Annotated in this window: 93 protein-coding genes and 1 pseudogene (1 of these 94 running past the window's edge); 46 read left to right on the forward strand and 48 right to left on the reverse strand. The window is 47.0% G+C overall.

The window, feature by feature from the left end; translation table 11 throughout:
• The first annotated feature begins 424 nt into the window (after positions 1–424).
• The 9 genes from NC996_RS08145 (at position 425) to NC996_RS08185 (ending at position 13,955) form a co-directional block, all read left to right on the forward strand.
• On the forward strand, positions 425–5,107 hold the full coding sequence (locus NC996_RS08145) for a response regulator (protein WP_199303238.1): 4,683 nt from the start codon (positions 425–427) through the stop codon (positions 5,105–5,107).
• 62 nt (positions 5,108–5,169) lie between these two features.
• Positions 5,170–6,102 carry a PleD family two-component system response regulator gene (locus NC996_RS08150; protein WP_190687874.1) on the forward strand — a complete coding sequence of 311 codons (933 nt, stop codon included), beginning with the start codon at positions 5,170–5,172 and terminating at the stop codon, positions 6,100–6,102.
• A 172-nt stretch (positions 6,103–6,274) separates the two neighbouring features.
• A complete protein-coding gene (locus NC996_RS08155) occupies positions 6,275–7,108 on the forward strand; it encodes a FecR family protein (RefSeq protein ID WP_199292325.1) in 834 nt (277 codons plus the stop codon).
• Positions 7,109–7,358: 250 nt separating this feature from the next.
• Positions 7,359–7,709 (forward strand): hypothetical protein, encoded by a 351-nt coding sequence (locus tag NC996_RS08160; protein WP_190687876.1) that lies wholly within the window; start codon positions 7,359–7,361, stop codon positions 7,707–7,709.
• Positions 7,706–9,544: a diguanylate cyclase gene (locus tag NC996_RS08165; RefSeq protein ID WP_348259982.1), complete on the forward strand. Its 1,839-nt coding sequence runs from the start codon at positions 7,706–7,708 to the stop codon at positions 9,542–9,544. Before NC996_RS08160 ends, NC996_RS08165 begins: the two co-directional genes overlap by 4 nt.
• Positions 9,545–10,034: 490 nt before the next feature.
• Complete coding sequence (locus NC996_RS08170) at positions 10,035–10,649, forward strand: outer membrane beta-barrel protein (protein WP_242030581.1); 615 nt, start codon at positions 10,035–10,037, stop codon at positions 10,647–10,649.
• 184 nt (positions 10,650–10,833) lie between these two features.
• A complete protein-coding gene (locus NC996_RS08175; protein ID WP_190528492.1) occupies positions 10,834–11,007 on the forward strand; it encodes a hypothetical protein in 174 nt (57 codons plus the stop codon).
• Between the two features lie 95 nt (positions 11,008–11,102).
• Entirely contained in the window at positions 11,103–13,085 is a 1,983-nt protein-coding gene (sir, locus tag NC996_RS08180) for a sulfite reductase, ferredoxin dependent (protein ID WP_190412654.1), read from the forward strand.
• A 300-nt stretch (positions 13,086–13,385) separates the two neighbouring features.
• On the forward strand, positions 13,386–13,955 hold the full coding sequence (locus NC996_RS08185; protein ID WP_190528488.1) for a general stress protein: 570 nt from the start codon (positions 13,386–13,388) through the stop codon (positions 13,953–13,955).
• A gap of 165 nt (positions 13,956–14,120) precedes the next feature.
• Here NC996_RS08185 and NC996_RS08190 read toward each other — a convergent pair whose 3' ends face one another.
• On the reverse strand, positions 14,121–16,574 hold the full coding sequence (locus NC996_RS08190) for an ATP-binding protein (RefSeq protein ID WP_190687880.1): 2,454 nt from the start codon (positions 16,572–16,574) through the stop codon (positions 14,121–14,123).
• 869 nt (positions 16,575–17,443) lie between these two features.
• Between NC996_RS08190 and NC996_RS08195 the strand changes: the two genes are divergently transcribed.
• The 5 genes from NC996_RS08195 to NC996_RS08215 all read left to right on the forward strand — a co-directional run bounded on the left by NC996_RS08195 (position 17,444) and on the right by NC996_RS08215 (position 25,485).
• The gene (locus NC996_RS08195; protein WP_339380422.1) at positions 17,444–17,608 is read left to right on the forward strand and encodes a helix-turn-helix domain-containing protein; all 165 of its coding nucleotides are present in this window, start codon (positions 17,444–17,446) and stop codon (positions 17,606–17,608) included.
• A 114-nt stretch (positions 17,609–17,722) separates the two neighbouring features.
• Positions 17,723–22,657, forward strand: coding sequence for an ATP-binding protein (locus NC996_RS08200; RefSeq protein WP_199303245.1), 4,935 nt, complete (start codon positions 17,723–17,725; stop codon positions 22,655–22,657).
• A 759-nt stretch (positions 22,658–23,416) separates the two neighbouring features.
• Positions 23,417–23,596, forward strand: a complete 180-nt coding sequence (locus tag NC996_RS08205) for a hypothetical protein (protein WP_347275937.1) — start codon at positions 23,417–23,419, stop codon at positions 23,594–23,596.
• A 194-nt stretch (positions 23,597–23,790) separates the two neighbouring features.
• Positions 23,791–24,828 carry an alcohol dehydrogenase catalytic domain-containing protein gene (locus NC996_RS08210; RefSeq protein WP_190687884.1) on the forward strand — a complete coding sequence of 346 codons (1,038 nt, stop codon included), beginning with the start codon at positions 23,791–23,793 and terminating at the stop codon, positions 24,826–24,828.
• Positions 24,829–24,891: 63 nt separating this feature from the next.
• Positions 24,892–25,485, forward strand: coding sequence for a hypothetical protein (locus NC996_RS08215; RefSeq protein WP_190412648.1), 594 nt, complete (start codon positions 24,892–24,894; stop codon positions 25,483–25,485).
• Between the two features lie 161 nt (positions 25,486–25,646).
• On the opposite strand, the gene NC996_RS08220 is transcribed toward NC996_RS08215, so the two are convergent.
• Positions 25,647–25,907: a hypothetical protein gene (locus NC996_RS08220; RefSeq protein ID WP_190687887.1), complete on the reverse strand. Its 261-nt coding sequence runs from the start codon at positions 25,905–25,907 to the stop codon at positions 25,647–25,649.
• A gap of 353 nt (positions 25,908–26,260) precedes the next feature.
• On the opposite strand from NC996_RS08220, the gene NC996_RS08225 reads away from it, so the two are divergent.
• Positions 26,261–26,752, forward strand: a complete 492-nt coding sequence (locus NC996_RS08225; protein ID WP_190687890.1) for a hypothetical protein — start codon at positions 26,261–26,263, stop codon at positions 26,750–26,752.
• A gap of 139 nt (positions 26,753–26,891) precedes the next feature.
• Here the strand turns inward: NC996_RS08225 and NC996_RS08230 are convergent, their stop codons facing one another.
• Positions 26,892–27,860, reverse strand: coding sequence for a polyphosphate kinase 2 family protein (locus tag NC996_RS08230; protein WP_190687893.1), 969 nt, complete (start codon positions 27,858–27,860; stop codon positions 26,892–26,894).
• A gap of 383 nt (positions 27,861–28,243) precedes the next feature.
• Positions 28,244–30,031, reverse strand: a complete 1,788-nt coding sequence (locus NC996_RS08235; RefSeq protein ID WP_190687897.1) for an ABC transporter permease subunit — start codon at positions 30,029–30,031, stop codon at positions 28,244–28,246.
• Between the two features lie 418 nt (positions 30,032–30,449).
• Here NC996_RS08235 and NC996_RS08240 point away from each other — a divergent pair, with 418 nt between their 5' ends.
• Genes NC996_RS08240 through NC996_RS08250 form a run of 3 tightly spaced genes read left to right on the forward strand, consistent with a single transcriptional unit; the run spans position 30,450 to position 33,612 of the window.
• Entirely contained in the window at positions 30,450–31,505 is a 1,056-nt protein-coding gene (locus NC996_RS08240) for a restriction endonuclease (RefSeq protein WP_190687900.1), read from the forward strand.
• 53 nt (positions 31,506–31,558) lie between these two features.
• Positions 31,559–33,112 (forward strand): LlaJI family restriction endonuclease, encoded by a 1,554-nt coding sequence (locus tag NC996_RS08245; RefSeq protein WP_190687902.1) that lies wholly within the window; start codon positions 31,559–31,561, stop codon positions 33,110–33,112.
• Positions 33,109–33,612, forward strand: coding sequence for a hypothetical protein (locus NC996_RS08250; RefSeq protein WP_190687904.1), 504 nt, complete (start codon positions 33,109–33,111; stop codon positions 33,610–33,612). Before NC996_RS08245 ends, NC996_RS08250 begins: the two co-directional genes overlap by 4 nt.
• Before the next feature lie 41 nt (positions 33,613–33,653).
• Here the strand turns inward: NC996_RS08250 and NC996_RS08255 are convergent, their stop codons facing one another.
• The 4 genes from NC996_RS08255 to NC996_RS08270 all read right to left on the reverse strand — a co-directional run bounded on the left by NC996_RS08255 (position 33,654) and on the right by NC996_RS08270 (position 36,347).
• Positions 33,654–34,412, reverse strand: coding sequence for a phosphonate ABC transporter ATP-binding protein (locus tag NC996_RS08255; protein WP_190687906.1), 759 nt, complete (start codon positions 34,410–34,412; stop codon positions 33,654–33,656).
• Between the two features lie 8 nt (positions 34,413–34,420).
• Positions 34,421–34,876: a GNAT family N-acetyltransferase gene (locus tag NC996_RS08260; RefSeq protein ID WP_190687908.1), complete on the reverse strand. Its 456-nt coding sequence runs from the start codon at positions 34,874–34,876 to the stop codon at positions 34,421–34,423.
• A 5-nt stretch (positions 34,877–34,881) separates the two neighbouring features.
• Positions 34,882–35,796 carry a putative selenate ABC transporter substrate-binding protein gene (locus NC996_RS08265; protein ID WP_190687909.1) on the reverse strand — a complete coding sequence of 305 codons (915 nt, stop codon included), beginning with the start codon at positions 35,794–35,796 and terminating at the stop codon, positions 34,882–34,884.
• A gap of 419 nt (positions 35,797–36,215) precedes the next feature.
• On the reverse strand, positions 36,216–36,347 hold the full coding sequence (locus NC996_RS08270; RefSeq protein ID WP_277878924.1) for a hypothetical protein: 132 nt from the start codon (positions 36,345–36,347) through the stop codon (positions 36,216–36,218).
• A 166-nt stretch (positions 36,348–36,513) separates the two neighbouring features.
• Here NC996_RS08270 and NC996_RS08275 point away from each other — a divergent pair, with 166 nt between their 5' ends.
• From NC996_RS08275 to NC996_RS08295, 5 genes are all read left to right on the forward strand, one after another.
• Complete coding sequence (locus NC996_RS08275) at positions 36,514–37,899, forward strand: serine/threonine-protein kinase (protein ID WP_190687912.1); 1,386 nt, start codon at positions 36,514–36,516, stop codon at positions 37,897–37,899.
• Positions 37,900–38,097: 198 nt separating this feature from the next.
• On the forward strand, positions 38,098–38,727 hold the full coding sequence (locus NC996_RS08280) for a DUF4178 domain-containing protein (protein WP_190412641.1): 630 nt from the start codon (positions 38,098–38,100) through the stop codon (positions 38,725–38,727).
• 7 nt (positions 38,728–38,734) lie between these two features.
• Entirely contained in the window at positions 38,735–40,198 is a 1,464-nt protein-coding gene (locus tag NC996_RS08285) for a spermine synthase (RefSeq protein WP_190687916.1), read from the forward strand.
• The gene (locus tag NC996_RS08290; RefSeq protein WP_190687919.1) at positions 40,191–41,243 is read left to right on the forward strand and encodes a peptidoglycan bridge formation glycyltransferase FemA/FemB family protein; all 1,053 of its coding nucleotides are present in this window, start codon (positions 40,191–40,193) and stop codon (positions 41,241–41,243) included. Before NC996_RS08285 ends, NC996_RS08290 begins: the two co-directional genes overlap by 8 nt.
• 42 nt (positions 41,244–41,285) lie before the next feature.
• A complete protein-coding gene (locus tag NC996_RS08295; RefSeq protein WP_199303240.1) occupies positions 41,286–42,059 on the forward strand; it encodes a DUF350 domain-containing protein in 774 nt (257 codons plus the stop codon).
• Positions 42,060–42,138: 79 nt separating this feature from the next.
• On the opposite strand, the gene NC996_RS08300 is transcribed toward NC996_RS08295, so the two are convergent.
• The 7 genes from NC996_RS08300 to NC996_RS08330 form a co-directional block, all read right to left on the reverse strand.
• Positions 42,139–42,498 carry an S-adenosylmethionine decarboxylase gene (locus NC996_RS08300; protein ID WP_190687922.1) on the reverse strand — a complete coding sequence of 120 codons (360 nt, stop codon included), beginning with the start codon at positions 42,496–42,498 and terminating at the stop codon, positions 42,139–42,141.
• 11 nt (positions 42,499–42,509) lie between these two features.
• Entirely contained in the window at positions 42,510–43,724 is a 1,215-nt protein-coding gene (coaBC, locus tag NC996_RS08305) for a bifunctional phosphopantothenoylcysteine decarboxylase/phosphopantothenate--cysteine ligase CoaBC (RefSeq protein WP_190687924.1), read from the reverse strand.
• Positions 43,725–43,937, reverse strand: a complete 213-nt coding sequence (locus NC996_RS08310) for a DUF2555 domain-containing protein (RefSeq protein WP_190412635.1) — start codon at positions 43,935–43,937, stop codon at positions 43,725–43,727. It abuts the gene before it with no gap.
• A 228-nt stretch (positions 43,938–44,165) separates the two neighbouring features.
• Positions 44,166–44,786, reverse strand: coding sequence for an alpha/beta hydrolase (locus NC996_RS08315; RefSeq protein ID WP_190427142.1), 621 nt, complete (start codon positions 44,784–44,786; stop codon positions 44,166–44,168).
• Positions 44,787–44,810: 24 nt separating this feature from the next.
• The gene (locus NC996_RS08320; protein WP_190427127.1) at positions 44,811–45,440 is read right to left on the reverse strand and encodes a Crp/Fnr family transcriptional regulator; all 630 of its coding nucleotides are present in this window, start codon (positions 45,438–45,440) and stop codon (positions 44,811–44,813) included.
• 318 nt (positions 45,441–45,758) lie between these two features.
• On the reverse strand, positions 45,759–47,621 hold the full coding sequence (gene ilvB / locus NC996_RS08325; RefSeq protein ID WP_190427129.1) for a biosynthetic-type acetolactate synthase large subunit: 1,863 nt from the start codon (positions 47,619–47,621) through the stop codon (positions 45,759–45,761).
• Positions 47,622–47,961: 340 nt separating this feature from the next.
• Positions 47,962–49,218 carry an MFS transporter gene (locus NC996_RS08330; RefSeq protein WP_190687926.1) on the reverse strand — a complete coding sequence of 419 codons (1,257 nt, stop codon included), beginning with the start codon at positions 49,216–49,218 and terminating at the stop codon, positions 47,962–47,964.
• Positions 49,219–49,675: 457 nt separating this feature from the next.
• On the opposite strand from NC996_RS08330, the gene NC996_RS08335 reads away from it, so the two are divergent.
• Positions 49,676–49,990 carry an RNA-binding protein gene (locus NC996_RS08335; protein WP_190412631.1) on the forward strand — a complete coding sequence of 105 codons (315 nt, stop codon included), beginning with the start codon at positions 49,676–49,678 and terminating at the stop codon, positions 49,988–49,990.
• A 464-nt stretch (positions 49,991–50,454) separates the two neighbouring features.
• Here the strand turns inward: NC996_RS08335 and NC996_RS08340 are convergent, their stop codons facing one another.
• The 6 genes from NC996_RS08340 to NC996_RS08365 all read right to left on the reverse strand — a co-directional run bounded on the left by NC996_RS08340 (position 50,455) and on the right by NC996_RS08365 (position 61,166).
• Entirely contained in the window at positions 50,455–53,331 is a 2,877-nt protein-coding gene (locus NC996_RS08340; RefSeq protein WP_190687929.1) for a hypothetical protein, read from the reverse strand.
• 105 nt (positions 53,332–53,436) lie between these two features.
• Positions 53,437–55,602: a hypothetical protein gene (locus tag NC996_RS08345; RefSeq protein ID WP_190687932.1), complete on the reverse strand. Its 2,166-nt coding sequence runs from the start codon at positions 55,600–55,602 to the stop codon at positions 53,437–53,439.
• Between the two features lie 230 nt (positions 55,603–55,832).
• On the reverse strand, positions 55,833–57,092 hold the full coding sequence (locus NC996_RS08350) for a DUF4159 domain-containing protein (RefSeq protein WP_190412628.1): 1,260 nt from the start codon (positions 57,090–57,092) through the stop codon (positions 55,833–55,835).
• 61 nt (positions 57,093–57,153) lie between these two features.
• A complete protein-coding gene (locus NC996_RS08355) occupies positions 57,154–58,233 on the reverse strand; it encodes a phage tail protein (RefSeq protein ID WP_190412627.1) in 1,080 nt (359 codons plus the stop codon).
• A gap of 185 nt (positions 58,234–58,418) precedes the next feature.
• Positions 58,419–60,626: a putative baseplate assembly protein gene (locus tag NC996_RS08360; protein ID WP_190412626.1), complete on the reverse strand. Its 2,208-nt coding sequence runs from the start codon at positions 60,624–60,626 to the stop codon at positions 58,419–58,421.
• A gap of 126 nt (positions 60,627–60,752) precedes the next feature.
• On the reverse strand, positions 60,753–61,166 hold the full coding sequence (locus NC996_RS08365) for a GPW/gp25 family protein (RefSeq protein WP_190412625.1): 414 nt from the start codon (positions 61,164–61,166) through the stop codon (positions 60,753–60,755).
• A 628-nt stretch (positions 61,167–61,794) separates the two neighbouring features.
• Here NC996_RS08365 and NC996_RS08370 point away from each other — a divergent pair.
• Positions 61,795–63,471 carry a WD40 repeat domain-containing protein gene (locus NC996_RS08370; RefSeq protein ID WP_190687934.1) on the forward strand — a complete coding sequence of 559 codons (1,677 nt, stop codon included), beginning with the start codon at positions 61,795–61,797 and terminating at the stop codon, positions 63,469–63,471.
• A gap of 139 nt (positions 63,472–63,610) precedes the next feature.
• Here the strand turns inward: NC996_RS08370 and NC996_RS08375 are convergent, their stop codons facing one another.
• The 7 genes from NC996_RS08375 to NC996_RS08405 form a co-directional block, all read right to left on the reverse strand.
• Positions 63,611–63,901 carry a PAAR domain-containing protein gene (locus NC996_RS08375; RefSeq protein ID WP_190412623.1) on the reverse strand — a complete coding sequence of 97 codons (291 nt, stop codon included), beginning with the start codon at positions 63,899–63,901 and terminating at the stop codon, positions 63,611–63,613.
• A 113-nt stretch (positions 63,902–64,014) separates the two neighbouring features.
• Positions 64,015–66,108, reverse strand: coding sequence for a VgrG-related protein (locus tag NC996_RS08380; RefSeq protein ID WP_190687937.1), 2,094 nt, complete (start codon positions 66,106–66,108; stop codon positions 64,015–64,017).
• Between the two features lie 455 nt (positions 66,109–66,563).
• On the reverse strand, positions 66,564–67,094 hold the full coding sequence (locus NC996_RS08385) for a hypothetical protein (protein ID WP_190436962.1): 531 nt from the start codon (positions 67,092–67,094) through the stop codon (positions 66,564–66,566).
• 28 nt (positions 67,095–67,122) lie between these two features.
• Positions 67,123–72,642 (reverse strand): hypothetical protein, encoded by a 5,520-nt coding sequence (locus NC996_RS08390; RefSeq protein ID WP_190687939.1) that lies wholly within the window; start codon positions 72,640–72,642, stop codon positions 67,123–67,125.
• Between the two features lie 19 nt (positions 72,643–72,661).
• Complete coding sequence (locus NC996_RS08395) at positions 72,662–73,252, reverse strand: phage tail protein (RefSeq protein ID WP_190412619.1); 591 nt, start codon at positions 73,250–73,252, stop codon at positions 72,662–72,664.
• Positions 73,252–73,539 (reverse strand): hypothetical protein, encoded by a 288-nt coding sequence (locus NC996_RS08400; protein WP_199299674.1) that lies wholly within the window; start codon positions 73,537–73,539, stop codon positions 73,252–73,254. The genes NC996_RS08395 and NC996_RS08400 overlap by 1 nt, the downstream gene beginning before the upstream one ends.
• Before the next feature lie 142 nt (positions 73,540–73,681).
• Positions 73,682–75,946 carry a substrate-binding domain-containing protein gene (locus NC996_RS08405; RefSeq protein ID WP_348259983.1) on the reverse strand — a complete coding sequence of 755 codons (2,265 nt, stop codon included), beginning with the start codon at positions 75,944–75,946 and terminating at the stop codon, positions 73,682–73,684.
• Between the two features lie 159 nt (positions 75,947–76,105).
• Between NC996_RS08405 and NC996_RS08410 the strand changes: the two genes are divergently transcribed.
• Positions 76,106–76,315 carry a Nif11-like leader peptide family natural product precursor gene (locus tag NC996_RS08410; RefSeq protein ID WP_190528434.1) on the forward strand — a complete coding sequence of 70 codons (210 nt, stop codon included), beginning with the start codon at positions 76,106–76,108 and terminating at the stop codon, positions 76,313–76,315.
• A 90-nt stretch (positions 76,316–76,405) separates the two neighbouring features.
• On the opposite strand, the gene NC996_RS08415 is transcribed toward NC996_RS08410, so the two are convergent.
• The 4 genes from NC996_RS08415 to NC996_RS08430 all read right to left on the reverse strand — a co-directional run bounded on the left by NC996_RS08415 (position 76,406) and on the right by NC996_RS08430 (position 81,799).
• Positions 76,406–78,445, reverse strand: a complete 2,040-nt coding sequence (locus tag NC996_RS08415; RefSeq protein WP_190687945.1) for an ATP-binding protein — start codon at positions 78,443–78,445, stop codon at positions 76,406–76,408.
• Positions 78,442–79,788: a DUF4255 domain-containing protein gene (locus NC996_RS08420; RefSeq protein WP_190687948.1), complete on the reverse strand. Its 1,347-nt coding sequence runs from the start codon at positions 79,786–79,788 to the stop codon at positions 78,442–78,444. Before NC996_RS08420 ends, NC996_RS08415 begins: the two co-directional genes overlap by 4 nt.
• A 99-nt stretch (positions 79,789–79,887) precedes the next feature.
• Positions 79,888–80,565: a response regulator transcription factor gene (locus tag NC996_RS08425; protein ID WP_190412614.1), complete on the reverse strand. Its 678-nt coding sequence runs from the start codon at positions 80,563–80,565 to the stop codon at positions 79,888–79,890.
• A 79-nt stretch (positions 80,566–80,644) separates the two neighbouring features.
• Positions 80,645–81,799: a HAMP domain-containing sensor histidine kinase gene (locus tag NC996_RS08430; RefSeq protein WP_190687951.1), complete on the reverse strand. Its 1,155-nt coding sequence runs from the start codon at positions 81,797–81,799 to the stop codon at positions 80,645–80,647.
• A gap of 240 nt (positions 81,800–82,039) precedes the next feature.
• Between NC996_RS08430 and NC996_RS08435 the strand changes: the two genes are divergently transcribed.
• The 8 genes from NC996_RS08435 (at position 82,040) to NC996_RS08470 (ending at position 87,071) form a co-directional block, all read left to right on the forward strand.
• On the forward strand, positions 82,040–82,588 hold the full coding sequence (locus tag NC996_RS08435) for a Pvc16 family protein (RefSeq protein ID WP_190412612.1): 549 nt from the start codon (positions 82,040–82,042) through the stop codon (positions 82,586–82,588).
• A gap of 99 nt (positions 82,589–82,687) precedes the next feature.
• Positions 82,688–84,406, forward strand: a complete 1,719-nt coding sequence (locus NC996_RS08440; protein WP_190687954.1) for a phage tail sheath C-terminal domain-containing protein — start codon at positions 82,688–82,690, stop codon at positions 84,404–84,406.
• An 82-nt stretch (positions 84,407–84,488) separates the two neighbouring features.
• Positions 84,489–84,959: a phage tail protein gene (locus NC996_RS08445; protein ID WP_190412610.1), complete on the forward strand. Its 471-nt coding sequence runs from the start codon at positions 84,489–84,491 to the stop codon at positions 84,957–84,959.
• A 107-nt stretch (positions 84,960–85,066) separates the two neighbouring features.
• Positions 85,067–85,567, forward strand: coding sequence for a phage tail protein (locus NC996_RS08450; RefSeq protein ID WP_190412609.1), 501 nt, complete (start codon positions 85,067–85,069; stop codon positions 85,565–85,567).
• A gap of 122 nt (positions 85,568–85,689) precedes the next feature.
• Positions 85,690–86,196, forward strand: coding sequence for a phage tail protein (locus NC996_RS08455; RefSeq protein ID WP_190412608.1), 507 nt, complete (start codon positions 85,690–85,692; stop codon positions 86,194–86,196).
• On the forward strand, positions 86,183–86,542 hold the full coding sequence (locus NC996_RS08460; protein WP_199292022.1) for a hypothetical protein: 360 nt from the start codon (positions 86,183–86,185) through the stop codon (positions 86,540–86,542). The genes NC996_RS08455 and NC996_RS08460 overlap by 14 nt, the downstream gene beginning before the upstream one ends.
• An 8-nt stretch (positions 86,543–86,550) precedes the next feature.
• The gene (locus NC996_RS08465; protein WP_190687957.1) at positions 86,551–86,928 is read left to right on the forward strand and encodes a phage tail assembly protein; all 378 of its coding nucleotides are present in this window, start codon (positions 86,551–86,553) and stop codon (positions 86,926–86,928) included.
• Positions 86,922–87,071, forward strand: coding sequence for a DUF6760 family protein (locus NC996_RS08470; protein WP_339380423.1), 150 nt, complete (start codon positions 86,922–86,924; stop codon positions 87,069–87,071). Before NC996_RS08465 ends, NC996_RS08470 begins: the two co-directional genes overlap by 7 nt.
• Before the next feature lie 51 nt (positions 87,072–87,122).
• Here the strand turns inward: NC996_RS08470 and NC996_RS08475 are convergent, their stop codons facing one another.
• Positions 87,123–87,926 (reverse strand): DUF928 domain-containing protein, encoded by an 804-nt coding sequence (locus tag NC996_RS08475; RefSeq protein ID WP_190687960.1) that lies wholly within the window; start codon positions 87,924–87,926, stop codon positions 87,123–87,125.
• Between the two features lie 546 nt (positions 87,927–88,472).
• On the opposite strand from NC996_RS08475, the gene NC996_RS08480 reads away from it, so the two are divergent.
• The 3 genes from NC996_RS08480 (at position 88,473) to NC996_RS08490 (ending at position 92,323) form a co-directional block, all read left to right on the forward strand.
• Complete coding sequence (locus NC996_RS08480; RefSeq protein WP_190687963.1) at positions 88,473–90,830, forward strand: CHASE2 domain-containing protein; 2,358 nt, start codon at positions 88,473–88,475, stop codon at positions 90,828–90,830.
• A gap of 117 nt (positions 90,831–90,947) precedes the next feature.
• On the forward strand, positions 90,948–91,274 hold the full coding sequence (locus tag NC996_RS08485; protein WP_190528422.1) for an ArsR family transcriptional regulator: 327 nt from the start codon (positions 90,948–90,950) through the stop codon (positions 91,272–91,274).
• A gap of 287 nt (positions 91,275–91,561) precedes the next feature.
• On the forward strand, positions 91,562–92,323 hold the full coding sequence (locus NC996_RS08490; protein ID WP_190412602.1) for a MinD/ParA family protein: 762 nt from the start codon (positions 91,562–91,564) through the stop codon (positions 92,321–92,323).
• Positions 92,324–92,444: 121 nt separating this feature from the next.
• Here NC996_RS08490 and NC996_RS08495 read toward each other — a convergent pair whose 3' ends face one another.
• The 3 genes from NC996_RS08495 to NC996_RS08505 form a co-directional block, all read right to left on the reverse strand.
• Positions 92,445–92,663: a hypothetical protein gene (locus NC996_RS08495; RefSeq protein WP_190412601.1), complete on the reverse strand. Its 219-nt coding sequence runs from the start codon at positions 92,661–92,663 to the stop codon at positions 92,445–92,447.
• Between the two features lie 214 nt (positions 92,664–92,877).
• On the reverse strand, positions 92,878–93,810 hold the full coding sequence (locus NC996_RS08500) for an SH3 domain-containing protein (protein ID WP_190687965.1): 933 nt from the start codon (positions 93,808–93,810) through the stop codon (positions 92,878–92,880).
• A 136-nt stretch (positions 93,811–93,946) separates the two neighbouring features.
• Positions 93,947–94,246, reverse strand: coding sequence for a hypothetical protein (locus NC996_RS08505; RefSeq protein WP_190412599.1), 300 nt, complete (start codon positions 94,244–94,246; stop codon positions 93,947–93,949).
• Between the two features lie 484 nt (positions 94,247–94,730).
• Between NC996_RS08505 and NC996_RS08510 the strand changes: the two genes are divergently transcribed.
• Together NC996_RS08510 and NC996_RS08515 are read left to right on the forward strand one after the other, a co-directional pair.
• On the forward strand, positions 94,731–95,984 hold the full coding sequence (locus NC996_RS08510; protein WP_190412597.1) for an FtsX-like permease family protein: 1,254 nt from the start codon (positions 94,731–94,733) through the stop codon (positions 95,982–95,984).
• 568 nt (positions 95,985–96,552) lie between these two features.
• On the forward strand, positions 96,553–97,245 hold the full coding sequence (locus NC996_RS08515) for an ABC transporter ATP-binding protein (protein ID WP_199292335.1): 693 nt from the start codon (positions 96,553–96,555) through the stop codon (positions 97,243–97,245).
• 196 nt (positions 97,246–97,441) lie between these two features.
• On the opposite strand, the gene NC996_RS08520 is transcribed toward NC996_RS08515, so the two are convergent.
• A complete protein-coding gene (locus NC996_RS08520; protein WP_190436927.1) occupies positions 97,442–98,458 on the reverse strand; it encodes an SDR family oxidoreductase in 1,017 nt (338 codons plus the stop codon).
• Positions 98,459–98,855: 397 nt separating this feature from the next.
• Here NC996_RS08520 and NC996_RS08525 point away from each other — a divergent pair.
• The 3 genes and pseudogenes from NC996_RS08525 (at position 98,856) to NC996_RS08535 (ending at position 101,120) form a co-directional block, all read left to right on the forward strand.
• A pseudogene (locus NC996_RS08525) lies at positions 98,856–99,442 on the forward strand (Uma2 family endonuclease).
• A gap of 135 nt (positions 99,443–99,577) precedes the next feature.
• On the forward strand, positions 99,578–99,934 hold the full coding sequence (locus tag NC996_RS08530; RefSeq protein WP_190412593.1) for a hypothetical protein: 357 nt from the start codon (positions 99,578–99,580) through the stop codon (positions 99,932–99,934).
• Between the two features lie 469 nt (positions 99,935–100,403).
• Positions 100,404–101,120, forward strand: coding sequence for a class I SAM-dependent methyltransferase (locus NC996_RS08535; protein WP_190412592.1), 717 nt, complete (start codon positions 100,404–100,406; stop codon positions 101,118–101,120).
• Between the two features lie 249 nt (positions 101,121–101,369).
• On the opposite strand, the gene NC996_RS08540 is transcribed toward NC996_RS08535, so the two are convergent.
• From NC996_RS08540 to purS, 3 genes are all read right to left on the reverse strand, one after another.
• A complete protein-coding gene (locus NC996_RS08540) occupies positions 101,370–102,482 on the reverse strand; it encodes an iron-containing redox enzyme family protein (RefSeq protein WP_190687968.1) in 1,113 nt (370 codons plus the stop codon).
• A 215-nt stretch (positions 102,483–102,697) separates the two neighbouring features.
• A complete protein-coding gene (gene purQ / locus NC996_RS08545; RefSeq protein ID WP_190687970.1) occupies positions 102,698–103,372 on the reverse strand; it encodes a phosphoribosylformylglycinamidine synthase subunit PurQ in 675 nt (224 codons plus the stop codon).
• 108 nt (positions 103,373–103,480) lie between these two features.
• Positions 103,481–103,768 (reverse strand): phosphoribosylformylglycinamidine synthase subunit PurS, encoded by a 288-nt coding sequence (gene purS / locus NC996_RS08550; protein ID WP_190412878.1) that lies wholly within the window; start codon positions 103,766–103,768, stop codon positions 103,481–103,483.
• 162 nt (positions 103,769–103,930) lie between these two features.
• On the opposite strand from purS, the gene NC996_RS08555 reads away from it, so the two are divergent.
• Entirely contained in the window at positions 103,931–104,338 is a 408-nt protein-coding gene (locus tag NC996_RS08555; RefSeq protein ID WP_190412589.1) for a Fur family transcriptional regulator, read from the forward strand.
• Here the strand turns inward: NC996_RS08555 and NC996_RS08560 are convergent.
• Both NC996_RS08560 and NC996_RS08565 read right to left on the reverse strand, forming a co-directional pair.
• The gene (locus NC996_RS08560; RefSeq protein WP_190412588.1) at positions 104,335–105,318 is read right to left on the reverse strand and encodes an SPFH domain-containing protein; all 984 of its coding nucleotides are present in this window, start codon (positions 105,316–105,318) and stop codon (positions 104,335–104,337) included. The genes NC996_RS08555 and NC996_RS08560 overlap by 4 nt on opposite strands.
• A gap of 45 nt (positions 105,319–105,363) precedes the next feature.
• Positions 105,364–105,864 carry an NfeD family protein gene (locus tag NC996_RS08565; protein WP_190687973.1) on the reverse strand — a complete coding sequence of 167 codons (501 nt, stop codon included), beginning with the start codon at positions 105,862–105,864 and terminating at the stop codon, positions 105,364–105,366.
• A 197-nt stretch (positions 105,865–106,061) separates the two neighbouring features.
• On the opposite strand from NC996_RS08565, the gene NC996_RS08570 reads away from it, so the two are divergent.
• Positions 106,062–108,245, forward strand: coding sequence for a protein phosphatase 2C domain-containing protein (locus tag NC996_RS08570; RefSeq protein WP_190687976.1), 2,184 nt, complete (start codon positions 106,062–106,064; stop codon positions 108,243–108,245).
• 184 nt (positions 108,246–108,429) lie between these two features.
• Positions 108,430–108,654 carry a ferredoxin-thioredoxin reductase variable chain gene (locus NC996_RS08575; protein WP_190412587.1) on the forward strand — a complete coding sequence of 75 codons (225 nt, stop codon included), beginning with the start codon at positions 108,430–108,432 and terminating at the stop codon, positions 108,652–108,654.
• 63 nt (positions 108,655–108,717) lie between these two features.
• On the opposite strand, the gene NC996_RS08580 is transcribed toward NC996_RS08575, so the two are convergent.
• The 6 genes from NC996_RS08580 to NC996_RS08605 form a co-directional block, all read right to left on the reverse strand.
• Positions 108,718–108,942, reverse strand: a complete 225-nt coding sequence (locus tag NC996_RS08580; protein WP_190412586.1) for a hypothetical protein — start codon at positions 108,940–108,942, stop codon at positions 108,718–108,720.
• Positions 108,943–109,004: 62 nt separating this feature from the next.
• The gene (locus tag NC996_RS08585) at positions 109,005–109,796 is read right to left on the reverse strand and encodes a YdcF family protein (RefSeq protein WP_190412585.1); all 792 of its coding nucleotides are present in this window, start codon (positions 109,794–109,796) and stop codon (positions 109,005–109,007) included.
• A 187-nt stretch (positions 109,797–109,983) separates the two neighbouring features.
• A complete protein-coding gene (locus tag NC996_RS08590) occupies positions 109,984–110,394 on the reverse strand; it encodes a hypothetical protein (RefSeq protein ID WP_190412584.1) in 411 nt (136 codons plus the stop codon).
• A 68-nt stretch (positions 110,395–110,462) separates the two neighbouring features.
• Complete coding sequence (locus tag NC996_RS08595) at positions 110,463–112,031, reverse strand: AAA family ATPase (RefSeq protein ID WP_190687979.1); 1,569 nt, start codon at positions 112,029–112,031, stop codon at positions 110,463–110,465.
• 127 nt (positions 112,032–112,158) lie between these two features.
• A complete protein-coding gene (locus NC996_RS08600) occupies positions 112,159–112,767 on the reverse strand; it encodes a 50S ribosomal protein L25/general stress protein Ctc (RefSeq protein WP_190412582.1) in 609 nt (202 codons plus the stop codon).
• Between the two features lie 125 nt (positions 112,768–112,892).
• Positions 112,893–114,233: an adenylosuccinate synthase gene (locus NC996_RS08605; protein WP_190687981.1), complete on the reverse strand. Its 1,341-nt coding sequence runs from the start codon at positions 114,231–114,233 to the stop codon at positions 112,893–112,895.
• Positions 114,234–114,402: 169 nt separating this feature from the next.
• On the opposite strand from NC996_RS08605, the gene NC996_RS08610 reads away from it, so the two are divergent.
• On the forward strand, positions 114,403–115,343 hold the 5' portion of the coding sequence (locus NC996_RS08610; protein ID WP_190436905.1) for an adenosine deaminase. It continues 103 nt past the right edge of the window; only the first 941 of its 1,044 coding nucleotides appear in the window; it begins with the start codon at positions 114,403–114,405; its stop codon lies beyond the right edge, outside the window.

The following is a 115,343-nucleotide window of genomic DNA, read 5'->3' on the forward strand; positions in this document are numbered from 1 at the left end:
TTGGCTGAGCGCTATCGGAATCGACGGCGGCACTTTACGCGCCGAGTGCATCTACTCGCAGGCATCATCAACTTTGAGCTAGCTCTGGTTAGCTGATTCGTGCAAGAGGTCTATTATGTTGATGATGTGATGGAAACGGCTTGTGGATTGCACAACTTCCGTCTCAGCTATCGCTAGCTGGTGACAGCTTAGGGTGAAAGGAATAGAAACGATCCCACTTTTCTCTACAACCTCTTATTTCCGATTAAGTTTAATGTAAGAGCAGCTTATATTGGACACAGGTTGAAGTGGGAGTTATCTGCCCGGAAAGTTAACCTGGAAGCCGAACAACCGCTCGCAAAAGCCAGACAGACCTTCAGGGGATGAAAGCCCGCAAACATCAAAGGAAGAGTTTCTGGGGCTGTATCGGCTCTAGTTCATATTGATGATGAAAATCCTCCGTCCTATCCTGCGATCGCTATACAGACACCTTAGCAAGCCGCCTCTACGGTATTTGCTGTTTCAGCAACCCAAAAAAAACCCAAGTCTTCTGCCTCAAGGGGAGAGCGAATATTCTTCTTTTGAGCGGCAACCATTCTTGCCCCTAAACAGCGACGCAGCCAGCCTTGAGGCTGAAGCAAATCGGCTCAAGGCACTTTATCGCTATGAAATTCTCGATACTCCGGCAGAACAAGCATTTGACGATCTGACTGCACTGGCTTCCCACATTTGTAACACTCCCATTGCCCTCATCAGCCTGGTTGATAGCAATCGCCAGTGGTTTAAGTCGAAAATCGGTCTGAAAGCAACAGAAACAGCAAAGTATTTAGCGTTCTGCGCTCACACAATTTTAAAATCAGATGAATTATTAATTGTACGCAATACGTTAGTTGATGAACGCTTTGCCAGAAATCCTCTGGTGACATCTGACCCTTATATCCGGTTTTATGCCGGAGTTCCCTTGGTAACGCCCGATGGCTTTGTTTTGGGCACCTTATGCGTAATTGACCAGATTCCTCGAAAGCTAATGAGCCAACAAATTGAAGCGCTCAAAGCGTTGGCGCGGCAAGCGATCGCTCAGATGGAACTCCGAATTCATCTCAATCAATTAGAACGCACCGTTTCTCAGCATCAACAGGTAGTGGAAGCGTTAGGAGAAAGCGATAAAAAATATCGCTCTGTCGTTGATAACGTCAAAGAAGTAATTTTTCAAACAGACGTCACAGGTTTGTGGACATTTCTGAATCCGGCTTGGACAGAAATCACCAAATTCTCGATTGCCCAAAGTCTTGGCACTCATGTTCTAAACTACGTTCATCCTGAAGATCGCCAACGCAATATAAAACTGTTTCAAGCTCTGATTCAATGCCAAACGAAATTTTACCGACAGGAGATCCGCATCCTAACCGCTGATGGCAGCTTTTGCTGGCTTGACGTTTATGCCTGCGCGACACTGGATGTTAGCGGAAGTATCGTGGGTATTTCCGGCACCTTAAATGACATTACGGATCGCAAGCAAACTGAAGAGGCACTCCAAAAGACAACCAGCTTGCAGCGGGCAATTTTGGATAGTGCCAACTACACGATCGTTTCTACAACACCAGATGGCACAATTTGCACCTTTAATGCCGCCGCCGAGAAATATTTAGGATACGCTGCTGCTGAAGTCGTGGGCAAAACAACACCCCTGCGATTTCACGATTCACGCGAAGTATTCCGGCGTGCCCAAGAATTGTCACAGGAGTTGGGAATCCCCATCGATCCAAGGTTTGAGGTTTTTGTTGCCAAGGCGCGTCGTGGAGAAGTGGACGAGCGCGAATGGACGTTTATCCGCAAAGATGGTAGTCGTTTTCCCGTGCTGGTGTCGATGACGGCGTTACGGGATACTGAGGGCAACATTACTGGGTTTCTCGGAATTGGCAGCGACATCACGCAGCGCCAGCAAGCGGAACACGAACTGCGAGAGAGCGAGGCAGGGTTACGAGCGCTGTATGAAGTGACGGCAGCTCAAGGCGGAAAAGGAACGCCGCTACACTTCGACCAACGCATCCAGCGGATGCTGAAAATGGGATGCTGGCGATTTGGCTTAGAAATCGGGACGCTAGCGAAGATTGAAGGGGATAAATATTACCTGATTGCTGCTCAGGTGCCCGAAAACTCACCCCTTCATCTTGCCAAAGGAAATCTTTTCGATGTTAAGCAGACTTATTGCGGTGAAGCACTGCGCTGCGACGAACCGATTTGCTTTGAGTCCGTTGAGCGATCGCAATGGTACCAGTATCCGGCAAATACCCCTTTCAGAATAGAGGCATATATTGGTACCAGGGTAGTGGCAGGCGGGATTGTTTACGGTACCCTCAGTTTCTCCAGTTTAAAAGTGCGATCGCAACCATTCACGGTGGTAGACAAAGAGCTAGTGAAGCTCATGGCACAGTGGGTAGGAGGTGAAGTTGAGCGGGCAAAAGCCCAAGAAGCCCTACAACAGCAAGTTACCAGGACTTTGCTGCTTAAACGGATTACCCAAGAGATTCGCGCCAAGCTAGAAACACAAGAAATTTTTCAAACGACTTGTAAGTTATTGGGCGAAACATTCGCCGTGAATCGCTGTTTGATTTACTCATACATCGCCACCCCTAAACCACAAATTCCCCTAGTGGCGGAGTATTTGGAGCCTGGGTATGATTCGATAATGGATGTACAAATCCCCGTTGTTGGCAATCCCCATGCCGAACAAACAATTGCTCAAGATCGCGCGATCGCTTCCTCAAATGTCTATGCCGATCCGCTGCTCAAAGAAACTGTTTCTCTGTGTCAGCAAATTCAACTCAAATCGATGCTGGCGATTCGCACTTCCTATCAAGGAGAAACTAACGGTGTGATTGGCTTGCATCAATGTAACACCTTCCGTGAGTGGACTAAAGAGGAAATTGAATTACTCGAAGCAGTGGCAGATCAAGTCGGTATTGCTCTGGCTCAAGCTTGCCTATTAGAGCAAGAAACCCGCCAACGCGAACAATTAGCTCAGCAAAATGTTGCCTTAGAAAAAGCAAAACAAGAGGCAGAAGCAGCTAACCGTGCTAAAAGTGAATTTTTAGCGACCATGAGCCACGAAATCCGCACTCCCATGAATGCGGTAATTGGCATGACTGGGTTACTACTAGATACCGAACTCAAGCCACAACAGCGAGACTTTGTAGAAACCATTCGCAACAGCGGCGATGGCTTACTCACAATTATTAATGACATCCTTGACTTCTCTAAAATTGAGTCCGGTAAGCTGGAACTGGAACAGCAACCTTTCAATCTGCGAGATTGTATCGAAGAATCGCTTGATTTGCTAGCTCACAAGGCGGCAGAAAAAAACTTGGAATTAGCGTATTTGATAGATCCTTCTGTACCGAAAATGATTGTGGGGGATGTAACGCGACTCCGCCAAATTCTGGTAAATCTAATTGCGAATGCTGTTAAATTCACACCCCAAGGGGAAGTTGTGATTTCGGTAAAAGCTCGTCAATTGGGAGAACGAGGCAGAGGGACAGGGGGGCTGGGGAGCTGGGGAGCGAATTTAGAACAAGAAATTGCTCATCTTACAGATGAGACGAACAAACCGATTTCTGTTGAAGAACTAGAAGAAAAAGCTGCAATCCAACATCGAAAACCCAAAATAAAAAATCACAAATATGCGATTCGTTTTGCCGTTAAAGATACCGGAATTGGGATTCCTTCTGACCGTATAGACCGTCTATTTAAACCCTTCAGCCAGGTTGACTCCTCTACAACTCGCAACTATGGCGGTACGGGGTTGGGATTAGCGATTAGCCGACAATTAACAGAAATGATGGGCGGTAGAATTTGGGTGGAAAGTGAAGGGGGTCAGGGTTCCACATTTTATTTCGCTGTTGTCGCAACTTCCGTTCCCGCTTCAACGCTTGCTGACAGCCGCGACTCCCAACAACTGTTAGCTGGAAAACGGTTGTTGATTGTGGATGATAACGCGACCAATCGGCAAATTTTGACTTTGCAGGCGATCGCGTGGGGAATGATCTCCCGCGCCGCCACCTCTGGGGAAGAAGCCCTGAACTGGCTGAGCAATCAGGAGACCTTTGATATTGCGATTCTGGATATGCAAATGCCGCAGATGGATGGCTTAAATTTAGCGGCAGAAATTCGCAAACTACCCAATACTCGGACGTTGCCATTGGTGATGTTAACTTCTCTGGGCAAGTCGGAGATAGAGCTACAAGCACAGCAAGCAAATTTTGCCGCCTTCCTGAATAAACCGATTAAACAATCTCAGCTCTACAATGTCTTGAGCGGTCTGCTTGGCGAACCCGCTGCGCTGCCAAGTCCGCGTCCCCATCCCGAACCGATTGACCCGAATCTAGCGCAACGGCTACCGCTACGAATTCTGTTAGCCGAAGACAATGTCGTCAACCAAAAGGTGGCGCTGCATCTATTAGGGCGTCTGGGATATCGAGCGGATATCGCCAGCAACGGTTTGGAAGTGCTGCAAGCGCTGCAACGCCAGCCCTATGATGTTGTTCTGATGGATGTGCAAATGCCAGAAATGGACGGATTGAGCGCTACGCGACGGATCTGTGAGGAATGGCCCTACGAGCAACGTCCCTGGATTATTGCCATGACGGCGAATGCGATGCAGAGCGATCGCGAGGAGTGTTTGAGCGCGGGGATGGATAATTACGTCAGCAAGCCGATCCAGATGGAGGCGCTGCTGAAGGCACTCGCTGCTTTGCAGCCGCTTCCCCGCCTCCCCATCTCCACCTCTGCCGTTGATTTCCAGGCAATCCAAGCGCTTTGCGATATGTTTGGAGAGAATGCTTCATCCGTTCTGGTAGAAGTCATTGATAGCTTTTTGGAAGATACACCCCAAATATTGCAAGTCATTCGGAATGCAGTAGATGCTGGAGATGCCGTGGCGCTGCGACAGGCGACTCACACGCTTAAGTCAACCAGTGCGACGCTAGGTGCTATGACCCTATCCAATTTGTGTAAGCAACTCGAAGCGATCGCGAAAGACGATACTCTAGCAGGGGCACCGGAAATCGCATCGCAGATGGAGGCGGAGTATGAGCGCGTGCGCTGTGCGTTGCAAGATTTCCATCTTTGATCGAGATTGAAACCTCCGTCCGGAGTACATCCTATACCAATTTACGGATAGGTCTAATAAAAATGCTTTCCCTTCCCCAAGAACCCTCTATCGTCCTCGTGGTAGACGACGACAGAATCATGCGTCAGCTACTGTGTCAAGCAATGCAACAGGAAGGATACCAGGTTGTTGAAGCGAGCAATGGAGAGGAGTGCTTGAGTGTTTATGTTCGCTTTCAGCCGCATATTGTCTTGCTCGATGCCATGATGCCGGTAATGGATGGCTTCACTTGCTGCTCCAGGCTACAAGAGATCCCTTCATGCGATCGCACTCCCGTATTGATGATTACAGGTCTTGACGACAAAGAATCCGTTGACCGAGCTTTTGAGGTCGGAGCCATTGATTTCGTTACCAAACCTATTCACTGGCCCGTACTGCGTCAGCGGGTGCGGCGTTTAATCCAACAATTTCAACTTTATCAACAACTGGAGGTGGCAAACCGAGACTTGCAGCGACTTGCGACCTTCGACAGTCTGACGGGACTGGCAAACCGCCGTCGATTTGATGAGTATCTTGGTCAAGAGTGGCGGCGAATGTTACGCGAACAACTGCCCCTATCTCTCATCTTCTGCGATATCGATTTTTTCAAAACCTACAACGATACTTACGGGCATCAAGCTGGAGATATTTGTTTACAAACTGTCGCCGGTGCCTTGTTTCGGGTTGTCAAGCGCTCGACAGATTTAGTCGCACGCTATGGCGGCGAAGAGTTTGCAGTAATTTTGCCTAATACCTCTGCTGCGGGTGGGTTGCAAGTCGCAACGGAAATTCGACAGGCTGTGAAATCTTTAGAAATTGTTCATACCAAGTCTGCTGTTAGCCAGTATGTAACGCTGAGTTTGGGTGTTGCTGGCGCGATTCCTTTGCATGACGCCTCGCCAGAAGCGTTACTTAAGGAAGCTGATGAGGCGTTGTATCGGGCAAAAGCAGGGGGACGCGATCGCGTATGCTCCTAGACGCAGCTTCTGGCGATGATGCATCGGTAGATACAATCAGCCACGCAGATATAAAAGGTGATATAAAGTGCGATCGCTTAATCAAGTTAATATGCACAAATCATCTGAAAAAATTAAAACTGCAAAATCAAATTAGTAATTTTTAATTTTTCATTTCTACAAGAGGTGAGCAGTGAAAAGTCGTAGAGCATTCGTGTCTCTCCTGCTGTTGGTGGCTCTCTTAAGCATCGGTACAGACTCAGTGGCAAAACCTTTGCAGGTTCGACTCAACCGACGGTTAGAAGTCGTTTCCTATGCAGGTAAAGTCACCTATAAACTTAGAGACGCTGCTGGGTCGGTGAGGGTCGGCTTGCGCCTTGAGGACGTGGGGGATACTATCACAACGGGCGACGAGTCCAAAGCGGTCCTAGCCGTCGATACCGGCATTGGCTTCGTGAATGTCTCAGAAAATACGACTCTGCAAGTACAACAATTGCAGACAATGCCTGATGGGGGTAAAATTACGCGGCTTCAAGTCACGGGGGGACAAGCTCGCCTGGAGGTACGACCGTTTACGAATCCCAATTCGCGCTTTGAAATTGAAACACCTGCCGGTTTGAGTGGCGTTCGCGGGACGCAATTTGGTGTGAGCGTCAAACCCAATGGCAAGACGAGCGTTGCCACCCTGGAAGGGAGCGTGGTCGAGGAAGCTCAGGGGCAAGCCGTAGAAGTCAATGCTGGGTTTCGGACTTTAGTGATTCCTGGCGAACCCCCTTCCCAGCCAATTCCTTTAAAAGAAGAGGGTGAATTAGAGATCCGAGTTCTAGCGGCGATAGAGGGCGATCGCGTACGCATTCGCGGTCTAATCGATCCGTTCAATCTGTTGATCGTGGCGTCTACTTTACAGAATGTGGAGCGCACTGGTGAATTTGATATTACAGTACCACTGCCTAAGCAACGGAAAATTCAAGCGGTTGTGGTAACTCCTTTGGGACAACGGCAGGCGTATGAACTGCTGGTTCCGTGAGGTTGGTCGTTAGACTTGCTCAGTGCATTTTATCTGCAACCCTTCTCCCTAAAATCGCCTCGCTTTTGCCAACGCATTTTATGTTCGCAAAAGCGAATTACGCGATCGCTTAAACCTTTCGACAATAATAGAATTTAGAACCTTGGGGCATCTCAACTTACTTTTTTAGATGACCGGGGAGTGTCGTTTTTATTTAAACCCCCGGTAGATTGAGACTCTTTAAAACACCCCTCTTAAACAACAAACTCAAATGCGCTTTGATTGCCCAGCTTCCTGGCATGATTTCCAGGATGAAGCCTCCGTGCTTACGTTCCAGCAACCCCAATCGCATCTAGAACGTCGCCAACTAGAGAAAGCGCTGCGTCAAAAGGTAGGGAAATTGAAGCAATGTTTTAGCACCCTCTTCCAACCTGCCTCGATGTACTTCATCCGAGTGCAGGTTGGGACAAATCAACCGCAAGTTTGGAATGCAGCCACACTCACAGCCGAAGGCAGGAAAAATAAAGCATTCTTCACGGATGCCAAAAAAGCGTGCGGGCTGTATTGGGACAACTTTTTAAAAGTTTTTGCCGATTTATTTACGGGCGCGATCGCTTTATGACGGACATGACTCCTGCTCACCAGGCAGAGGAACGCTATGTCCTAGCCGTTAATGCCGGTCAAGTAGGACTTTGGGACTGGGATCTCCAAACTGGTGAAATGTATCTCACCGCTAGCTGGAAAGCGATGCTGGGCTATCGCGAAGACGAAATTGACAACCGTATAGAGGCTTGGCTCCATCTGGTACATCCGGATCAGCGGGAATGGGTGATGACGGCTGCAAGTATTTATCTCGAAGGGTTGACACCCCAGTATGAAATCGAACATCGGATGATCCACAAGAATGGCAATATCCGGTGGTTTCTCTGTCGGGGGATTGCATTTCGAGATGAGCAAGGCATACCTTATCGTATGGCAGGGTCAATCACTGATATCACCGAGCGCAAGCGAACCGAGGAAGCCCTTCAGGAAAGTGAGTATCGGTATTACACCTTAGCTAAAATGTCGCCGGTAGGGATTTTCCACACAGATGTAGAAGGGAACTGTTTGTATGTCAACGAGCGCTGGCGCGAACTGGCAGGATTAACCCTGGCGGAAGCACTCGGAGAAGGTTGGACGAGAGCGCTGCATCCCGACGATCGCGATCGCGTCATCAGCGAATGGAAGCAGGCGATAATAGAAAACCGGCGATTTGCCTCAGAGTATCGGTTTGGGCGTGCGGATGGAGTCGTCACCTGGGTGTTTGGTCAGGCGGTGGCGGAACAAGGAGTAGCCGGTGCGACTGTTGGCTTTATTGGCACGCTCACCGATATCACCGAACGCAAGCAGGCGGAGGAGGCACTGCGACTGCAAGTTCTCAGGGAGCAACTGATAGGGGCGATGCTAGAGCGCATCCGTCAGTCTCTCAATCTCAGCGAGATTCTCAACACGACGGTGGCAGAAGTGCGGCAATTTCTAGCCTGCGACCGGGTGATTATTTATCGTTTCGAGGCAGGCTGGCGCGGGGTTGTGGCGGTGGAGTCTGTAGACCCCAATTGGACTTCGATGCTGGGAACTCCCGTCTACGATCCCTGTTTTAAGGAAAAGTACGCCCAGCTGTATCAGCAGAGTCGGGTTCAAGCAATCGCAGATATTTACAACTCAGGACTGGGTCAGTGTCATATCGATGTGCTGGAGCAGTTTCAGGTTAAAGCGAACTTAGTCGTTCCGATTCTGCAAGGGCAACAGTTGTGGGGGTTGCTGATTGCTCATCATTGTTCGCAACCCCGACATTGGCAACCGTGGGAAATCGATCTGCTCTCTTCTTTGGCGATGCAGGTGGGTATTGCCATTCAACAAGGGCAACTCTATGAACAATTGGAGGCAGCTAACCAAAAGTTGCAGCGCCTTGCGACTTTGGACGGTCTGACGGGTCTGCCGAACCGACGCCGGTTTGATGAGTACCTAGATCAGGAGTGGCGGCGTCTGAGACGAGAAAAAGTCCCCCTGTCTCTGATCTTGTGCGATATTGACTTTTTCAAACTCTACAATGACACCTATGGTCATCAAGCCGGGGATACTTGTTTAATTACCGTCGCCAGTGCGATCGCTCAAGCTGTCAAGCGACCAGCGGATTTAGTCGCTCGATACGGGGGCGAAGAATTTGCCGTAATTTTGCCCAACACTACACAAAATGGGGCATTGCAAGTGGCAGAAGAGATTCGAGTGGCAGTGCAAGACTTAAAGATTGTCCATAGCCATTCTTTAGTTAGTCAGTATGTGACGCTGAGTTTGGGCGTTGCGACTACGGTTCCCGACTGCGATACTTCACCAGAAATATTGTTAAAGACAGCGGATGAGGCGCTTTATCAGGCAAAAGCTCTGGGACGCGATCGCGTTAGCCGATGCTGCTCTTAGCCACTCTTCGGGTTAGTGTCTGCGGTTCTTAACAGCTATAACCATCCGGCACTTTCCCGATGACCTGTGATGAGTGAAATTTAGTCTATTTTTAAAAATATCGTTACAATTATAACTTTTTAAAGTTGTTTTCCCTAATCCAGCCAGCTCCCAACTTCTTAGCTTTATAGAGCAATTTTATAGGGTTATGAGACTTTACGATTACTTTTTTTGATGAAAATTGCCCTTAAATTTTAGACTGCTAAGACAACAAAATAGTTCCTTGAATCTTTCATGGATTTGTGCCACTTTCCAAACAGTCCACTGGCAGGAAGCCTCTATTTGAGGAAATGCTACTTCAACCCATTGCCAGAGGTAAAAACATTATTCAGATACTAAAATATTTACTGTTATTTTGGGATTTAAAGAGCTTAAAGCCATTACCTGTAGGGGAATGCTGAGACTTAAAAGATTTAGCAATCCTTGATTTGAGCGGGCGGAAAAAATTTTTATGGATTTCTGGAACCTTTTGCTTTGGCTAACGACTTTGAATGTAACAAAGCAACTGAAAACCAGAGAATTGAAGGAAGTAATTATGAATCGCGCTCTCAAATCCGTAGCTAAGATTTCCGTACTATCTGCACTAGCGATCGCTCCTGTTTTAATGTCTAGTTTGGATGCTTCTGCAAAACCCACTGGAACACGAGCAAATTATGTCGGAGTTGGTGGTTCTGCTAGCGTTACAAATGGCGGACAAGATGGCGATGCTGCCGCAGTCGGCGGTGTGATTCAAGGCCGCTATGCGGTTCCCAAGACGCCAGTTTCTATTAGAGGTTCCGTACAGTTCACCAACGAAACCAGCACTATCATTCCGATGGTTACTTATGATGTGCCTGTTACCAATAAAGCTAACTTCTACGTTGGTGGTGGCTACGGTTTGCATGAATCGGAAGGCAAACCATCTACCTTCGGCAACCGCAATGCGCCTGTAGTCACGGCTGGCGTCGAAGCAGAAGTTGCCAAGAACGTTGTAGTCTTCAGCGATGCCAAACTGGGAATCAAGCCTTACGAAAACAGTCCTGCTTCTTCTGTTAGCGTCCAGCTAGGAGTCGGCTACGGATTCTAAGATTAACGCTCTCTCTATCGTTCTTGGCGGTGTTTGGTTCGAGATATTTTGACTTAACTGACTTCTAACAAAGTGGGACAGGTTAATAAAGCCTGTCCCACTTTGTTTTTATAGCAGTTCTCACTTGGGTTTGATACACCGCACAGTAGGGTAGCTATGCTAACCTACCGATGGAGCTGATTCAATGGACGGCTTAAGATTGCTAGGCTCAAAAATCGGGTTAGGCGCGAAGACTCGACGCTCTTACTTGCATCACTGCATCCCTGCATCACGGTGTGGCGAACCGAAGGGCGTCCTCTGGGGATATCCCTTTCTGCAAGAATTGTTAAAATCTAGGGATTTTCTCACCTATCGCTAAAGATTAAGAATGGTGATAGTACCATGAATGTATACGCCGTAATCCCGATAGATTTTCCGGTGATCCAGTTCAACCGTTCAGCCCCTTAGTTTCCGATGGTTAAATCTCCGATTTCCCCAGTCCAAAAGCTTTCTAAAGTAGAAGGACTCAAAGAACGCAGCAACTTTTTACGCGAACCTGTGGCAACTGAGCTACTGGAAGACACCAACAGCTTCACAGAAGATGCCACCCAGATTCTCAAATTTCACGGATCGTACCAGCAGGATAACCGGGACAACCGGGTGAAGGGTCAGGAAAAAGATTACCAGTTCATGCTGCGTACCCGTAATCCGGGGGGCTTCATTCCACCGCAACTGTATCTGACCTTAGACCGACTGGCTGAGGAATATGGCAATGGAACGCTACGCGCTACGACTCGCCAGGGTTTTCAGCTGCATGGAATTTTAAAGAAAAATCTCAAAGCATCCATCGCTGCCATCATTAAAAACATGGGGTCAACGCTGGGAGCCTGCGGCGATCTCAACCGCAATGTGATGACGCCCCCAGCGCCTTATAAAAATCGCCGGGACTACGAATATACCTGGGAGTATGCCAACAATATTGCTGACCTACTGGCACCGCAAACAGGTGCATATTATGAAATTTGGCTGGATGGCGAAAAGTCCATTAGCGCGGAAGAAAACCCAGAGGTAAAGGCGGCGCGGCAACGCAACGGCAACGGCACCGTCGTCCACGGGAAAGAAGAACCGCTATATGGCGATCGCTATATGCCCCGGAAATTTAAGTGTGCCGTAACGGTACCGGGGGATAATTCGGTTGACCTCTATTCCCAAGATGTCAGCTTGGTGGTAATTACCAACACCGAGGGAGAACTAGAGGGATTTAATGTCTTTGCAGGTGGTGGTTTGGGACGCACCCACAACAAAGAAGAGACATTTCCCCGGATGGCAGATCCCATCGGGTATGTAGAGAAACAAGATATCTACGATCTGATCAAAGCAATTGTCGCCACTCAAAGAGATTATGGCGATCGCACTAACCGCCGTCATGCGCGGATGAAATACCTAATCGAAGATTGGGGCGTCGAGAAGTTCCGCGCCAAAGTCGAAGAATACTTTGGCAAACCGCTGGCAGCTTTTAAAGAGTTACCGCCGTTTAAATACAAAGATTTCTTGGGATGGAACGAACAAGGCGACGGCAAGCTGTTTCTAGGAATTCCGATTGAAAATGGTCGGGTGAAGGACGAAGGTAACTTTAAGCTCAGAACTGCACTGCGGGAAATCGTGCAGAAGTTCTCGCTACCGATTCGCCTGACACCCAACCAAAACTTGCTGTTTTACGAAATTGACCCGGCGCAAAAAACCGAAATTCAGCAGATTCTTGACCGCTGTGGCGTTCAGGCAGACCCCAATCAACTTGACCCGTTGGTGCGCTATTCAATGGCTTGCCCCGCCATGCCGACTTGCGGCTTGGCGATTACCGAATCGGAACGGATCATGCCGGATCTCTTGAATCGGGTTCGGGCGCTGCTGAAAAAAGTGGGATTGGAAAACGAACACTTTATCGTGCGGATGACGGGTTGCCCGAATGGTTGCGCTCGTCCCTATCTGGCAGAATTAGGATTTGTCGGGAGTGCGGCTGAATCTTATCAGATTTGGCTAGGGGCTTCACGCGACCAAACGCGACTCTCTAGAGCCTATATGGATCGGCTGCACATTAACGAGCTAGAAACCGAATTAGAGCCGATTTTCGTTTACTTCAAGCAGTCGCGGCAACCCCAAGAAGGTTTTGGGGATTTCTGCGATCGCGTTGGTTTTGATGCGATTCGTCAATTTACAGTTGACTATGAGTCAGAAGCAGTCTCTCCTCAGTCAGATACCGGGTTGATTAATGAGGTGGTGCTGCCAGAAGAATCAGAAATTGCAGTTGCAGCTAAAATCCGTCGTCGGATCAATGTCCGGGATGATGTTTACAGCCGCTTGAAAGCAGAAGCAGCCCGTCAGGGTAAGCCCATGACTCAATTGGCAACTGAGGTAATCGAAGCTTTCTTACAGGCGAATCAAAAGCCTAACGAGTAATCCGGCTGGCGACTCAGTAATCTTAAAGTCTGGTTGATTCCCCTAATTTCCCAGAACCCCAACCCTTTCCCGCTTGCGGGGAGGGGTTCTTTATATGATGGGCAAGTAGACGGATTTGAGATGAGTCTTCAATCATTCAACTCAGCCGTAACAAAACGCCCGGAGAGACTCTACCTCCGAGTTACATCTAGGGATTGATGGATCTAGTAGCAGAAAATACCAAAATTTCAACATCAAGGATTAAAAAATCAATTCTGCATTTGTGGATTCGCGATGCAGATATGGCAATCGGAGGGAAAAATGACTGTAGCTGAAAATAAGCGTGCTGTGGGGGTATTTTCTAATCGTCAAGATGCAGAAACTGCACTCGATGAAGTTAACAAAGCTGGCTTCCCAATAGATAGGGTTTCGGTAATTACCACACAAGCAAAACCTGACGATCAACTTGCCGGTGCGAATATGAGCGATCGCATTGGTGATGAAGCTAGCGTCACTGCTGCCACAAAAGCCAACGCAAATACTAACGTTGGGCTGTTTGGTGGCATATTCACCAGTCTTAGCACTTTAGCCGTTCCTGGCGTGGGGGCTGTAATGGCAGCGGGTGGTCTGGGCTTGACACTAGCCGGTACGATTGCTGGTGTTGGGATTGGAACAGCGGCAACGAATCGCCTGATTGAGGCATTAACCGATCTCGGCATTCATGAAGATGACGCTAAAGTTTATAGCGATCGCCTGTTCTACAATTACTATTTGGTAATTGTGGATGGAACAGACGAGGAAATCGCCAAAGTTGAAGGAGTTTTTCGCGAGCGGGGAATTCAGGATTGGGCTGTTTATAACCGACCCAACGATTCACCTGTCTTGTCCTAAATTTCCAAGAATACCAAGATCCAATTTTCACCAAGTTAGGTGAATCTAGATTTGAGAAAGTTTCACTAAACTTTTCTCAAATCTATTTTGTCCTTACTTTTTTGTTGAGCTGTAGTCGGGAATTGTGCCCTAACTTTCCCCCTAAACTGATTGCTCAATCAATTCCTACGATGGTTGCGGTGATTGTTGGATCGGAATCTCGATCGCAAATTCTGCTCCTTGTCCCGGTGCCGAAATGCACCGCAACTGTCCCCCATGTGTCTCTGTCACTATCTGATAGCTAATTGCTAATCCCATCCCGGTTCCCTTTCCAACCGCCTTGGTGGTGAAGAAGGGGTCAAATAACCGTTGCTGAATATCTTCAGCAATCCCCGCTCCATTATCTGCAATCCGGATCGCAATTTGTTTTGATGCCAAAACTTGCGTGCGAATTGTAATTCGACCGGGGTTGGCTTGCAGGTCTTGATAGCTACGCTTGAAGTTAAACTCCTCTATGGCATCAATCGCATTGCTGAGGAGGTTCATAAATACCTGGTTGAGTTGTCCGGCATGGCACTCAATTTTAGGTAACTGACCATACTCCTTGACAACTTCAATGGCTGGATGATCTGGCTTTGCCTTAAGACGGTTTTGCAAAAGCATCAGCGTGCTATCAATGCCCTGGTGAATATCCACATCCTTGACTTCTGATTCATCCAAACGGGAAAACACACGCAGCGAGTAAACAATATCACGAATACGCTGAGCGCCAACTTGCATCGAGGCAAGGAGTTTGGATAAATCTTCTTTGAGAAATTCCAGTTCCATGTCCTCTGCTTTGTCTTGAATCTGGGGCGTGGGCTGAGGATACTGCTCTTGGTACAGCTCAATCAACTCTAGTAAATCTTGGATGTAAGAGCTGGCATGAGTAAGGTTGCCGTAGATGAAGTTAACTGGATTATTGATTTCGTGGGCAATGCCTGCCACCATCTGACCCAAACTAGACATTTTCTCGCTCTGCACCAGATGGAGTTGGGTCTGGTTAAGTTTGCTCAGCGTTTGGTTGAGCAGTGTAATCTGTTGTTGGGTTTGGTTGTAAAGCTGAGCCTGAGTAATGGCAACTGCTAACTGATCGACAACTGCTTTGAGTAATTCCCGATCTAGTGGACTTAGGGAATGAGCGTGCAACCCAATGAGATAGCCGCAGCAGCCATCTAAAAGCGGGATAGGGAGTGCAAGGTAGGCGTGAGCTTTTAACTGTAGAGGTGTTTGCTCTAACTCAGCATCAACAAACAACAGATGAAGTGCTTCTGTCTGCTGTAGACAAGCTGCTATGTCTATACACGAATTGGACTGAAACTTTCTTGGCTGAATCGTCAATGTTTGGGCGTGAGAGTCGCCAACCAGCTCAAGGGTTTGGGATTGGGGATCGTACCAGCCAAACAGCACTCTATCAAACTGTGTTAAGGTTGCCAGTTCTGTAACTGTCGTCTGAACAATGGTTTGTAGCTCTAAAGATTCTCGGATACGACACACCAAACGATTCAGTAGAGCTTCCTGCTTGGCACGAGTGCGGGTTTGCTCAAACAGCTGCACCTGTCGCCATGCACCAATCAGGGCAATAAGCAACAATCCGCCTAAAACGGTCGCCAAGAGGTTGAGTGCGCCTAAGTTAGATTCGATATTCTGGTGAGGAATAACCAGCGCAATTGACCAATCCGCTTCCTTTAGGGGCACGTAGGCAACGTAGTTCCATCTGTCATTGACTCGTAATAGTTCAATCCCTGCTTGTTTGGCAACCATGTGCTGGGCGATCGCTGCCAGTGCCGGATTGGAAGATTGTAAGAAGCTGGGTGCCTCATGCTCTGCGGAGCCAATCATCTTGGGGTCAGGATGGGCAATCGCCACCCCTGTGGAGTTGAGTGCAAAGGCATAGCTGCCAGCTCCCTCTTGGAGCCTGCTGACTACCTGAATCACTCGGTCAACTTTAATCGCTCCACCCATTGCTCCCAGCACTTGAGTCCCTGAATCCCCCATAATTGGAGCGCTGATATTGATTTGTAGAAGGCCTGTGGTGCGACTGACTACGGGATTCGCGGCACTGACTTGCCCTGACATTGCGTTGATAAACCATTCCCGGTCTTTAATATTTTTGCGATGAGGACCGACGCTGGTATTCGCACCCCAACCCTCGGAGTTGACAATTGACAGCTGGTGAATTTCTTTAAACCGTTGCAATTCCGACTTTAAATAAGGCTGGGCGACTGACCAATCTATAGAGCGCACGAGGGGACTGTTCGCCAGCATCTCTACTTCAGTCTTCCGATTAGATAGCCACTGGTCAATCTCATCCCGCCCCTGTTGGACTTTCAGTAAGGCTTGTTGCTGGAGGTTCTCCAGAATCAGTCCCCGCACAACCTGATAGCTAACTACAGCGATCGCACTCACCCCCAAAGTTGACCCTGCCAGTATCGATAAAACAATTAGGTCACGAGGTTGCCATCTTTGCTTGTAGCGATGCTGCTTTTTTGGCAGCCTTGACCAAAACGCTTTAGAAAAATTGAATTTCCCCAATTTGGGCAATACTTCCCGGCTACTTTTTTGGCTAGCTGAGTTAGCCTGGTTGTTTAGGATGGACACTCTTACTGCTACCTGCTATCGACTTGAGAAATAGGAGATTTCCAAGGAATTTAAGATTGCAAAAGTTGAAAGAGTTCAATGTTATGCTCCACAATCAGCTAGTTTTCTCTAAGAATCATATGGAGATGTTCTGCTCTCGCAACTCTTTTACCTGTAAATTTAGATACTACCATCGGATAATTGAACCAGCATTGGCACAATTGCTGAATCTTCATCCTGTTAAAAGTCTCAAGTTTAAAGGTCAATTGAATAAATTCGATTCTTCCTCAAGTCGCGAGCAATGAGCGTGTCGAGGGAACTCAAGCTCAGTGCGGCTTAGGGTTAACAATGGATTCGCAAGTTAAGCTCGCATCTTTTCCCTTTTCGGGCAGGGCATTGGGAAAGGATACCTATATTTTCCAGCTTTACAGATATATCGCACATTCTGCACCCCCTACTGTCACAATCGGTTATTTCGGTTTTTTTTTCTAACAAAGGTGATTTCTTATACAAAAAAATGTAAATATGTTTTGCGATCGCAAGCCCAAAATTTTTAAATGTCGAAAATTCGGAGTATGGCAGTTTAGGTTGTGGAATGGAGGTTAAAGCAGCGTGCAGATAGCGGCTGGTTGTGCAAGCAGCATTCTTCCGCTCCAGGGTCGCCTGCATTAGATGGTACGGGGAGAGATCGCCTGTGAAAATTGACCTGTTCAAAGACAGTTACTTAGTGATAAAAATCCTTTCAGTCAATGACTAGGAGGGGAAGAGAATGAAGAGAAAATAGCCCCATTCTGGCTAATAGATGGAAGGATATCGCACCGGCTATCGTTCAATTTTACGCATTAAGATAGAGGGATTTGTGCCCAAGAACCACACTTGAACAGCTAGAGGTGGCGGGGTTAGTCCGCGAGACTCGCCCGCGGCTTGAACTTTCACAGGAAAAGTTCGCAACGCTACTTGGGGTATCGTTCCATAGTGTGAATCGATGGGAAAACAAACGAACGTGCCCCTTACCACTCGGTTGGAAGCAGATTGAAACACTGCTGCAATCATAATGGGGGAACAGGTCGAAGACGACTAGCCAGGTATTTCGAGGAGCAGGAGTTGCGCCAGTGACATTTGCAGACAAAGGAAGGGCTGCTGACAGCATTTTTGTTGCAGGCGGCGAAATGGGGAATTTGATGCGATCGCTCGATTGGTCGCAGACTCCCTTAGGAGATGTAACCTACTGGCCCCAAAGTTTGCGGAGCGCTGTCAGCATTTTGCTGCCTTCAAAAGCTCAGATTTGCCTGTTCTGGGGAACTGAATTGATCGCGCTCTACAACGATGCTTATCGCCCTGCCCTGGCATCGAAGCATCCTTGGGCGCTGGGTCGCCCTGCTCGTGAGCTGTGGAGCGAAGTTTGGGACGCGCTCAAACCCTTGCTAGATGGAGTTGTCACGACTGGAGAAGCCTTCTGGGCGCGAGATTATTTGTTCTTTCTCAATCGCTACGGGTACAGCGAGGAAACTTACTTTGATGTCTCGTATGACCCCGTGCGGGACGAGAGCGGGGAAGTCGGCGGCATTTTTTGCATCGTCAGCGAGACAACCGGGCGAGTTCTGGGCGATCGCCGCTTACAAACATTAAGCTTACTGGCGAGCAAAACAGCTCAAGCCAAGACGGTTGAAGCTGCCTGTAGAACGGCAATTCAGGCTTTAGCCACCAATGCTCATGATATTCCGTTTTCCCTGCTTTATCGAGTGGAGGCAGATGGCAAGCAAGCGACTCTGGTTGAAACGGCTGGATTCGAGGCGGAAACCTCAGCAACGCCAGCAATCGTAGACCTGACTCAAGACAATGACGGATGGGGATTGAGACGAATTCATCAGACTGGGCAAGCCGTTATTGTTGATGTAGCAACTCGCTTCGGGGCGTTACCGAAGGGAGCCTGGGATAGGTCGCCTGCTGCTGCCTGGGTTGTGCCAGTGACCCAATCGGGACAACCTCAGATTGTTGGGTTTTTGGTGTTGGGAATCAATCCCCATCGAGCCTTTGAGAATGAGTACCGAGAATTTTTTGATTTGGTGGCAGGCAATGTCACGAATGCGATCGCTAATGCCCGCGCGTTTGAAGAAGAACGCCAGCGAGTGGAAGCACTGGCAGAACTGGATCGCGCCAAAACGTCCTTCTTCAACAATATCAGCCACGAATTCCGTACTCCCCTGACGCTGATGCTATCGCCGCTAGAGCAGACGCTAGCCGAATTAGAGGGAAGCATTCCGACCAAAGCGCGATCGCAACTGGAAATGGTGCAGCGCAACGGGAAGCGCTTGCTGAAGCTCGTCAATACGCTGCTCGATTTTTCGCGCATTGAAGCCGGACGCACTCAGGCAAACTACCAGCCAACCGATTTGGCAACCTATACGGCTGAATTAGCCAGTCTATTTCGTTCTACCGTTGAGCAAGCAGGACTGCAACTCACGGTTGATTGTCCTCCCTTACCAGAACCGATTTATGTAGATCGGGATATGTGGGAGAAGATTGTGTTGAATCTGCTCTCGAATGCCTTTAAGTTCACGTTTGAAGGAGAAATTGCGGTGGTTCTGCGTCCGGTCGGCGACCATGTGGAACTGATGGTACGCGACACGGGTACGGGTATCCCATCTGCCGAGCTTCCCAAACTGTTTGAGCGGTTTCATCGCGTTGAGGGGGCACGGGGACGCACCTTTGAAGGTACAGGAATCGGGCTATCGTTGGTGCAGGAACTCGTGCAGTTGCAAGGTGGAGCGATCGCTGTTGACAGTACGCTGGGTCGGGGCAGTACCTTCACGGTTCGATTGCCAATGGGAACGGCTCATTTGCCGAGTGATGACATTCACGCCAGCCGCGCCCAAGCCTCCACCGCTTCTGGTGCAATTCCTTATGTTGAAGAAGCTTTAGGTTGGCTACCCGAAGAAAATGCAGCGCCGAGGTTGCAGACCGCAGAAAACGCTCAACGAACCTCAGATGCTCCAATCTCGACGGCTACCGCCCGGATTCTGCTAGTCGATGATAACGCCGATATGCGCGACTATCTGCACCGCCTCCTCAGCCAGTTTTATCAGGTGGAAATGGCGAAAGATGGCGAAACCGCTCTAACTGCCGTATATAATCGTGCGCCTGACCTGATCCTCAGCGATGTGATGATGCCAGGAATGGATGGTTTTGAGTTGCTCAGGCGGTTAAGAGCTGATGCCAAAACTCGCGAAATTCCATTTTTGCTACTGTCGGCTCGCGCCGGAGAAGAATCGGCTATCGCAGGACTGGAAGCTGGAGCCGATGATTATCTGGTGAAGCCCTTTAGCTCCGGTGAATTGCTTGCCCGCGTCGCTGCCAATTTAGAACTGGGGCGATCGCGCCAAACAGCTAATCAGCAGCGCTTTCGCTTCCTGGCTGAATCTATTCCCCAAATGGTTTGGACGGCTGATGCCAGCGGTTGGGTAGATTATTACAGCCCCGGCTGGTTTGACTACACCGGATTGACGTTGGAGCAAATCCAGGGGAGCGGTTGGCAAAACACACTCCATCCAGACGATCGGCTCCGGACTATTGAAGCGTGGACTCAATCCACTGAAATGGGCACAAACTACGATATCGAACATCGTTTGAGAAGGGCAGATGGAATTTATTGTTGGCATCTCACCCGCGCCCTACCCATGCGCGACGAAAACGGTCAAGTCATTCGCTGGTTTGGTACCTGCACGGATATTACCGAGCGCAAACAAGCAGAAGAAGCTTTGCGAGAAAGTGAGGAGCTAAAGCAAAGCATTCTAGAGAGCAGTACTGACTGCATCAAAGTCTTAGCGTTGAACGGTGAAATTCTCTACATCAATCCTGGTGGGCTGTGTCTTTTAGAAATCGACGAGCCGAAATCTATCCTTTATCGCGTCTGGGCTGATTTGTGGGAGAGCGAAGATTATGAAAAAGCCCAAGCTGCGATCGCCGCTGCCACAATTGGCAACATTGGTCAATTTCAAGGCTATCTCCCCACTACCAAGGGCACGCCGAAATGGTGGGATACCCTGATTACGCCAGTGCGAGATGCCCAGAGACAGGTGGTGCAACTGCTTGCTATTTCACGGGATATTACGGAAGCGAAGCGCATTGAAGCCGAACGCCAACAAGCTGAACTAGCGCTGAGAGAAGCCCATGTGCAGTTAGAATCTGCTTTGGCAGCGGGAGCCGTCTACACTTGGCGCTGGAGTATTCCCGGCGATCGCGTCAGGGTCAATGCTGCGTTTGCTCGCCTGTTTGCTGTAGACCCGGTGAGTGCGACATCAGAAGGCTTGCCGATCGAGTTCTTTATCAACTCCATGCACGAGGAAGACCGTCCTCGCGTTTCAGTTGCAATTGAGCAGGCGATCCACACAGGTGAGGAATATGCTGCTGAGTACCGCGTTCGGACTGTCAGTGGTGAGGAACGTTGGCTAACGGCACGGGGTCGAGTTGAGTATGATGCAGCAGGGAAACCTGTTTCTTTTCCTGGCGCACTCGTCGATATTACCGAGCGCAAACAAGCAGAAGTGGCCTTGCGCCAATCAGAGGAACGCTATCGAACGCTGTTTGAGTCCATTGACGAAGGCTTTTGCCTCATCGAAATGCAGTTTGATGCAAATAACAAGCCGATCGATTACCGCTTTTTGGAGACTAATCCGGCGTTTGGGAAACAAACGGGACTCGAACAGGCAGCGGGCAAAACGGCGCGTCAGCTCATTCCAAATCTTGAAAAGCACTGGTACGAGATTTACGGCAAAGTCGCCCTAACAGGTGAATCCATTCGCTTCGAGAATGGTTCCCAAGTGATGAACCGTTGGTTCGATGTTTATGCGTTCCGCGTTGGGCAGCCGGAGAGCCGAAAAGTTGCCGTACTGTTCAAAGATATTAGCGATCGCAAGCGTAGTGAAATCGAACGAGAACAAATTCTGCAACGAGAACAAGCCGCACGGGAAGCTGCCGAACAGGCAAATCGCATTAAAGATGAGTTTCTAGCCGTACTGTCTCACGAGTTGCGATCGCCTCTCAACCCGATCTTGGGCTGGTCTCAGCTACTGCAAAACCGCAAGATGGATCAAGTGCGAACGACTTATGCCCTACAGATCATCGAACGCAATGCCAAACTGCAAGTGCAGCTCATTGATGATTTGCTCGATGTTTCTCGAATTCTCCAAGGCAAACTCAGCCTCAATGTCGATCCGGTCAATTTAGCAACCACCATCACCGCCGCACTAGAAACAGTGCAGTTAGCCGCCGCCGCCAAATCGATTCAAATTCAAACAATCCTGGAACCAGAGGTTGGGCAAGTTTTAGGCGATTCAGGTCGCTTGCAGCAAGTCATTTGGAACTTGTTATCCAACGCCGTCAAGTTTACCCCGTCAGGAGGACGAGTTGAAATTCGCTTAAAGCAGATAGAGGCTGAAGCTCAAATTACGGTCAGCGACACAGGTAAAGGGATTCTCCCCCAATTTCTGCCCTATGTCTTTGAATACTTTCGCCAAGCTGATAGCGCCACGACTCGACAATTTGGTGGATTAGGATTGGGCTTAGCGATCGTCCGTCAAATCGTTGAATTACACGGTGGCAGTGTTCGTGCAGATAGCGCTGGGGAAGGGCAGGGAGCCACTTTTACGGTGAAATTTCCGTTGATGTCGCAGCACTCAACCATTCCTCAAATCGTTCGCGAGTCCAAACCTCTCTCAGGCTTGCAAGGTATCAAAGTGTTAGTGGTAGATGACACGACAGATATGCGCGAGTATGTCGCCTTTGTCTTAGAACAGGAAGGGGCAGAGGTTGTGGCTGTCGGTTCAGCAGCGGAAGCTCTTGCCACGTTAGCTCAGTTTCAGCCAGCGGTGCTGGTGAGTGACATTGGGATGCCCGAAATGGATGGGTATATGCTGTTGCGGCAAGTGAGACGGTTGCCCGCAGAGCAAGGTGGTGAGATTCCGGCGATCGCTCTCACGGCGTATGTGGGGGAACTAAATCAACAACAAGCGATCGCTGCCGGATTCCAGCGGCACCTTTCTAAGCCGATCGAGTCAGCCGCGTTAATTGCAGCGATCGTCGATCTCATCAAGAATGCAAATTAAGACTGCTTGCTTAGTGGTTCAATACTGCCCCTTCTGGGCTTTTTGGTGAGGGATTAGGAGTAAAGTTTCAAATGTATTTCACTCAAGCGACTGCTATCGCAATCCTATTTAAGTTGTGAGCCAGCCCTTCCGATCCCCGACTTCTATCTCGAAGTCGGGGATCTCGGCTTTAGGAATTCTTTAGGAGCGCTATATATATTTTCTTTTATCTGGATGAGGATAGCAGAGGATTGTAGATATTAGATGTCGGTAAAGTTTGTTGCGACAGATTTTCTAGAAACCTGGGTGTGTCAAGTGCCGGTTTAAAGACGAGGGGGGAAAATCAAAATTTTCTTCTATTTTTGTTTTATTTAGGCGATGATTCGCACTCTTTAAAGCTTCCTTTGTCGGGGGGTGAGTGCAGGTGTCTTAGAAACCTCTTGCCATGAGCTTAATCTGGTTTACCCAGGTTAAACACCTGCTAAAAATTTTTGCCCCCCGGAGTCCGGATACCGTACCAGGAGATGATCCCCAGGATAGATGAACAAAACCTATGTTCAGTTCTATCTTTATTTATCAGAGCGGTCAACACGCTTAATATTCGGTCTTAGGGCATTAGCATCTCGCAACCAAAAAGTTTCATTAACCACATCTTTTTTTAAGGTTCGGGAAGCTCAAAGTTAATTTATTTTTTCAGATTGTGTTCGCCTATACATTCGCTTGAGTGACCAAGGCTTCAGGGGTGTACTTTTTGTGAATAAGGAGTTTAATAAAATGCGAATGAATACTTGCCATTGTTGCGGCAGTCCTCTTCTACGTCATGCGCGCCAAAATGGGGTTTATTGGTTTTGTACTTCATGCCGACAAGAAATGCTGCCTGTAGCCCTGGATCAAACACTTCCACTTCATCAAGCGGTTCAGGGAGCGCGATCGCTTTCTCTGAAACTGGTGAAACCATAAAAAAACAGTTCCCTTCCCTTATTTGGGAAGGAAGAAATACCTAACTGTTAGATAAAGAAAAACTGAAAAGTCCGTTTTCAGCCTGGTGCTACTGTTCCCAAGCTGAACCTGGAAACCAATTCGCCGTCATGTCAGGCGTCAAAATTCATCTGCCCTGATAAAATCAGCTTGGACTCGGTTAGGGGCAGTGTATCATGCTGGCAGCGGTACTTTACGGACAAACGGATCTACGCCTAGAACAGGTCGCTGACCCTACACCCTCTGCTGGTGAGGTGGTGATTCAAGTGGCTGCGGCAACGACTTGCGGCACCGATCTGAAGGTTTGGCGGCGCGGTGGTCATGCAAAGATGCTGAAGCCTCCTACCTTGTTTGGTCATGAGGCAGCGGGGCGGATTGTGGCGGTAGGAAGCGGAGTCCAAGGTTGGCAAGTGGGCGATCGCGTCGTTGCGAATAATTCTGCTCCTTGCATGAATTGCTTTTTTTGTCAACGTCAAGAATATTCTCTTTGCCCTAACTTGACGTGGAATAACGGCACGTTCGCAGAGTATTTAAAAATTCCCGCCCCGATTGTGCAACATAACCTGTTGCCCATTCCCGATGACTTGCCCGATGCCTTGGCGTCGATGACTGAACCGTTAGCCTGCGTGCTGCATGGGGTAGCACGTTCTAATGTAAAGTCTGGCGATCGCGTTGTAGTGTTGGGAGATGGGGCAATTGGGCTGATGTTTGTGGCGGTACTGGCGCATCAATCGGCGTCGGTGTTGCTCTTTGGGGGAAATGACCAACGGCTGGAAATTGGGAAAAAGCTAGGCGCTGTGGAAACGTTTAATTATCATCATCTGACAGATATACCGAGTGCGGTAAAAGAGCGAACCGACGGCTGGGGTGCAGATGTGGTGATAGAAGCGACGGGTGTACCCGCAGTTTGGGAGAGTGCGATCGCGTGTGCCCGTCCGGGTGCTACCGTCAATCTATTCGGGGGATGTCCGCGCGATACCACCATCACCGTCAATACCGAACAACTCCACTACAGCGAACTCACTCTAAAAGGCGTTTTTCACAACACCCCAAAATATGTACGAGATGCTTTATCTCTATTGGCGAGTCGCGCCATCCCCTTAGAATTGCTCATCAGCGAACATCAGCCTTTAAAGCATTTAGAGCAAGTGTTCCAAGATATGAAGAATCGTAAGGTAATTAAGGTTGCTATCGACCCCAGCATGGCATCTTAAGAATAGGGATAGCTGAGAACAGGGTGCTGATTAGTGAAGTGTGTTTGCAGGTTTAAGGTTTAAATGAAAAGCGTTAAATTTTGGTCAGTTCTGTCACTGGGAATTTTACTAGCATTAGGAGCCACTAAAAGTGCTGACGCCCTACCCGGACAGAAAACAGAAGAAGTGATTGCCTGGATTAATTCTAATCCCACTCTTCGACCTTCTACAGGCGATGGTCTATTAGTGCAAAAGACCAATACAGCCGCCCAGCGATTTACTTTTCTCGCAACTGTCCTTCCTCCCGGTAGAGTCACTTTTCTTAAAGATCGAGGCACGATTCGCAGCGAACGCTTTTCTTTTTTTGACATGGTTAATGGCGTAACGCCACAACGTCTAAAAGAATCGCTGCGGGTAATCTATGGCCCAGATATTTATCAAGACTACGACCGTTCCCGAATTGTCTACGAATATCCCACACCACAAACTGTAGACTTAGCTCGTCGGCAGCGGCTTCCGCTTTTGGCGGCACAACAGGGTGAACTGCGCTTAGGAGATCGATTTGGCTACTGGATGGAAATTGCCCAAACCAAGGAAGGGAAGGCGTATAACGGTCAAATGGTCATTTTCTTGAGAGAGGATTTAGACAAGTTGGAGACGGAACTGCGCGATCGCTAAATTACAGAAATGGCAAATTGCGAATTACTAAATGCCTTAAAAAATTAGCAATTTGTCATCTTAATTGAGTTGCGCCCGACCTAAAAAAATAGAGACGCGATTTATTGCGTCTCTACTAAATCATGAGTGTAATCCGTAGCGGCATTGGTCGTTTACAAGGACTAGTTATTTTTACCCTTATCTTTGTTCTTTCCTTTTCCTTTGCCATCAAATTGTGTAGTGCCAGTATTTTCAGGAGTCGATACCTGTTGGCTTGGTTCCTCTATCGATGGCGCAGTGGATGCGGCTGGTGATGGCTTTGGAACTTCCGCTGGCTTTAGCGCTACAACCAAGCCGGTTACAGCGGTGAGAATGGCAGCAGTTGCGGTCATAATGCCCGGAACGGTATGAAACCATCCCTGTGATTTTGGTTCTTCAGACATCGGTGAATTTCTAGAATTTCCTGTTAATTTAATACGGCTAATTACTCGGGTTTCCGAATAAACGGTGCGAGTATAACAAATGCGATCGCGTCCGGCAAACGGGAAATATACCAGATTTCACGCTATCTATCGCTTTCCTCTCCCGCCTGCAAATCAGGGAGATGCACGCCAAGACTTGATTTTGTTTTCTGGTTCTTTGCGGTTACTGCCAACAGTGGGGGTGAAACTCTCTCCGAGGGTCGCTAGAGTAGATGGTATCCCAACACAGCTAAATCAGGATAAAGCGACAAGGCTAGGAATCGCTAACCAACGAGAAGACCTGATATTTTTGGGTTCTGATAGAAGGTGTATTCATGAGCAGCAAACAAGACTACACTGCACAAATGCTTGACGGATGGATTTACCAAATCGTACCGGGACGCTACGGGCATCATCTGGAGATTTGGAACCCGCAAGGCAATCCATATCGCAGCTTAAAGGCTTTTGTGCAATACGAGGAAGCTGTAGCATTTGTCGAATCTCTAATTGCTTTGAGTAATCACGAAAGCCATTGGGTTCCTAACAACGAGGACAGCGTTCGCTTTGACCGGATGATGCAACAGCTAGTTTGCGTCGAATGCGACGATTTTATCTATCAAGAGTGGCACGTTAAACCCTATGAAGATTCTGACAACAACTGGAATCTTTATGCCATTAATCCAGTCATTGGGAAAACCGAGATTTTACTGAAGCGACAAGCAGATTTACAGGAAGCGATCGCTCTGGTTAAGGCTAAGATTGATGCAATTGAGCCGGGTGGCGTGCCAGCAAGCGATCGCGCTAACGTCGTAGCTACCAGATGCTAAGCCTAAAGCCAAGAGAGCACCGCTACACCAATCCAAAACCAGAGCTATTTCGCTTGTTTCGTTTATTGCGTTCGTTTCAAAATATTGTTCACGCAATTCTATCAATCTGGTAAAATAATAGCAGAGTGATAGAAGAAAGTTAATCAGAAATCAAAATACTTTCTAAGCCCATTTCTGGTTTTGGATATTGTGGATTCATTGCTTCAAGGGTGTCAGCAATTGTACGAGCAATAACTAAATTGCGGTACCACTTATTATTAGCAGGTACGACATACCACGGTGCATAGTTAGTCGAGCAATTGTTAATTGCATCCTCAAATGCCTTCTGGTATTCATCCCAAAACAGACGCTCCTTCAAGTCGTTGCTAGAAAATTTCCAATGCTTATCTGGATCTTCTAAACGACTTTGTAACCGTCGTTTTTGCTCGTCTTTAGAAATGTGCAGAAAAAACTTGATTACCGCAATGTTATTAAGCGTGAGCATATGCTCAAACTCATTAATAATGTGATAGCGCTGCCGCCATACATTCTCTGGTACCAGTTGTTTCACTCGGACGATTAACACGTCTTCGTAATGCGAGCGATTGAAGATAGTAATCATCCCTCGTAACGGCGTCCGCTGGTGATAACGCCAGAGAAAATCATGACCTGCTTCTTCTTCACTAGGTTTTTTGAATGACCAAACCTGGCAACCTTGCGGATTTACACCACCAAATACGTGTTTAATGGTGCCATCTTTGCCTCCTGTATCCATCGCTTGCAGGACAATGAGTAGGCTGCGCTGATGTTCAGCATATAGACGTTCTTGTAAATTTTGAAGGCGCTGACGCTGATGTTGCAGTTCCTGTTCAATATCTTTCTTATTTTTATAGTCTTCCGAAGCATTCGGATCGACAGATGCTAAGACAAACTGCTCTCCAGGATGAACCCGATAGTGGGGATAATTGGGTTTTGGGGGTGGAGAGTCAACGACAATTTTTTCGGGTGCCATTTCAAAAGCAACTTTGGCTGTTGCTTTTGCAGCCGCTTGTTGAGTCTTATGTTCTTCTCCTGTAGATGCATCGGTAGTTATCGAACTATTGTTTGGTAGATTGCTTGATTGGCTCATGGTATCTCCTTATTAAAAAGCTTTCACGGCAGCACATTTAATCTTCAGGAAATGGACTTGACAACGTCTGGTAAATTTTGAATTTTGAAATTTTCATGAAAACTTTTTGCCTATTTGCTTTGGTTATTTACCAGACGGGTAATGCTTTCAGAAGGGATATCAGGCTGTTATTTCTATTTTTAGCTCTAGAGATTCGTTAAGATTAGATAAGCGCTGTAAATACATTCAAAAATGATGTAAAATTCCGCAACAAAACGATTTCTTCCATCAATCTGAATTGATGGTGTAACTGGGAAATGTTTTGTTTGTTACATTATCAGTGTTGAACTTTTACCGGGTGTCTACATCAGTCTGACGGTGTAAAGGTTGAGTTTTCCTCAGCATCACCTTAATGTCCGTCGTACTGAGGCACTAATCATATCTACGATAAAAGTGAGGGCGAGAAACACGATTAGAGTTGTCAGGAGACCTTTGTAGTCAAAGCTACTCAGTTGTTCCGCGAGCAAGCGACCTAATCCACCCGCACCCACTAATCCGACGATAACGGTGGCGCGGATGCAGACTTCCCAACGGTAGAGGATATAAGCGATAAAGCGGGGCAAAGTGCGGGGTAAGACGCCGTAGAGGAAGACTTGGGAACCACTCGCGCCCAATGCTTTAAGCGATCGCAAGGGACGTTCATCTAGATTTTCCGTCACTTCCGCCATCAGACGCCCTAGGATACCTAAGTTGTGTAAACCGAGGGCGATCGCTCCCGGTAAGATACCTGGAAACAATACAAATAGAAAGATTAACGCCCAAATAGGTTCGGGGACGGCACGGGCAAACAGTAGTAGGAAGCGGGTAAAAATCAGTACAGCAGTTGCTCGTAGATCCCCCCTAGCCCCCCTTAAAAAGGCGGGTATTAGAGTCGCTGTCCCCTTTGATGAGGGGAGTTTGCTGGATCTTCTGCCAGTATCTAAAATCCCTCCTGGCAACAGGAAATTATTTGCGGCTGGAAAAGATAATAAAATGCCGCCTAATCCAGCCCCAGCCATTGCCAGGATTGACATAGCAAGGGTTTGAGCCGAAAGGGTAAAAAGTTGACTCACCTGACTCCCATCCGGTGGGAAGATATCCTGAAACACTCCTGCCAATAGCTGTACGGTTCGCGGTGCCCAAAGCTTTGAGAAATCAGCTTGGACGTACCAGAAGGAGAAAATGACTAAAACAATGCCGCCGAGAAAGGACACCTGCACGACTGGATCTTTTTGATAAAACCGCTGTTTGCGCCCTTGGAGATTTAGGACGTTCAAATCCAGGCGACTCGGCGCACCTAAACGGTGGCGTAGCAAAGCACTCCAAAAATCCGTAGCACCATTTAATACAATTAGGGCGATCAAAAACGTCCACATCTGCTCATAGCGCAGAGATTGGAGGCTGAGGAGAATTTGATACCCCAGTCCACCTGCACCGATAATTCCTAATACGGCGGCGGAACGAATCGAACACTCAAACCGATAGAAAGCGTAGGATAGCAGATTTAGAAAGGCTTCGGGAATCAAGCTATAGGCAAAGGCATTCAGAGGAGGAACGCCGCTATTGAGGAGTGCCATGAGTGGCTGGCGGGGGGTTTCGTCTAGAATCTCGGAGAAGACTTTGGCAGTAATCGCACCAAAAGGAATTGCGATCGCTAGCACAGCTACTAGGGGATCGAGTCCAAAAATATTGACAAAAAATAATCCCCAAATTAACTCGTGAATTGCTCTGGGGATTGCCAAAACTCCTCGTACCACCACCCAAGGAGGCTGAGGTTTAAGTTTTGAGTTTTGAGTTTTGAGTTTTGAATTTGAAACAGATTGCCACCATATCTCGGAAGAAAAAACACCCCCCACCAACCCAATCAGCACGCTGAAGAAAGTGCCACACACGGCATAAGCGAGGGTTTTCAGAGTGGAATCTAGAGTGAGTTGGAGAAATTCCGGGCTGAGATCGGGTGAAAATGCAGCTACGAGAAAGCGCCAGACGAGGTTCCAGCCGCCTGAGTTGATTAAATTTTCTTGGAATACGCCTGCTACGTGCAACGACCAAATGAGGGACGCGACAAACAGCAATCCCCATACAGTACGCCAGTTAAGCGGGGAGGGGCGCTGAGGGAAGGTAATTGGATGGCGATTTAAAGTTTTTTTCATATCAAATGCAAGAACCCTCTCTTATTTAAAGGGCACTGACATAACCATAAGTCTTGTGTTAGAACCTTAGTGAATTTGTAGCCAACCCTGTCTAATTGCCCTTTAAGTCAATACCATTCCTCTGCCGCTACCATATATTTAATCCATAAATCTTGTTATTTCTAATCTAGAGTTTTATCGGCTTATGTAAAACTTAAGTATTTTGACCTCTTGCCAATCTTGATAGCTCGTGCATTGAGCCAACCCTTGAGAGCATCAAGTACACTAAATAGTAGAGTCCTCTTGGCGCACATTGTGCAGTGTCAGGGGTACAGGTCGGTTCTTCCGAACCACATAACCAGCGGTAAAGGTATGGCATTGGCTTGTACTCTGCACAAACTCAACTACACATAACTTCGTCATAATTAGCTTAAAAATAGTGAAACTTCCCATTCAGAAAATCCTCTTCGGTAGCCCCGGAACCGGGAAAAGCTACAAAATTGATCACGAAATTATCCCGGATGATTTGGAAATAAATAAATCGCTAAATCCAGAGAATATTATAAAAACAGTTTTTCATCCAGAATATACCTACGGTGATTTTATGGGTAAGCTGGTGCCTATAACTAAATCCGGCGGAAAACCTGAATACAATTTTTATGAGGGACATTTTCTAAAAGCTTTAGGACAAGCTTACAAAAACATTCAGATAACCAAGCCAAAAACATTTGAGCAAATTAACTGGAATGATGTCAATAATGTTGCTTTAGTTATTGATGAAATTAATCGAGGCAACTCTGCTGCAATTTTTGGTGTTTGTTTTCAATTACTTGATAGAGAAGAGACAGGATGGTCAAGTTATAGTGTAAATCTTACAGAAATTGAATTTTATAAATTTATCGAGTTGATAGGAGTAAAAATATCTCTGGTCGATAACAACCTAAAATTTCAGTTTCCCGGCGACAGTCATTTTGTTTTTTTCGATGCTTTAAAAGACAAGTTTACCCCATTAGGAATAAATACAGAAACTAAGACAATAATGCTCCCCCCCAATCTGTCAATCCTTGCTACTATGAACACGTCCGACAACTCCATTTACTTTATGGACAGTGCCTTCAAGCGGCGTTGGGATTGGGAATTTATTAACTGGGATGGCAGTAAGCCTCCTACTGCCATATACGGAAAAGGGGGAACTTTAGAGGAGAAGGACTGGAGAAAATTAATCAAAAACCTTAACGGCTTCATAAAAAGTCATCACGCCTCCGTCCGTGGGATTGAGGACAAGCAGGTTGGTTATTATTTCATCAAACAGCCGGTAACTGCTGAACAGATACAAAATAAACTAATGTTCTTCTTGTGGGACAGCGTTTTTAATCGGGATAAAAAACCACTTGAAGAGCTTCTTAATGTAAAAAGAGATGAACTTGTTACATTCGGAGATTTCACTAAATTACATAATAATTTTATCGAAAATATTATGAATCTAAAAGGTTGATTATCCCTCAATGCTGTCAATCAGAAATACTAGCTTTTATTCTTTTATGAGCCGTGTTTGACTTTAATAGCCTTAAGCTGATCAAAGGTTCCAATGATTTTTTTGTTGGTATCCGTAAATCTGTATCTGGGGAGGGTTTTGAGTTCTGTCTGCCAAACGGTTTTGATAATTTCCCGGAGGGGGATTTCGACGAGGTGCGAGATTTCTTTTTCAAGATGTACCGCACGTTTCGCAAGTTTGAGCGCGACAATAAAGATACCAATCGATTCAAGATAAACACATCTGAATATCAGCGAGATCAAGATCAGACAACTCTTTCCTCTGGCGGAGTTAGTATGCAGGCTGAGGAAGGAGAAGTTTGTGTACTCTACAGCAAGATTAAGATGATCGAGCAGGTGCTTGAAGCCTACGATGATCTTGCTATCAACTCGATCCAAAAGAAAGTTAGACGCAGTGAGGACATTGACTATTCCCAGATTCACAAATACTTAGATCGTGCTATCTACCTAGATAACGATGCATTTTACGTTGATGTGATGGATTTGCCGCGTCCGACGTTACGCTATGAAAGCACTGACATAGTAAATCTTTATTGTTACATTCTTGATGAGATTGTACAGCAGTTGCAGGCTGATGTATCGGAGAACATTAAAGCACACAGTCAGGATATTCACTTTCTTGCCCAGCGCTTCAAGGACAACTACCTGACTAGCAACCAGTCTATTTTTGACAAAGACACCTTTGTAGAAACCATCAACATTCTTAAAGAAACGTTCGATAACATAGACAAAAACACTTATTACAAGGACGCTGACTATTGGGGACTTTACGAGGCTATTGAGACATTCTTATACGGCGAAATCAATCCTAGTCAAAACGATGGTAACTATTGGGGAATGAGGGGATTTTCCCTGCTGTGGGAGGATATGTGCCACACCTACTTCTTTAAAAAACACAGCGATGAAATCTGTTATGCGGATACGGATATACCCTTGAAAGAGTACCTAAATCGAGAAAGGCAAGGCGAAGATCAGCACCGGGTTGGCAACTGCAAAACCACAAGTGGAACTGGGTACTGGAATCAATGGATTTACCGGACGCTCTCGGACATCCCCAAATATCCAAAACAACGTAACTCAGTAAGCTTTGGGTGGGATGAACTACTTTGTATTGAGTTTGATCTAAAACCTGCAACTTTGATTTACTCAAATCGTAAGTATGATGATTCTAAGGAACAAGATAGAAGTCAGGCTCTACGCCGTTTCCCACGCCCAGACTTAGTTTTAAACAAATCTCAAGAGGGTTTTTTATTAAAAATAATAGATTATAAGGATGTACCACTTAATTTTTATACTAATCCAAGCTCTTCTCCAAAATCTGCAAAAAAATATAAGTATGATCTGATTAAACAACTTACCTATGAATTGGCAATTCAGCAAACACATATCGTTTGCGATAATCAGTTTTTCATTCCCTACTATTACAAATTAGTTTCCAATCTTGATTACTTAGGAGAAATTGAACCAAATCTAAATCTTAAAGGCATTAAGGTATTTAAAGCAAACTTTATGCTCATTCAAAAAACGTATCTAGAGGCAAATCTATGAGTTATGAACTAGACATTATTCAACTTCAATCCGAAAGTTTGGACTTTTATAGTGATTACGTTCCTGTAATATCTTTTAAGAACCAATACCAAAAAGACGCTGTAGAAGGATATATAATTGAGAAGGTAAAAGATTTTTTTGAAAAATTAAAAATTGATTTAGATATTACTAAAAATCAAATTTCTTATCAAAAACTTATTACTGAAGAAGATTTTAAAAAAGTTCCTATTAGCTATTTTCATGAAAACCTTTTCTATGACTTAGGTGAGCGAGAAGCTGACGGGAGATTAAAAGCCAAAATAAAATGGGGTATTACTTTCGACGAAAAATGCGTTCCCAGCCAGCTAGGGTATGTTAATCCAAGCTTTAGGGGTTATGGGAAGCCACCGGATATAAAAAAAGAACGACGTTACGGGACTATAGACATCAACGGAACCCCGGTGTTTTACTACATTTATTTCACACTTCAGGAAATATTGGATGTTATAAAAAAACTATAAAGACCTTTAAATTTCTTTTAAACCCTTACAGGAGTTTTATACTATATCAAACTCAGGTCGTACAACTCTTCAATCATGGCATCCGAGAGGTCTTCAGCGGGAATATCAAACAAAATACGCCCATGTTGCAGACCAATAATTCGCTGATAATGACTCCGAGCAAATTCAATCGTGTGGACACTGGTGACTAAAGTTTTCCCGGTTTCTATACTCAACTGGCGCAATAAATCCATAATCTCGCGGCTGCGTTCGGGGTCGAGGCTGGAAATGGGTTCGTCGGCAAGGATGGCGGTGGGATTTTGCACGAGGACGCGAGCGATCGCTACCCGTTGCTGTTGACCGCCAGAAAGGCTATCGGTGCGTTCGTAAAGTTTTTCCGGAATCCCCACTTGTGCCAAAGCTTTATGAGCCGTTTCGACTTCCAAAGGATAAATCAGCGAAACTACTGCTTTGAAAAACGACCAGCGCCCTAGATGTCCAGCATTGACATTGTGAATCACCTGCAAATTATCAACTAAGTGAAATTGTTGGTAAATCGTACCAATCTGGCGCTGGACTTGACGCAGCGACTTTGGACGCAGATGAGCAAGGTTTCGACCCAGTACCCAGACTTCTCCTTGACTGGGTAGAAGGGTACCGTTGAGTAAGTTAATCAGCGTACTTTTTCCCGCGCCGCTAGAACCAACCAGTGCCACGCGATCGCCTGCCCAAAGCTGCAAGTTAATATCAATGAGAGATTCAAAGCGTCCAAATTGCTTAGAAACGTTTTTCAGTTCAAAGATTGGCGCAGATGAGTTCATTTCTCTGCTTAGTTTGCTATCCATTTAGTCATGAGATAGCGATCGTGGTCTTTAAAACCAACCTTCCGATATAAGTTTTGTGCTAGTGTATTTTTCCGCTCGACTTCTAAATGAAGTGCTTGAATTCCTAGAGAAGGGCAAAGACTTTCTATAAACTGAATTACGCTCATGCCTACCCCTTGCCCCCGATAACTCTCTCGGATGTAGAGTTCATCAATAAATGCATCCCGCCCTCGAAATTCCAAACTGTAGCCAAAGGTAAGGACGACGTAGCCAATCGCTTCGTCGCCATGCTGGATCAGCCACACTCGTCCTAGAGAATCATCATGCAAAATCTTTGCTAACGCCGTGCGAACAATGGATTTATCAAAATTTAGGTGTTCAAATTTGTAGAACTCCCGGATAAACTCCATCAGAGTTTCGATATCTGATTTTTCTGCAATTTTAAAGTTAGCTTCTGTCATTTACATCACTTTATTTTGCCAATTTCCCGGCCAATCTTATCAATTTGAGCATAGTTGGAATTTTGGGTAGGAATAAATTTAGTTGCTTGTAAAAGGTCGAGAATTTCTTTTTGCTCTGGTACTTTGGGGTCTAGTTTTAAAAAGGCGTTTTGCACTTTTTTAACAAAATCTTCACCGTAGCGCTGTTTGACATCGGGATGAATGACCCAGTGATAGTCGTAGTAGGCGGGCGTCTCCCAGAGGACTTCGACTTTGTTCAAATCTACTTCTTTGGCATCGACTCGCTTTTTCCAGACGCTTTCATTCACAGCACCGACATCGTAGGTGCCTGCTTCCACCAATTTAATCGTCTTATCGTGATCGCCAGAAAAACCGGCTTGACCTTTCAAATCTTCAAGCTTGAGTCCAGCTTGTTGCAAGAAATATTGAGGCATTAAACGCCCGGATGTTGAAGATTCGCTGCCAAAAGTGAAGCTATGTTTTTTTAGTTGTTGCAAACCAGAAATATCTTTAAATGGCTTCAGTCCAGCCTTTTTGTTAGCGATGAAGAGACTGTGAAATTGGGCGTCTATGTCGCGTTGAGCGATCGCTTCTGCACCGGGCACCTGCAACCGTGCCTGCACCCCCGTCAATCCCCCAAACCAAACCAAATCCAAATCTCCTACTTTGAACACAGTAACCGCCGCCGTATAGTCAGTAACCGGCTTATACTCAACTGGCACACCCAGTTCCTTTTCCAGATAGGCAGCTAGCTTCTCATACTGACGCTGTAACTTTTGCGGATCTTGATCGGGAATTGCACCGATTGTCAGAGGTTTTGCCTCAGTTCCACCGTTCGTCGCTGAAGTCCCGGAGGGGTTGGGCGAACACGCTGCTAGCGGTAGCAACAACAAGAAACCGGACAACAATATTTTTTTCATCCCTGACTTAGCTCTCCTCATTTTGACTGGCGATACAAACCTACGCCAGAAGCAACCCCTACTGAAAATGGGGTGTAGCGCAGGTGCCAGAAGTCAGTGTAAGCGAACGGCTACCCTTATGCCAAAATTAACCCTAGTGTCGAGGCGGCTTTAGCAATGGTTTGGCATCCTGGGCAGAAGTTGCAGGGCGGGCGATACATTATTGAGAGGCATTTGGGTAAAGGTGGCTTTGGGATTGCCTATCTTGCTTGGAATAAATGCAATCAAAAGAAGGGCAAGCGATCGCATTCTCTATTCGCGCCTGTCTTCAAACCAATCTTGCCCGCCCGGTAACTGAGTTAAATACTCATCAATGATGTCAGGTAAAATACTTGCTGAATGAGCATATGTCAAAGCAAGTAATTGTTGAGCTGTCAGAATTATCTGAGTTCTATCCACCTTTTCTTCATCCAATCCAGCCCACCTAAAATCGTCAAAGTTTCTTTGTCGCGTCCCTCAATGATGCTATTTCGTAAATCCATGAGTTCCTCAGTCATAACAATTGTCTTCATCTAGGCGTTTCCACGCTGAATATATCACTCAAAAATAAGAGCGATCGCTCTTATCTCACCTTTGTTCCCTTCCGTTATGGAACCTTCTGGAATAGGTCAAATACTTAACAAAACTGGCACCAAGGGTATGGCAAAATTAGCCTAAGTGTCAGGGAAAGTGTGAGGAATGGTTTGGGCCGCTGGGCAGATGTTACATGGTGGACGATACATCGTTGAAAGGGTGCTGGGAGAAGGAGGCTATGGCATTACTTTTCTAGCTAGGGACAAAAAAGGGAATTTTGTCGTCATCAAGACGCTGAATGAACGGGTACTGACTAAACGCGAATTTACAGCGTACCGAGACAAATTTAATCGAGATTTCCAGAAAGAAGCGCTGCGACTCGCTGTGTGCCGACACCCTAATATTGTGCAGATTGACAATGCCTTCTCTGAAGGACAGTTACCTTGCATGGCGATGGAGTATGTTGAAGGAGAAAACTTAGAGCAGCGCGTACTTAATCTGGGTGTTTTGTCGGAAACCGAAGCATTACACTACATCCGCCAGATTGGTGACGCACTAACTTTCATCCACGATAGGGGCTTTTTGCATCGGGATGTGAAGCCATCTAATATCATGGTGCGTGCCGAAAAATTTCAGGCGGTACTGATTGATTTTGGCATTGCTAGGGAATTTATCCCCGATATAACGCAGACTCATACGCAAACCTTTACTCCAGGCTTTGCTCCAATTGAACAGTATGCTCAGCAAGCAAGACGGGGCGAGTATACGGATGTTTATGCACTCGCGGCGACGCTCTACTATTTGCTGACTGGAGAAGTCCCGCTACCTGCGCCTGCGAGAGCTGCGGGGATTCGGTTAAATTCACCGCAACGCCTCAATTCCAGTATTAGTAATTTAGCCAATCAGGCGATTCTTAAAGGGATGGAATTTCAAGCGGAGGAACGCCCTCAGTCGGTGCAGGAGTGGCTAGAATTGCTTAATCTTAATAAGATTTCCACTTACAGTTTTAAGCAGCCAGTATCTAGCAATATTCCGGTTTCAAAAACTTATAATGCCAGTTCAATCGCTACAAATCGGAATTTTTTAACAAATCGGCAAAGTTCAGCGTCAAAGATAGATTACCGGCAACTACAGACTTTTTTAGCGTTAGGAAAGTGGCAAGAAGCGGATGAAGAAACCACGACGGTTATGCTGAAAATTTCTGGTCGAGAAACAGAAGGTTGGCTGAGAGTAGAAGATATCAAAAATTTTCCAATGTCAGACCTTCGGATCATTAACCAACTTTGGATAAAACACAGCAAAGGACGCTTTGGTTTTAGCGTCCAAAAATATATCTGGGAAAGGATCGGAGGGACGAGAAGCGCAAATTATGAGATTTTGTGTATTTTAGGCGATCGCGTAGGATGGCGGATTGATGGCGCTTGGGTTCCTTATGAAGAATTTATCTTTGATTGCGATCGCGCTCCCGCAGGTCATCTTCCTAGCGGATATGTTTTTTGTGAAGTTGGTTGGTGGGTCGGGTTATTGAACCTCTTCTATCGCCTTGAGTAGATGATTATAAAAAATTAATATTTTTATGAAGTCTTATTGATTATTTTATGAAGTTAAGAGCTGTGTGAATATAATAAATGCTGCCTACGCTAAGTCGCTCTATTAACCAGCAAAAATGCCGGATATTATTTTAATAAAATAAACTTAAACTCAAGATTTTTTCTACATTCAAACAAAATTTTAGCAGAGCAAAATTTTATGTATCCCATTACTACGAAAACTCAACTTGAAAATTTACGTCCAGGCGATCGCATAAAATATTATGGCGTTCAGTGGCAGATTAAAGAATACAGCACTTATGACGATTCCTATGGATATGAAACAACGGAGTGGTTGCTAAAATCTCAGGCAGGAAAAGAATACTACTTGCTACGAGAAATTGATCCGCAAAATCCTGAATCCTTAGTCAATTGGTATCTTGCCGAAGAAATTTCAGACCCTAAGATATTTGAACCAGAATCACTGAATAATTTGGCTATTCGTTTTTGGCACGATATGCAAGGAGGAAAAATGCCTTACCCAGAATTACAAGCCTTGGGTAAACGCTATTACTTTGAATCATCAACCAAGGGTAATTATGAAGGAGATGAAGAGGAGACATCTCGAATTACGTGGGATTATTGGGACAAGGATCATCAATGGAATTTAGCAATTGAAGCTTGGCCTGATGGCAAACGACATATTTACTCTACCAAAATAGTAAAACCAGAAGATTTTTCTCACATTGAACGAGGAGCGAAGAAGAGTTTTTTGGAAAGCGTGATTTTCCAAGCATTAGTAGCCAGTTTCATGATGGCTTGCGGAATATTGTTGATGGTATTCGGCTAGTAAAAAAATGCCTACATCTTTATTTATTGAACAACATAACAACGGATTGGCTTTTTATATCAATGGTGATTTGCAATTTGATACCGCTGATGAAGCCATTTATCACGAGTATTTAGTGATTCCATCGGTAGCACTAGCAGTCAAACGATTTCCTCACACAGAGTTGCAAATCTTGATTTGTGGCGGTGGGGATGGATTAGCTGCGCGGGATGTGTTGCGCTTTCCGGAAGTTAGTCACGTTGATTTAGTGGATTACAACCCAGAAGTTTTAGAACTAGGGAAAAGGGTATTTAAGGATTTTAACGAGGGAAGCTTAGAAAGCGATCGCTTAACAATTTACACGCAAGAAGCTTTTGAGTTTTTATCGACACTCAAGGAAAAATCTTATCACGTTATTATTTGCGATTTCACTTATCCTAGTTGTACAGAAGATACGGCGATATACAGCCAAGAATGGTTTAAAACGATTAGCCGGGTTCTTTATCCAGGTGGAATTATTAGCACGAATGGTGTTTCTCCAGAAAATCGGACAACAGGTTTTTGGTGTTTATATCAAACCTTGTTAGCTGCCGGATTGATGGCAAAGCCTTTACAACTAGCAATTCCATCCTTTCAGCGGCATGATTACGGCAATTGGGGGTTCTTCTTAGCGTCTCCAGTTGCAATTCAGCGTTCTGAAATAGAAGGAATTACCCTACCTGAAAATTTACAGGCGATCGCGCTTAAAAATCTGCTAAAAGTGTTTGAGTTTGAGAATGCGATCGCGCATAGCCGCCACAGCATCAATATTCACACCCTGGATTGCCCGCAGCTATTTTACTACTTACTAAATCCTCATATTCAATCGCCTCAAATTATCGAAGCAATTGATGAAAAAACCATTAATTTTTTAGACATTGAAGAAGCTGGAACTGGACTGGTAGGGTTGCGGGATCTCCTTCAGCTAGAATCAACCGCCCAAAGGTGGTTAGAAGAAGTTCAGGGTAATGAGATAGATACTAGCAAACTATTGCCGGTACAACATCCTTATCACAACCCAAAGATGACAGCAGAATGGTTAGCCCACCTTCAAAAATTACTATCAGAAATCGATTTATCACGTTTATTGGGAAGTATTTTAGAACGTGCTCAAGAACTGCCGCCTCAGATTGCCGCTGAACTAAAACAATTGTCTGATAAAATCCGCACTGGACAGCAAATTTTAACGCTATCACCACGAGCAGCAGAATTTATTATGATGCTCTCAGTAACTTTATTAATGGCCAATTTAGCATCTCCAGATGCTGTGTTTGCCAAGGGATACTATTCAGGAAGTAGCCATTCTCCTGGCTCTAGCGGCTATTCGGGAGGAAATACTTATTATAGCGAAGGAGACTGGAGTTGGTTTAATAGAACTATAGGATTTGTTTTGACGGCGGCTGGTGGTATTTGGTTGATAAACTTATTAACAAATCGCTCGAATAATGACTGACATTTTAGATGTAAATAATGGGCACAAAATTCAATTAGAAGAATTATCTTTAACCCTTAGACTACTAAATTCAGAAGAACGCCATCATTGGGACTTGCTTGTGCAAACTGCTCCCGCAGGATGCTTTATGCAGTCTTGGGCTTGGGCAGATTTCAAAGAATTGGAAGGATACAAAACCTTCCGTTATGGTCTATTTTACAAGCAAGAATTATTGGGAGGATGCATTTTTTATTTTTATCCCCATCCTAATAAAGCCAATTTATTAGTTGCTCCCGGTGCCCCTCTGCTACCTGAAAAATTGGAAAAAGAAGGAATGCAGATATTAGTGAAAGAAGCGGTATCTTTAGCTAAAAAAATAGGAGCGGTTGCCCTACGAATTGAACCCTTATGGCAGCAAAAACTAGATTGCCTTTCCGGGTTTATGCGTGCCCCCGTTGATTTATTGCCCTCGGAAACTCTGTTAATTGATTTACAATTAACAGAAACTGAAATGTTAGCAACTATGAAGCCAAAAGGACGATATAATTTGCGTTTGAGTTGGCGTCATGGTGTAGAAACTGAATTTAGAAAAGACTCACAGGCAATTCCTGTGTTTTACGATATTTTTTGGGAAACGGTAAAACGCCAGCAGTTTTTTGGTGAACCCTACAAATTTTTCATTAATCTTTGCCAAACCTTGTTTAAGGCAAATATGGCAGAGCTAGGTTTCGCAATCTGGCAAGGAAAAATATTAGCAGCTATCTTAGTTGTTTATTGGGGCGATCGCGCAACTTATCTCTACGGCGGACGTAGTTTTGAACACCCGGAAGTCATGGCAACTTACAGTTTACACTGGGCTGCAATGCAACGGGCAAAATCACGCGGTTGCACTTTCTATGATTTCTATGGTTTTACTCACGATCCTAATCATAGCTATGCAAAATTTTCCTATTTTAAAAGTCAGTTTGGTGGCGTACCAGTAAAAACTATCGGTGCTCATGATTACTTTTTTTATGATCAACTAGCAGATACAATGATTGGCTTATTAAAACACTTAAAAACATAAAATTAATTGAATAATAAACAAATATTGAGAAGGAGTTAAGTAGTGGAACAAGTTAGTCAACTAGGATTTATTCTTCTAGAGCTAGTCGTAGGCTTTGGGTTGTTCTGGCTGGGACAACTCGCTTACCAAAAACTATTTCGTCGCATAGAATTAAACTTGGAACTATTTGTTAAGGATAATCCAGCCGTAGCGATCGCTCTTGTCGGATACTACCTCGGCATCGTCATTGCACTAGGTGGTGTTTTAGGACAACCTTCAGACAATTGGCAGGACAAATTACTCAATTTGGTAAGCTATGGCGCAACAGTCATTTTATTCATGTTGGCTGGCGCTTGGGTAGGCGATCGCTTAATTTTGCGTTGCTTTGATTGTAAGCGCGAAATTCTTGAAGAACGGAACACAGGCGCTGCTGCTGTAGAATTTGGCAATCACATCGCTAATGGACTCATTCTCAGCGCCGCACTCGGCGGGGAAAGTGGCACTTGGCTGGTAGGGTTTGTCTGCTGGATCGTTGGCTTAGGCGTACTCGTTTTGGTGAGCGTTCTCTATCCTCGTGTCACTAAATACAATGTATTTGGAGAGATTGAAAGGCGCAATAATCCTGCTGCTGGTGTGGCGTTAGCGGGCTTACTTATTGCCACAGGTAATATCGTGCGCGTAGCATTTGCCGCCGAGTTTCAAAATTGGGTAATTAGTTTTACTCAATATGGTTTAACACTCCTATTTTGCTTAGCCTCACTGATTGTAATTCGCTGGGTAGCAGATTTAATTTTAGTGCCAGGAGTAAAAATATCAGACGAAATTGCACGTCAATAAATCCCGAACTTGGGTGCTGGACTAATTGAAGCTTTTGCTTATATTGCGGCTTCATTTTTAATCGCTTGGGCTGTTTAAATTAACCAGTAACGCAGAAATATTTCCACTGCTCATTATTGGAATTGTCGCCAATCTCCAAAGTAAGTAATTCAGCAAGAGTTTTTGCTTTTTCGTAATTATCCTGCTGATAATCACACACATGGATATCAACGGTAACTTTCCCTTCTTCAGGCCAAAAATGCAAGGCGATGTGAGATTCTTCCAGTAAGAGAACTGCTGATATTCCCTGTGGTTGAAAAGTAAAAGAAAGCTGACCAACGGGAGTTAAATGGGCATCTTGAGCCGCACTTTTTAATGAATCTAAGAAATCGGCTTCTGTCCAATCAAAAATAGATGGAGAAGCGATGAGAATCGCTGAAAAATGATGGGATCTAAGCACCGCTTGTCCTTTTACCCAGCACCTTGAACAAAGTCAAATAAAGCGTGAGCCATCTGCAATTTACTACAGGGTTCAATCTCTACTTTGCGCCCTTGATTGTCAAGAAATACGGCTTGGTTGTTGTCGCTGCCAAAACCAGCATCGGCTTGATCGATGGGATTGGCAACAATGGCATCCAAATTTTTCTTCTGCAACTTCTCCAAGGCTGGCGTAACAATATCCCCAGTCTGGGCGGCAAATCCAATTAATGTTTGATGCGGCTGTTTGAGACTCGCCAATTCTGCCACGATATCGGGTACAGATTCTAGAGGTAAGGAAGCGGGAAGCGATCGCTTCGGCAATTTCTGGGTACTATACTCGGCGGGTTTCACATCTGCCACCGCCGCCGACATCACAATCAAATCGGCATCGGGAAAACACTCTAACATCGCCTGCTGCATCTGCTGGGCGCTCATCACACTAATCAATTGCACTTTTTGTAGAGAGGCGATTAATGGCGTCTCCATTGGCCCATGCACCAGCGTCACAGATGCGCCGCGATGCAGTGCAGCTTGTGCCAATGCGAATCCCATTTTGCCAGTCGAAGGATTGCCGATGAAGCGCACCGGATCGAGATGCTCTCGCGTTCCTCCAGCACTAATTAAAACTCGTTTTCCGGCTAAATCTCGCTTCCCTCCAGTGTGCAATAGAGATGTAATTTGCGGCAAAATTTCAGCAGGTTCTGCCATACGTCCAGCACCGACGCGATCGCAAGCTAACAGTCCAGCACCGGGACCAACACCGTGATAGCGTTTATCTGCGAATACCTGTTGCCAATTGCGTTGCACTGCCACCTGTTCCCACATATCCGTATTCATTGCCGGTGCTAACAGCACTGGACAAGTTGAAGCGAGGACGGTATTCGTGAGCAGATTGTCAGCGAAACCATAAGCCAACTTGCCTAAGGTATTCGCAGTTAGAGGAGCGATCGCAAAAACCTCTGCCCATTCTCCTAACTCAATATGCAAAGGGCGTCCGCGTGTCGGTTGCCAGAAATTTTCATCCGTATAAGCAGGATGACGGGACAGCGTTGCTACGGTTAGGGGAGTGATAAATGCTTGAGCCGAATCCGTGAGAATCGCCCGAACTTCCACCCCAGTTTTCGCAAGCGCCGAAATTACCTCACAAACTTTATAGGCGGCGATACCGCCGCCTATCCCTATGAGAACTCGTCTGCCACTTTGCATTTAAGCTTCATCGAAGGGTTGAAAATCCAGTAGGTAGAGGTAGGGTTCAACTAAATCTGGACGTTGAAAAGCGATCGCTCTGAGCAAATGCCAATCATCCAATCCTTCAAAAGGATTGGTGTAATTATCTTGCTCTAGCCGTACAGCCAGATGTTCCACTTCAGTTGCCGTTACAGCAGAAATATCCCGGTTGGAAATGCTAACAGTTGTCATTGACCGCGCCTCCCTCAATCTGCATCTGTGCCATGTATTATACAGATGCAACAAACCATTTTATCTTAACGCCATTACTGGCGATCGCTTAATATAAAAAACGTCAAGTTAGCGGGTCTACTAGCTTTAAACCGGAGATTTCACCGAGTGGGAATGGGGAATGGAAGGGAAGACTCGACACCCACTACCCATTTCACTCTGACGACTGCTATTAGCGGCTAGCGCCGATCAGATATTTGCCTTGACAAACTTCCGCATCACTTCTAAAGCTGCCGGTTGAACCTCATGCCCCATATCAAATTCCTGGTATTGTACCGATATTCCTAGTGCTGTTAAAGCGTCCCGTGCCTTCTGGGCAGCACTCAGCGGCACCACAGAATCTTGTCTCCCATGCAAAATTAATACAGGTGGATAAGTCGCATCAGGTTTTGGAGAGAGAGGATGCAAATAGCCGCTCAACACGACTAAACCCGCTAAAGGTAAATTCAATCCTACATCCAGCGTCATTGCTCCGCCTTGAGAAAATCCACACAAAATTGTGCGTGAAAGAGGGACTCCGGTAGAACTTTCTAAAGATTTGAGCCACTCAGTTAGCATTTGCTGACTTTTGACTAAATCCGCAGACTGCGAACCTCCTGGCTTTCCAAATTCGTACCACATTCGCCCCCCCGCTACATAGGGATTTGTAAAAGGGGCATCGGGCACCAAAAACTGATACTCCGGTAAATTCAAAAATGGGGCTAAGGATGCCAACTGTTGGGCATTCCCTCCAAAGCCATGCAATACGACAATCAACCCAGCGGGCTGTTGATTCGTTGCCGATGGAACCGAAATTACTGAGAGAGACAGAAGCTTACTCCTAACAAATGCGACTCACCAATCAGAGATGCTGGCAAAGCTCTCATCTTTTAGGATAATGTGGCGATCGCAATCCAGGCTAATCGATCCCTGCTGCTGTAGCTTGCTGAGCAATCGCGTGATTGTCACGCGGGTGGTACCGATGGCACTGGCGATATGTTGATGGGTGAGGCGTGCCCCCAGACGAGTTCCACCCGCCACAGGTTGACCGATTTCTTTTTTTAACAGCAACAACAGTCGCTGCAAGCGATCTTCGACCCGTCGCTGTCCGACAATGGCTAAAAGTGCCTCTGCTTGCCGCATCCGTCGTCCCATTTGCGGCAAAATCATCTGAGATAGACGTGGGGAAGCTTCAATTTCTGTGACTGAAAACCATCTTAAGTAGACATCACAGAGCGCCGTTGCCTGATAGGCTTGCAGCAAGGTCATCCAAAGACCAAAGAATGTTGCAGTTCCTGCCCAACCCAGCAACACTTCTTCACCATTCGGGCAAAGGGTACTCAGCTGCACCAAACCTCGATCGATCTGCCAAATGCCCTGTGGCACGAGGGGAATTAGGTCTCCCTTGGCATAAAAATGCAAACGACGCCCTTCATTGGGATCGTATTGCTCGATTGCTAGAACTGCTTTGGAAGTTGGAGGCATGGCTGTAATTATTTCCAGCTATGAAAATTTGGCGATGGATAGCCACTGCCACTGTAACCCCCAAAGGTAAAGGATAAGTAATCTTTTGATTACTAAAGGCTTAAAAAACAGTGTGCGAATCCTTTTAGATGGTGCCATCGCACCTTTGAAGGGTAAAGGCGATCGCATCTAAATTGTTCCAGATTCACCCTGAAAATAAAGAGACTGGCGATTGATAGCCAGTCTCTGTTTAATATTCCAAGGGAAAAAATCGGTAATCCAAACGCTAAGAATCCATCAGTAATTGGTCAAAAACTCATCACCAATCACTGATTACCCTTAGATTTTGGTGCCGCAATCCGGACAGAAGTTGTTGCTGGCGATGTTTTTCGCACCGCAACCGCTGCAATAGACTAGCTCTGTGGCTTTTTCCAACTTGCGGCGTTCTGGCAAGCCAATCATTTGAGCGTTACTCTTGCCAGGAGCCACCATTGGGTAACAGTTTTCGTCCCGTTTAACTTGGGCTTCCAGCAAAACGGGGCCGTTGTGAGCCAACATTTCGGCGATCGCATCTTTCAGTTCCGAGCGATCGCGGATCGACATTCCCTTAATCCCAAATGCCTTAGCGAGCATCACAAAATCCGGCATCCCCACTTCCATATTTGAGGACGAGTAACGCTCTCCGTAGAACGCCTCCTGCCACTGACGCACCATTCCCTGCCAGCCATTATTGATAATAACGGTCTTGACATTTATGCCGTATTGTGCCAGCGTCCCCAGTTCCTGTAAATTCATCTGGAAACTGGCATCGCCGCTAATACAAATCACCTGTTCGTTTGGCAGCGCTACCTTAGCACCCATCGCCGCTGGCATCCCATACCCCATCGTGCCCAAACCAGCACTGGAAATCCACCGACGCGGCCCATTTTTGAGAAATTGCGCCGCCCACATTTGGTGCTGACCCACGTCTGTCGTGTAGTAGGCTTGGGGAGCTTGATTCGCTAGTTCTGAAATCACCTCTTGCGGTGCCAGACTATCGGGATATTGGGGAACCACGAGGGGATAGTCTTCCCGCCAGCGATTAATGCGTTCCAGCCATGCTTTCGTTTGATTTGGCTCAAAAGCCGCGTTGGTTTCCTGACATCGGCGCAGCAAGTCAATCAACACGTTCCGCACATCGCCGACAATGGGAACTTCCGGAGCGCGATTTTTTCCGACTTCTGCGGGGTCAATGTCAATATGAATGACCTTGGCGTGAGAAGCAAATTCATCCAACTTACCCGCCACGCGGTCATCAAATCTAGCTCCCACCGCAATCAGCAAATCGCACTCGCTGACTGAAAAGTTAGCGTAGGCGGTGCCGTGCATCCCCAACATTCCCAGGGAGAGGGGATGGTTCTCGTCAAAGGCACCAATTCCCATCAACGTGGTTGTTACGGGGATTTGGAAGAGTTCCGCCAGTTCCTGAATTTCTGCATGGGCACCAGATGTAATTGCGCCTCCGCCCACATAGAGCAACGGCTGGCGTGCTTGACGAAGTAGGGTACACGCTGCATTGATCTGACGAGGATTGCCCTTCACTGTAGGACGATATCCCGGCAATCTCACCGTATCCGGCTCTACCGGCACATAGTCAAATTCCGCTAATGCCACGTCTTTGGGCACATCAATCAACACGGGTCCCGGACGTCCCGTACTGGCGATGTGGAACGCTTCTGCCACAATCCGCGCCATGTCTTCGGGATCGCGCACAACATAGGAGTGTTTCACGATCGGCAGCGTAATTCCGAAAATATCGGTTTCCTGAAACGCATCGCTGCCAATCGCGTTAAGAGCCACCTGCCCCGTGACTACCACCATTGGAATCGAGTCCATGTGGGCTGTCGCAATGCCTGTCACTAGGTTCGTTGCCCCAGGGCCAGACGTGGCAAAACAGACCCCCACCTTGCCGGTGGCACGAGCATAACCATCCGCCGCGTGAGCCGCGCCTTGCTCGTGTCTTGCCAAAATGTGATGAATCCCGCCATCCGTTTGTGCCCGATACAGTTCATCGTATATCGGCAGAATTGCACCACCCGGATAGCCAAAAATATGTTCAACACCGTGACGCTTCAGACTGTCAATCAGGGCAAAGGCACCTGTTCTGCGGCTGCTCATTTGACGTATTGATTCTTTTTCCGAGACGCTTTGCGATCGCACCATGAAACCTCTCACTATAGCTACGTTCTTTTTTAAGATTTCTATCTAATTCAGCATTAGAAATAGGGGTTTAATTCTTAAGTCTAATCCTGATATCAATTCCTGTCGAGGGATTAACCCCCCAAAAACTCGCGAGTGTTTATTTTCTATGACTTTAAGGTTTATTGTTTCGGTTCACGCCACCAAGAAGGAGGTGCGCCAAGGATACTGGCTAAGGGCGGCTGACTTAATGAACGCGCCTTCAATCGGGTTGTAACGCTGAGCGCGTCCCCTTACCCAGCAAAAGGCAAAGGCGTTTCTAGGAAGGACTGGCTACAAGATGTTACTCCTCAGTCCTCTCAAGCTAGATGACATCTTCCAAAACATTACGGGTACTGAGCCACGCCCAGACCCCAACGATATTCACAATAATGCTCATTCCCAAAAGAACGCCTCGCAAACCAAATTGATCCGTAAGTGGGCCAGCGATCGCTAGCGGCGCACTCAGCGCAATATTGACAGCATTATTCTGAAACCCAAAGACTTTGCCGCGCATATTTTCTGGCGTTGAGGCTTGAATCAGAGTTTGCATGGGTACGCCAATGAGCGAGGCACCCAGCCCCAACAGCGCACTTAATCCTAAGCCCATCCAGAGATTTGTCGTCAACGTAAACACACCCAACACAAAGCCCATACTCAAAAAACCCAATAGAGGCAAAGGCTTGTGGTGGAAGCGATCGCCCCAATGCCCCAACACCCCCGCACCAAAGACCATACCCACCCCAGCAGCGGATAATAAAAAGCTAAATTGACCCGGCTCATTGAGACCAATTTCCTTTGCCAGCTCAATTGCCAGTACAGTTAAAGCCGCAAACACCGAATATAGAATCGTCAGTTGTACCATCGCAGTCCGAACCAGGCGTTTTTTCCATAAATAACGGAAGCCTTCCTTAAGATCCTGCAAAGGATGAACTGCGATCGACTCAATCGGAATCGGAGCTTCTACGACTTTCACTAACTGGCTGAGACCAGCAGCCAACAGGTACAGAAGCGCCACCAAGAATTCTTGACCATAGGTTCCCCCCCAAGTTCCGGCTAGACTCAACAGCGGCTCGCCCACAGAGAAACCGACAATCAGAGACCCCATCATGGTGGTTGTAAACAGCGCGTTTGCTGTCATTAAATTTTCGCGCTTGACCAATAGGGGAATCGCCGCCTGCTCTGCTGGGGCAAAAAATTGCGTAACTGTCGAGAGCAAAAACGTAATTACTAAGAGAACTAAAAACTGCTTTGGCAATATCGGAAGCAATAGTATCAATAAAGCGCGAATCCAATCAGAAGCCACCATAATTTGCTTCTTTGGAAAGCGATCTACAAAAATACCGGCAGCTGAGCCAAAGAAGATTGCAGGTAGTGTGAAAGCTACCATGATGGCGGAACGCATAGAATTTGCCCCCATCAGCGACGTCTGATAGTTTTCCAGCAACGCAATCAACAAAATGAAGAAGACCTTGTCTGCTACCTGAGACACGATCTGCCCTACCCAAAGAATGAGAAAAGGCCGATTCTTCATCAGAGCGCGAAAGCCGCTACCAGAAGCCGGAGGTTCAGCTGGAAACATAAGAAGAGTTCAGGAGCCTCTTGAGTACATCTTTAAGTGTGCGCTGGCGAGAGTCACTTGTGCCAGTCGAGTAGCCACTTTTTGTCAAAGTTCTTAAAAGCCACATCTGCCATAATCGCTATCCCACTCTATATGCTAAGAAGCATCCAGTCTCGTAAAGATTCCAAAACCCATGACTTTTCCCGCATCCGTAGCGGTTAGAACCCCTGTATAGCTGTTGTTTTTACCTTGTGTATAAACCGCAATGCTTCGCAGAAAATTGTCACTCTTTAAATTACGAAATCATTCCCTTGACAAATTTCATATTGTTTTCCTTGATGGCGAATGCCTGAAGCCCGATCCTGTGCTAAGTTAATCACTGAGAATTTAATTCGGCTAAGTGAGTTGGTTGTCTACGTTGACAGGCGTCTCTCCGAATCTAAGTCTCTACACCATCTGCAGAAAGCGAGATACTTCCATGTCAATCTATGTAGGCAACCTATCCTACGACGTCACCCAAGAAGACCTCAGCCAAGTTTTTGCCGAATACGGAACTGTTAAGCGGGTTCAGCTACCCACTGACCGCGAGACAGGCCGCCCACGGGGTTTCGGTTTTGTAGAAATGGAAACTGAAGCTGAAGAAACGGCTGCCATTGAAGCTCTAGATGGAGCGGAGTGGATGGGTCGAGATTTGAAAGTTAACAAAGCCAAACCTCGTGAAGATAGAGGACCCTCTGGCGGCGGCGGTGGTAATCGCAGACCCAGTAGCGGTGGCTTCTCTCGGCGCTACTAAGTTTTAAGACAAAAACATTAACAAGTCTAGTCTCCAGCAGATTGACACTTCCACTGCTCCACGCTGTTTTTACTTTCTATATATAGAATGGGCGTTCTAGCAGTGGATTTTTATTTAAAAATGCTGACATTTCTAAAATCCTGAATTGTTAACCTTCCTTTACATTTTTGTTGGCATCAGGTATTAAGTAGTGCTGATTCAATAAAATTTTGACGGGTTTTAGAAACTTTTTAGTCGCAAATTCCCTACTCCTTTAATTAAGATTGACAGAGCCGTAAGGGGGAAAAGCTAATTAAATACATTGCTCCCAACCCCAAGACCTAGTCAGTAAGCAGGATTAATTATTTGTGGGATGGGCTAAGCGATCGCGTCACCCCTGTAAGTGTTGGGCTTGCTAGGTCAATCCCACCTCCAAAAATCTTCAATTGAATTACATTCGCTTACTTACCCAGCCGTTAATTCAGTCAGTCAGGACGGGGGGGTAATTCAGAGGGCGAGAGCGAACCTGGTTCGCTGGGGGTTGGTACGGTAGCAGGATTGGCAGGAGTACCAGCGGCAGGAGTAGCAGTGGCAGTACCGGCAGCAGGAGTACCGGCAGCAGGGGCACCCGTGCCAGAAGCCTCTGGGGTACCAGGGGCAGAGGTTGCGGCGGGGGCACCCGCTGCTCCGGGAGGGGGCGCTGGGGGCAGCGGCGGTGGGACGATTGGAGCCGGGGCTAAGGTAGGTGGAGCGGGGACTAAGGTAGGTGGAGCGGGGACTAAGGTAGGTGGAGCCGGGGCTAAGGCAGCAGGTGGCGGTGGGGGTGGCAGTTCAAAAGTTTCAATGGTAACCGCTCTGCTAATTTGTTCGCCAGCTCCATTGGTGACTTGCAGCGTAATCGTTTCACTACCCGGTTTCTGACTGAGAGTGTAGGGGATACTGCCCTGAACGGGAACCGTACCGGGTGCCGGAAGCAGCTCAACTTTAATATTGCTGCCGCCTTCTACTTTCCAAGATATTTTAATAATTTCACCAGGTTTTACCTGATTGACTGGAACAATATATTTGGGTAAAGCTTCTTGATTGTTGATTTTAAAATTAACAATTCTCGAAGGTTGGGCTGTAATTTTAATCGCATCCGTCTTCTTGGAATCTGATGGTTCCTGTTGTCCTGTATTGGGAACGACCATCATTTCAAAGATGTAGTCTCCTGGTTTGCGGGCATCTGTAGGCACATTTTTACAGATTAGCGCTGCTTCGGCAGTACAGTATTTTGCCAAACCCTTTGCAACACCTTTGCTGAAGTCAAACCGCTTCAATACACTATTTACCGTACCGTCAGGTGAGCGCCCGATCAACTGCAACTCTTTGATCTGCTCTGGATTCACGACTCTCCAATTGAGGTGAATTTTATTGGCATTGGTGGGCTTACCAGGGACTTCTGCATAAATCGGTCTTGTAGAGGAAAACTCGATAATTTTTGGGGGAGGCTCCGGTTCAATTTTGATCGGACTGGTCTTCAGCGTATCCGATGCGACATCTTTTCCTTTTTTGGAGAAGACTTTCAGTTCAAAAACATAGTCACCGGCTTTGCGGGCATCTGTCCGCACATTTTTGCAGATTAAAACCTGACGAATCGCGCAAAATGACTTGAGTTGCTCTGGAACACCCTGGCGGAAATCGTAAGAAATGGGTTCAACGGTAGCTGTACCGTCAGGCGATTGCCCGGTGAGCAAGAGCGACTGAATCTGATTTGGGTGGCGAATTTGCCAACTCAGACGAATTAAGTCATCTTCAGATGCTTGATAGAGAGCATCTGAAGAGCTGAATTGAAGAATTTTTGGCGACGGCTTTGGCTTAAAAAATATCAACCAAATCAGGAAAGCGATCGCTACCAGAATTCCTAAAGAAAGCAGTAGTACCAACAGGAACTGCCACCAAGGACGGGGTTCCCAATACAACGTCCCTTGTGGGGCATCATTAATTAAGGGCAACTGCTGCGTATCTTCAACTTCAACGCCGAAGCCGATCAACCTCCCTCCCCCATACAGAGGGCGACGCCACCACTTAAGCGGTTTTACCTGAACTTCGGCGATGGCTAAGGAAAAAGGCGCTATCCGTATCAAGGAAGGCGAGACCGTGTAAGAACACACATCCTCCTCATCCAAACTTTTGGCTCGCAGGATAACCTCGCGCGAGGTGTTGCCCCCATTGTTTAATCTGAGTTCGTACAATCCGGATAGGCGTCTCACCTTACCGACCAGGGTGCGGAATTCTATGGTCAGAAGGTAAGTCGGGAGAATTTCTAGGTAAATGACATCCAGCAATACCAAGTCTGGATTGTTAACAGAATATAAGCGAACGGTAGGATAGTAAGTTCCTGCCAGCGCGTCCATTGGCGGGTTTAACACCAGCAGAATTTGCCCAGTATCTCCGGGGTTGAGGTCTAATCCTGTCGTCGTTGTCACCAGTCCCGGCGACTCTAGCCCTTCCGGATAACGCACGCTAAACCATTTCTCGTCCAAATCCGGGCACATCAGCCGAAACCGATCGACTCTGGCAGAGCGGTTGTGTACGTTCACCACAACTTGCAACAGCGAACCGGGTTGGAGACGAGCCGGAACCGCAGAACTGGTGATTGGCTGAAGACTAAAGGTAGGATCGCTAACCCGAATGGCAGTCTCAATCGGCGGTAAAACCTGAAGTCGCGCTTGATGGCGGATCGGGGTATCTTCCGGGTAGTGCTGCGGCGCATCGACGACCAACAGGTAGGGGTAGGTGCCCGGTTTCGTCTCGACTGGCACCTGAAACTGAAAGATGACCTCGCTGGTAGAGTTGGAACCTAACGCCAGTCGCTGATGGGGAGAAGTACACCACTGACGGAGCGGTTGGGATACTTCATCGATAAAAATATCAATTAAGGCGCTTTGATTGCCCTTGTTGCTGACCGTGATGCAGAGATCGAAGGTCGCTCCGGCGACGAGGGCGTAGTCTCCGGAAGGATTGAGGATCACCGCGAGGGGATTACCGGGAGCCAGCGCTTGGTGGATGGTTTTAGGTAACTGCTGAGCGCCTCGTTTGGCAGCAAGACGCATCCGATAGCGTAATTCGCCTGCTACTTCCGTCTCCTGTACAAAGCCTTGAGCAACCAGATCGTCCAACAGCGAGATCGCTACGTCTTCCCCTGAGCCTGTACGATCTGCCACCTCAGCCAGACTAACTTCGGATTTTTTACGCATCATCCATTGCACGATCTGTCGCTGGGACTCAGGCAGCGTCAGGACATCGACCATTGTGAGACCACCGGCTTTTTCATCCTGTCTCTCTAAGGAACCAGCATCGAACGGTTGTCTCGTTGTCATTGTTTCCCTCCCCAGAAATAAGGACTGAGGAGACGCGATAAATCGGCGTCTCTACACGGCTGAAAACTCAGTGAGGCTTCTCGCTCAGTTCTCCGTTTTTTCACCTCAGTTTTGTTGGTCGCACTGTAGTTGGGGTAGCCGATCCGCACGTTTTAACCTCACTTCAGTATCGTCACTACCACTCAGCACAAAGATAGAGTTTCCGACCGTCTTAATATCTACACTATTAATATGCCAAGACTGACCAAACGAGCCATCGATTTTTCTGCCTTTTAACTGAGAATCCCGCTTACCTTCAGCAGTCAGAGGCCAAAGCATCACTCGTCCGTCATCCCCTCCACTCACCAAGTAGCAACCATTTGCGCTCAAGGCTACCGAGCGAACTGACTTGCCGCCATGACCATCCGACCATTCATCCAAAACTTCACAAGGTCCCTGCTCGGCAAGACATTTTTGCATATTCCATAAGGTAATGTACCCCTGGTTATCAGCAGTGACTAAAAGATTCGGCTTGTATTCAGCACTATCCAAGCTGACGATGTAATCTTCCTGACCTCCTTGGCGAGGATAGGATACGCGCCCCCACTTGTCTTTTGCCAAATTCCAGACGACAAATTGGTTGAAGCGTCCTGCGATCGCTAGGTTTTTATCCGCTTTTCCCACCAATGCCAGAGCATTCACGACAAAATCAAATTTCTTCCCTCGCAGCGGTTGATTGGTAGCGTTAGGATTGTCGAGGTCGCGTTCCACATCCCACACTGCAACTAAACCACTCCCGTGACCGCTCAATAGATAACGCGAGTCTTTGGTGAATTCTAGAGCTAAAACCCGATCGTCCTTTTGGAACGAGAAAGAATTTATCGGTTGCTTTCTTTCTCCCGATACATTCCATAGCTGGATCTCTCCATTCTCCAAGCCTGCGGCAACCACATCATTGTCTACTGGTTTATAGCGGATGACCCGCACAGCTTTACCCGCCTTTCCCACAACTCCCATTTGTTGATTAAGCAAGGGATTCAGAAAGCCTGAAGTGCGCCATCTAATTGCGGTTTGGTCATTCGAGCCAGTAATGAGTTGCTCTCCGAGTCCATTAAATTGCACCGACGTGACAGAAGCTTTGTGTCCCCAAAATGGGTTGTAAGGGTTTAGCCACGACAGCGCCCAGAGCAAGAAAAGCAGCAAGATTAATCCAGTTAACTGCATCCAGATAGGGAGAACTGGCCGGACAAGCAGTTTCAAGATTTGGGTGTCATTTCGGACATCTAAGCGCTCATCCGACACAATCGCCTTAACTTCCAAAAGAAATCTTTGAACTGAACCCAACCACCGGCGTTTCCTCGTACAGACTAGCTGTAATTGAGTCGTCTCACCTGGCTTCAGGTCTGCCACTTCAGGGATGATCTGCAAATGGAATCTCCGCCGATCTTCCGCATTGACTTCGCAACTTACTTGCTGAGTTAAATTGCTGGCATTCTCAAAATTGAGTTTGTAAGTTGCGGAGTTAGACTTCCATCTCGGCAGCAAATTCCGCGATGGAGGGATTTGCTGTAAGGCTGGGGTGCAACTGAAATCTATAAATCCCGCAGCAACAACCTTAATGGCTCCTGCATTCTTTGATGGAGGACCATTGTGCTGAGTACATTCAACGGAAAAAGGGTATACCTGGCTGGGAGCAAGGGTGGCAATGGGTATTTGGCATAAGAAACTTGTTTCTACCTTGCTACCGGGTGCAACTTGCAGCCGTCGTTCGGCACTCTCGGCTAGCCAAGTCGGCTCTATGCCCGCAAAATGTAGCACGACGTTGGTGGACAGTTGGCTGGGATTGTATACCCAGACTGGTATCTCGATCAAATCTGTCGGATGAACAACAAATTCTCGGACTGGCAGCTCAACCTGCATGGGGATAGAGCCAGTTCCCTGCTCAATGGATATCCTCAGAAGTTGTCTTTCTTCTTCCCGCAGTTCCATTGAGAAGATGCGGACGGTGATATTCATTTTGCCGACAAACCCAGGAACGGGCGTGTCAGTAATCGCTACATAAAACTTTGTACTATCTCCAGGGGGTGTTTTGGCGCTAATTCCTGGAGATAGTTTATACCAGGAATTAGATAAACTAGAGTCAGCACCAGCGGCTAGTAGTTCTACTTGAAAAGTTGCAAATTGATTACTTTCATTCGTAACTGTTACTTCAAAGGCAGCGGGTATCCCTCCCGGTTTGTATCGAAGTAGCTGGGTGGATAATTTAGCGTAGATTAAACTTTTATTTACCATCGAAAATATACCTTTTTAGCGATAGCAGTCTTATTTAATTGAGGAAAACTACCTTTTTTTATGAACCGCGAAGACACGAATAGCGCTAAGGAAGAAGGAAACAAGAGAGAATTTTATGAGTTCATTAGAATTACTTTAGTACCTAGATATCTAAATAACTGTTAGCCGTTGCTAGCAAAAAATAAGAACACCGGAAAGATGCCTAGTTTGTGTTTGGAGTAGAGAATCTTTTAAAATTGTAGTTTGTCAAAAATCGCTTGTTTGACAGACGGTTTAGCAACGGTTGACACAGGATTATCTGCTCTTAATAATTGGGTGAGTTGCCGTTTGCGCCATGCGAAATGCAGAAGGTTTATTCCCAATTCTTGGGCGGTACGAATCGTTTCTCGCGGTAGTAAAAGCTTGTCATCTAATCCCCATGCTGCTGAGAGATTGCCAACGACTAAGATAATTCCTCCTCCATAGCCGAGTTGAATGGGCTGTTGATTTAAACTAGGTAAGGCTGCAAACAAGAAAGGCTGTGTCCGCAAGGGATGATTTCGGCTCAAGCGTTTGATATCCTCTAAGGGAGTTCCGAGTTGTTGAGCGATCGCCATGATGCTCTCAATCAGTTCTATGGCATCGGTGGCAGCATCGACTAGCAGGATACCCCCTGTCTCTAAATAATTTTTCAGGGCTTCAAATTCTCGATCGTTCAGATAGAGTGCCTGACGACCCGTGAAGTAAAGTAGGTCATAGCCTAAAGCGGCAAGCGGCAAAGACTTTTCGGCACCCAAAAAGGGAACTTGTCCAATCTGATCCGCTCCCTGTAAGCTTGGGTAAAGCGCAGGAACCGAATTGAGTAAGTACGAAAGATTGGAAAAACTGCGCCCATCGGCAGGTTGTTGCTGCGTGACTTGGGCAACGCGGACAACTGCTTGAGGACGCGATCGCGCGATCGCTCGATAACGTAAATCTAAGCTATTAACTGTCGGAAAAAATACATCCTTGGGATTCTCTAATTCCTCGGACTCAGATTGCAGAAAAATTCGGCACAATTCCACTTCCATTTCACTCGGTGGAGTGGTCTTTTCATCTAACCGGAAGGTTTCCTTTTCAAATTCACGAGACTCTTTCCGGCGCAATTTCTCCGGATCTACATAACTAATCGCTAGATAAACCATCTGAGGATTTTCTGTCAGCGTCTCACCCGACACCCGAAATTCAATCGGTTCGGAAACAACAATCGGGTTTCCCGCTAAATCAATCGCAATTCCCGGCTGAATTTGTACCCAACGTCCATCCCGGAATTGCGGCGCGACTTCCGCTGGTGCTGCGATCAAGCGCACGCCTAAACCGCAGACAATTCCTGGCTGATTGAGCGACTGATAATGGATATTCTGTCTCTGTCGGTGGTACTCATGTGCCCGACGCCAACGGTCGGCATTCATCAACAGACCATCAGTAACTTGGAGACGTTCTAAAGGATTCGTTGGGGGTGGTGGAAACATAATGATTAATGGCTAATTAATGATTGCTAATTATTAATGACTCATGGTTTTTTTACTCAGATTACCCACTACCGATTACCTCTGCGATATCCAGATCGTAAGTGCAGAAAGCAGGTTTTTCTTGGTCGATGATGTGCCGTACCAATCCTTCATCAACTTGACCAGGTCGCTCAGGTCGCAGGCGTACAATGAAGTGATAAGGACGCCCACCGCCCAACATGGAGTCTTCGCCAAGGCGGGTTTCCCCTAAAAGGAAACCTTTACCAAAGATTTCTTCAATACTAATGTGCTTATCAGCTTCTTCAGGGAGATGCTCATCGAGTGGCAAGTCTGTATAGAGATGTAGATAGAGCCGCAACCCCCGTCGCGTTCCTCGCCAGCGATAAAGTTCTACCGCCTGACGAATCAGATATCGCTGCCGATTTAGACTCCATCGAGGGTCCATCGGCCATGCTACCCAGTGGGCTAGAAAGGGTAGCATCGTCGTCGGCGCAGTCAAAGGATCTAAGTAAGCCCACAACAGATCCATCGACTGCACTGCGGGTTCAAAAGTCTCCTCAAAAATCTTTAAAAAGCGACCAATAAAGTCTACTTCCCGATAGAGACTGGGCAAAAAATCCAGGTAGAGACTGCGGGGACGTACATAAAGGTTGAAAGCTGCGGATTCAATTAGTTGCCGACCTGGTGTAGCAATCCCTCCAGTTCCTCCTAGCTCTGTGTAGTACACATAAAGGCGGCTATGATAATCAACGACTAGGGTTTCGCCCGACTCCAAAGACTGGTTATTCTCAAAGAAGTTGGTTGGGATTTGGAAATATAACACCGCATCCATCTGCTGACCTGGAGCAATTTCATGCCCCTCCATCCCAATGCGACACCATTGGCTTGGAAAGTTGCCCTCAAGTTGCAGGCTCACGTCTAGGATTCGGGTTCCCAGGTTTTTTAGCTGCACCACCATTTCACTGGGTTCGCCTGGATACACGAGCAATTGATTGCTCGTCATGCCTTCGGTACTGACACTGCCACTGAGTGCCAGGGCATTAGCCGTGCTACTCGCCCCCACTGGCTGAACTGCCTCGGCAAGCTGCATGGGGGTGAGTGTCAGGTGTAAGATTTTACCGTGCGACGTGCTTTGAGTCATGGTCTGTGGTGAGTGCTGAAAATCAGGGGTGAGGGCGGAAAACTCAGTGAAAAATCAGACAGTGGAAAGCCAGAAGCCAGCAGTTAAAAATTGAGAAGAACTGATACTACTTTCTCATTCTGTTCACACTTGCACTGAGTCCGTGCTTCGCACCGCTTCGCTAACAGTCCTCATCCCTCAGTCCTTTATTGAATGAGGTTGACGACATGACCGGAGCGCAGGCGAGTGTTCAGCCAGGAACAGACTAGCCCTAAAGGGCCGGGATCGATGACCGGATTTTGAGGCAGTGTACGAACCCAGGTTTGTTCCTGCTGACGCAACTCAAACAGCTGCACCACACCTAAATAGCGAACGCCTGGAATTTGCTGGAATAAGGTGACAATGTCTGAAGGATAAACGGGGCGTCCAAAAGGCCAGCCTTTCCCATCCATTCCGCCAGTAAGTGGGTTGAGGAAGCGGTACAACGCTACCCGTAATTTCAGCAGAATTTCTTCTTGGGCACGGGGGTTATTGTACTCTGGCTCCAGTGCCACTTCAGTTTGAACAGACACTCCGACATATTCGGGTGCTTGCAGACGCACTTGCACTCCCAGCAGCCGTCGCTCGTTCAGGTAAGCATGGATTTGCTCGCTCAGTTGAGGGCTGAGGGAAAATAGGTCTGGGTGAATGCCTTCGCCTCGCGCGATCGCATCGGTATTCGCCTGGGGCACCAGCATCAGTCGAACGGTTCCTGCTTCGCTACTATCGGTAGGAGTCAGACAACGGGCACGAGCAACGCCACCACCTGCTGCCTGTAGCGCCAGTACCTCAAAATCTTCGGGGGTGACGGCGCGATCGCGGGTGCGGAGCATTGCTGGCACTCGGATGACGGCATCTTCCAATGATTCGGCGTCAGCACCGTTGCGGGCGGGGGTATGGTTAATGACTCTGGCAACGTAGGGAACGGCTGACTTGGGGATGGTAATGGTTCCCCGTTGAACATTGCCTTTTCGACCTCCTCCCGTGCGGTAAGCGACCATCCGAATCGCGGAGCCTTTGGGCGGCACTGCACCATATTGACGCTCTAGCGATCGCACTTCTTCGGGACGGGCGCTAGCATTCAACAGGCGATCGCTCACAAGGTTCTGCATCTGCGTTCTTGCGCGCAACTGAGTCTGCTGCTGGAGTTGGGCGGGTTCTCGAATCAGGGGGCCAAACTGAACCATCCCAGTCCGCGAGTCAATCGTGTAGTGAAGATCCTGAGGGCCAGAATCAGCAAAGTCATTGACTTCTGTCCATATTTGAGGCAAGGCTCCAGGCGGACTTACCAAAATGTATTCATCTTCCCGCCGTGTCAAGACAGGAACGCCTTGCAATTGGAAAGTTTGACCAGGCGTACCCTCGCTTTCTCCCAAAAGTTCATTTCTAATCTGTTCGCATTGAGAAGCAAGGACGGTGCCACCAATCGCCCTCGCCGACAAACTCACAATCCGCGGAGAACTACTGTAACCTGGTTGCGTAGGGTCGATGTGACTATAAACGCAGCGCAGCCAGCGACCCTGGTAGGTGAGGAAGTGGCTCACAGGCCAGCGTTGGGGCAGATGTAGCACGACGTCCCCACTTTGGAGGGGATTGCTTCCAGTCCGAGCGAATTCGCTGAAACTAAATCCTTTCGTGCCATCATCAGCTTCCTGCAACAAAACCGGCTGCCAGTACGCGCCATTCCAAGCTTCCCAGCGGCGAGGAGGCGCGTCGGGATTAATCCCAGTAGATGTCGCAACTTCTCCTTTAAACTTGACTGCCAAAACATTCCCTTCGCATTCGTCCTCCGGGTCGAATACCAGATAAAAGCAATTTCCCGACTGGGGTTGCTCATCAAAAAAGGCTAATTCTCTGCCCATCCACTCACCGTCAGGGCGCAGAGTCCAAAGGTTCGTGAAGCGATCGCGTAACATTTGGGGAGTATCTTCAACCGTCTGAGCGGTTAGAAAATGTCGGATACTCGGTTTGCCAATCACCAGGGGCTGGTTGGTACTGAAGACAATCGCTTGCTCAGTTTCTGTCCTGACGGTCGCAATTTCCACCCCAGATGGAATCGTATACGGTTCGGGCAAAGCAGCACTCAGATAAAAAGTCAGGTCTGTCTGAGCGGGAACCGGAGCTTGCAGGCGAACCCCTAGCAACTCTAAAAAAGCAACGTAGTTACGACGGGGAACTTGGTTAAACCGCAGCAACATTTGATCGGTCAGCCACGCAAATAGCTCAATCAGCGTGATGCCAGGATCGCTAGGGTTATAATTCGTCCACTCCGGACAATAGCGAGGAATCCGTAGAATGCACTCATCTACTAAATCTTTGAATGTCCGATCATCTAAATCAGACTTCGGTAACTTGGGTAAAAAATCAAAGTCCATTATTAATAAATAATCGGTAACTAGGAATTGGTAATTAGTAATTGGGCAAAAGTTATAGAAATGCGATAAATGAGTAGGGATTTTGAATTAAAGAATTCTCTTGTTACTCAAAACCCTCATGAACCATCACTCCTCTTTGCCGTTCAGATAGAAAGGATAGACCAAGCTCCGAGCATCATAAGTGCCCTTAGGATGGTATTCCACAATAATATCCACTCGACCTCGGATGGGATCGGGGTCAGTCCGCACCAAATCGATGACAATGCGCGGCTCCCACATTTCTAGAGCTTCTTGGACGTGCAAGCGCAACAGGAGAAGGGTTTGAGTATTCATAGGCGCAAAGACCATCTCCGATAAGCGCGACCCAAAATTGGGTCGATACACCCTTTCTCCGATTTCAGTCCGCAGGATAATCCGAATAGATTCTTCGATATTCCGTTCTGCCGAACTGAGTTGAAGCCCTCCCTGTACGTTCACCCGTAGTGGGAAAGACCATCCCGTACCCAAGTGGCTGCGCTGCTTATCCGATCCTTCTGGCATAAAAGTGACTCTGTGCCTAGTATCGCAGCTACTTTACTAAAGCTGAAAGTCCCCGACTATTCGCCAAAAGTCGAGTTATCCCAAGCTGTCTGTAGTCCTAGGTTCTAGAGGCGGTGCCCTTCTACCTCAAAGCGGGTTGTAGCCGAAGGCAACAGTCGCCAAGCGCAGCCAGTCACCAGCACATACAACATTGCTTAAATGACCTGAATCAGTTTGACACTGCGGGAGCTACCCCGTGTTTAGTGGCTGACTAATCGTTGACTCTCTACCCAGTATCCTGTTTTTGATGGAAATGGAGGTTTTATAAAACCGGGATGCTCTTTGTGTGCGAGACATACTCCAAGAATTAGTAATGTAATAAGTCGTGCTTGGACAGCACCCCAGAGCAAGTGGTTGGAGCGAATTGGTCAGCAGTTAAAGACAGAGGTTATTGTATATCGGGATGCTTTTTATCGCGCAGCGTTTAAGGTTTAGGACGAGAAACTTTAGCGACTGAACAAGACTTTTGAGGGGTGATTAGAAGAGATTTTGCTGAAAATTAACATTATTCTTTGGGAAAGTTCAAGCTAAATCTGTGGGTTTCTTACAGATATGATTTAGACCTCGAATTTAAGGTTTTTTTATTGTTATGACAGAGCAAATAAGGGAAAAATTCATCTATAACGGAGAAATATACTATTTAGCTGGCTTAGAGCCTTCTTTAAAATATCCGGTTGATGGGATTAATTATACAGCAGAAGAATCTGTAAATTTTGATGAAATAGAAGATAAAATATTTGATTTGATAAATGAGGAATTAGTTCTCTCAAATGTAATAAAAGAAGGATTTTTAATTAGACCGCACGACTATGGGATGAAAGAGATTCTATTTTCTACAGCTTGCCGGAGAGGATTTTATTCAACCTATGAAATTGTTAATGAAGAATTGTTTTTGAAGGAAATGACTGTCGGTAGTGTTACTGGTGGTCATAAACCTATAAAAGGAGTTATGCCAACCTACGATAACCGTAGTGGTTTTTGTTATCGGAATCTTAAAGTTTTTACCCGTTTTACTGGGAGAATCACCTTAGGTAAAGACTTCATTGATGGAATCTTCTTAAAACCTCTTTTGGAGATGACATTTTATCAAGGCAAATTAGTTGCAATTCAAGACTTTTCATTAGACATTTCCATTAGTCTTGCTGTTATCTTTGGCGGGTTAGAAGCTGTTAAGAGACGCTTGGCTAGTGCAGTGTCAGCGCAAAGAATTCTTGCATTAAGCGGTGCCCTCTATTATGGCGAGTCAGGCTTAGATTTGGTGATTCCTGCTTTGCTGGATGAATCGGCACAGGTAATGTGGGCTGCGTACTCGCTACTGCGGACAAGGACAGAAACGAAAGTCAAAATTGCCTTGCAAGAATTCAATCCTTATCAATTTTTTGAATGTCTTTGTACCTTTGAGGGGCATTCTGACTATGTTAGTTCGGTAGCGATCGCGCCGGATGGTGAAACCATTGTTAGTGGCAGTGGCGATATGAATATCAAAGTGTGGGATATTCTGACGGGCAAGTGTAGGGGCACCTTCGAGGGGCATTTAGCCTCGGTTGATTCCGTAGCAATCGCGCCAGATGGTAAGACTTTTGTCAGTGCTAGTAGGGACAACAACTTCTGTGGTAGAGGGGGCTTAAAGAGTATCAACGTATGGGATATTCTGACGGGCAAGTGTCAGCGCAGCCTACAAATACTAGGAATATTCCCAGATGGTAAAACTTTGATTCATGGTCGTCAGTACAAAACCATCAAAGCGTTGGATATAGAGACGAGGGAGTGCCTCCGCATGGTAAATAAGTTTTTATGGGATGTTTATTTCGTAGCAATAGCCCCGAACGATCAAACGATTGTTAGTAGCAATGACGACAACATCCTCAAAGTGTGGGATATCGAAGCAGGTAAGTGGAAGGGTTCGCTACAGGGGCATTCACGCCGAGTTTATTCCGTAGCAATAGCCCTGGATGGAAGGACGATTGTGAGTGGCAGTAAGGACAATACTATTAAAGTGTGGGATCTCGTGACGTGCGAGTGTAAGGGCACGCTAGAGGGACATTCAGACTATGTTCTTTGCGTAGCAATAGCGACGGCTGGTAAAACTATTGTCAGTGGCAGTAAGGACAACACCATCAAAGTGTGGGATCTTGAGACGTGCGAGTGCAGAGGTACGCTAGAGGGGCATTCAAACGCGGTGAGTTCCGTAGCAATAACCCCAGATGGAAGGACGATTGTTAGTGGCAGTTACGACAACACCATCAAAGTGTGGGGAATTCGATAAGGAAGTTTAAAGTATTCCCTGGCGAGGATGATTTGGGCAATTCAGGGATGCGTTCGTCGGGATTTGCCGACACACCTTAAAGAATAAGCGATCGCTAACCCAAACTAGAAATAACGAATTCCACCTGCTTAGTTGATCATTAAGGGGCAACTAATACGGTGACTCCTGTGGCAATCACAGGTAAAGAAATGGGAACTGGAGGCACAGTAGGAGTTGCTCCCACTGCCATTGTGCCCATATGCGCCACTGGACGCCCGCAAGCCAGAACGGTGACAGAACAAGGCATCGCGAGAGCGCCAGCAATTGACGGACCCGTGACAGCATCTCCCAGACAAGCGATAGGTCGTCCCATAACTAAAACGGTTGGTGCCCCCGGTCCGATAATGGGACTACCACTAGCGACATCGCCCAATACGGCTACTGGTAACATAGAACCTTCCTTAATCGTTAATCGAGAATGGCTAATTGTGTACCACGTTCCTATGGTTAGGCATTAGCCATTGGTCGCGATCGCAATTTCTTCTTTCTTGCTCCTTTTAATTGTTAACAATTCAGCCGAATCAGCGGTGCGGTCATACTCGCTGTGGCAGCTGCCATAATTGCCACCGCAGCACCTGCTTGCAGGTTCAACGCTGCGCCAGACTGTACGCTTACAGCAGCAGCCGACTGCGCCGACAAAGCACCGCCGGATTGTAGCGACAACGCCGCACCAGCTTTCATAGTGGCAGCACCCCCAGACTTCAAGTCTAAAACTCCGCCTGCTTGAGCGCTTAACTTGGCTGCGGTTTGAAGTTCTATGCCAGCAGGTGCGAGTTTTATACTACTAGGGCCTGATTGCAGCAGAATTTCCATTGGTGCTGAAATACTCACTTTTTGCACTGCCTGCATCGTGATGGTGTTGGTCATGTCATTCATCAGCAACTTCTGACCGCCAGTTGTTGTGATATCCAGCTTCTTATTGAGATCGTCGATGAGGATCTTATGACCGCCTTTGGTTTTAATTTCGATCTTCTTATTTTGATCGTCTAGGCGCACATAATGACCGTCAGTCGTTTTAATTTCCACAAACTTTTCGCTGTCATTCATGTGACATTTATGAGCGCCTATCGTCTCAATGTAGACACCAGCCTTGCTAGTATCTTTATCCTCTTCCACAAACTGTAATTTATGCCCGGTACGGGTTTTAAATGTCCGCAGGCGGACTTTGCCTTCACCTGAAATTGTATTATCTACATCTTCCGGCGGTGCATCTGTACCGTTCCAGACACCGCCAATGACGTAGGGGCGATGAATATCGCCGTGTTCAAAGGCAACCAATACCTCGTCATTGACCTCCGGCAGACAGTCAAACCCGCGATTTACACCAGCTCCGGCTCCCACCACTCTTGCCCAGTTACTTTCGTGTGCCTCTGTTAAAGTGGGAAGTTTCACTCTCACTCGACCCCATTTTTTGGGGTCTTTGTTATTGGTGACAATCCCCACTAACAACGTTTGTCCTGCTTGGAGATGGGTTCGGGGAGACAGGGTTGCCAGAAGATCGTCTCCCCGCAATCCCCGCACGCTAAATTCGGTGGTGTAGAAACGTTCCTGATAAACGTGACGAGTTGTCGTGACGTAATACTTGCCGCTGTATTTGCCCATACTTGCCAAGTCCACGACCCGTCCCGGTCGAATTCGCGGATCGCCCTCAGCTTTGGCATCAGCGTAGACAAATTCCCCCGATAACTCGTTATACAAAGCTTGGGCGATCGCGTCTGATTCTGCCTGAGAAGAGACTGGCTGATCGACAACAATCATCTTGGGGGTACTGCTAAAGCTAGTGCTAGTTGCTTTGCCCTTGCCTTGTTTGGTATCGGTAATGACTTGTGTTGTTTGACTGCTTTTAGTAGATGCAATCACCTGTTTATTTTGATAATCCCAAGCTCTTACTTCAACAGAATCTACCTGTTCGGCACTTGTTACCCGAACTTGGAAACTATGTATTTCTTGCAACCACTTGAGAGCCAAAGAAGCACCCGCCACCGGCTTGCGGAAGTGCAATTTCCCATCTTGCACAAACAACTCAAAACCGTTCCGAGCTGCCCGTTCTCGCAAGAACTCCATGTTGGTTTGATTTTCTTGGAAAATATAGCCAACAGGATTGCCAAAGCCATAAGGCCCACCACTTTCGTCAATGGTGCCCGCTGTAATTCCCAATTCACCAATAATCTGCCGAACAATGTCGGTGTCGGTCATGTTTTGAAAAGAGCGGTTGTAGCGTCCCCGATGTAGGCGGTGGGAAACGTCATACCCGCGAATCACGACCGGAGCTTGAGAACCACTGGTAAAGTGGGTTTCAATTGCTGTAATCTCGCCATTCAGAATGTTGCCCTGCTGTGGATCGTCAAAATCAGCATCTTCGGTAGTGCTGGATTTAAAACCTATTTGAACGGGTTTACCAATTGTTAATAAATTTTCGTAGCGCCAAAGTTCATCTCCTTCGCGACCCGGAAAGTAGTCGTTCCTGATGACTAAGGTAAACATGGCTGGGAGATGGAGGCTTTCTTCCACGGAGATTTGAAGAATATCTTCCATCAAACTCGCAGGAGCATCATCCCCATCAATTTTTATTTGAGGATAGGATATATACTTTGGCATTTGTAGGCAACACGTAAATGATTTTAGCTTCTAAATTTTAGATTTTGGATGAAATCCTGACTGGCATTTTTTTTTCAAATTTTTTATTCTTTGGTATTTGAACTATAGGGGTCTTTTGCCTTGTTGCCTGACAAATCTCGAATTTTTAGGCTAGATTTTGTAATCTCAAATTAGAACTGTGAGTTTAGTTGGGTAAAAAAACTCTCTGTCAAAACTAAGATTTTTTAAAATTATCAGGCGTTTTGTTAGTCAAGCAAGGTAATCTACACGCGGATAATTTCTCAATCACCGAGAGGATATTTAAACCCATGCAGACGTTCATCCAAATTCAAAATTTAGAACGCAAGTTTCAGCTAGTTTAGAAGAAACTCTACGCCCCCGCCCATTCTCCAAAGGTCGAACTACAATTTTTTTCTAACCTTCTGGTTCAGCGCAATCCAACAAATGATGACCGTTCATGTAGCTTTTCGAGTCTTGCTGCCTCGACTTTCCCCGACGCGATTCACACTAGAAGGAGCTTCTGGAGAGCCTGGGGGGATAAGTACATCTACTTCGTGGAGGGTCAGGCTAGCTGAAGCACGCACGGGAGTCCCATCAGGTAGAAACATGGTCAGTTCGTAACTGAGTGATTGCACAAAGCAACGGAGGTATTCTTGGGCACCCCAAGTAAAGACATAGACGGGCGGGACATCTTGACCATCGGGAAACTCAACAGCTTTTTTTAGTTTGTTGATGTACCAGAGGACGCTAGTGCCTTCTTCATAGGTATCAAACAAAATTTCTGAGATAGTGAGTTTGTAAGGATCTATACTTTGGAAGCTGACTTTCGGCAGTCCTTTAGCAGTACGTGCGCCTTGAGGAGAATTGATTTGAACACTCCTGCTGAAGGAAAGCTTGGTGGGGTTGAACATGAACTCAATGGTGTCCACACCCTGTGCTGGAACCTTTGGAATAAGTTTTGCTTTGACCAAACGAGTGGTTGACATATTATTCTCCTTAATAATGGCAGTGACTTTACCAGGGCAGGCGTCCAGAATAGTTATTTCCTCGACGCTCTCGCTCTATTTCCAACCGTTGCCGGATAAAACTATAGACTTCACGAGCTAGAAGCTCTAAGTTGTCGGTGGCTTCTTCACTAGAGGAATCATCAACGGTAGATACGCTTTGATCGATTGCTCCTACTTGGCTATCAGCGTCCCCCATTAACTGTATAAGAGCTTCCATTCCAGAGGCTGATGTGCGACGCGAGGGCATGGAATAGGTCTGAATAACATTGCCCAAACTATTGTTTTGTGGGGAATTTATCAGGGGCTGGGAAACATTTGATTGGGAGCTGTTAGAGTCGGATGGTTTGAAAATTATCGGCTTTTGCGGTGCCTCCCACGTCCTCTGTTCTGAGAGAGGTTGTACAACGATTGATTCGCTTGCTTTAGGCGTATTCTCCCCTATTAATTCAGAAATACTTGACCAAGATGTTGGTATCTCTCTGGTGTTCGTAGAACTGTTTGAGGAAGGTAGAGTTTCAGGGGAAGAGGGAAAGGAAGAAGGTGCCATTTGCACTTGTTCTACACTGCTTGAAAATGCTGTAGCTTCTTGGTTATTCTGCCCTGAATCTTCTGGCATTCTCTGGATAGGAATAGGCGGCTCCGAAGCAGACGAGAAGTTTGAGGAGAGCGGTGCAAGAAAGGATTCCTCAACCTTATTGCTGCCCATGTCTGGAAATGGGGAAGCGAGAAGACTGGATTGTTGAGCTAGAGGGCTGAGAATGGATAGATTAGTCAGCACTTGAGGCAATTGAGGCAGTTCTTCGCTCTCGTCAAGCGACTCTGTTTCCACCAAAGGTTGTATAACGGTGGGTTCTGTAATTTGTGTGCTTTGAGGCACCTCTACAGGGGGATTGGCAAAGGATGTAGAAGCGATCGCTGCTGGTGCCAAGCCAGCCAAATTTTCACGTGCTGGTACGGTTTCTAATTTCGGTTGAATGAGTGTAGCGTCTGGCGTTGTTGTACTTTCAGGGACTTCTATGGAATCGGTGAAAGCGATCGCTTGTTTTGCCTCAAGCGGGAAATCTTCACTTGCCGGTTCGGTTGCTAATTTCGGTTGAATGACTGTAGCATCTGGCGTTGTTATGCTTTCAGGAACTTGTCTGGAATCAGTGGAAGCGATGCCTTGTTTTGTATCAACCGGAAAATCTTTACTTGCTGGTACGGTTTCTAATTTCGGTTGAATGAGTGTAGCGTCTGGCGTTGTTGTACTTTCAGGGACTTCTATGGAATCGGTGAAAGCGATCGCTTGTTTTGCCTCAAGCGGGAAATCTTCACTTGCCGGTTCGGTTGCTAATTTCGGTTGAATGACTGTAGCATCTGGCGTTGTTGTACTTCCAGGGACTTGTCTGGAATCGGTGGAAGCGATCGCGTCTGGTGCTAGCCCAGTCACCTTTTCACTTACTAGTTCGGTTGCTAATTTCGGTTGAATGACTGTAGCATCTGGCGTTGTTATGCTTTCAGGTACTTGTCTGGAATCAGTGGAAGCGATGCCTTGTTTTGTATCAACCGGAAAATCTTCACTTGCTGGTTCGGTTTCTAATTTCGGTTGAATGAGTGTAGCGTCTGGCGTTGTTGTACTTCCAGGGACTTGTCTGGAATCGGTGGAAGCGATCGCGTCTTGTGCCAATCCAACCACATCCTCACTTGCCGATTCAGGTTCTAATTTCGGTTGAATGAGTGTAGCGTCTGGTATTGTCGTACTTTCTGGTACTTGTATGGAATTGGTAAAAGCGATCGCTTCTGGTGCTAACCCAGTTACATCTTTACTTGTCGGTGCGGTTTCTAGTTTGGGTTGAATGGCTGTAGCATCTGGCGTTGTTATGCTTTCAGGTATCTGTATGGAATCGGTGGAAGCGATCGCTGGTTTTGCCAACTCAGTCAAATCGTCACTGATCAATGCGGTTTCTAATTTCGGTTGAATGACTATAGCGTCTGGCGTTGTTGTGCTTTCAGGTACTTGTCTGGAATCGGTGGAAGCGATCGCGTCTGGTGCCAACTCAGTTAAATTTGCATTTACTGGTTCAATTTCTAATTTCGGTTGAATGAGTGTAGCATCTGACGTTGTTGTACTTTCAGGTATCTCTATAGAGCCGGTAGAAGCGATCGCTGGTTTTGCTTCAAGCGGAAAATCTTCACTTACTGGTTGGGGTTCTAATTTCGGTTGAATGAGTGTAGCATCTGGCGTTGTGGTACTTCCAGGTACTTGTATGGAATCGGTGGAAGCAAGCGCGTCTGCTGCCAATCCAGCCAAATCTTCACTGACTGGTGCGGTTTCTAATTTCGGTTGAATGACTATAGCGTCTGGCGTTGTTGTACTTCCAGGTACTTGTATGGAATCGGTAGAAGCGATCGCTTTTGGTGCTAACCGAGTCAAATCTTCACTTGCCGATACGGTTTCTAATTTCGGTTGAATGACTGTAGCGCCTATAATCGGCGTACTTTCGGGCATCTGTAGAGGAGAGCCGGTTGATTCAGTAGGTGAAATCGCCAAGTTGAAGGCTTCAGGTTCTTTTGCCGATGATTCTATTGACAATGGTAATTCAGCGATGGGTGCCAAGAATTCCGGCAACACTTCTCCCTTTGTTTGTGGAGATAATTCCCCCATCGGTTGTATTAGCGTGGATTCTGTAGGCGTCGTTTCTTCGCGTACAGATTTTGGAGCGATCGCAGAGGTGGAAATCGGGGGAGATGAGCTTACCTGTGATGGAAATTCAGCCTTTAACTGCACCGCAGGCTCAAATGGTTCCAGGACTTCTGGCACTGGTGTTGTTGAGTTAGACGGCTGTGAATTTAAGCTAGCTTGTACAAGGGTGGATATGTCAGGTGTAGTTTCAGGTAGTGCAGTAGCTGGTGTGGAAATCGAGGGTGTGGGGGCGAAGTTGTCAGTCACTTCTGAAGAGAAATTTTCCTCCATCCTTTGTAGCAGTGGGGGTTCACCTGGTTCTGTTGCTGTTGAAAGCGCTGCTGCCTTTTGAACTAGGGATTCTACCTTTGTTACAGGCGCTGTGCTGTCCGAACGGTCAACTGTTATATTCTCAGAAGCGATCGCTGGTATTTCAACTGATTCTGCCTCTGTCACCCCAGAAAATGACATTGGTGACTCAAGCGATTCCGTAACATTCGATAACGTAGTTTCTGTGTGGTTTGCTGCTTTTGTTTCCGACAGAGGTTGTACAACAACTCGATCTGTAGTGACTTCTGGCACAGCCTTGGAAGTAGTCAAATTAGAGACTGCGGCTAAGTTTTCGTTTACTGCTGAAGTAAGTTCTAACTCTGTCTCTGGTGGCACCGATGCCGCTTGCGGTGCAGTTAACGGAGGCATTGGCACCGATGCCGCTTGCGGTGCAGTTAACGGAGGCATTTGTACCTTTTGAACTTGCAGTTCAGCTTGTAACAGCGGTTGTTCTACGGTTGGTGCGATGGCGGCTGTATCTGGCTGCACAGATGAAGGCATAGTGGGTGAGGACGAATCAGCCAGAGGGTTTTTCACCTGAGTCATCTGTTCTGGCGCTGGTGCTGTAATAGATGACGTTAATTCCTCAACCGCTGGTGCCCTTTGAACTTGTGGTTCTGTATGCGAAAGGGTTTGTCCCAAAGTTGGTTGGCTATCAATGGGATCTCGCTGGCTAGCAATGGTGTCTCGGGGTGCTGATGCTACATTTGGTGCTATTTGTTCGTTAATTGCTGGTGCTTTTTGAACTTGTGGTTCTGTATCCAAAAAGGCTTGTCCTAACCTTGCTTCGGTTGCGGCTGTCTTAGTTGGCACCGATGAAGGTGTGGTTGAAGAGGGTAAACTGATCTCGTTGCTTCTTTCAGTTCCTAGTGCTGCATCTGGTTCCGTGGCAACCTCAATCGCCACTGTCCTTTGAATTATGCTGGCTGAGGGTGAACTAGCGATCGCATTGCTTATCTCAGTTGCTGGTGCTTCAATGGGTGCCGTGATAGCGTCAATTGTTGGTGCCCTTTGAATTGTCCTGGGTGAGGGCGAACTAGCAATTTCATTGCTTATCTCAGAAGTTTGTGCTGCGATAAGTGTTGTTGGTTCGTTAATTTCTGCTGTCCGTTGAATTGAGCTGGGTGAGGGCGAACTAGCAATTTCATTGCTTATTTCAGTTCCGGCTGCTTCAAGGGGTGCCGTGATAGTCTCAATCGCTTCTGTCCGTTGAATTGTGCTGGAAGAGGGCGAATTAGCGCTCTCATTACTTATTTCAGTTGCTGGTGTTGAATTTGATGCCGTGGAAGCCTCAAGCGCTGCTGTCCGTTGAATTGTTCTGGCTGAGGGCGAACTAGCGATCTCGTTGCTTATTTCAGTACCTGTTGCTTCAAGGGGTATTGTGCTGGCTGAGGGCGAATTAGCGATCGCATTGTTTATTTCAGTTCCTGGTACTGTAATAGGTGCCGTTTGTTCGTCAATTACTGGTGCCCTTTGAATTGTGCTGGGTGAGGGCGAACTAGCGATCGCATTGCTTATCTCAGTTGCTGGTGATTCAATGGGTGCCGCGAGAGCATCTATTGGTGACTCAATTGTGCTGGAAGAGGGCGAACTAGCGATCGCATTGCTTATTTCAGTGCCTAGTGATTCAATAGGCGTTGCTTGTTCATCAATTACTGGTGCCCTTTGAATTGTGCTGGGTGAGGGCGAACTAGCGATCTCGTTGCTTTTCTCAGTTGTTGGTATTAAACCTGGTGTGGAAGCCTCAATTACTGGTGCCCTTTGAATTGTGCTGGGTGAGGGCGAGCTAGCGATCTCATTGCTTATTTCAGTGCCTAGTGATTCAATAGGTGTCGTTTGTTCGTCAATTGCTGGTGCCTTTTGAATTGTGCTAGAAAAGGGCGAACTAGCAATCGCATTGCTTATTTCAGTGCCTGCTGCTTCAACGGGTGCAGTGAGAGCAGCTATTGGTGGCTCAATTGTGCTGGGTGAGGGCGAATTAGCGCTATCGTTACTTCTCTCGGTTGTTGGTGTTACACCCGGTGTGGAAGCCTCAATCGCTGCTGCCCTTTGAATTGTGCTGGGTGAGGGCGAACTAGCGATCGCATTGCTTATCTCAGTTGCTGGTGCTGCAATGGGTGTCCTGATAGGACCAATCCCTACTGCTTTAGCTGGTGGTTCGGTAGCTAAAACGGGTTGCACTAATGTTGGATCGGTTGCCCGCATAACTGGCAAAGCAGCCTCTGCCGAGATCGGTGCCGTGTCAACATCGACCGATTCACTTAATTGTGAGCCTTGGGATTCTGCAAAAAAGGGTGAATTCTTGAAAGGATTATCTGGCGGAAATTCATCCGCCACTTCCTCAGAGAAAAAACCGGAAGGATTGAAAACGGTAATCGATCTTGCTCCCAGTGGGTGCAAAAATTTAGGATTTAGTAAGTTTTGCCCTAACGGATTAGGTGGAAGCAAGGGGTTTTTGATACCAAGGGGTTCCTGGGGTATCGTTTCTCCATCGGGGAAATTGTTCCTTGGTTCTGTGCCCTCATGTTCCGCCATATTTTTGTTGTGTTAATTTCTAGGCAAAGTATCCCAAACTATCGCGTCCACCGGAAATTGAAGATCCGCCATTGCGTGACTTATCAACCTGTAAACTCTCGTATGAAAGTGTTAACTCTTCAATTGCCACTGCATTGGAATCCGCGCTTAATGAGGCTGACTTCCAGGCAACAGGAACGGCACCAATTAGTGTCCAACACTGCATTGTTTCTCCTGCTGGGTTGAATACCAAAATATTAATGTTACGACGTTCTTTTTTCGGTAGATTATTGCCTTGATTACGCCCAACATCGCTTAATATTTTACTAATCCAATCCCAAAAAACTAAATCATTAGTGATACCCCGCTTGAGGGTCACATCTGAAAATTCTGCCTGACCTAGAAAAATTCTCTGTTGATCGTTGACACCGCCTTCATAGTGTTTTTGAGCCTTGATCGTCACGCCCAAGCCTTGGCACTCGGTGAAACAGGCAGTAATATTACTTTGAATTTCTACATAAAAACGATTGGCAGTAACGTAGTTTAGTTCGCGGACGCTAGTGCCATTTTTGTTCTGTCCATTATTGCGACTTGACGCAGACGACTGTGCTGGTGGCAGTGGGGCGGGCATCAGAAGTATCCTCCGTAGTTTCTACTGCGTTCCCTTTGACGACGTAAATCTTCAAGCATCAATTCATAAACGCGATCGCTCAATTGCCTCAGCAATAAAGGATCGCGCAGAACTTTAGCGGCTGTCTTTGATACCGCAGTTTGGTTATCTTTATCGTTACTGGGAACTAAACCCGGTGCTGCGTACCCAGCCGGACGAGTGCTACTCCCAATGGGTTGTAGATAAGATTGTGTCCCCAGATTAGCGATCGCGCCGGAAACCGCTTGTTGGGAAGAATACCTGTTCATAAAAAAACCAAAACTTCCTGTTATTTTAGGGCACCCGTTTTTGGCTGATTGCTAGACAAAGGTCTAAATTCAGCTAATAGCTATTCGCCATTAACCTCTAGGGATCTAATCCACTCTAATCCAGCAGGTAATTATCTAAAAACTATTCTAGCGGTTGTAACGGCACCAGTCCGGCTTTGCTCAGCAATCGCTGTGCCTCAAGAGTTCTCAGCAGCTCGGCGAATTTTTGACCGGCAGGGATACGGCGGTTATCTCCAGAATAAATAACCGTTATCGGATATGCCAAGGGGTAGGTGCTATTTTTGAAAAATTCTATATTAGGATGATAACTTCCTTTATCATCACAGAGGTCTGTTGTTGGCTCTACAGGCTTCCCATTATCTTGAATTAACGCCTGGATTGCTGGTTTATTTCCGTCTTTTAAAGCTAAGGGATAAGCCGAACATTGACCGAAAACTTTGCTGATTGTGCCAAAGGCAATTCCTCCAACCTCATCATCCTCAAAATCCCGAATCACCTGTCGTAGAGTCTCGAAGGTTGACAGAGGCTTAATTTCTGGCTCAAAGGAATTTTTAAACAAAGGAGGTGGTTGCTCGCTCTTTTGAATTAATTTTCTAAATAGAGCAATTTTTTGCTCATCTTTAAGAACTCGTTGCTCAAATATTCGTACCGCCTCAGTTTCTTTCGGAATATAGAGTTTTACAGGTAAATCAGGCCCTCCTAAAACTTGCCAATTAGTAATTTCGCCAGTGTAAAGCTGACGCAATTGCTCAAAAGTAATTTGACCCTTGAGAGACTGAGGAAGGCTTTTCTCTCGTTTGGCGTAGCTGAAGGCAACAAACACGACCAGCCCATCGTAGGCAACTGGTTTATACTTCAATTCGCTGGTCAAATCACTCACCAAGCTAGAAATCGCAAAGTCTACTTGCTGCGAACTGACTTTCGCGATCGCTTCCTCTCCGGAAGGCTCAGCTTGATAATTCAACTCTAATTTTGGCTGACGTTCTCTGAGCTTGTCTTCTAAAGTTTTATTCTTTGAGATGAGATTGGCGTGGCGCAGGATATAGCTCCATGTTCCGTCTTTTTCTGCTGTGTAAGTAAACTTACCCGCAGGAATACCAGGGATTTCCTTGATGCAACAAACCAGAAAATCATCATCGGCGGCACGATTACCCGCTTGGGACTTCGGAATCAAAAACCAGATGAGTATTCCCAACAAAGTCACTCCCAAAGCACCCAACAGCAGCCAGGGAAGACGACGCAGCTTGGTTTTTTGCTCTTCTAGCGGCACTGTGTCTACAACTACTAGATCGACTGGTTTCTCTGGCGGCAACTTCAACAGTGCTTGTCGTGCTTCCTCAGCACTCTCAAAACTGACATCTAGCCCTAAAAGGCGAAAAATGAACATTTTGAGGTGAGGTTCCACTACAGGCCATTGCTGTTCATCCTTGGGGTCAAGCAGCTGACCGGAAACGGGGTCAGTAGAGCGTCCTACTAACAGGTAAAAAGCCACGTATCCCAAAGCGATTAAGTCTTGGGTAACTGTAGGGATAACGGTTTGGGCAGTTGGCAGGTCGAACAGACGTTCCCAAAGCGCCAAATCGCATACATGGATAAAAAATTTCTGGTCGTCTGTCACCATCAGCAGACTATCTAAACTAATATTGCCGTGAGCGATTCCCTGCTGCACCTGACCGGAGGGCAGACTAAACTTTTGACCGTGGAGAAACTCCAGGGTTTGCAGGACTTGGTTGAGGACTTGGCGCACTTGCCGACTGGTCATCGCCCCATTGGCGGCAAGGCAGGCGTTTAGAGTTGGATGGGTATCTAAATTGCTCGTGGTAACAAGATAGCAGCGTTCCGCAATCGGGTCAGAAATAGCGTCCCAAGGGTGACGCAAGCGAACATCTTGGACTCTTCCATCTGCTAGACTCAAACCGGCTGCTAACTCGAAGGTTTGCTGACGCAGGCGGGTTTCTTCCTCGTTAAAACAACGGTCGGGAAGCAGGTACTCTTTAATCACAACAGGCTGCTGATCGGCAACCTGAATTCCCTTGTACAGTCGTCCCATTCCCCGGCGTCCCAATAAGCCTTCGATTCGATATCTTCCCCGACGTCCCCGGATCTCACTTTTCTCAGCTAAGGTGGCAGGGAAACTACATTCTGAGCAATATTTGGCGGTTGGATCTTGCTGAACCGTTTGTAACGGTAAGGTACAGCTTAAGGCTTCACTATACTTGCAACGGTACTGTCTGTAGAGGTGGTCAACTCCCTGGACCTGCGGGGTAAATTGAGGCGGCGGTACTTCTGTTAGGTCTGATGGAGTCGTTGGTTCTTCTAGCGTTAGCGGATCGAGTTCGGTTTTGATTTCGTCAACGACAGGTGCAATCCATTGGTATTGACTCAACCAACCGTATTGGTGGAGTCTGAAATGGGGGGGGTTCCGCCTTAGATACTCCCTTAGAACAATTTTGGGAATGTTTGTCAGTGCCACCGAAAATTCTCCGGATAAGCGATAGGTGGATGGTAAGTTAACATTGATTTAACGTACTGGGAATATAAACTGATGGCAAAAGAGGAAGTAATAAAACTTTTTAGAGCTGTTCAAACTGACTCCGCCTTACGGGAAAAGCTCAACTCTGCACCCGACTTGGAAACCTTAGTCAAAATGGCTGAAGAATGTGGTTATCACTTTACAGTTGAAGAATGGAAAGATACAACCGGATTTAAGGTAGAAGAGTTGGAAGGGGAATTGTCAGAAATCCCTGGTTTATAAGTTTAATCAGCTGTAAAGAATAATTAGCGCGATAGCGTTAGCGAAGCGAGGCGTTAGCCTAGCGCCGACCTGTCGGTTAGCCTTCTCATTTCACACCCAGCCTTTCACTTCCGCATCGGTGAGAGGTCTTTCCAGTTTGACATATTCGCTTTTTGCTGCTTGCAAAATGTGTTGCATCCCGACCGGCTCATTGGCATCTGCGGCGATAAAGGCTGCATTGAGGGCAATATTGCGAATGTTTCCCCCGGCGACGTTTAGCCGTGCTAGCTTCACAGGATCTAGCCCTTCAGTCGGTGTTTTTCTGGGGAAGATGCGCTGCCAAATTTCAGCTCTTTGGGTGGCATCAGGGAAGGGAAACTGAACGATAAAACGAATCCGGCGCAGAAATGCCTGATCGAGAGAACCTTTTAAATTAGTCGTCAAAATCGCTAAGCCTCGGTAAGCTTCCATGCGTTGTAACAGGTAGGCAACTTCAATATTGGCATGACGGTCGTGACTGTCTTTCACTTCAGAACGCTTGCCAAACAGGGCGTCAGCTTCGTCAAACAGCAGAATTGCTCCCCCAGCTTCTGCGGCATCAAATACTCGCCGCAGGTTCTTTTCTGTCTCCCCGATATACTTACTGATGACGGAACTCAGGTCGATGCGATAAAGGTCTAGCTGCAATTCGCCAGCCAGTACATCTGCTGCCATTGTTTTGCCAGTACCGCTGCCTCCGGCAAATAAGGCGCTGATGCCCAAGCCGCGTCCGCTGCCGCCAAATCCCCAGTTTTCGTATACTTTGGCACGTTGCCGAACGTGAGCGGCAATGTCGCGCAACACCTGTCGCTGTGCCTCTGGCAATACCAGCTCATCCCAACTGGCTCCTGGGATAATGGGTTGAGCCAGGTCGTTGAGTCTCTGGCGAGCTTGTGAACGGCAGGTATCCCACAAGAGGGTGCTGAGCGTTTCTTGAGGACTGAGGGGTGAGGACTGAGGGATGAGGACTGAGGACTGAGGACTGAGTGAACAGAGAGATTCTTTATTATCTCCTCTACCTTTTGCCTCAGTACAAACAGCGTAAATAGAAGGGGCGCTAAGGCTGAAATGGGATACCAGCGTATCTAGATGTCCGTTCAAGCTTTCTGCTGCTTCACCCAAAGCATCTTGCCAGATAGCCCGTTGTTCGGGGGCAGTTGGCTTGCTAACATCAATCGTAATTGAGGGACGCTGTCGCGATCGCCTTCTTTCGGGACTAGTGACGATTATCGGGCTGGTGACTCCTTCAATCAACGAGGCAATAACATTTTCTCGCGCTGGATCGCTTGTCTCGACATCGTCACAGTCGAGTAACAGGACACTCTCACTTAAAATGGCTTCCCGATTCCATAGCCGCAGGATACTGTTAAAGTCGCTGGGACTGGTGGGAATTGCTTGGGCGGACATCGCATATAAGTTGAGCTGTAAAAGAGCGCAAGTTGCAGATGCGATCGCTCGTTTGCTGGCAGTCTCATCTCCACATAGCTGCACGACAGGTAACGCCGAACCTTGTTGCGATGCCTGCAACCACGTCTCTGCCAGTTGTTCTGCAACTTGTCGGTGCGATGGCACCAAACTTTGAACCGAGCGGTGCAATGGCTCGATAATGCCTATGAGCCGTTCATCTAGATGTTGCACGCCAGCGATGTAGTGCAATATTCGCTCGTCAATTCGCAAGGGACTGGAGGTGAGTGTAGTGCCTGTCCCAACTTCAATCAGTTGCCAGCGACGCAAAGATGCCGTGGGGGTTAGTGCATCCCAATGGGAGGCAGGTAGAATCGCCAGCGCTAAGCTCATTGTCGGATACGCCTGCCGCTCGTTGCCTTGAGCGATCGCGCATAAAGAAGGAAAACTGGGGTCAAGTTCCATCCCCACGCACAACAGCAGGATATCCCGCTCAAAATCTGACAAACCGAAGGTTTTGCACAGTTGTTCTAGTGTTGCTGGAGGCGAAAGGTTCGAGGTCAGAGGTAGAAAATCTTCTTCCTGGACTTTTTCCTCTCCTTGCATCTTTGCCGCTTGGCGTTCTAACGCCTGACGCACGCGAGCAACTTCTCCCATGAAGTAGCGCTGATTCGCTGCTTGCCAGCGATCGCTAGTCGTGGTCATCATACAATCGTTACCTTTGGGTCAATATACTGCTGGAAGGTCGGGCTGTCTTTGTCCGTATCCACGCTCAACATACTTTCCGCTCCATCTACGTGTACCCGCACCAAATACTCTCCTGGCTTCACATCTCGAACCGGAATGATTACCGAGGTTGTATCGGCTCGACGCGGTAAAGCATCAAACAGATAAGCGCCTGGGTTATTGATTGACCGTTCGTTCAGCGCCACCACAACTCGCTGCTTGTTGCCGATAGTAAGATTTACTTGCAGCGTCAGGTTCGCCGAGCGCAGTTCATCTCCACTTCCCTGAATGTCGGTAATACTTACTTCTGTAATCGTTGGACGCAATACAAACGGTGCCACATTCGACTCAACACTGCGTTGGAGAGCAGGCTGGAGGCTTAACGCAGGGGTCGAGTTGCCTCTGGATGTTGCGCCGTTAGATTCGACTCCCCCGTTTGCTACAGGGGCGCTGGGGCTTGACAAGTGATGAATCACCTGTAAACTTTGTACGCCTGCGCGGAGCGACTCAGCAGAGAAGGCACTTAGGGGTAATATGACTTGGGTTTCGTGAACTTCTGAGGGCGTCGCTTCCGCCTCACCAAGACGCACCCGCGTGATGTTGCTATTCAAATTTTTACCCCGAATTAGCAACGTGCTGTCTGCCAAGATTGCCTGAAACCTGCCCGCTTGAGACACCACCTCCTGAATCACCGGCTGATTGGAAAACGGCACCACACCGCTGAACCTGTACTCGCGCGCGGGTAAAGCTTTCTGGGCTGCTTCTTCCCCTTCTATCATGACGACGGTCGCTCGGTAAGCAACTGATAGGGTGTAGGGGGTTTGGAAGAATACCGACCAAACTTTAGATAAATCTTCTAAAGATAAATCCATTGGCACGAAGCTAATTTCTTCGAGCTGTTCGGAGAGGTTAGAGTCCGCTAAGTAGGTAAAGTTAGAATCAGCGATCGTGTCCCAAATCATTTCCTGGGTTAGAGTTGAGCGATCTTTAAGGGTACGGACGACGCTGCCTAAAAGTCGTTGCGGTTCTAACTCAACCTCATTGCCATAGAGACTGATCATGTAATGCAGATCGAGAGCATTGTGCGATCGCTTTGCCATTTCGCCCTTACGATTGCGATTCCGCACATCTGCACTGCTGCGCCACACGGGATTGAGACTCACTTGATACAGGTAGATGTTCACTCCCGTCTCTGGGGTGCCACTCCCTAAGTTACTGGGTCGCACCGTTGTCACTCTTGCGCCATCCAGGTCTATTTGTACAACAGCTTGCAAAGTTCTTTGCAAAGCAGCAGTGACAGTAGCGATCGCTAAATAATTGCTCATAAAAAAAATTCAGCAATCAGCTTCGCAAAAAGCCGATTTATTCGTTTTCACAGTTTAGCTTGACAAAGGTTTGTTTTGATAATGACCAGATTCTGACCATTAAGCACTAACTAATCCGAGTTTTAAGGCTTTTACAATTGCTTGCGTGCGGCTGGTGACACTGAGTTTTTCAAAAATTGCTGTTAAGTGAGCTTTAACCGTAGCGACTGTAATGTAAAGGCGGCGGGCAATTTCTTCATTAGAAGATCCTTCAACGAGCCAGTGTAAGACTTCTCGCTCTCGTTCGGTTAAGTGAATGCTCCGACCGGAAAGATGCGATCGTCCTGCATAAAATTGAAACAATCGAAAGAAGCAAGCTGCAACTTCTGGCGATAAATACACTTCATTTTTCATGACGGTGTTAATTGCTTCGCACAGTTGAGTTGCCACCCGGTCTTTAAACACGTACCCGCTAGCACCCGCCTGCATCGCCCGAAACACCCATTCGTCTTCCCGGTGTCCTGAGAGAACTAACACTTTCCCCTTATAGGACATTTCTCCTAAACCGATCAAGGCGGTAATTCCATCTCCAGGGGGCAATTCCATATCCAGCAAAATCATCGCTGGCTTTTGCTCAGCGGTTAATTTTAACGCTTGCTCTACAGAAGCCGCCTCTCCGACAATCTCAAATCGAAAAGAGCCGTTATTACTCAAGAAGTCAAGTAGAGTCCGTATCCCTGCTCGGAAGCGTGGTTCATCATCCACGAGTAAAATCGAAATTGGCGCTGGTGCGGACATTTTAGAGAACCTCAAGGCGACTGTTCGTTTTAGAGGGTGAGTAACTCATTTATCATTCCCACTGACTCACTGAAAATTGCTATCGAGGTAGGGTGAAGGAAAACTGTGCCCCACCAGAAGGCAAGTTTTCTACCCAAATGGTTCCTCGATGGTCGAGGATAATTTTTTTTGCGATCGCCAAACCCAAACCAGTACCGCCTGGACGCTTAGAATAAAAAGGTGTGAATACTTGTTTCAAGTCTTCTTCAGAAAGCCCGGAACCGCAATCGGAAACTTCAACGATTACTTCAGATTGAAAGACTTGCCAATTACAAGTAATCATTCCCCCAGGGGGGCTAAAATGAACTGCATTACTCAACAGGTTGTCAAATACCTGTTTCATCTGCCATCGATCCCCTGCCAGCGTGACCGGCTTCTCCGGATAGCGGATATGCAGTCGTTTTTCTTCTAACCAAGGTTGCAGACCTTGGATACTTTCAGCCAATGTTTTCCGCAGCTCATAAGGTGCTACCTGTAGTTTTGCCTGCTGTCCGCAATAAACCAAATCCGTTAAGTTTTCAATTAACTCATTCACGGTTTCGCGAACAATCCCAGCCTGCTCTTGCAAGCAGCCAGATGGCAACCCTAAACATAAATTTTCGGCGTAAAGACTAATCAGTGCCAAGGGATTTCGCAGTTGATGTTCTGTACGACCTAGCACTTGCTCAAGTAATTGAATCTCAGCTTTTTGACGGGAACACTCGCGAGACATCACCAGGTAGTGACTCAGCAATTGAGCCTGTTTTTCTACGCCTTGTTGTTGCAGCGAAGAAAGGGGATTTTTACTCCATAACAGCAAATACCCAACTTCTTTGGCTTTCTGCTCGCTGAGAGGGCAAACGTAAGTGTTGTAGCTACAAGCGGTGTCAGCAGATGCACTTTTAGCACGCTCGGTTATTTCGCTCAACTTCAGCGCAGGAAGGGAATCTTCCCACTCCACCTCAGCAAAAAATTTGGGCAACTCCGCGTAATTTCCTTGGCGCTCGTCTGAATAATAGGCTACTAATTGACGCTTTTGGGTATCTAAATCTTGGTAAACAATCCAGGCGGCTACAACAGGTAGTTGTGCGCCTATCTGTTCGAGATGGAGCTTGCAAATACTCCTAAGATCGGGAGGGTACGGTGTACCTAGCGAACCGAGTGTGGAGGAAGGTGGATGCACCTGTACAGCAAACCGTTTTATTCCAACCTTCATCTGTAACTCCCCGCCATACAGGATATTTCAGTAACGTTGAATCGGATGTAAGCACCACTGAATTTTCATTTTGCGGAGCTTGTCATCTTCCGCAAGAAATAAATGACAAATCTAGCTTAGTCGGGGATTTCAGTCTTCATCCGTATTTACACACATTTTTTAAAGTTTCGACCAAAGTCTAATAAACACTCTGGGGTTGTCTTCCTAATCTAGACCTATACAGCCTAAACACCCAGTCTTATGATCCCTGCTGCTGCCCAGACTTTGGCAGAAATCCTGGCTGAAGGGACTTCCCTGCTCAGTACAGAGCAAATTGATTTCAACCACCCTAGTATGCGGCAGGATGTAAGACCAGCACTGAACCTGTTCTGCTACAACATCGGGGAAAACAGTCAGGTAGACCACAGGATTAACCAGGAAAAACCGCATCCACCCACTTTTGGGAAGTATTCCCCATTATGGTTTGACATTTCCTTCCTAGTCAGTGCCTGGGATCGTACCGTCCTGGGAGAACAGCGTCTGCTGTCAGAAGCCTTGATGCTGTTGTTACGTTACCGCTGGCTACCAGAAGAGCTGCTAGCGCCTTCACTACGGGGTTATGGCAACTTGTCAATGACCATTTCTGCCGTTGGGCTTATTGATGCCGTCGCTCTATGGCGTGCGCTGGGGGTTCCATTACGTCCAGCTTTATATGTAACCGTGACAGTTCCCTTTAACCAGCTAGGACAAGGAGAACCAATCACACCTATAGAAGTAGTAGGGAATGGGGTAGTAGGTAGTAGGTCGTAACAATTACCTACTACTCTAGGGGCGATCTAGCAGGTCGCCCCTACCAATTACCGATTACCAATTACCGATTACCCACCACTAATCAAGGAAGACTACGCTATGCCAATGGATTATTTTGCTCCTGGTGTCTACGTCGAAGAAGTAGACCGTGGTAGTCGCCCGATTGAAGGCGTAAGCATGAGTGTTGCTGGGTTTGTTGGCTTTACCGAGGATGTACGCGGTGATGCCGAACTGTTCAAACCCATGATGATTACCAACTGGAGCCAATACCTAGAGTATTTTGCCAAACAAGGCTCCGATGGTTACACAGACTTCAACGCCTACCTCCCTTTTGCCGTCAATGGCTGGTTTATGAACGGCGGTGGACGCTGTTGGGTGACTAGCATTGGTACCAAACTCCCCGGTTCGGAACCACCAGCACCGGAGGAAACAGCCACAAAGCTCAGAACCTCTGGAAATCGTCCCTCTTTGATGTTTGCGATTAAGGCATCCGAAGGCGAAGAGGATGGTAGCTCAGCTCTTGCCTTACCCGGTGGACGAGTCAATGTTTCGATCCTTCCCGATGAACCCAAAGCTCCTGAAGATCCAGAGGCAGAACCCCCACTCAACACGGGTGAATACTTTAAAGTCATCGTTAGTCGCGGTGGAGAGAAACTCGAAGAGTACAGCCACCTGACCATGAACCCGGACGTCGAGGCGCAAGTGGGTACCTATGTCATCACTGCGATTAATGAGGGGATTGGCGACCACGAGGCATCTCAATTTTTGTCCGTCACCGATATGTCCACCAGCGGACAACCCCTGTCTCGACGACCTGTCAACGGCACCTATGAAGTCAGCCCTCCACCCGTCATTTCTAGCCCTGAACGCTTTCCACGGGATGTAAATGGGGTGCGCGATGACCGCACGGGCGTCCAAGGGATTTTTGAAATTGACGAAGTGTCGATGATTGCCTGCCCCGACCTAATGCTGGCATACCAACGCGGTCTGCTGGATTTGGATCAGGTTCACGGCATCATGGAAATGATGGTTAGCATGTGCGAAAACAACGCACCCAGCCCCAACTACCGCATGGTTGTTCTTGACCCGCCACCTTGCAAGGGAGGCGGCGATCCTGTACCCCCTGAGCAACAAAAGCCTCAGCACGTAGCTCAGTGGTTAACTAACTTCAATCGTCGTTCTATGTTCGGGGCATTATATTATCCCTGGATTAAAGTGGCGAATCCACGCAATGCCGGACGACCGATTTTGGTTCCCCCTTGCGGTCACATGATGGGGATTTGGTGCCGCACCGATGAGACTCGTGGCGTTTTCAAAGCACCTGCCAACGAAGTTCCTCGTGGTGTTCTGGGTCTAGCCTACGAGACTAACTTCCGCGAACAGGAACTGTTAAACCCCGTGGGGATTAACTGTATCCGCAACTTCGCTAACTACAACCGAGGTTTCCAAGTTTGGGGCGCACGGACTCTGGTTGAACCCGCTAATGTCCAGTGGCGCTATATCAGCGTCCGCCGCCTGATTAGCTACATCGAGCGCTCAATTGAAATCGGTACCCAGTGGGTTGTGTTCGAGCCTAACGATCAAGATTTGTGGGCGCGAGTTACCCGCACGGTCAGCAATTTCCTCGAACGGCTGTGGCGTGCAGGGGCGTTATTCGGTGGTTCGCCTGGTGAATCTTTCTACGTGAAGTGCGATGCCAGTATCAACACCCATGAGACGGTAATGCTGGGTCGTTTGTATGTCGAAATTGGAGTTTGCCCTGTCCGACCAGCGGAATTTGTGATCTTCCGTATCAGTCAGTGGTCTCCTAACCAGTAGGTTAAAACTCTCAGATATCAGCTCTTGATCAAGAGCTGATATCTGAGCTGATATTGAAAAATTTGTAAGGAGGTTTTGAATAATGGCGATTATTACCGTTGAGAATTTTGAATTAGAAATTAAGGGCGTAGGTGACGGTTTACAGTTTAAAAGTGTTGACTTACCAGCATATAAGACTGACGTTCAACACGGTGATGCCCTAATGTCTGGTGCCAAGGGAGCTGTACGGCAGACTCTTACTAAGAAAAGGGAAGCCGCGGTTCAAATTACTTTAGTAACCCTAGCGAGTGGAGATGCAAAAAGCACTAGCTCACTGATGCGAAAGTGGTTGCTACAGTGTATGCCAAAAGCAGAGGATGGTGGCGGTTTTCCAACGAGTGCCAGGATGGCAGAAGGCGTAATAAAATCCTATAACTCAGCCGGAGAAATGGTGGACTCTTGGAAGATGAGCGGAGTTTGGATTTGTAAATATCAAATCGGGAAACTCAGTGCAGATGGCGGGTTGCTTGAAGAAACCTTTACGCTACAGGTTGACCAATTTGATCCAGCTTGATCTATCTAAGTCTGGGTGTTTGAGACAATATTCTTAATTTTGTTCGCTTTAAGAAGCGATCGCAAAAATCATTCCTTTGCACTTTGTAATTGATTGGAAGGTTATTTATGGCTGATGCTGTTGAGTTACTATCTAGTGATAACTATGATGTAGCAATTGGTGATATCAAAGACATCATTATCAAAGAAGTCAGTGGGATGTCAGTAGATATGTCCCCAAAGGGTGCTGATAATGCCATCGGTTCTGGCCCGAAGGGAAAATCGCTGGTTCTCAGTGTTCCAAGTCAACCGAAGTATGGCGAGATAACGCTCGTTTTGGTGCCAGGAGCGCATCAAGGCGGAAATGACGATAAGCTGTGGGAGTGGTACAAGGATTGCGCCTCGAAAGCTAACCTTGGGGAAGCTGCAAAAGCGCGAACTTTACGCAAAGAAATGACAATTAATGTCTATTACTCCGGTTCAGAGGGGAAGGTGGGGTTAACTTACAGTTTTGTAGGGGTGCTTCCCAATAGTTTTGATGTTCCTAAGCGGGACGCAGGGAGTAGCGAACTGGAAACTTGGACGCTTAAGCTGAACTACGAGCGGATGAAGTTTACTGTATCGGCGTAGAAGGAATTCTAAAGTCAACTCCCTGTAAAACTGCGCTGGTGAGGTGAGATGTTGCACAGTCTTATTCACCAGTCATTGATTTATCAGCTCGAAAGCTCATTGGTTGTAAGGCGGTATCAACTGTGACAGACTTCCCTGAAATTCTTACCACTTGCCGATTTTTTCTAGAACTAAAACTAAATGGCAGCAATGATGCAGTAGACGGCTACTTTATGGATTGTAGCGGTTTTAAGTCTACCCAACAGGTGATAGAAATCTCTGAGGTGACACCTCAAAAGTGGGGAAAAGATGGGGAATCTAAGGGTCGAATTGTCAGTACAAAAATTCCGGGTAAGGTGAGTTACAGCAATATCACTTTGCGCCGGGGGCTGACTTGTTCGATGACGTTATGGAACTGGATTCAAGCTGTCCAGGATGGAGATTGGGCTGAACAACGACGAGATGGTTCTTTGGTGATTTATAATCAAGCGGCGGAAGAACAGTTTAGATTTGAGTTTCAACGGGCGTGGCCTACTAGCTATAAAATTTCTGATGTGAATGCGGCTGGGGGTGAGCTGGAGATTGAAGAAATAGAAATGACAGTTGAACAGTTAAAACGGATTCAAGTAGCAAGGAATGATTCAAACTGAGTTTGAATTTACTTTACCTAAGGGATATCTCGATGCGGATGGCAATCTGCACCGCAAAGGTGTGATGCGTTTGTCGAGGGCGATGGATGAGATTGTTCCTTTGCGAGATCCGCGTGTTAAATCAAATCCTGCCTACGCTACAGTGATTATTTTGTCCCGCGTGATTGTCCGCTTGGGAGCGTTGGAGGAGGTCACGCCTTCAGTTGTTGAAGGCTTTTTTGCTTGTGACCTGAATTATCTCCAGAAATTTTATCGTCAAATTAATGACCTAGAACAGGAAAATGCAGGATTGAAAGAAGCCACGAACCCCTCTGCAAATCCTGTACTGGCTTCTGATTCTGAGTAAAGCGTCTCATGTCCAGCGATCGCATCCAAACAGAATTTGAATTTGTCCTCCCTAGAGGATTGGTCGATGCTCAAGGGGGCGTTCATCGCCAGGGGGTGATGCGTCTGGCAACGGCAAAAGATGAAATGTGCGTCCAAAAAGACCGGGGCGTTCAGGATAATCCAGCTTATGGAGTCTTGGTAATGCTCTCGCGGGTGATTACCTGTATCGGTACTGTAACCGAGGTAACGCCTACGCTGTTAGAGGGTCTTTTCTCGCGAGATCTGGCATATTTGCGGGAGTTTTACAATCGCATTAACCAGGAGGGGGAAGCTTACATTCCGGTTCAGTGTCCCCAGTGCAATCGTCAATTTCAGGTGGAGCTTTCTCTATCGGGGGAATTCTAGGCTACCCTTCGGACGTACTACGCCAAGAGGTAGCCTTGATAGCTTTTCACTTTCACTGGTCTTTAGAGGATATCCTCAATCTGGAACATCGCGATCGCCGGGATTGGGTGACAGAAATTAGTCAGCTGGTGCAGCCAGAATAAAGTAGGAGTAAGGGCTTGACCCTTACCCCTAATTCACTGCAATGCTTTCCTTTATCGGGTTGGCTTCTGAGTGATATCTACCACTAAGGGTTCTTCCGCCACTGTGCCGAGATTAACTAACTTTAACAAGTCTTTCCAATCGGTCTCTAAGGTGAAATCGCTAGGATTGGCGTTACGTAAGTCAGCTAGAGATGAGAGGGTGTCAAGCCACATCCCAGCTTCTGCATAGATTGCTGGGCGATCGCGCGGTGCTGCTTTCTTTAGATCATTCCTCAGGGCAACATTTGGTTGGACTCGTTGAATCCACCCTTCTACAGAAATATCTGCTCCCCGATCTTCAGCATCGCAAATCATTGATAACGACCAACGATATTTTTTGCCAGCAACTAACGAGGGTGCATCCTTTTGAGGAAGGCTAACACTCACAACACCTCCTGTGCTAGGAATCGGCAATGTTGTTTCGTATATTACCTGCTGACTTGTTTCGCCGTCATACAGAATAAACTCTGCGTCCTGGGCGGAAGTTTTAGGAACAGCAACAAATAATGTCGGGCGAGCTGCTACAGTCAAACCTACATTTGTGCTGGGTAACAATGCCATGAGCGACTTTCCTTGGGCGGCGCAGCTGCTGCTACCACGCGATGCTCCCGGTTCTCTAGTTTTGGGTGCCCCAACCCTTGGCAGCCTAAATCTTAAGCGCCCTGCCACACGCATTTCCCTACGGTTCAGGCTGGGTTGTTGAATCGGTTTGCTTTTTGTGGTAGCGGTGGCTGGAAAGCTGGTAGCGATCGCACTAAGCCCCACAAACAAGGCTAAGGAGAGTGTTGTGAAATACACAGAAGACTTGTTCACCATAATCTTTAAGTTGTTGCAGTGGGTTTACCTAGCGAGCAGCAAGCGGAGTGCATACAAAGGGATCGAAACACTTTCCAAAGGGATCGCCTCCATGAGGCATCGTGCTTTGTAAATAAACTCGATCGCGACCGTAGTGGTTTTAGACAAAGACTCTTTAATCTTCAACAAAGTTTCCCACTTTTCCTGGCATATCTCTACAAATTAGCGATTAATTTTGTCATGTTTCTTGCCTTAGTGGGTACTTAAAATCGCTGGTTTTTGCTTAGTACAAAATTTGATGTTATAACTACTATAAAATTATCTCTCAAATTGGCACTTTTTCTGTTCTCAATCAAAAAAATTATCTGTTTGTCCGATTTCTTCTCAAAAGCTTCATAAAGTTTTGTAGTCAATTAATTTTTTGGTTCTTGACGACTCAATTTGCGGCTTAAACAATTTTCAAGGACACAAGGATACATACAAATTCTTAATCTTAATTTCCTCTGTTTAAGCTACACATTGAGCGAAGATTAAAACTCTAGCCCCTAGAGAGGAGGCGGCAATTATATGGTTTCTCAGCTCAGTTCAAAGATTCGCTCCCTGCTATCAAACACAAACAACCTACGCACAGCAGCTTTAAATTTTGGTGGACAAGTTGTTCTCACCAGTGTGGTGGCGACAAGCTTGGTCGTGGGAGCTAGGCAACTAGGGATACTCCAAGGACAAGAGCTGGGTGCTTTTGACCAGCTGACTCGGATGCGTCGTGATGAAGGTCCAGATAATCGCCTGTTGCTGGTGGAGATTACTGAGGGAGATATCCAAACTGAGAAAGGGTGGCCTATCTCGGATGCCACAATTGCCAAAGCGTTAGAGAAACTAGAGCAGTATGAACCGAGAGCCATCGGTATAGATATTATTCGGGATGTTCCGGTCAAAGAGGGGAATGCCAATTTATTGAAGATCCTCAAAGGAAGCGATCGCATTATTACGATCTGCCAACTCAGTGATGATAAACAGGCAGGATTTCCACCACCGCCGGGAATCTCACCAGACCAAGTGGGATTTGCTGATTTCGTCAAAGAACCTGATGGATGGGTTCGCCGCAGTCTCTTAGTTGCAAGTCCTCCAGCCCCGAACGCTCCCTTAGAGAACCCACATCTTTGTAGCGATCCCGAAGAGCAACTCACCTCCTTGGATTTGACCCTAGCACTCATGTACCTGCAAGCTGAGGGAATCGAAGCAGAACCTTCAGAGGATGGAAACCTGAAGATCGGTTCCACGGTATTCAAAAGCCCCGATCCGAATGCTGGGGGATACCGGAAAGCCGACACGGAAGGGTTGCAGATGTTGATTAACTACCGTTCGGCAAATCTGCCTGCCCAAAAGATAACGCTTACAGATGTACTCAAGGGCAAGACCGATCCGGCTTTAGTCAAAGATCGGGTTGTTTTAGTTGGCTACACCGCAGTCAGCGTGAATGACGACTTCAACACACCCTACAGTGCTGCTCAAGAAGGCACTCAGAAAATGCCCGGAGTGGTCATTCATGCTCAGGTTGTCAGTCAAATCCTCAGTGCAGTTCTGGATAAACGACCGCTATTTTGGTACTGGAATGAGTGGGCGGAAATTGGATGGATTTGGGCCTGGTCGTTGGTGGGAGGCTTAGTGGCATGGCGGATTCGGCGTCCCTTGCTCTTGGTGATTGCGGGAGGGGGAGCGATCGCCCTCTTGTTTGGAACTTGTTATGTTTTGTTTCTCAAAGCAGGATGGATACCCCTCGTGCCCCCAGCATTGGCACTGGTGACAACGGCAGTCGGCGTCGTTTTGATAGATAGAGGATACGCCAAAGCCATCTATCAAGGCGTCAAAGGGTTTTTAAAAATCGATATTGAGATTGACCAGGAAAAGAAAGAACGCCAAGTAGCGGAAATTACAGAAAGTGACTACTTCCAAGAATTGCAGGAAAAGGCGAAAAATCTCAGGAGTCGAGAAAGCAATCCTTCTGAAAAAACAACTTCTAAATTAAAAGTCGAGAGGTCAGAAGCGGCTGAAACAACGGCAGAAACTGACTACTTACAACAGTTGCAGCAAAAGGGAAAAAGTTTCAGGAATCGATCCAATGATGGGGAAGCAGAAGCTACCACTGAGTCAACCGTTGAAATCCCAGAAGCCGCTGAAACAACGACAGAAATCGACTATTTACAGCAGTTGCAGCAAAAGGGACAAGAGTTAAGAAATCTATCCAATGATAGGGAAGCAGAAGCTACCACTGAGCCAACTGTTGAAATACCAGAAGCTACACAGGCAAGCCAAGCCACTGAAACAACAGAAGAAATCGACTACTTACAGCAGTTACAGAAAAAGGGTAAAAAGTTAAGAAATCGGCATCATGATGGGCAAGCAGAAGCTGTTGCGGAATCAAACGTTGAAATACCAGAAGTTGCATTGGCAAGCCAAATTACTTCTCCTGTCGAAGAATTAAGCAATCAGCAGGACGGACAGGGAGAAGCCGCAATTGAGTCCAATATCTCCACCCCAAAAGTCCTCCAGCCAAGCCAAGAAGTTGAAGAAACCGAAGAACTCGACTACTTCCAGCAGTTGCAGCAACGAGCAACCTTGAGAAATTGGGAGGAAGATAGGCAAACCCAAGCTGCTACTGAGTTAAATACCTCAATAGCAGATGTCACACCAGCAAGCCAAGAAACTGAAAGTGAAGAACTCGATTACTTCCAGCAGTTGCAGCAACGAGCAAACTTGAGAAAATCGAGCAGCGACGGGCACGCAGAAACCACTACCGAGTCAAATTCCTCAACAATAGAAGTTCTAGAGACTAGCCAGGAAGCTGAAAGCGAAGAACTCGATTACTTCCAGCAGTTGCAGCAACGGGCAAAAACCGTGAGGAATACAGAGACTGAATCTACCTGATGGCAGCGAGATAAAGCGCTATTAGAGGACATCTACCGATACATCGAACTGAGTATGCTACGCCGGATGCGTAGGCTCGCGATTCACATCATTAGCTGAAGAACAAGGAAGGAAAAGATGAATCAGGAACGAATCGATCAATCACCCACCGATTCCAGCGGACACCAAACTGATATTGGTCTGAATATGCTTGATATGATGAATTTGCCCGATGACCTGCAAAAACTCGTCAACTGGATGATGCGTCAAAAAAACGTGACCTTGCCGGAAGTGGCAGCTCACACTGGCGAAAGTGAGGAAGTTGCCCGCACCCAGTTAGAAGCTCTAGTCGCTCAAGGCGTCGTGCAAGAACTAGAAGAGGGAGAAACACTCCGCTACCGACCTCGCCTTGCCTCTAAACAGCGAAGCAAGCTATCTACAAATATCTGGCAGAACCTGGAGTGAGTAAACGAAATAAGCGTCTATCAAGCTGTGGGAATTAGCCTAAATGCAAGTTTCTATTACCTTGATCAGGTTGTAATCCTATTTGGGTTGTGAGGCGCTAGATTAACACTTCTTCCAGCCCCTCCCTAACGCTTGAAAAAAGAGCAGATGAGAATCTATATGTTGCAACCAAAAGACAAAATGGTATAGCGTATAAGCCGCACGGTTCATTCCCCGCGCCCTTGAGTGGGCTTTCTCGATTGTTTTCTGTTAAGGATGAAGAATCCTCTCACATATTGAGGTAAACCATGTCAAAAATTGTGTCCATCCACTCATTCCGGGGTGGCACCGGCAAATCAAATTCGACGGCGAATCTGGCAGCTTTAGTGGCTCGCTTTGGGTATCGCGTTGGTATCGTTGATACCGATATTCAATCGCCAGGAATTCACGTGCTTTTCGGTTTCGATGAGCAGAAGATGGAACACTCGCTCAATGACTACTTGTGGGGTCGCTGTTTAATTGAAGAAGCTGCTTATGATGTCACCTCAGTTTTAAGAAAAACTGGCGTTAAAGGCGGCAGCATTCATCTGATTCCTTCTAGTATCAAAGCAGGGGATATTACTAAAGTTCTGCGCGAGGGATTTGATTTTGGTCTCCTCAATGACGGTTTCCAAGAGATAATGGAAACCTTGAATCTGGATTACTTATTTATTGACACCCACCCAGGTCTTAACGAAGAAACTCTACTTTCTATTACTATCTCTGATATCTTGGTGCTAATTTTGCGTCCAGACCGCCAGGACTTTCAGGGGACTGCTGTGACAGTGGAAGTGGCTCGGAAATTACAGGTGCCTAAGATGTTGCTGCTAGTAAATAAGGCACTACCCGTTTTGGATTTTGATGCCTTGAAGCAACAGGTAGAAAAAACCTACAATGCTCCGGTGGCCGGAATTTTGCCGCTTTCAGAAGAGATGATTCAAATGGCAAGCAGCGATCTCTTTTGCCTGCGGTTTCCAGATCATCCCTTGAGTAAGGTAATGGAAAAGGTTGCCAAGATGATTATGGCTTAATAGGTAATTGTCAGTGCAACCGAAAAAACAACTGAATTTGTAGGGACGGGTTTGACAAAATATTGGTGATTAGCTAAGCATATTGATAAACTCCCCTACACTATGGACTTTTGCTATTTAATTAATTGCCCGTAACCATTCGCAAAATAGTTTGGGGAAGTTGGGTTATCTGCTGCCAAAGGTCTTGGGGGCCAATGCCAAAGAAGAGTTGTAAAACGAGAACAACTGCCGCAATTAAAATGGCTGTGCCGATGCTGGCTTTCACTACCTTAATGAGCAAGGTGAAGACTAACCAGGATACGATGAGTGCGGCAATTAGAATGATTAAGTCTACTGGCATGGACGTTACTCTCAAAGGTATTCATCAGGCTGGAGAATTTTGACAAGGTAACAGAATCTTTGCTTGGCTAGCTCGAAAATACAGAGATAGTTTTCGTGAAGTCACCTTTGCGAACTTCATTTACTAGCTTCAAGCTTTAGTCTGTAGGAAACTTGCTTTTAATTCCCGATCGCCTGTCTAATTTTCCCCGAAATAGCGATACTTTTACTTTGATTTACTCTCCACCGGGCATATAAAGCAGACGCCATTGCCCCTTCACTGTGCCAAAGACGGCTTGATATTCAAGGGGAGAATAAGCGAAGCGATTGGAAATGTAGCCCGGTTTTCCATTTGGCAAAATTACCGCAGTCCACCCGTTGATGGAACTGTAATCTTCGCCTCGTTGCGCCCGTTCTCTGGCGCGTTGTTCTTCGATTTGACGATTGACTTTGACGACTTCGTTTGAGAGTAAGCCGACTACTGGACTCTCTACGCTGGGTTGCGATCGCACGTTCACATTTTCACCTACAACGATGACGCGGCTTAATTCGTAGGAAACGCCATCGGCAGAATTTGGTGCGGGATACTGTCGAGCAAAATCGCGCGGTACAGTGTTACAAATCCAACCTGGAGATTGGGGATCAACGTCCGGTTGCCCCTGGTTAGTGGTTTGAAAACAACCGGCAGCTAGGGCTTTTTCTAGCCATCCCCAGATTGGGGCATTGTGATTTTCTAGCTTCAAATCGGGGAGGGTGCTGATGCCGTGACCAATGCCAATTTGGTTGGGGGGCAAAATGGATTGCAGAAACTCAGCATCGCGCGATCGCACTGCTTCCCGCAACTGTTGCCGAAATTGAGCGAAGTCACTTTCTGGGTTTACTTCATCTACCAGAACGATGCGTTGATGGGGAAAGTCATCCAGCTTTGGCTGTATTGCCACATCCGTTTGAGTCTTTAGCTGTGGCGTTGTGGCTTCAACTGCATCGTTGTTGGTTTTAACGGTGGAAGCGATCGCAGTTGCTTGTGAGGTCGAAGTTGATTGCGGTATATTTGTTTCTATGCTTTGTTGGTTCTGTTCCCCAGTTTGGCGACCGGCTGTTGCTAGAGTGGCACCAGTAATTGCCGAAATCGCAACTGCCCCCATAATCAAAAAGTATATTTTTTTCATAACTAATGCCGATAACGTCTTTTTGTTACCTACAGTTGAGACGCTAGGATTTCAGGCAAAGTTATTAAATTTTTGTTTTTAAATACATGAATATGCCGGGAGGCTGATGATTGGCGCTCCCAGCAAAGGTCGTATATTATTTCTCTTCTACATACATTGGAGGCTCAATCGCAAAATTGTTTAGCTGCCCCGCTTCATCCAGGATGTAACCCTCGGTCGTATCTAAACCAGTTCCTTCTTCTTGTTCTCTAGCTGCTTCAACTTGGTGTTTATTCAGCTCTTTGTCCACATTAGATGGAATCACCGCATCTGCTGCATTCACGCCCAATACTGATTGCGATAATTGAACTCCAATGTGGTTGTTTCCTGGTGCCCCTCTTCCCGGTTCTGCTTCGCTGGGATCTTCTGGCAATACTGGATTTTGTTCGTCGCTCATGAATTTTTCTCCTATGTTATTTTAAGTTGAGCGTAGTCTGTTTATTACGATGTTTCTATTTATGAAGGTAGCTTAGTTAGTATCGCTCTTTACTCTTTCGCGGGTATTAAATTGGTAAAGGCAAAGGTAGAGAGCGCAGCGGCATTGCTTGATAGCAGAGGCTTGGCTTGACGCTGGATAGGCGAGATTTCCTCTGACACGGAAAAGACGCGATCGCATTGAACTCCTCTCAGCACGTCGGTAATTATAGGGAAATCGCAGCCAGAACCAAGCTTAATCCTTTCACAGTAAAATAAATTTAAAAAATCCATCTTAGTGCGGATATATCGGTAAGCACAATGAATAGGATTAGCAAATCTGATTGTTCTAAGAAATCGGGTTTGGGGTACTGTAACGCAATTTTCAGTTTATTTCGCTCGTTTTGCGGAAATTGTCTTTCAATTTTCCGGTTTTATAATAAACACGCTAGTAAACAACTCCTTTCATGGCATCAATCGCCCGCAAAAACCTATTTGAGGATATTCCCCGCTTCCTGGCAGCTCAGGCGGGGATTATGTTTGCAGTTAGCTTAGTCACTATTCAAACGGGTATTTTCAATGGATTTACTCGCGCTACGACTTTGCTAATCGACAATTCCAATGCTGATATCTGGGTATCCTCAGCGGATATGATTCACATGGAGCTGACACTACCCATACCCGCGCAGCGAGTTGTTGAGGCTCGACGGGTAGAAGGCGTAGAACAAGCTGAACCGCTGATTGTCCAAGCGTCTTTGTGGCGAGATTCTCGGAACAAGATTTCACCGATGAGAATCATCGGATTCAATCCAGCCGGAGAATTATTTAGTCCAGGGAAAGTTATTCAAGGAAGTTTGAGTGCCTTAAAGCAGCCTTACACGGTGATGCTGGATAAATCTAATTTGCGTCCTTTGAACATCAAACAAATTGGCGATGTTGCTGAAGTTGGCTCATTTAAGGCACAGTTAGTTGCTCTGACGCAAGACACTCAATCAATTACATCGAATACTTTTTTGTTCACCTCGTTGGAGACTGCCAACGCTTACGCAAATTCCCGCGTAACGACGAGTTTAAACTGCAAGCTCCAATCGGGTGACATAAAGTGTACCAGTGCGTCGGCGAGTTTTAATAACCCACCCGCTGCGAATAATCTATCTGCTCCTGCACCCCAGAAATTAACTCCTACTGATTTAATCACCTATGTATTGGTGCAGGCAAAGCCCGGTCAAGATTTACAGCAACTCAAGAAAAAGTTAGAAGCAGCACTACCAGATACCCGCGCTTATACGAAGGCCGAAATGGCATCGCAGACGCGGGTTTTCTGGCAGCAGCGCACGGGAATTGGGTTTATTTTGGGCTTGGGTGCCGTTGTTGGCATTATTATCGGGATGGCGATCGCCGGTCAGATCCTCTACGCTTCTGTATCTGACCACTTAAAGGAGTATGGTACGCTCAAGGCGATGGGAGCTTCAGATTGGAAGATTTACGGTGTGATTGTCGAGCAGGCGCTCTGGATGGCGGTTCTGGGCTATATTCCCAGCATGGTTCTTTGCCAGGGGTTGGGAGCTTGGACGTTTGCTACTCAGGGAATCATCATTTTAATCACGCCTGGAAGTGCGATCGCCATCTTTGGGATTACGACTCTGATGTGTGTTGGTTCAGCTATCTTTGCTATTCAAAGAGTGACTCGTGTCGATCCGGCTATTGTTTTTAAGGCATGATTTTAGAATTTTGCCGCTTTAGGATAATAGTCGATGGTTTTCAGGAACCTGATATACTCAATGACCATCAATAATAAATGTAGATGTCTGTTTTATCCTAACTGATAGTAAGTTGAACTTTATATTGGCAACAGGGCGGAACACTTAGAAATCAAAACATTATACAAACCTATTTTGGAGAGTATGCGTACTTTAAGTAGGTGAGTGTAATTCAATCTCACTTGAAACGGTGAGGAGAGCAGGGTTCGTACTACCTCAAGTCACACCTACTATTTAGTCCCTAATGTCAATCTCTATCAAATAGATTAATTCCTGCTCGCTATTCAATAGTCGAACAGCTTTTATCTAGAGCCGGAGACATTAATGTTCGGTTTCTTCTTAAAGCCTGCATCTGATTCTTTCCTTCGATGCTTCCGTTGAAATTTTGTCCGGAGTATGGTTACTTAAGACAGATTGCATTTAGTAACTCGTTGTAGTTTAGACCTAACGAATAGAAATTTTGATGATTCTTTCCCAAAGCAACCGTACTCAATTTGCCAGTGTCCGAAATCTAGATGCTATTCCTTCTATGAGTTCGCTTCAGGCTCACAGAAAAGCCATTATCGGCATCGGAGTAGAAATGGTATTCCAGTCGGGAGGATCGCGTTTCCAAGCCCTTAAAAGAGTCAATCTGGAAATCTTCAAGGGCGATATTCAACTATTGATGGGGCCATCTGGATCGGGTAAAACGACCTTACTCTCAATTTTGGCTGGGATTTTGACGCCGACTGCTGGCAGCGTACACTTGCTGGGGGAAGAGATTACAAGGATGTCTCGGAGCCAGTTAGCAAAGTTCAGACTGGAAAATATTGGCTTTATTTTTCAAGGATTTAACTTGTTTCCGGCGCTGACTGCGGCTGAGAATATAGAAGTAGCGCTGAATCTGAAAGGGATTCGGGGACGAATGGCACGGCAACAAGCACAAATTTTGCTAGAACAGGTGGGATTGGCGGATAAGGCGAAAAATTTACCCCGCGATTTATCTGGGGGACAAAAACAACGGGTAGCGATCGCTCGTGCTTTAGCTGGCAATCCTCAGTTGATTATGGCAGATGAGCCTACGGCGGCTTTAGATTCTCACTCCGGACACGCTGTGATTGAGTTACTGCGTCAGCTCGCGAAGGAAGGCGGTTGCACGGTTCTGATGGTGACACACGATAGTCGAATTATGGATGTTGCCGATCGAGTGTTGCATCTAGAAGATGGAAGGTTGAAGGCATAACATCTAATTTGTGAATCGGGTCATTGATAGTTTGTTGCTGTTTGGGAATGGAGAAGTGGAAATGAAATTAGGCGTGCCTTCTTTCCAATTCCCCATTCCTTTTAAGAATTATGAGAGCGATCGCAACTTTAGATGAGAAGGCGGCTGAGGTTGGATGCGATCGCTTCAACCGAGTAGTGTCCCTAATGCGATCGCCTTAAATATTATTTCCTGGGAAAAACTCTTTGACGACTGCGGCAACTCCCAACGCCGCAGCTGCTACAGCGCCCCATTTAACCGGCGGATTCTTATCCAGCCAGTCAGTAAAGGAGGGAATCGTTAGATTGCCAAAATCTCCTTCTACTTTGTCATGGCTGAGAATCGGCTCGTAAAGATTATCTGGCGCATCTTCAGACTTTGGCTCGTTGGTTTTCTGAAAATTGAAGCCGATGAGAACCAAAATTTGATCCACCAGTCCCGGTGAGATGCGCTGAACCACATCTAACAGCTTGCCCACATCCCCCACAATAAAGTCACGAGTGGGGTGTTCGGCTACGTAGAGGATCGCATCAGCAACAAGGTTCGGCTCATAGTAAGGCGGTATTCCCGTCGGCTTGACGCCTAATTTTGTGCGACCGTTGTTGTAGAAGGGCGTGTTGATCACGGATGGCTTCACACTCGTCACACTGATGGGGATTCCCTCATGTTGCAGCTCGACGCGCAGGGATTCTAGAAAGCCCTCAACCCCGTGCTTTGCTGAGGAGTAGGCACTCTGGAGAGGTAATGAACGCCTGCCTTCCATTGAAGAGATGTGGATCAGCGCCCCGCGTCCCTCGCGCTTGAGATGGGGTAGCGCCGCCATTGCACCGTATACCTGCCCCATCAGGCTAATATCGATGATCCGCTTAAACTCTTCCGGTGTTGTATTGTCGAAAGTGGCAAAAACGCCCGTGGCGGGGCAATGCACCCAGGTATCGAGTCGCCCGTATACCTGCACGGCTTTATCTGCGATCGCTTTTACTTGCTCGAAATCCGTGACATCAGCAACGACTGCGACTGCTTCACCGCCTTGTTGCTGTATCTCATCCACCAAAGACTTTAACCCTGGTTCGCTGCGAGCTGAGACGACTACTTTTGCGCCTCGGTGGGCAAACTGCAAAGCTGTCTCGCGCCCGATGCCGCTAGAAGCGCCAACGACGGCGACGACTTGCTCTGTGATTGGCTTTAATTGCATTGTTGCTCATCCTTTTATTAAAGTTGCTGACGACAAACCATTCACCTTTGCAGCTCAATTGCATCCAGGAACGTTGCCTTAGTTGTCAAATGTTAAGTTCTATTAACTAAATTAATCGACTCACGGCGGGTTACATCAGTCTCAGGGTTGACCTCAAGGTTGACAATGGGGATGGGAGTAGCGCCCTTTGCCTAGATTTTGCGATCGCTGGATAGCTGACTTTTACAGAAGTCAGCTCCGAATTCGTGCAGGTAGTCCACGACTGAATTTTCCAGAATGAGAAAAAAAGAAAACAATTTATTTAGCGCCAATACAGAAGCAAGAAGAAGCGAACAAATTTTATAACAGAGCGATAATAGACTAAAAAATATAAGCAAGTGAATACTTTAATAACTTTATGAACACAGCAACAATTACTTTACCTTCTACCCTCAAATTAACAATTGACTTGACAGACGAGCAGTTTTTCCAGTTATGTCAGAACAATCGGGATTTAAGATTTGAGCGCACAGCATCGGGCGAATTAATCATTATGCCCCCTACAGGTAGCGAAACTGGAAATCGTAATATCGATTTATCGTATCAACTCCAAGCTTGGAGCCGACAAAACAATTTAGGGCTTGCCTTCGACTCTTCGAGTGGCTTCAAACTGCCGAATGGTGCAGATCGTTCACCTGATGAGTCTTGGGTAAGACGCGATCGCTGGGATGCTTTGACCCCCGAAGAACAACAGGGATTTGCACCGCTATGTCCTGATTTTGTGGTTGAGTTACTCTCTCCTAGCGATTCAGTGAAAATCGCACAAGCAAAAATGAGAGAGTATATGGAAAATGGCGCTCGATTGGGTTGGTAATTAACCGGAAAAACCAGCGAGTAGAAATCTATCGCCAAGGTCAGGATGTGGAAATTCTAGAAAATCCGGCAATTTTATCAGGAGAAGATGTGCTTCCTGGATTTGTATTAGATTTAAAACAAATTCTGTAGTTTTAGACGAGATCGTGCAGTTTTGGTGGAAAAGCGATCGCAGTCGTATGTGAATAAATGTGATCAACAGCCGTGAGTGCTTACAGGCGATCGCAAAAAGTCTTGTAAAATCTTGCCATTCGATATAATGAACAGATGTTGGACTTTAATTCCCTCTCTGAGTTTTCACGCGCCCACTGTATCGCCATTTGCGCGTTTCTGGTTCCAGCCAACTTGGGTGCTACCATCTGGACAATGATTCTGGCTGCACTCTGTCGCCCTCAAGTTCAGGTGTGGCGGAGTGCTGGAGTGGCAACCGTCTTTGCTCTGGTGATGGTGCTACACGTCTTTACTTGGTTCCAGGTTGGGGTAGTGCTGCCTCCCACCTATATCCTGCTATGTTTGGGAAGCACCTGCCTGGTCATGAATATTCTAGCGATCGCCTACAACTACAATACAGTTGTCCTCCGCAAACGCTACCCTAATGCTTCTAGCGCTATCAACCACCCCTGAAACAGTTTCATGTCGTCAGTATTGCCTCGCCTTTGGTTTGATGCTTGTAGTAACAACGTTAGGCAATGCTGGCTTCTGATGGATGTGCGTTCACACAGATATCATCCCAGGTTTTGTTAACAAAGATATTTTGTAGCTTGCTAGCCAAACTCCAGGTACTCATCAAAGATTAGTTTATACCTGTGGATTGAATGGCGATCTTAACCAACTGGCAGTAGTTGCTTAACTTTTTATAGCTCCATTTATTACTTAATGATGACTCATGGCTAATTGCTAAGTGTTGAAAAGCAATTAGCCATTTGTTGTTTTTTGTTCAGAAAAACAGTGTTTTTTAAAAGTCTGTAAAAACACCTTAGAAAATTATAAATAAATGTAAATGCTTGTCAATGCCTTTGGGTATAATTCTCTTGATAGATCACAAAAGCATAGAGGATGAATTAGCTTTGTTATAGTTATTACCGAGAAAACTATGCTAATTTCATCCAGGCCAGTAAAAGATGTATTCTATTGCCCAGAAGAATCTAATTTTTATTCTCAATGTTTAGAAAGTTTAGTTTTAAATGAGGGCGCTCATGGTAAAACTATTATCGAATTTGGTTCAGGAGATGGAACCCCAGTCATTAACTCCTTAATGAGAACCAGATTTGATGGAATTATACATGGCTTTGAACTCAATGACTTAGCCTGGAAAACTGCCAAATCAAATATTCAGGAATACGAACTTAGCGCCCAATATATCATTCACAATACTTCTTTCTTTGAGGCATCTCTTCCCAAGGCCGATTATCTGATCTCAAATCCACCATACCTTCCAGCGCCAGATGAGAATATTTATCAACCCCTGTTACATGGGGGTACAGATGGGTCTAAAATTGCCAAACGGCTTTTATCTTTAGATTATGAAAACGTCTTACTAATGCTCTCTAGTTATTCTAATCCGGAGGGCTTTATTAATTATGCAATCATGCAAGGCTACTCGATTGCTAATTTTATCGTCTCCCCTCTAAACTTTGGTTATTACAGTTGTGAGCCAAAGGTTAAAAACACAATTAGAGAGTTGCGAGAAAAGAAAATGGCTTTTTACTCAGCGAACATCTATCTTTTAGCAGGTGTTTTGTTTAGGAAGCAGCAGAAATGTCAAGTGGATTTATCTACTGAGCTGATTCAGATCATGACATCTTTGTAAAAGCTTGAACAGGGAGGGGGAGAGCGATCGCTAAAGAATCTTTCCTAAACCCAAAAGCCACTTTAGACGGGAACGAATCAAGGGTATTGAGAAGTTAACAGTTCTCAGTGCCCTATTCTTATTGTTTAATTTCTAACTAAAACTAGAAAAATTCAAATTTATTCTCGTTCTCAGGGTTCAACCTAAAGAACGAGAATGGAAGACGACTGACTGTTAACAAGTCGGCAAGTATTTTAGGCAAAATGTATTTTATCGATTGGCCTCGCGATCCGCTTCTTTTGCCGAACGCGCGATCGCTACACCAGCGCGATCGCCCATTAGCTTCTCTTGGTCATATCCCAGGACAATTTCCCAAGCATCATTCGGGTATTTGTCAACCAACGGCATCGCCACATCATCTAACATCCATTGACCGTGACGTTCGTCTTCCCGAATGTGCAGTTCCCAGTAACCCATTGCTGCATCAGAAAGGTTCAACCGTTGCGCTGCGGCTAGATAGGTTTTGTATGCCGCAGGACCTGCCACTTCAAAATAAGTCAATCCACCGCAGTAACGCAAGAAATAAATTTTGCGCTCGGTGACGAGAAAGTTATGATTGGCGCAGGCTAGCACTTCCCAAGGTACTAAATCGAAGTAGCCCTCTGGCTCTGTGTTCATGCCAAACTCGTCAAGCATCTGGGCAAAAAAGGTAGAGTGCTTGCGGGAAAGGCGACCGTTGCCGTACTCTTCCAACAACACTTTGACGAGGGTACATTGTACTGCGTTGGCGGTGCCTCCCAGAATGCGCGACAGGCGGCTGCCTTCAACTAAGCCATCAAAGGAACCAATTGCCAAGATTCGGCGATAACCAGCCTCTGTTGTCTGCTCCCGCAAGTAGCGACTACCTTCCGATAGGGGAGGATCTAAGTCGGCTGCACCCCGCTCGCTCAGCGCTTGCTTAACATCGGCTGGGGAAAGTTTTTGGAGTGCTTCTACGTCAAAGTGTGCCAGTTCCCACTCCTGCCAAGCGGACTCGATTTGGTTGCGAACTTTTTGCAACCAAATTGAGCGTTCGTTGGTGTAATGGCGCAGATCGTCATACCAAAACAGCTTGAGCCGATTGATGCGATACAGCACGCGCTGCAAAAAGAGGTGTGCGGCTTCAACTAGCTCATCACCACTTCCTACCTTGTAAGCCGCCTCAATTGCGGTAGCGATCGCACTTTCAACGTCGCTTGCTAGTTCAGGTTGTGCAGCTAGCTTGTTGTCTAAATCTTCCATTTCGAGCAATTTTATAAATTGCTGCTCAGATTCGTTGTAGCTTGTGGCTGTTTCTTGACTCGTTGCCGTATTCGTTGGTTGAAAATCAGTAATCGCGACCATAATTGCCCATGAATTCCGTCTTTGCACTTTTTTGATGCTAGTGCTGTCTGGTTGGAACAATTGTCGGTCTGTGGGGGGAACTTGCCACAGCCAAACGTATTTCTACCTAAATATATAGGTGTTTGAAGATTAACCACAAAGACACGAAGACACAAAGAAAACTTCGTGCTTTCTTTGTGTCTTTGTGGTTCAACAAAACATTTTTTGCTATGGCACTATGCGATCGCTGCCACCGCAGACAGTAATCCTTGGAACAACCCAATGCCATCCGTACCGCCTAAAATCGGATCTGAGGCGCGTTCTGGATGAGGCATCATTCCTAGCACGTTTCCTTTTTTATTGCAAATACCCGCAATATTATTTAAAGAGCCGTTATGATTCTCGCCGTGATAACGGAAGAGAATTTGCTGGTTGTCTTCCAGTTGTGCCAAAGTATCGGCATCGGCGTAGTAGCGCCCCTCACCGTGGGCAATTGGGAGGGTAATGACTTGCCCGGTAGAATAAGCTTGTGTCCAAGGGAGATGGGTGCGTTCGACTTTCAAGGGAACGCGATCGCAAATAAAATGCAACTCTTGATTGCGGGTAAGCGCCCCTGGCAAGAGTCCCGCCTCTGTTAGCACCTGAAACCCGTTGCAGATACCCAAGACAAACTTCCCTTGCTGGGCGTGTTTAATCGTTGCTTGCATCACCGGAGAGAAACGAGCAATCGCGCCACATCGCAGATAATCGCCGTAGCTGAAGCCACCCGGAATCACTACCACATCGAGATCGGAAATATCCGTGTCTTCATGCCAAACCATCCGCGTCGGCTGATGTAGCAAATCGCGAGTCACATAGGCGACATCGCGATCGCAATTAGAACCCGGAAACACAACAACCCCAAATTTCATATTGCTAATCGCTAATGGAAGACTGGCTAGCCAGAAGTCATCAGTAGCGATTGGTTCTTCACAAATGACCCATCGCTACTAACTACCAACTACCTAGCCCCTATTATCCTAAAAGAATATCTCCGTCTCTATCTGACCCGACATCTCAGTTAGGTCAAACCGATAGTTTTCCGTTACCGGATTCGTCAACAACTGATCGCACATCCGATCTAATTGATGCCGCGCCTCATCCTCACTCTCTGCCATCAGAGTCAGTTCAATATACTTTCCGATTCGCACCTGCTCAACATTGGCATATCCCATATGCCCCAACCCAGACTGTACCGCCGTGCCTGCTGGGTCTAAAACTGAAGGGCGCAGAGTCACGTAGATTTTCGCTTGATATTTCCGATTCACAGCCATTCCTATAAATTATTCCCTTAGATAGGTGATATTTGTTTTATTCTAAGGGGGGAAGGGTGTGAGCTGCGTGAAGTTCTCGCAATTTAAGCTGGAAAGAGATAAAGGTATCAGCGACAACCTGAAACATATTAAGGATATCTAGCAAAACTGAAGACCATGAAAGCCCAACGCACCCGCAGTCAAGAGCGTATTTTGAATCTGCTCAAGACGATGAACCGAGCTGTCTCAGCTCAAGATATTTATGTAGAACTTCGCAATCGTAGCCAAAGCATGGGACTAGCAACCGTCTATCGTTCCCTGGAAGCCTTAAAACTGGATGGTGTCGTCCAGGTACGGACATTGGCAAGTGGCGAATCGCTCTACAGTTCCGTGCAACAAGACAAGCATCACCTGACTTGTTTGCAGTGCGGAGACTCGATTCCCATCAATCAATGTCCAGTCCATGAATTAGAGAGCCAGCTGCAACAATCGCACTCGTTTAAAATTTTCTACCATACTCTGGAGTTTTTTGGACTGTGCGATCGCTGCTGTGTTGCTCAAGTTGCTAGCGATGCCCTGGATTAACTGTCCTCATCTAAATCTAAAAATTGAGCTTGGTTCGTGTCTCCGACAATCGAGCGAATGCCTTCCAACGTAGCTGGGATAGTGCGCGGGTCCATAAACATAACCTTGCTGCTACCGCTCTTGCCAATCGCCATCCCCATTTCTAGATAATTCTGAGCGAGTAGGTACTGGAGAGCTTCCTGGGCGTTGGGGTCGGTTTTGAGCGTTTTAGAAATCACTTGCAACGCTTCAGCAGTAGCCTGAGCCTTGAGAACTTGCTGCTGCCGTTCCGCCTGCGCTTTGAGAACAATCGTCTTTTGTTGCCCTTCTGCCTCCAGAATCGCGGATTTTTGACGGGCTTCTGCTTCCAAAACTTGCGCCTCAGCCTTCCCTTTAGCAGAGTTCACGGCTGATTCGCGTTCGCCCTCAGAGGTGAGAATTGCCGCCCGCTTGCGACGTTCCGCCGACATTTGCAATTCCATCGATTCTTGCACAGCCTTGGAGGGAACGATATCTCGCAGTTCTACCCGTGTCACCTTCACTCCCCAAGGATCGGTAGATTCGTCCAGTTCTCTGAGCAAAAGTTCGTTAATTTGAGTCCGGGCAGTAAAGGTTTCATCCAGTTCCAGCTTGCCCATTTCTGAGCGAATCTGCGTCAGCACCAAATTCACCATTGCTGACTGGAGATTTTCCACTTTGTAGTAGGCTTTCTCCAAATCCAGAATGCGCCAGTACACGACAGCATCAGCGGTAATCGAAACGTTGTCGCGGGTAATACATTGTTGGGGAGGAATATCGAGAACTCTTTCCCGGACGGTTGCTTGGTAAGCGACTCTTTCGTAAACCGGGATCACGAAATTCAAACCGGGTTTTAGTTTTTTGCCGCTATATTTACCTAAAGTTTCGACTAAAGCTTCGTTTCCTTGAGTAACCACTTTGACGCCTGAGAGGGCAGATCCGCCTAAAACTAAAGCGATTAATAACCCAAAAAATCCTTCCATTGTGAACCTCGTTTTTACAATATCGCAGATTGATAAACCCTAGAATTAGGATTTCAACAGGTGTTCTGGAAGCACGACCAGAGTTGTGCCTTCCCGTCTGACGACGTACACTCTTTGATTGGGAGCGATCGCTAATTTCTCATCTTCACATCGTGCCTTCCAAGAATTTCCTTCGTAGAGTACCCGCCCCATCTCTCCTGGCAAAATCTCTGTTAAAGTCTGACCCTCGGTTGCATCTTCCATCGAAGACACCTTTCGCCTCGGCATCAAGCGATGACCCAGGTAAACGAAAGCAATTGAAAACACTAACCAAAGCACCACCTGTAAAGCCGCCGGTAATGGGAGCAGCATGACTAACAGTGCCACCACGAAGGCGCTGACTCCCATCATGAAAGCGGTAAAAGCTGTTGGTACAACTAGCTCTATCGAGCAAAGGATCGCTCCTATCAGTAACCACAACAAAGTTGGGCTGAATCCCAAAGGCTGGAGCGCCAGCTGAATGAGTAACGGAGAATCAAACAACCCTGCTAGAAACCAAATCGTCATAAAACTCAATCCCTTCTTGATATCCCGGTAAGGATAGTTATCAAGGTAAGATGAACTATTCCAATGAAAGCCAGTTAGGATTGGGAAGGCATCTTGCCTTTCTGTTTACTACAACATTTCATCTATAAATTTCCTAGAACCCAGTGGAATTTTTCCTTAAGAATCTCTTGGAAGCTTTTTTATAAAAATTTCAGTTTATGAACAGTTCCCAGTTAAAGAGCGATCGCTATCTTTGGGCAACTGGCTCAGTTGCTGCAACGATCCCGGTCGGAGAATTCGTGCAAGACAGATATCAAGTTGTTGCACCTCAAGTTTGGCTCGATACTCAACCGACACAGCCGCCTCAGATCCCCGAACAGTTCCCGGAAAATCTTTACCCTTACCTGCGCTTATATCCCCAGCGGTTTCATCTCCCCGAAGTCTATGGATATGCAGCAGTGGGAAATTCTCCATCCCCGACTGAGATTCTGTTGCTAGAAAATGTCCCGATGGATGCCACAGGCAAGCTATTTCCTTCCATTTTGGACGCTTTGCCCCAAGCATCGGCAGTCCGCCAGATTTACTGGCTCTGGCAAATTCTGGAACTTTGGACGCCGCTGGCGGAATTTGGGGTAGCTTCTAGCCTTTTAGTTGCGGACAATCTCCGAGTGGAAGGGTGGCGGTTGCGGCTGTTAGAACTTTACGCAGACCCAGTCACCGACCCAGAGATGGAAGTTGCCCATACAAACAATGGGAATGGGATCTCTGACCACAGGCAAGTTGGAGGAAGTCGGCGGGAAGAGAAAAAATTTCTGCCTCTCACCTTGAGCCTTGAGCCTTTTGCCGCTCACGCCTTAGCGGAACCGACCGGGGAGCAAATAGTCGCGGGGTTTAGCCCAAGTCTCCGGGATCTGGGCCTTGTTATCGCGAGTTGGTGCCGATTAATCCAGGCATCAGCGGTGACCCCACTTTTAGAAATTTGCGAACTGATGCAAGCCGAAGATGTTACCGAAAGCGCGATCGCCGAACGGCTAAATCAGCTATTACTGGAGCAGGCAGCGGAACTCCCCTTGCGCTTGCGGGTTGCCGGTGCCACCGATACGGGTCCCCAACACGATCATAACGAAGACACCTGCTATCCCACGGCGCGGGATTTGCTAGCCGCAGACTTCACCCAAACAACTGACCCGCTGATTCCCCACTTGAGCATCGTTTGCGATGGGATTGGCGGTCATGAAGGTGGAGAAGTTGCCAGCCAGCTAGCAGTACAATCCCTGAAACTGCAAGTTCGGGCGCTTTTGGCGGAAGTGGCAGAGCAAACAGAAATCGTGCCACCAGAACTGGTGAAAGAGCAACTCGCAGCAAGTATCCGGGTAGTCAATAACCTCATTTGTGCCCGCAATGACGAACAAGGACGAGAGTCTAGGCGGCGGATGGGAACGACGCTGGTGATGGCTCTCCAGCTGCCCCAGAAGGTGACGACAGCTAACTCTGGTTTGGGGAATGCCCACGAACTCTATATCGCCCATGTTGGGGATAGCCGCGCCTACTGGATTACCCCCCATTCCTGCCAGCTGCTGACCGTAGACGATGACGTTGCTGCTAGGGAAGTACGAATGGGGCGCAGTCTCTACCGCGAAGCGTTACAGCGACCCGATGCCGGGGCACTCACCCAAGCGCTAGGCACGCGGGATGCCGAGTTTCTTCGTCCGAATGTGCAACGCTTCATTGTGGAAGAAGACGGACTGCTGCTGCTGTGTTCTGATGGTCTGAGCGACAATAACTGGGTTGAGCGATCTTGGGCAGATTATGTTGAGCCGGTGCTTCAGGCTAAAATTCCCCTGGAGGCGGCAGTCCAGTCCTGGATTGACTTAGCGAATCAGAAGAACGGTCACGATAATACTTCAGTCGTGATTACTTACTGCCGCGTTTCCCCAGAGTATCCGGTGCTACTCAATTTTGGCGAGATCGGAAATCTCACCTTGATGCCGAAAGCTAGTCTGCAAGCTGAAGCTGAAGACGTGAAGTATGCTGAAGCGGTGCCAGTGGAAATCGTTCCGGCAAAGCCAAACCGACTGCGCCGAGGGAAAGGGTTGGTCGTCACACTGGGAGTCTTCCTCCTACTGCTGGGGGGCAGTGCTGCTGGGTTATATGCTTGGTGGAAATACAATCCTCAAGGGTTCCAGCAAATACGCGATCGCTTGTTCAACCCCGCACCGTTGCCCGTTCCAGTCCCCGAAACCCCATCTCCCGCTTCGATGCCACCATCACCGCAAAACTCTCCATCTCCATCCACAGAAGTGCCGCCCCCTCCTGAAAATTCAGCGTCACCAGTTCCCTCAGTACCCCCTCCCGAAAATTCAGCATCGCCAGTTCCGTCAGCACCCCCTCCAAGTCCATAAAGAGGAAGTTACCGTCCTGTGCAAGAATATTAAGGTTGTTCACAATAGCACAATGCTTGGGTACTGGTAAGAGCCAAGCGTCTTGATAGGCAACGCTCCCAGCTCACCACGCTTGGTGGAAGCAGTTATTCCTCAAAAGAAGGCTGCACCAGTTTGACTCAGATACCCAACCGGAGATCAAGAAATGAAAGTAGGCGATCGCGTCCGCGTTATCAAATCTGTGATTGTTTACCACCATCCTGAAAATAAGGGTAAGCCTTTTGATGTCAAGGATCGGGAAGGAGAAGTGGTCTCAATCATTCACGAATGGCAAGGCAGACCCGTCAGCGCCAACCTTCCAGTTTTTGTCCAGTTTGACAAAAAATTTAAAGGTCACTTCCGCGAGGATGAGCTAGAAACTCTAAATTAGGCTCATGGTCAATGGCTCATATTCGCGATTAGCTATGAGCCATTGACCATGAGCCATTGACTATCATCGCCTACCGCGATTAAACCAGCCGAATATATTGATGTCACCCCGCATTCTCTGCAACTCTTGCCGGTTAGCTTCCGCTGTCATCTGATACCACTGGCAGTAACGCTCAAGTTCCTTTCGGTACTCGGCTTCCCGGTAAAAGTCATGAGTCATTTGGTAGGTGGCAAAGATGTCCGCTACGGGTGGAGGTGCTGGAATAAAGTGTGGGAATTCTTTTGGCATTTTTGAAGGTTGGAAGGTTGAAGGTTGGAAAAATAATCGCTTCAAACTACTGTCTAAACTTTTTAAAGCCAGCCTTTAAGGCGATAGATCCCTGTTCCAATGTATTCTTTTAATGCTCTGGTTGACCTGTGTAACCGCTCGGCATCTGGTAAAACATTTAGGATTCGAGCTTGCAGGCTCCTGTTGGATTCGAGAAAGTCTGCTTCTGTCACCAAAAAGTCGGTGGGTGCGGGAATGGCTTGAATTCCCTGACGCTTGAAAATCAGGAGCGATCGCGGCATATGCATTGCCGAAGTCACTAATAATACTCGGCGAATCCCCTGCTTTTCTAAAATTTGCCGCACATTCACCGCATTTTCATAAGTGTTTAAGGAGCTAGGATCTTGAAGAATGGCAGATTTAGGGACGCCTAATGTTTCTAAAATTACAGCCATATCCGCAGATTCCGGTGCCCCACTGCCCCGCCAGTCGATGCGTCCGCCGCTAGCAATCACGACAGGAGCTTTGCCTTCGCGGTATAATTGGGCACCATAGAAAACGCGATCGCCTTCTTCGCTCAAATCTACACTCGGTCGAGGCGGCGAAGCCGATTTCGTGGCACCGCCCAAGATAACAATCGCCTCAGCAGTTGGGAGTTCGGCTGGTGGGAGATTTTGCCATTCTAGCGATCGCAATAACGAGTTTTCCACCCAGCCATTACTCCCCACCAGCAAGGCAATCAATGCCAAAACAATCGGCACCGCCGCCCAACGAGGTCGTTTCCACAGCAATACCAGTGCCACAATCATTAGCACGCAGGCAATTCCCAAGGGATAGATAAATAGCGGTAGCAGTTTTGAGAGAAACAAAAACATAGAACAAGGTAATTAGTAATTGCTATACCATTTCACCTTAAAGCCACTAAAAATCAATGCCTCAGCGTGTCTACGGACAAGACTTGTACGAGCCAAAATCTAAAATCCAGAATCTGAAGTCCAAAATCTAAAAGAGGATAACTTCCTGTCTCCCCTTTTGCGCCCCTGCTTTTCATCCCCAGCAGAATTATTCTTCCCGGTTATCTTCTGTGTTGTCTTCCCGGCTATCTTCTGTGTTGTAGGCTGTATTGTTTTGTTGGTTATTTCCTAGGTTGCCCCGGTCGCGACGACCACTTAAGCCACGATATTGTTTTTTGGGTTTACCATAGCGTTTTCTGTTTGCCGAATTATTCCGATTCCGCCCATTGGAACCTTCTTTCGTCTCCTCTGAGCGTACCTGCCGGGGTTCATCTTTGGCTTTTGACCAGGCAACTACCCATGCCCCTGCAAAACCCCCAACCGCCCCTAGAAAGATGCTCAAGGGCACCCGATACCCCAGCATTACAAAGCAAATCAGAAAAAACAACCAGTACTTCAACCCAGCAGAGAACCCACTTGAGAGTCCCAGGGATCTGAACCCATTGCCTTTGTTCGTCATAAGTGTCTGGCTAATCCAAGAGTGGCTAATCGAAGAGTGGTTGAATCCTTCAATTAGCCACTTTTCGATTAGCTATTTAATTGTGACTCCCAATCCTGAGTCGTGTCTAAAGTTTTCACGTAGGCTTGTTCAGATTGAGTAAAAGGTTCAGCAGCGGCTTGTTGCTTCGCCAATAGGTCAACGGTAGCATCAGAGATATCACCAGTACGGGAGGCGAGACGATCCTGGCAAACTTCCATTGGTGCCGTGCAGTGGAGGATTTGCAAAGGGATTTGGTGAGCAGTGGCTTGAGCGATCGCATCTTCTCTCAACTTCTGCCGATCGTACTTCGCATCCAAAATCACCGACCAACCTTGGCTTGTCAGCATTATCCCCAATTCCAACAACCGGCTGTAGGTCTTCTGAGTCATTTCATCGGAATAAAGGTCTGCCCCCCCTGATTGTTCCAAGGGAACGCCTCCTAAATGTTTCCGCAGCGCATCCGAACGGATGTGAATTGCTCCCAAGCGCCGCGCCTGGAGCCGCGCTACCGTACTCTTCCCAGAACCCGATAGCCCCGACATCAAAAACAGCTTTCCTTTGCCTGAGGAGCCACTAACAGGAGCATACGCTGGGGACGGCGATCGCGTGTATTCCCACGCTAGTTGGTAATATTGGGCAGCAGTGGCGGCGGCTTTTTCCTTGTCTGCTGCGGGAACAGCCGGATCGTTCAACAAGAAAGAAGTCACCTTTGCCCGTACATAAGCTTGACGACTCAAGTACAAAGGCAACACCTGCAACCCTTCCCAATCTCCCATCTGCTCAACATAAGTATTCAAATAGGCATTGCCGAGGTCTGGACGCGATCGCGCATCCATATCCATCACTGCATAGGCAATGTCGAACATGACATCGACAAAGCGAAACGGCTCGTTAAATTCAATGCAATCAAATAGCAGAATCTTGTCTTGCCAGAGACAAATATTTCTCAGATGCAAATCTCCGTGGCATTCCCGAATCCAATTATTTTGAATTCTGCTTTTAAATAACTCCTCTCGCTCAGCAAAGAACGAGTCTGTATACTGCCTGGTTTCCTCGTAATGTTCCTGAGTTTGCGGCCCACCAATATAGTTTTCAGTTTGCCGATAATTTTCATCAATGGCATCCCGAACTTGAGTTACTTCTCCAAATTTACGAATATAGTCATCTGTGTGCGCTTTTTCATGGAATTTGGCAACAACCCGTCCCAAATCCTCCATAAGTTTTTCCGTCAGCAAGTCTTGCTCAAACAAATTGCTGAATAAGCCATCTTGGGGAAACTGGCGCATTTTCAGCACATATTCCACCGGCTCGCCCGATCCATTTAAATGAAATTGGTCGTCTGTCTGAGTAATGGGCAAAATTTCTAAATAAATTTCCGACGCACCGCGCTGATTCAGGCGGATTTCTTCATTACAAAAATGCTGCCTTAGCTCTAAGGTTGAATAGTTTAAAAAGCCAAAATTCATCGGCTTTTTAACTTTATAAACCAAATCACCCGTCAACAACACATAAGAAACGTGTGTTTGAATCAGCTCAATTGGTTGCGTCACCGGATGAGGATAAAAACTCGGCTGCAACATCTGCTGAATTAAAGGGGGAAAAGAAGCTTCTGTCATATTTTTTGCGTTCTATAGCGAGAAAACGTATCGCTTCACTAATGTGTCTTTACGGTTAAAAAAAAGCCAGGGGCTTAACCCCTGGTTTTCAAGGCAATGAGAAACAAACTGGCAAAAAGCCATCGTCTCATGCTTCAGATTCAGTTTCCGACTCAGTTTCTTGATCTTCAGCTTGGACTTGAGGTTGGAGGACACTTACAGTCACTTGATCTGGCTCACCAAGCGCTGTCACCCCAGGTGGCAAAACGAGTTCGCCGATATGCAATTTATCTCCAATATGCAAATTAGAGACATCAATCTCAATCGAATCAGGGATGCTTTCAGGCGCACACCGCACCTGAAGTTCGTTGAGTACGGGGTCTAATACGCCGCCTTCTTGCTTAACACCATAGGCTTCTCCTACATAATGCAGGGGCACTTGCACATCCAGATCGCCATGAGCCGCGACCGCAAAAAAGCTGAGGTGATACAGGGAGGTTCTTTTCCAAGGATGCGTCTGCACTTCTTTGAGCAGTGTTTTACCACTCCAAGAAATCTCAGGAATGTTGAGCTGAATCAAGGTGTTATTAACAGAGGCACCTTTGAGTAAGGTTTCAGCCTTTTTGGCTTCCAAAGTCAACTCAATAGATTCAGTTCCTTTGTGCCCGTATAGGACGGCTGGGACTAATCCACTGCGACGAAGGGCATTCGGCTTGCTCCCTTCAGGGCGCTTTTGACATTCAACTGTATGTTCCATCTTCGTTGTTTGTGAGTTGCTAATAGTGACTTGGTAATTGGCATCTTCATGAAAAATTAGAAATTAAAAATTAGAAAATCGTCTTTCTTCAATTTTTAATTTCTAACTTTTAATTTTTTCGCCCATTACCGATGTGATGTTACCGGCGTGCCATTGGCGTGCAATAGCGCCCGCTTGGGTCCGTGGATCGGATCTTCTACTATAATCGTTTGATCGCGGCTAGCACCGAGGGAGACGATCGCAATTGGGACATCCATCAGCTCTGCCAGGAACTTGAGATAATCCAACGCCTGCTGGGGTAAGTCTTCCAGGGTACGGCAGTCAGCAGTGGATTGTTTCCATCCGGGCAGAGTTTTGTAAACCGGTTGACAGCGGGAAAATTGACGAGAGTTGGTGGGGAAGTCTTCGGTGCGATCGCCATCAATTTCGTAGGCGACGCAGACCTTAATTTCCTCTAGTTCGTCGAGAACATCTAGTTTGGTGATCGCGAGACAGTCGAGACCGTTAATCCGCACGGCATAACGACCGATCACCGCATCAAACCATCCACAGCGGCGCTTGCGCCCTGTCGTGGTGCCAAATTCCGCCCCGCGATCGCACAACATTTCTCCGACGCTACCATTCTGTTCGGTGGGAAACGGCCCTTCTCCTACCCGCGTCGTGTATGCTTTCGCTACTCCAATCACGCGGTCGATCATCGTTGGTCCCACCCCAGCACCCACGCAAGCTCCCCCGGCGACTGGGTTTGAGGAGGTAACGTAAGGATAGGTTCCGTGATCTAAGTCTAAGAGCGTTCCTTGGGCACCCTCAAACAAAACATTGCGCCGTCGCCCAATCGCGTCGTAAATCTTTAGGGAACTATCCACGATATGCGGACGCAAACGCTCGGCGTACCCCAGGTACTGCTCGATCACGATTTCTGCATCCAGGGGCGGTAAGTTGTAAAGCTTTTCTAAAATGACGTTTTTATAATCGATCGTCCATCGCACCTGTTCGCGCAAACCCTCGGTATCCATCAAGTCTAAGACTCGAATGCCGGTTCGCTCTGACTTATCTGCATAAGTGGGGCCAATCCCACGTCCGGTGGTACCGATTTTATAGCTACCGCGTCGCTCCTCGGATGCCTGGTCAATTAACCTGTGGTAAGGCATCGTGACGTGGGCATTCTGAGAAATCAGTAGATTACGGGTAGATATCTTCAGAGCTTCTAATTGATCCAGTTCTTCAATCAGAACCTGCGGATCGATGACCGTCCCACAACCAATAATGCACTCGGTGTCCGGATATAAAATTCCAGAGGGAATCAGGTGCAGTTTAAAGGTCTGATCCTTCACCACGACGGTGTGCCCAGCGTTGACACCCCCTTGGTAACGTACTACGACATCTGCTGATTTACTCAGTAAATCAGTTATCTTACCTTTGCCTTCATCGCCCCACTGGGCACCGATCACAACTACGTTAGCCAAGGGTTTATTAAAAGAGCTAGAGTTTTCACAAATTACAATTATTAACAGATGGTGCTACCGCTGTCAACTTCAGATTAACAATTCGCAGCTTCACATCTACAAGGGGTGCACCGCGCACCCTTAGCAACTAACAAGATAACAACTCCACAATTACTGGCAAGAGGTTCCTGTGTCTTTATATGCTGAATTACATCGCCATCTTGGCGGTTCTGTTGTGCCTCGCATTCTTTGGCGGTATTTCCATCGCAGCGATTCTGAGCTGGCTCAACGATTTCCGAATTACCCAGAGTTTGAAGAATTTTACACGCGACCCCGCAACACGCTGGATGAGTATCTAGAACTACATACGCTGGTGGAAAGTACGCAAACGGCAGAAACTTTGCCCTACTTCATTTATCGGCTGATTCGGGGTGCTTATATCTTTGAGAATTTGGCTTATTTGGAGCTGCGATATACACCGTATCTGCGTACGTCCGAGCATTTAAGCCAATCAGAACGAATTGACCAAATGGCGACAATTGTGGATATTGTCGGCAAAGCCAGTCGGGTGCCTGAGTATCCGATTGTGACCAGCCAAATTCTGTGTATGCACTCGCGGCTCCCTTATGAGGTGAACCGGGCGATTGTTGATTTGGCAGCACAGAAGAAGGAGTATGTCTGCGCGGTGGACATGGCGGGAGGAGATGCCCAAATTTCCGAGCGTCTAGATGAGTTTGTCCAATTGTATAAGGATGCGCGATCGCTCGGTATTAAAACCACGGGTCATCTCTACGAAACCCCTTCTGGCTGTTATCCGGAACTGCTGCCGCATTTGATGCGAATCGGTCACGGCATCCAAATCCCCCTGCAATACCCAGAATTATTACCACAATTGGCTCAACAAAATCAGTGTTTGGAAGTATGTCCTACCACGTACTTAAAAACAGGCACGTTGGAGGATATGCGTCAACTCAAACTGGTGTTTGACCGCTGTTTTGAAGCGGGTGTAGATATTGCCATCTGTACTGATAATGCTGGATTACACAATGTGCGTCTGCCTTTTGAGTATGAGAATCTGCTGACACTGGATATTATTGATTTTGAACAGTTGCAAGCTTGTCAGGAGGCGGC

The sequence above is a fragment of the Trichocoleus sp. ST-U2 genome (assembly GCF_039961875.1).
In the GTDB taxonomy this organism is placed as follows: Bacteria; Cyanobacteriota; Cyanobacteriia; order Cyanobacteriales; family FACHB-T130; genus FACHB-T130.

Excerpts from the sequence above, each read along its gene's own strand:
- NC996_RS08420 (WP_190687948.1), bottom strand. The coding sequence starts at position 79,788 with ATGAGCAATTATTTAGCGATCGCTACTGTCACTGCTGCTTTGCAAAGA.
- NC996_RS08365 (WP_190412625.1), bottom strand. The coding sequence starts at position 61,166 with ATGCCAGAAGGATCGGATAAGCAGCGCAGCCACTTGGGTACGGGATGG.
- ilvB (WP_190427129.1), bottom strand. The coding sequence starts at position 47,621 with ATGGTGCGATCGCAAAGCGTCTCGGAAAAAGAATCAATACGTCAAATG.
- NC996_RS08360 (WP_190412626.1), bottom strand. The coding sequence starts at position 60,626 with ATGGACTTTGATTTTTTACCCAAGTTACCGAAGTCTGATTTAGATGAT.
- NC996_RS08600 (WP_190412582.1), bottom strand. The coding sequence starts at position 112,767 with ATGGAACATACAGTTGAATGTCAAAAGCGCCCTGAAGGGAGCAAGCCG.
- NC996_RS08440 (WP_190687954.1), top strand. The coding sequence starts at position 82,688 with ATGCCAATGGATTATTTTGCTCCTGGTGTCTACGTCGAAGAAGTAGAC.
- NC996_RS08380 (WP_190687937.1), bottom strand. The coding sequence starts at position 66,108 with ATGCCAAAGTATATATCCTATCCTCAAATAAAAATTGATGGGGATGAT.
- NC996_RS08210 (WP_190687884.1), top strand. The coding sequence starts at position 23,791 with ATGCTGGCAGCGGTACTTTACGGACAAACGGATCTACGCCTAGAACAG.
- NC996_RS08205 (WP_347275937.1), top strand. The coding sequence starts at position 23,417 with ATGAATACTTGCCATTGTTGCGGCAGTCCTCTTCTACGTCATGCGCGC.
- NC996_RS08475 (WP_190687960.1), bottom strand. The coding sequence starts at position 87,926 with ATGGTGAACAAGTCTTCTGTGTATTTCACAACACTCTCCTTAGCCTTG.
- NC996_RS08465 (WP_190687957.1), top strand. The coding sequence starts at position 86,551 with ATGTCCAGCGATCGCATCCAAACAGAATTTGAATTTGTCCTCCCTAGA.
- NC996_RS08485 (WP_190528422.1), top strand. The coding sequence starts at position 90,948 with ATGAATCAGGAACGAATCGATCAATCACCCACCGATTCCAGCGGACAC.
- NC996_RS08505 (WP_190412599.1), bottom strand. The coding sequence starts at position 94,246 with ATGAGCGACGAACAAAATCCAGTATTGCCAGAAGATCCCAGCGAAGCA.
- NC996_RS08250 (WP_190687904.1), top strand. The coding sequence starts at position 33,109 with ATGAGTTATGAACTAGACATTATTCAACTTCAATCCGAAAGTTTGGAC.
- NC996_RS08280 (WP_190412641.1), top strand. The coding sequence starts at position 38,098 with ATGTATCCCATTACTACGAAAACTCAACTTGAAAATTTACGTCCAGGC.
- NC996_RS08185 (WP_190528488.1), top strand. The coding sequence starts at position 13,386 with ATGACTGTAGCTGAAAATAAGCGTGCTGTGGGGGTATTTTCTAATCGT.
- NC996_RS08480 (WP_190687963.1), top strand. The coding sequence starts at position 88,473 with ATGGTTTCTCAGCTCAGTTCAAAGATTCGCTCCCTGCTATCAAACACA.
- NC996_RS08430 (WP_190687951.1), bottom strand. The coding sequence starts at position 81,799 with ATGAAGGTTGGAATAAAACGGTTTGCTGTACAGGTGCATCCACCTTCC.
- NC996_RS08260 (WP_190687908.1), bottom strand. The coding sequence starts at position 34,876 with ATGACAGAAGCTAACTTTAAAATTGCAGAAAAATCAGATATCGAAACT.
- NC996_RS08510 (WP_190412597.1), top strand. The coding sequence starts at position 94,731 with ATGGCATCAATCGCCCGCAAAAACCTATTTGAGGATATTCCCCGCTTC.
- NC996_RS08560 (WP_190412588.1), bottom strand. The coding sequence starts at position 105,318 with ATGGAAGGATTTTTTGGGTTATTAATCGCTTTAGTTTTAGGCGGATCT.
- NC996_RS08495 (WP_190412601.1), bottom strand. The coding sequence starts at position 92,663 with ATGCCAGTAGACTTAATCATTCTAATTGCCGCACTCATCGTATCCTGG.
- NC996_RS08370 (WP_190687934.1), top strand. The coding sequence starts at position 61,795 with ATGACAGAGCAAATAAGGGAAAAATTCATCTATAACGGAGAAATATAC.
- NC996_RS08225 (WP_190687890.1), top strand. The coding sequence starts at position 26,261 with ATGAGCAGCAAACAAGACTACACTGCACAAATGCTTGACGGATGGATT.
- NC996_RS08530 (WP_190412593.1), top strand. The coding sequence starts at position 99,578 with ATGTTGGACTTTAATTCCCTCTCTGAGTTTTCACGCGCCCACTGTATC.
- NC996_RS08460 (WP_199292022.1), top strand. The coding sequence starts at position 86,183 with ATGATTCAAACTGAGTTTGAATTTACTTTACCTAAGGGATATCTCGAT.
- NC996_RS08170 (WP_242030581.1), top strand. The coding sequence starts at position 10,035 with ATGGATTTCTGGAACCTTTTGCTTTGGCTAACGACTTTGAATGTAACA.
- NC996_RS08275 (WP_190687912.1), top strand. The coding sequence starts at position 36,514 with ATGGTTTGGGCCGCTGGGCAGATGTTACATGGTGGACGATACATCGTT.
- NC996_RS08575 (WP_190412587.1), top strand. The coding sequence starts at position 108,430 with ATGAAAGTAGGCGATCGCGTCCGCGTTATCAAATCTGTGATTGTTTAC.
- NC996_RS08215 (WP_190412648.1), top strand. The coding sequence starts at position 24,892 with ATGAAAAGCGTTAAATTTTGGTCAGTTCTGTCACTGGGAATTTTACTA.
- NC996_RS08375 (WP_190412623.1), bottom strand. The coding sequence starts at position 63,901 with ATGTTACCAGTAGCCGTATTGGGCGATGTCGCTAGTGGTAGTCCCATT.
- NC996_RS08350 (WP_190412628.1), bottom strand. The coding sequence starts at position 57,092 with ATGTTTCCACCACCCCCAACGAATCCTTTAGAACGTCTCCAAGTTACT.
- NC996_RS08150 (WP_190687874.1), top strand. The coding sequence starts at position 5,170 with ATGCTTTCCCTTCCCCAAGAACCCTCTATCGTCCTCGTGGTAGACGAC.
- NC996_RS08160 (WP_190687876.1), top strand. The coding sequence starts at position 7,359 with ATGCGCTTTGATTGCCCAGCTTCCTGGCATGATTTCCAGGATGAAGCC.
- sir (WP_190412654.1), top strand. The coding sequence starts at position 11,103 with ATGGTTAAATCTCCGATTTCCCCAGTCCAAAAGCTTTCTAAAGTAGAA.
- NC996_RS08340 (WP_190687929.1), bottom strand. The coding sequence starts at position 53,331 with ATGACAACGAGACAACCGTTCGATGCTGGTTCCTTAGAGAGACAGGAT.
- NC996_RS08200 (WP_199303245.1), top strand. The coding sequence starts at position 17,723 with ATGGGGAATTTGATGCGATCGCTCGATTGGTCGCAGACTCCCTTAGGA.
- NC996_RS08335 (WP_190412631.1), top strand. The coding sequence starts at position 49,676 with ATGTCAATCTATGTAGGCAACCTATCCTACGACGTCACCCAAGAAGAC.
- purQ (WP_190687970.1), bottom strand. The coding sequence starts at position 103,372 with ATGAAATTTGGGGTTGTTGTGTTTCCGGGTTCTAATTGCGATCGCGAT.
- NC996_RS08435 (WP_190412612.1), top strand. The coding sequence starts at position 82,040 with ATGATCCCTGCTGCTGCCCAGACTTTGGCAGAAATCCTGGCTGAAGGG.
- NC996_RS08330 (WP_190687926.1), bottom strand. The coding sequence starts at position 49,218 with ATGTTTCCAGCTGAACCTCCGGCTTCTGGTAGCGGCTTTCGCGCTCTG.
- NC996_RS08290 (WP_190687919.1), top strand. The coding sequence starts at position 40,191 with ATGACTGACATTTTAGATGTAAATAATGGGCACAAAATTCAATTAGAA.
- NC996_RS08570 (WP_190687976.1), top strand. The coding sequence starts at position 106,062 with ATGAACAGTTCCCAGTTAAAGAGCGATCGCTATCTTTGGGCAACTGGC.
- NC996_RS08565 (WP_190687973.1), bottom strand. The coding sequence starts at position 105,864 with ATGACGATTTGGTTTCTAGCAGGGTTGTTTGATTCTCCGTTACTCATT.
- NC996_RS08220 (WP_190687887.1), bottom strand. The coding sequence starts at position 25,907 with ATGTCTGAAGAACCAAAATCACAGGGATGGTTTCATACCGTTCCGGGC.
- NC996_RS08585 (WP_190412585.1), bottom strand. The coding sequence starts at position 109,796 with ATGTTTTTGTTTCTCTCAAAACTGCTACCGCTATTTATCTATCCCTTG.
- NC996_RS08255 (WP_190687906.1), bottom strand. The coding sequence starts at position 34,412 with ATGAACTCATCTGCGCCAATCTTTGAACTGAAAAACGTTTCTAAGCAA.
- NC996_RS08595 (WP_190687979.1), bottom strand. The coding sequence starts at position 112,031 with ATGACAGAAGCTTCTTTTCCCCCTTTAATTCAGCAGATGTTGCAGCCG.
- NC996_RS08425 (WP_190412614.1), bottom strand. The coding sequence starts at position 80,565 with ATGTCCGCACCAGCGCCAATTTCGATTTTACTCGTGGATGATGAACCA.
- NC996_RS08165 (WP_348259982.1), top strand. The coding sequence starts at position 7,706 with ATGACGGACATGACTCCTGCTCACCAGGCAGAGGAACGCTATGTCCTA.
- NC996_RS08385 (WP_190436962.1), bottom strand. The coding sequence starts at position 67,094 with ATGTCAACCACTCGTTTGGTCAAAGCAAAACTTATTCCAAAGGTTCCA.
- NC996_RS08590 (WP_190412584.1), bottom strand. The coding sequence starts at position 110,394 with ATGACGAACAAAGGCAATGGGTTCAGATCCCTGGGACTCTCAAGTGGG.
- NC996_RS08390 (WP_190687939.1), bottom strand. The coding sequence starts at position 72,642 with ATGGCGGAACATGAGGGCACAGAACCAAGGAACAATTTCCCCGATGGA.
- NC996_RS08285 (WP_190687916.1), top strand. The coding sequence starts at position 38,735 with ATGCCTACATCTTTATTTATTGAACAACATAACAACGGATTGGCTTTT.
- NC996_RS08445 (WP_190412610.1), top strand. The coding sequence starts at position 84,489 with ATGGCGATTATTACCGTTGAGAATTTTGAATTAGAAATTAAGGGCGTA.
- NC996_RS08145 (WP_199303238.1), top strand. The coding sequence starts at position 425 with ATGATGAAAATCCTCCGTCCTATCCTGCGATCGCTATACAGACACCTT.
- NC996_RS08320 (WP_190427127.1), bottom strand. The coding sequence starts at position 45,440 with ATGCCTCCAACTTCCAAAGCAGTTCTAGCAATCGAGCAATACGATCCC.
- NC996_RS08310 (WP_190412635.1), bottom strand. The coding sequence starts at position 43,937 with ATGACAACTGTTAGCATTTCCAACCGGGATATTTCTGCTGTAACGGCA.
- coaBC (WP_190687924.1), bottom strand. The coding sequence starts at position 43,724 with ATGCAAAGTGGCAGACGAGTTCTCATAGGGATAGGCGGCGGTATCGCC.
- NC996_RS08520 (WP_190436927.1), bottom strand. The coding sequence starts at position 98,458 with ATGCAATTAAAGCCAATCACAGAGCAAGTCGTCGCCGTCGTTGGCGCT.
- NC996_RS08490 (WP_190412602.1), top strand. The coding sequence starts at position 91,562 with ATGTCAAAAATTGTGTCCATCCACTCATTCCGGGGTGGCACCGGCAAA.
- NC996_RS08235 (WP_190687897.1), bottom strand. The coding sequence starts at position 30,031 with ATGAAAAAAACTTTAAATCGCCATCCAATTACCTTCCCTCAGCGCCCC.
- NC996_RS08580 (WP_190412586.1), bottom strand. The coding sequence starts at position 108,942 with ATGCCAAAAGAATTCCCACACTTTATTCCAGCACCTCCACCCGTAGCG.
- NC996_RS08175 (WP_190528492.1), top strand. The coding sequence starts at position 10,834 with ATGGACGGCTTAAGATTGCTAGGCTCAAAAATCGGGTTAGGCGCGAAG.
- NC996_RS08410 (WP_190528434.1), top strand. The coding sequence starts at position 76,106 with ATGGCAAAAGAGGAAGTAATAAAACTTTTTAGAGCTGTTCAAACTGAC.
- NC996_RS08555 (WP_190412589.1), top strand. The coding sequence starts at position 103,931 with ATGAAAGCCCAACGCACCCGCAGTCAAGAGCGTATTTTGAATCTGCTC.
- NC996_RS08345 (WP_190687932.1), bottom strand. The coding sequence starts at position 55,602 with ATGGTAAATAAAAGTTTAATCTACGCTAAATTATCCACCCAGCTACTT.
- NC996_RS08395 (WP_190412619.1), bottom strand. The coding sequence starts at position 73,252 with ATGCCCGCCCCACTGCCACCAGCACAGTCGTCTGCGTCAAGTCGCAAT.
- NC996_RS08450 (WP_190412609.1), top strand. The coding sequence starts at position 85,067 with ATGGCTGATGCTGTTGAGTTACTATCTAGTGATAACTATGATGTAGCA.
- NC996_RS08535 (WP_190412592.1), top strand. The coding sequence starts at position 100,404 with ATGCTAATTTCATCCAGGCCAGTAAAAGATGTATTCTATTGCCCAGAA.
- NC996_RS08270 (WP_277878924.1), bottom strand. The coding sequence starts at position 36,347 with ATGAAGACAATTGTTATGACTGAGGAACTCATGGATTTACGAAATAGC.
- NC996_RS08265 (WP_190687909.1), bottom strand. The coding sequence starts at position 35,796 with ATGAAAAAAATATTGTTGTCCGGTTTCTTGTTGTTGCTACCGCTAGCA.
- NC996_RS08500 (WP_190687965.1), bottom strand. The coding sequence starts at position 93,810 with ATGAAAAAAATATACTTTTTGATTATGGGGGCAGTTGCGATTTCGGCA.
- NC996_RS08415 (WP_190687945.1), bottom strand. The coding sequence starts at position 78,445 with ATGATGACCACGACTAGCGATCGCTGGCAAGCAGCGAATCAGCGCTAC.
- NC996_RS08355 (WP_190412627.1), bottom strand. The coding sequence starts at position 58,233 with ATGACTCAAAGCACGTCGCACGGTAAAATCTTACACCTGACACTCACC.
- NC996_RS08540 (WP_190687968.1), bottom strand. The coding sequence starts at position 102,482 with ATGGTCGCGATTACTGATTTTCAACCAACGAATACGGCAACGAGTCAA.
- NC996_RS08230 (WP_190687893.1), bottom strand. The coding sequence starts at position 27,860 with ATGAGCCAATCAAGCAATCTACCAAACAATAGTTCGATAACTACCGAT.
- NC996_RS08515 (WP_199292335.1), top strand. The coding sequence starts at position 96,553 with ATGAGTTCGCTTCAGGCTCACAGAAAAGCCATTATCGGCATCGGAGTA.
- NC996_RS08400 (WP_199299674.1), bottom strand. The coding sequence starts at position 73,539 with ATGAACAGGTATTCTTCCCAACAAGCGGTTTCCGGCGCGATCGCTAAT.